Source organism: Streptomyces sp. NPDC001292 (assembly GCF_042896465.1).
Lineage (GTDB): Bacteria > Actinomycetota > Actinomycetes > Streptomycetales > Streptomycetaceae > Streptomyces.
In genome coordinates this window covers 55,384-168,135 of the sequence record NZ_JBIAXG010000010.1, presented here as the reverse complement: position 1 = coordinate 168,135, position 112,752 = coordinate 55,384, and the positions used below count along the sequence as shown (strand labels likewise).

General features: G+C 71.4%; 105 protein-coding genes, 2 tRNA genes, 2 pseudogenes and 1 riboswitch (2 of these 110 cut by a window edge). Of the genes and pseudogenes, 53 read left to right on the top strand and 56 right to left on the bottom strand.

Going from position 1 to position 112,752, the window contains the following annotated elements:
• Positions 1-715: the 5' portion of a calcium-binding protein gene (locus tag ACFY4A_RS14335; protein ID WP_390829734.1), read on the bottom strand. It extends 149 nt beyond the left edge of the window; only the first 715 of its 864 coding nucleotides appear in the window; it begins with the start codon at positions 713-715; its stop codon lies off the left edge, out of view.
• Positions 716-1,133: 418 nt separating this feature from the next.
• Complete coding sequence (locus ACFY4A_RS14330) at positions 1,134-2,627, bottom strand: chlorohydrolase family protein (protein ID WP_390829733.1); 1,494 nt, start codon at positions 2,625-2,627, stop codon at positions 1,134-1,136.
• Between the two features lie 306 nt (positions 2,628-2,933).
• On the opposite strand from ACFY4A_RS14330, the gene ACFY4A_RS14325 reads away from it, so the two are divergent.
• The 6 genes from ACFY4A_RS14325 (at position 2,934) to ACFY4A_RS14300 (ending at position 10,070) form a co-directional block, all read left to right on the top strand.
• Positions 2,934-3,950 carry an ABC transporter permease gene (locus tag ACFY4A_RS14325; protein ID WP_390829759.1) on the top strand — a complete coding sequence of 339 codons (1,017 nt, stop codon included), beginning with the start codon at positions 2,934-2,936 and terminating at the stop codon, positions 3,948-3,950.
• Positions 3,951-4,013: 63 nt separating this feature from the next.
• On the top strand, positions 4,014-5,732 hold the full coding sequence (locus ACFY4A_RS14320) for an ABC transporter substrate-binding protein (protein WP_390829732.1): 1,719 nt from the start codon (positions 4,014-4,016) through the stop codon (positions 5,730-5,732).
• Between the two features lie 60 nt (positions 5,733-5,792).
• Complete coding sequence (locus tag ACFY4A_RS14315) at positions 5,793-6,794, top strand: ABC transporter permease (RefSeq protein ID WP_390829731.1); 1,002 nt, start codon at positions 5,793-5,795, stop codon at positions 6,792-6,794.
• Positions 6,794-7,807, top strand: a complete 1,014-nt coding sequence (locus ACFY4A_RS14310) for an ABC transporter ATP-binding protein (protein WP_390829730.1) — start codon at positions 6,794-6,796, stop codon at positions 7,805-7,807. Before ACFY4A_RS14315 ends, ACFY4A_RS14310 begins: the two co-directional genes overlap by 1 nt.
• Positions 7,804-8,805, top strand: a complete 1,002-nt coding sequence (locus ACFY4A_RS14305; protein WP_390829729.1) for an ABC transporter ATP-binding protein — start codon at positions 7,804-7,806, stop codon at positions 8,803-8,805. Before ACFY4A_RS14310 ends, ACFY4A_RS14305 begins: the two co-directional genes overlap by 4 nt.
• A gap of 53 nt (positions 8,806-8,858) precedes the next feature.
• Entirely contained in the window at positions 8,859-10,070 is a 1,212-nt protein-coding gene (locus tag ACFY4A_RS14300) for an amidohydrolase family protein (RefSeq protein WP_390829727.1), read from the top strand.
• 95 nt (positions 10,071-10,165) lie between these two features.
• On the opposite strand, the gene ACFY4A_RS14295 is transcribed toward ACFY4A_RS14300, so the two are convergent.
• From ACFY4A_RS14295 to ACFY4A_RS14280, 4 genes are all read right to left on the bottom strand, one after another.
• Positions 10,166-11,353, bottom strand: coding sequence for an amidohydrolase (locus tag ACFY4A_RS14295; RefSeq protein ID WP_390829726.1), 1,188 nt, complete (start codon positions 11,351-11,353; stop codon positions 10,166-10,168).
• 58 nt (positions 11,354-11,411) lie between these two features.
• Entirely contained in the window at positions 11,412-12,050 is a 639-nt protein-coding gene (locus ACFY4A_RS14290) for a GntR family transcriptional regulator (RefSeq protein ID WP_390829725.1), read from the bottom strand.
• A gap of 118 nt (positions 12,051-12,168) precedes the next feature.
• Positions 12,169-15,288: a sacsin N-terminal ATP-binding-like domain-containing protein gene (locus tag ACFY4A_RS14285; protein ID WP_390829724.1), complete on the bottom strand. Its 3,120-nt coding sequence runs from the start codon at positions 15,286-15,288 to the stop codon at positions 12,169-12,171.
• 97 nt (positions 15,289-15,385) lie between these two features.
• Positions 15,386-16,312, bottom strand: a complete 927-nt coding sequence (locus ACFY4A_RS14280; RefSeq protein ID WP_390829723.1) for a DUF3027 domain-containing protein — start codon at positions 16,310-16,312, stop codon at positions 15,386-15,388.
• Between the two features lie 761 nt (positions 16,313-17,073).
• On the opposite strand from ACFY4A_RS14280, the gene ACFY4A_RS14275 reads away from it, so the two are divergent.
• From ACFY4A_RS14275 to ACFY4A_RS14260, 4 genes are all read left to right on the top strand, one after another.
• Entirely contained in the window at positions 17,074-18,507 is a 1,434-nt protein-coding gene (locus ACFY4A_RS14275) for an MFS transporter (protein WP_390829722.1), read from the top strand.
• A gap of 97 nt (positions 18,508-18,604) precedes the next feature.
• Positions 18,605-19,078 (top strand): DUF2771 domain-containing protein, encoded by a 474-nt coding sequence (locus ACFY4A_RS14270; protein ID WP_390829721.1) that lies wholly within the window; start codon positions 18,605-18,607, stop codon positions 19,076-19,078.
• Positions 19,048-19,806, top strand: coding sequence for a futalosine hydrolase (locus tag ACFY4A_RS14265; protein WP_390829720.1), 759 nt, complete (start codon positions 19,048-19,050; stop codon positions 19,804-19,806). The genes ACFY4A_RS14270 and ACFY4A_RS14265 overlap by 31 nt, the downstream gene beginning before the upstream one ends.
• Complete coding sequence (locus ACFY4A_RS14260) at positions 19,803-20,714, top strand: 1,4-dihydroxy-6-naphthoate synthase (RefSeq protein WP_390829719.1); 912 nt, start codon at positions 19,803-19,805, stop codon at positions 20,712-20,714. The genes ACFY4A_RS14265 and ACFY4A_RS14260 overlap by 4 nt, the downstream gene beginning before the upstream one ends.
• Before the next feature lie 19 nt (positions 20,715-20,733).
• Here ACFY4A_RS14260 and ACFY4A_RS14255 read toward each other — a convergent pair whose 3' ends face one another.
• Positions 20,734-21,117, bottom strand: coding sequence for a cold-shock protein (locus ACFY4A_RS14255; protein WP_384177662.1), 384 nt, complete (start codon positions 21,115-21,117; stop codon positions 20,734-20,736).
• Between the two features lie 832 nt (positions 21,118-21,949).
• On the opposite strand from ACFY4A_RS14255, the gene ACFY4A_RS14250 reads away from it, so the two are divergent.
• Entirely contained in the window at positions 21,950-22,201 is a 252-nt protein-coding gene (locus ACFY4A_RS14250; RefSeq protein WP_390829718.1) for a hypothetical protein, read from the top strand.
• Here the strand turns inward: ACFY4A_RS14250 and ACFY4A_RS14245 are convergent.
• Positions 22,198-22,824, bottom strand: coding sequence for an HAD family hydrolase (locus ACFY4A_RS14245; RefSeq protein WP_390829717.1), 627 nt, complete (start codon positions 22,822-22,824; stop codon positions 22,198-22,200). The genes ACFY4A_RS14250 and ACFY4A_RS14245 overlap by 4 nt on opposite strands.
• Positions 22,825-22,906: 82 nt before the next feature.
• Positions 22,907-23,896 carry a hypothetical protein gene (locus ACFY4A_RS14240; RefSeq protein ID WP_390829716.1) on the bottom strand — a complete coding sequence of 330 codons (990 nt, stop codon included), beginning with the start codon at positions 23,894-23,896 and terminating at the stop codon, positions 22,907-22,909.
• Positions 23,897-24,014: 118 nt separating this feature from the next.
• On the opposite strand from ACFY4A_RS14240, the gene ACFY4A_RS14235 reads away from it, so the two are divergent.
• Positions 24,015-26,744, top strand: a complete 2,730-nt coding sequence (locus ACFY4A_RS14235) for a helicase-associated domain-containing protein (protein WP_390829715.1) — start codon at positions 24,015-24,017, stop codon at positions 26,742-26,744.
• A 54-nt stretch (positions 26,745-26,798) separates the two neighbouring features.
• On the top strand, positions 26,799-28,445 hold the full coding sequence (locus ACFY4A_RS14230) for a DNA repair helicase XPB (protein WP_390829714.1): 1,647 nt from the start codon (positions 26,799-26,801) through the stop codon (positions 28,443-28,445).
• Here ACFY4A_RS14230 and ACFY4A_RS14225 read toward each other — a convergent pair.
• Both ACFY4A_RS14225 and ACFY4A_RS14220 read right to left on the bottom strand, forming a co-directional pair.
• A complete protein-coding gene (locus ACFY4A_RS14225; protein WP_390829713.1) occupies positions 28,400-29,590 on the bottom strand; it encodes a glycosyltransferase 87 family protein in 1,191 nt (396 codons plus the stop codon). The two genes, ACFY4A_RS14230 and ACFY4A_RS14225, sit on opposite strands and share 46 nt — an antisense overlap.
• 18 nt (positions 29,591-29,608) lie before the next feature.
• Positions 29,609-29,794, bottom strand: a complete 186-nt coding sequence (locus tag ACFY4A_RS14220) for a hypothetical protein (RefSeq protein ID WP_390829712.1) — start codon at positions 29,792-29,794, stop codon at positions 29,609-29,611.
• A gap of 479 nt (positions 29,795-30,273) precedes the next feature.
• Here ACFY4A_RS14220 and ACFY4A_RS14215 point away from each other — a divergent pair, with 479 nt between their 5' ends.
• A complete protein-coding gene (locus ACFY4A_RS14215; protein ID WP_390829758.1) occupies positions 30,274-32,247 on the top strand; it encodes a HelD family protein in 1,974 nt (657 codons plus the stop codon).
• Here ACFY4A_RS14215 and ACFY4A_RS14210 read toward each other — a convergent pair.
• The 4 genes from ACFY4A_RS14210 to ACFY4A_RS14195 all read right to left on the bottom strand — a co-directional run bounded on the left by ACFY4A_RS14210 (position 32,235) and on the right by ACFY4A_RS14195 (position 35,760).
• A complete protein-coding gene (locus tag ACFY4A_RS14210) occupies positions 32,235-33,836 on the bottom strand; it encodes a type II CAAX prenyl endopeptidase Rce1 family protein (protein ID WP_390829711.1) in 1,602 nt (533 codons plus the stop codon). The genes ACFY4A_RS14215 and ACFY4A_RS14210 overlap by 13 nt on opposite strands.
• Positions 33,837-33,921: 85 nt before the next feature.
• A complete protein-coding gene (locus tag ACFY4A_RS14205; protein ID WP_390829710.1) occupies positions 33,922-34,644 on the bottom strand; it encodes a copper homeostasis protein CutC in 723 nt (240 codons plus the stop codon).
• 89 nt (positions 34,645-34,733) lie between these two features.
• Positions 34,734-35,414 (bottom strand): maleylpyruvate isomerase family mycothiol-dependent enzyme, encoded by a 681-nt coding sequence (locus ACFY4A_RS14200; protein WP_390829709.1) that lies wholly within the window; start codon positions 35,412-35,414, stop codon positions 34,734-34,736.
• Between the two features lie 10 nt (positions 35,415-35,424).
• Positions 35,425-35,760, bottom strand: a complete 336-nt coding sequence (locus ACFY4A_RS14195) for a hypothetical protein (RefSeq protein ID WP_390829708.1) — start codon at positions 35,758-35,760, stop codon at positions 35,425-35,427.
• A gap of 322 nt (positions 35,761-36,082) precedes the next feature.
• On the opposite strand from ACFY4A_RS14195, the gene ACFY4A_RS14190 reads away from it, so the two are divergent.
• Both ACFY4A_RS14190 and ACFY4A_RS14185 read left to right on the top strand, forming a co-directional pair.
• Positions 36,083-36,727, top strand: coding sequence for a hypothetical protein (locus ACFY4A_RS14190; RefSeq protein WP_390829707.1), 645 nt, complete (start codon positions 36,083-36,085; stop codon positions 36,725-36,727).
• 46 nt (positions 36,728-36,773) lie between these two features.
• Positions 36,774-37,265: pseudogene (locus tag ACFY4A_RS14185) on the top strand (GNAT family N-acetyltransferase); the annotation flags it as partial.
• On the opposite strand, the gene ACFY4A_RS14180 reads toward ACFY4A_RS14185, so the two are convergent.
• Positions 37,247-37,525, bottom strand: coding sequence for a DUF4031 domain-containing protein (locus tag ACFY4A_RS14180; RefSeq protein WP_390829706.1), 279 nt, complete (start codon positions 37,523-37,525; stop codon positions 37,247-37,249). The pseudogene ACFY4A_RS14185 and the gene ACFY4A_RS14180 sit on opposite strands and share 19 nt — an antisense overlap.
• Positions 37,526-37,550: 25 nt before the next feature.
• Entirely contained in the window at positions 37,551-37,934 is a 384-nt protein-coding gene (locus ACFY4A_RS14175; RefSeq protein ID WP_390829705.1) for a hypothetical protein, read from the bottom strand.
• Positions 37,935-38,158: 224 nt separating this feature from the next.
• Between ACFY4A_RS14175 and ACFY4A_RS14170 the strand changes: the two genes are divergently transcribed.
• The 3 genes from ACFY4A_RS14170 (at position 38,159) to ACFY4A_RS14160 (ending at position 40,788) form a co-directional block, all read left to right on the top strand.
• Positions 38,159-39,103: a MurR/RpiR family transcriptional regulator gene (locus tag ACFY4A_RS14170; protein WP_390829704.1), complete on the top strand. Its 945-nt coding sequence runs from the start codon at positions 38,159-38,161 to the stop codon at positions 39,101-39,103.
• Positions 39,104-39,181: 78 nt separating this feature from the next.
• Positions 39,182-40,117, top strand: a complete 936-nt coding sequence (gene murQ / locus ACFY4A_RS14165) for an N-acetylmuramic acid 6-phosphate etherase (RefSeq protein ID WP_390829703.1) — start codon at positions 39,182-39,184, stop codon at positions 40,115-40,117.
• A gap of 86 nt (positions 40,118-40,203) precedes the next feature.
• A complete protein-coding gene (locus ACFY4A_RS14160) occupies positions 40,204-40,788 on the top strand; it encodes a hypothetical protein (RefSeq protein WP_390829702.1) in 585 nt (194 codons plus the stop codon).
• A gap of 347 nt (positions 40,789-41,135) precedes the next feature.
• Here ACFY4A_RS14160 and groL read toward each other — a convergent pair whose 3' ends face one another.
• The 4 genes from groL to thrC all read right to left on the bottom strand — a co-directional run bounded on the left by groL (position 41,136) and on the right by thrC (position 45,348).
• Complete coding sequence (groL, locus tag ACFY4A_RS14155) at positions 41,136-42,758, bottom strand: chaperonin GroEL (RefSeq protein ID WP_390829701.1); 1,623 nt, start codon at positions 42,756-42,758, stop codon at positions 41,136-41,138.
• A gap of 400 nt (positions 42,759-43,158) precedes the next feature.
• Positions 43,159-43,362, bottom strand: coding sequence for a cold-shock protein (locus ACFY4A_RS14150; protein ID WP_004986573.1), 204 nt, complete (start codon positions 43,360-43,362; stop codon positions 43,159-43,161).
• 430 nt (positions 43,363-43,792) lie between these two features.
• Positions 43,793-44,068 (bottom strand): MoaD/ThiS family protein, encoded by a 276-nt coding sequence (locus ACFY4A_RS14145; protein WP_390829700.1) that lies wholly within the window; start codon positions 44,066-44,068, stop codon positions 43,793-43,795.
• Positions 44,065-45,348, bottom strand: a complete 1,284-nt coding sequence (thrC, locus tag ACFY4A_RS14140) for a threonine synthase (RefSeq protein WP_390829699.1) — start codon at positions 45,346-45,348, stop codon at positions 44,065-44,067. The genes ACFY4A_RS14145 and thrC overlap by 4 nt, the downstream gene beginning before the upstream one ends.
• Before the next feature lie 18 nt (positions 45,349-45,366).
• A riboswitch (SAM riboswitch) is annotated at positions 45,367-45,536 on the bottom strand.
• A gap of 130 nt (positions 45,537-45,666) precedes the next feature.
• On the opposite strand from thrC, the gene ACFY4A_RS14135 reads away from it, so the two are divergent.
• Together ACFY4A_RS14135 and ACFY4A_RS14130 are read left to right on the top strand one after the other, a co-directional pair.
• A complete protein-coding gene (locus ACFY4A_RS14135) occupies positions 45,667-46,638 on the top strand; it encodes a glucosyl-3-phosphoglycerate synthase (protein WP_390829698.1) in 972 nt (323 codons plus the stop codon).
• An 83-nt stretch (positions 46,639-46,721) separates the two neighbouring features.
• Entirely contained in the window at positions 46,722-48,152 is a 1,431-nt protein-coding gene (locus tag ACFY4A_RS14130) for a trehalose-6-phosphate synthase (protein WP_390829697.1), read from the top strand.
• Positions 48,153-48,460: 308 nt separating this feature from the next.
• Here ACFY4A_RS14130 and otsB read toward each other — a convergent pair whose 3' ends face one another.
• Positions 48,461-49,336, bottom strand: coding sequence for a trehalose-phosphatase (gene otsB / locus ACFY4A_RS14125; protein WP_390829696.1), 876 nt, complete (start codon positions 49,334-49,336; stop codon positions 48,461-48,463).
• 53 nt (positions 49,337-49,389) lie between these two features.
• The gene (locus ACFY4A_RS14120) at positions 49,390-49,632 is read right to left on the bottom strand and encodes a DUF3263 domain-containing protein (RefSeq protein WP_141360135.1); all 243 of its coding nucleotides are present in this window, start codon (positions 49,630-49,632) and stop codon (positions 49,390-49,392) included.
• A 204-nt stretch (positions 49,633-49,836) separates the two neighbouring features.
• Between ACFY4A_RS14120 and ACFY4A_RS14115 the strand changes: the two genes are divergently transcribed.
• The 3 genes from ACFY4A_RS14115 (at position 49,837) to ACFY4A_RS14105 (ending at position 52,976) form a co-directional block, all read left to right on the top strand.
• Positions 49,837-50,772 (top strand): ROK family protein, encoded by a 936-nt coding sequence (locus ACFY4A_RS14115; protein WP_390829695.1) that lies wholly within the window; start codon positions 49,837-49,839, stop codon positions 50,770-50,772.
• A 7-nt stretch (positions 50,773-50,779) separates the two neighbouring features.
• The gene (gene nagA / locus ACFY4A_RS14110; protein ID WP_390829693.1) at positions 50,780-51,922 is read left to right on the top strand and encodes an N-acetylglucosamine-6-phosphate deacetylase; all 1,143 of its coding nucleotides are present in this window, start codon (positions 50,780-50,782) and stop codon (positions 51,920-51,922) included.
• A 121-nt stretch (positions 51,923-52,043) separates the two neighbouring features.
• Entirely contained in the window at positions 52,044-52,976 is a 933-nt protein-coding gene (locus ACFY4A_RS14105; RefSeq protein WP_390829692.1) for a 1-phosphofructokinase family hexose kinase, read from the top strand.
• Here the strand turns inward: ACFY4A_RS14105 and ACFY4A_RS14100 are convergent.
• A complete protein-coding gene (locus ACFY4A_RS14100; RefSeq protein WP_390829691.1) occupies positions 52,973-53,899 on the bottom strand; it encodes a carbohydrate-binding protein in 927 nt (308 codons plus the stop codon). The two genes, ACFY4A_RS14105 and ACFY4A_RS14100, sit on opposite strands and share 4 nt — an antisense overlap.
• A 117-nt stretch (positions 53,900-54,016) precedes the next feature.
• On the bottom strand, positions 54,017-55,666 hold the full coding sequence (gene cdgB, locus ACFY4A_RS14095) for a diguanylate cyclase CdgB (protein WP_390829690.1): 1,650 nt from the start codon (positions 55,664-55,666) through the stop codon (positions 54,017-54,019).
• A 415-nt stretch (positions 55,667-56,081) separates the two neighbouring features.
• Between cdgB and ACFY4A_RS14090 the strand changes: the two genes are divergently transcribed.
• Positions 56,082-56,600, top strand: a complete 519-nt coding sequence (locus ACFY4A_RS14090; protein WP_390829688.1) for a flavin reductase family protein — start codon at positions 56,082-56,084, stop codon at positions 56,598-56,600.
• Between the two features lie 42 nt (positions 56,601-56,642).
• Here the strand turns inward: ACFY4A_RS14090 and arfB are convergent, their stop codons facing one another.
• Positions 56,643-57,080 carry an alternative ribosome rescue aminoacyl-tRNA hydrolase ArfB gene (gene arfB / locus ACFY4A_RS14085; RefSeq protein WP_390829687.1) on the bottom strand — a complete coding sequence of 146 codons (438 nt, stop codon included), beginning with the start codon at positions 57,078-57,080 and terminating at the stop codon, positions 56,643-56,645.
• A 166-nt stretch (positions 57,081-57,246) separates the two neighbouring features.
• Between arfB and ACFY4A_RS14080 the strand changes: the two genes are divergently transcribed.
• Both ACFY4A_RS14080 and ACFY4A_RS14075 read left to right on the top strand, forming a co-directional pair.
• Complete coding sequence (locus ACFY4A_RS14080) at positions 57,247-57,822, top strand: TerD family protein (RefSeq protein ID WP_390829686.1); 576 nt, start codon at positions 57,247-57,249, stop codon at positions 57,820-57,822.
• 131 nt (positions 57,823-57,953) lie between these two features.
• A complete protein-coding gene (locus ACFY4A_RS14075) occupies positions 57,954-58,469 on the top strand; it encodes a GNAT family N-acetyltransferase (RefSeq protein WP_390829685.1) in 516 nt (171 codons plus the stop codon).
• A 39-nt stretch (positions 58,470-58,508) separates the two neighbouring features.
• Here ACFY4A_RS14075 and ACFY4A_RS14070 read toward each other — a convergent pair whose 3' ends face one another.
• Positions 58,509-59,924 (bottom strand): M1 family metallopeptidase, encoded by a 1,416-nt coding sequence (locus ACFY4A_RS14070; protein ID WP_390829684.1) that lies wholly within the window; start codon positions 59,922-59,924, stop codon positions 58,509-58,511.
• Positions 59,925-59,964: 40 nt separating this feature from the next.
• Between ACFY4A_RS14070 and ACFY4A_RS14065 the strand changes: the two genes are divergently transcribed.
• Entirely contained in the window at positions 59,965-60,465 is a 501-nt protein-coding gene (locus tag ACFY4A_RS14065; protein WP_390829683.1) for a hypothetical protein, read from the top strand.
• Between the two features lie 45 nt (positions 60,466-60,510).
• Here the strand turns inward: ACFY4A_RS14065 and ACFY4A_RS14060 are convergent, their stop codons facing one another.
• Positions 60,511-61,188, bottom strand: coding sequence for a pentapeptide repeat-containing protein (locus ACFY4A_RS14060; RefSeq protein WP_390829682.1), 678 nt, complete (start codon positions 61,186-61,188; stop codon positions 60,511-60,513).
• Positions 61,189-61,290: 102 nt separating this feature from the next.
• Between ACFY4A_RS14060 and ACFY4A_RS14055 the strand changes: the two genes are divergently transcribed.
• Positions 61,291-62,790, top strand: a complete 1,500-nt coding sequence (locus ACFY4A_RS14055) for an MFS transporter (RefSeq protein WP_390829681.1) — start codon at positions 61,291-61,293, stop codon at positions 62,788-62,790.
• A gap of 253 nt (positions 62,791-63,043) precedes the next feature.
• Here the strand turns inward: ACFY4A_RS14055 and ACFY4A_RS14050 are convergent, their stop codons facing one another.
• The gene (locus ACFY4A_RS14050; RefSeq protein ID WP_390829680.1) at positions 63,044-63,697 is read right to left on the bottom strand and encodes a rhomboid-like protein; all 654 of its coding nucleotides are present in this window, start codon (positions 63,695-63,697) and stop codon (positions 63,044-63,046) included.
• A gap of 298 nt (positions 63,698-63,995) precedes the next feature.
• Here ACFY4A_RS14050 and ACFY4A_RS14045 point away from each other — a divergent pair, with 298 nt between their 5' ends.
• The 3 genes from ACFY4A_RS14045 to ACFY4A_RS14035 are packed head-to-tail and all read left to right on the top strand — an operon-like array spanning position 63,996 to position 67,095.
• Complete coding sequence (locus ACFY4A_RS14045; RefSeq protein ID WP_390829679.1) at positions 63,996-64,895, top strand: aminoglycoside phosphotransferase family protein; 900 nt, start codon at positions 63,996-63,998, stop codon at positions 64,893-64,895.
• A 60-nt stretch (positions 64,896-64,955) separates the two neighbouring features.
• The gene (locus ACFY4A_RS14040; protein ID WP_390829678.1) at positions 64,956-66,014 is read left to right on the top strand and encodes a nitrous oxide reductase family maturation protein NosD; all 1,059 of its coding nucleotides are present in this window, start codon (positions 64,956-64,958) and stop codon (positions 66,012-66,014) included.
• A 52-nt stretch (positions 66,015-66,066) separates the two neighbouring features.
• Positions 66,067-67,095, top strand: a complete 1,029-nt coding sequence (locus ACFY4A_RS14035) for a methyltransferase (RefSeq protein ID WP_390829677.1) — start codon at positions 66,067-66,069, stop codon at positions 67,093-67,095.
• Positions 67,096-67,226: 131 nt separating this feature from the next.
• Here the strand turns inward: ACFY4A_RS14035 and ACFY4A_RS14030 are convergent, their stop codons facing one another.
• From ACFY4A_RS14030 to ACFY4A_RS14000, 7 genes are read right to left on the bottom strand one after another with little or no spacing between them, the layout of a single operon-like run.
• The gene (locus ACFY4A_RS14030; RefSeq protein ID WP_390829676.1) at positions 67,227-67,550 is read right to left on the bottom strand and encodes a TcmI family type II polyketide cyclase; all 324 of its coding nucleotides are present in this window, start codon (positions 67,548-67,550) and stop codon (positions 67,227-67,229) included.
• Between the two features lie 19 nt (positions 67,551-67,569).
• Complete coding sequence (locus ACFY4A_RS14025) at positions 67,570-68,052, bottom strand: SRPBCC family protein (protein ID WP_390829675.1); 483 nt, start codon at positions 68,050-68,052, stop codon at positions 67,570-67,572.
• 2 nt (positions 68,053-68,054) lie between these two features.
• Positions 68,055-68,312: an acyl carrier protein gene (locus tag ACFY4A_RS14020; protein WP_390829674.1), complete on the bottom strand. Its 258-nt coding sequence runs from the start codon at positions 68,310-68,312 to the stop codon at positions 68,055-68,057.
• Positions 68,313-68,353: 41 nt separating this feature from the next.
• Positions 68,354-69,604, bottom strand: a complete 1,251-nt coding sequence (locus ACFY4A_RS14015; protein ID WP_390829673.1) for a ketosynthase chain-length factor — start codon at positions 69,602-69,604, stop codon at positions 68,354-68,356.
• The gene (locus tag ACFY4A_RS14010; protein ID WP_390829672.1) at positions 69,601-70,869 is read right to left on the bottom strand and encodes a beta-ketoacyl-[acyl-carrier-protein] synthase family protein; all 1,269 of its coding nucleotides are present in this window, start codon (positions 70,867-70,869) and stop codon (positions 69,601-69,603) included. Before ACFY4A_RS14010 ends, ACFY4A_RS14015 begins: the two co-directional genes overlap by 4 nt.
• Positions 70,866-71,312, bottom strand: coding sequence for a cupin domain-containing protein (locus ACFY4A_RS14005; protein ID WP_390829671.1), 447 nt, complete (start codon positions 71,310-71,312; stop codon positions 70,866-70,868). Before ACFY4A_RS14005 ends, ACFY4A_RS14010 begins: the two co-directional genes overlap by 4 nt.
• 41 nt (positions 71,313-71,353) lie before the next feature.
• Positions 71,354-72,496, bottom strand: a complete 1,143-nt coding sequence (locus tag ACFY4A_RS14000) for a SchA/CurD-like domain-containing protein (RefSeq protein WP_390829670.1) — start codon at positions 72,494-72,496, stop codon at positions 71,354-71,356.
• A gap of 232 nt (positions 72,497-72,728) precedes the next feature.
• Between ACFY4A_RS14000 and ACFY4A_RS13995 the strand changes: the two genes are divergently transcribed.
• Complete coding sequence (locus ACFY4A_RS13995) at positions 72,729-74,375, top strand: FAD-dependent oxidoreductase (RefSeq protein WP_390829757.1); 1,647 nt, start codon at positions 72,729-72,731, stop codon at positions 74,373-74,375.
• Between the two features lie 56 nt (positions 74,376-74,431).
• Here ACFY4A_RS13995 and ACFY4A_RS13990 read toward each other — a convergent pair.
• Positions 74,432-74,509: transfer RNA gene (locus ACFY4A_RS13990), tRNA-Thr, on the bottom strand.
• A gap of 233 nt (positions 74,510-74,742) precedes the next feature.
• Between ACFY4A_RS13990 and msiK the strand changes: the two genes are divergently transcribed.
• The 3 genes from msiK (at position 74,743) to ACFY4A_RS13975 (ending at position 77,793) form a co-directional block, all read left to right on the top strand.
• On the top strand, positions 74,743-75,879 hold the full coding sequence (gene msiK / locus ACFY4A_RS13985; RefSeq protein ID WP_390829669.1) for a diacetylchitobiose ABC transporter ATP-binding protein MsiK: 1,137 nt from the start codon (positions 74,743-74,745) through the stop codon (positions 75,877-75,879).
• A 241-nt stretch (positions 75,880-76,120) separates the two neighbouring features.
• Entirely contained in the window at positions 76,121-76,576 is a 456-nt protein-coding gene (locus ACFY4A_RS13980; protein ID WP_390829668.1) for a hypothetical protein, read from the top strand.
• 485 nt (positions 76,577-77,061) lie between these two features.
• Positions 77,062-77,793, top strand: a complete 732-nt coding sequence (locus ACFY4A_RS13975; RefSeq protein WP_390829667.1) for an NDP-sugar synthase — start codon at positions 77,062-77,064, stop codon at positions 77,791-77,793.
• Between the two features lie 40 nt (positions 77,794-77,833).
• Here ACFY4A_RS13975 and ACFY4A_RS13970 read toward each other — a convergent pair whose 3' ends face one another.
• The 7 genes from ACFY4A_RS13970 to ACFY4A_RS13940 form a co-directional block, all read right to left on the bottom strand.
• Positions 77,834-79,588: a DoxX family membrane protein gene (locus ACFY4A_RS13970; RefSeq protein ID WP_390829666.1), complete on the bottom strand. Its 1,755-nt coding sequence runs from the start codon at positions 79,586-79,588 to the stop codon at positions 77,834-77,836.
• A gap of 149 nt (positions 79,589-79,737) precedes the next feature.
• Positions 79,738-80,679: a 23S rRNA (guanosine(2251)-2'-O)-methyltransferase RlmB gene (gene rlmB / locus ACFY4A_RS13965; protein ID WP_390829665.1), complete on the bottom strand. Its 942-nt coding sequence runs from the start codon at positions 80,677-80,679 to the stop codon at positions 79,738-79,740.
• A 97-nt stretch (positions 80,680-80,776) separates the two neighbouring features.
• Positions 80,777-82,177, bottom strand: a complete 1,401-nt coding sequence (cysS, locus tag ACFY4A_RS13960; RefSeq protein ID WP_390829664.1) for a cysteine--tRNA ligase — start codon at positions 82,175-82,177, stop codon at positions 80,777-80,779.
• 109 nt (positions 82,178-82,286) lie between these two features.
• Entirely contained in the window at positions 82,287-82,691 is a 405-nt protein-coding gene (locus ACFY4A_RS13955; RefSeq protein WP_390829663.1) for a PPOX class F420-dependent oxidoreductase, read from the bottom strand.
• A gap of 78 nt (positions 82,692-82,769) precedes the next feature.
• Positions 82,770-83,264, bottom strand: a complete 495-nt coding sequence (ispF, locus tag ACFY4A_RS13950) for a 2-C-methyl-D-erythritol 2,4-cyclodiphosphate synthase (protein WP_361424710.1) — start codon at positions 83,262-83,264, stop codon at positions 82,770-82,772.
• A complete protein-coding gene (gene ispD / locus ACFY4A_RS13945) occupies positions 83,254-84,018 on the bottom strand; it encodes a 2-C-methyl-D-erythritol 4-phosphate cytidylyltransferase (RefSeq protein ID WP_390829662.1) in 765 nt (254 codons plus the stop codon). The genes ispF and ispD overlap by 11 nt, the downstream gene beginning before the upstream one ends.
• Positions 84,019-84,328: 310 nt before the next feature.
• On the bottom strand, positions 84,329-84,811 hold the full coding sequence (locus ACFY4A_RS13940) for a CarD family transcriptional regulator (protein ID WP_003953493.1): 483 nt from the start codon (positions 84,809-84,811) through the stop codon (positions 84,329-84,331).
• 691 nt (positions 84,812-85,502) lie between these two features.
• On the opposite strand from ACFY4A_RS13940, the gene ACFY4A_RS13935 reads away from it, so the two are divergent.
• Entirely contained in the window at positions 85,503-86,156 is a 654-nt protein-coding gene (locus ACFY4A_RS13935) for a copper chaperone PCu(A)C (protein WP_390829661.1), read from the top strand.
• A 94-nt stretch (positions 86,157-86,250) separates the two neighbouring features.
• Here ACFY4A_RS13935 and ACFY4A_RS13930 read toward each other — a convergent pair whose 3' ends face one another.
• Complete coding sequence (locus ACFY4A_RS13930) at positions 86,251-86,931, bottom strand: response regulator transcription factor (RefSeq protein WP_010358452.1); 681 nt, start codon at positions 86,929-86,931, stop codon at positions 86,251-86,253.
• The gene (locus ACFY4A_RS13925) at positions 86,928-88,244 is read right to left on the bottom strand and encodes a sensor histidine kinase (protein WP_390829660.1); all 1,317 of its coding nucleotides are present in this window, start codon (positions 88,242-88,244) and stop codon (positions 86,928-86,930) included. Before ACFY4A_RS13925 ends, ACFY4A_RS13930 begins: the two co-directional genes overlap by 4 nt.
• A 235-nt stretch (positions 88,245-88,479) precedes the next feature.
• On the opposite strand from ACFY4A_RS13925, the gene phoU reads away from it, so the two are divergent.
• The 3 genes from phoU (at position 88,480) to ACFY4A_RS13910 (ending at position 90,417) form a co-directional block, all read left to right on the top strand.
• Positions 88,480-89,169, top strand: coding sequence for a phosphate signaling complex protein PhoU (gene phoU / locus ACFY4A_RS13920; protein WP_390829756.1), 690 nt, complete (start codon positions 88,480-88,482; stop codon positions 89,167-89,169).
• Between the two features lie 119 nt (positions 89,170-89,288).
• Positions 89,289-89,444, top strand: coding sequence for a hypothetical protein (locus ACFY4A_RS13915; RefSeq protein WP_390829659.1), 156 nt, complete (start codon positions 89,289-89,291; stop codon positions 89,442-89,444).
• A 445-nt stretch (positions 89,445-89,889) separates the two neighbouring features.
• Positions 89,890-90,417: a lamin tail domain-containing protein gene (locus ACFY4A_RS13910; protein WP_390829658.1), complete on the top strand. Its 528-nt coding sequence runs from the start codon at positions 89,890-89,892 to the stop codon at positions 90,415-90,417.
• A gap of 103 nt (positions 90,418-90,520) precedes the next feature.
• On the opposite strand, the gene ACFY4A_RS13905 is transcribed toward ACFY4A_RS13910, so the two are convergent.
• Positions 90,521-90,901: a hypothetical protein gene (locus tag ACFY4A_RS13905; RefSeq protein ID WP_390829657.1), complete on the bottom strand. Its 381-nt coding sequence runs from the start codon at positions 90,899-90,901 to the stop codon at positions 90,521-90,523.
• A gap of 393 nt (positions 90,902-91,294) precedes the next feature.
• On the bottom strand, positions 91,295-91,861 hold the full coding sequence (locus ACFY4A_RS13900) for a nucleoside deaminase (protein ID WP_390829656.1): 567 nt from the start codon (positions 91,859-91,861) through the stop codon (positions 91,295-91,297).
• A gap of 111 nt (positions 91,862-91,972) precedes the next feature.
• Between ACFY4A_RS13900 and ACFY4A_RS13895 the strand changes: the two genes are divergently transcribed.
• Positions 91,973-92,893 (top strand): antibiotic biosynthesis monooxygenase, encoded by a 921-nt coding sequence (locus tag ACFY4A_RS13895; protein WP_390829655.1) that lies wholly within the window; start codon positions 91,973-91,975, stop codon positions 92,891-92,893.
• A 39-nt stretch (positions 92,894-92,932) separates the two neighbouring features.
• Positions 92,933-93,217, top strand: coding sequence for a hypothetical protein (locus tag ACFY4A_RS13890; protein WP_390829654.1), 285 nt, complete (start codon positions 92,933-92,935; stop codon positions 93,215-93,217).
• 355 nt (positions 93,218-93,572) lie between these two features.
• Here ACFY4A_RS13890 and ACFY4A_RS13885 read toward each other — a convergent pair whose 3' ends face one another.
• The gene (locus ACFY4A_RS13885) at positions 93,573-93,950 is read right to left on the bottom strand and encodes a nuclear transport factor 2 family protein (RefSeq protein ID WP_024757633.1); all 378 of its coding nucleotides are present in this window, start codon (positions 93,948-93,950) and stop codon (positions 93,573-93,575) included.
• A gap of 251 nt (positions 93,951-94,201) precedes the next feature.
• Between ACFY4A_RS13885 and ACFY4A_RS13880 the strand changes: the two genes are divergently transcribed.
• Together ACFY4A_RS13880 and ACFY4A_RS13875 are read left to right on the top strand one after the other, a co-directional pair.
• Entirely contained in the window at positions 94,202-94,372 is a 171-nt protein-coding gene (locus ACFY4A_RS13880) for a hypothetical protein (RefSeq protein ID WP_390829653.1), read from the top strand.
• Between the two features lie 86 nt (positions 94,373-94,458).
• Positions 94,459-94,806 (top strand): hypothetical protein, encoded by a 348-nt coding sequence (locus ACFY4A_RS13875; RefSeq protein ID WP_390829652.1) that lies wholly within the window; start codon positions 94,459-94,461, stop codon positions 94,804-94,806.
• 255 nt (positions 94,807-95,061) lie between these two features.
• Here the strand turns inward: ACFY4A_RS13875 and ACFY4A_RS13870 are convergent.
• Positions 95,062-95,136: transfer RNA gene (locus ACFY4A_RS13870), tRNA-Trp, on the bottom strand.
• Positions 95,137-96,542: 1,406 nt separating this feature from the next.
• Between ACFY4A_RS13870 and ACFY4A_RS13865 the strand changes: the two genes are divergently transcribed.
• Entirely contained in the window at positions 96,543-98,045 is a 1,503-nt protein-coding gene (locus ACFY4A_RS13865) for a PIN-like domain-containing protein (protein ID WP_390829651.1), read from the top strand.
• 1,399 nt (positions 98,046-99,444) lie between these two features.
• Positions 99,445-99,777, top strand: a complete 333-nt coding sequence (locus tag ACFY4A_RS13860; RefSeq protein WP_390829650.1) for a DUF952 domain-containing protein — start codon at positions 99,445-99,447, stop codon at positions 99,775-99,777.
• A gap of 255 nt (positions 99,778-100,032) precedes the next feature.
• Here the strand turns inward: ACFY4A_RS13860 and ACFY4A_RS13855 are convergent, their stop codons facing one another.
• Complete coding sequence (locus tag ACFY4A_RS13855) at positions 100,033-100,836, bottom strand: tetratricopeptide repeat protein (RefSeq protein WP_390829649.1); 804 nt, start codon at positions 100,834-100,836, stop codon at positions 100,033-100,035.
• A gap of 306 nt (positions 100,837-101,142) precedes the next feature.
• Here ACFY4A_RS13855 and ACFY4A_RS13850 point away from each other — a divergent pair.
• A pseudogene (locus tag ACFY4A_RS13850) lies at positions 101,143-101,964 on the top strand (tyrosine-type recombinase/integrase); the annotation flags it as partial.
• Between the two features lie 652 nt (positions 101,965-102,616).
• Positions 102,617-102,784, top strand: coding sequence for a hypothetical protein (locus tag ACFY4A_RS13845; protein WP_390829648.1), 168 nt, complete (start codon positions 102,617-102,619; stop codon positions 102,782-102,784).
• A gap of 86 nt (positions 102,785-102,870) precedes the next feature.
• Here ACFY4A_RS13845 and ACFY4A_RS13840 read toward each other — a convergent pair whose 3' ends face one another.
• On the bottom strand, positions 102,871-103,632 hold the full coding sequence (locus ACFY4A_RS13840; protein WP_390829647.1) for a phosphoglyceromutase: 762 nt from the start codon (positions 103,630-103,632) through the stop codon (positions 102,871-102,873).
• A gap of 185 nt (positions 103,633-103,817) precedes the next feature.
• Here ACFY4A_RS13840 and ACFY4A_RS13835 point away from each other — a divergent pair, with 185 nt between their 5' ends.
• Positions 103,818-105,080, top strand: a complete 1,263-nt coding sequence (locus ACFY4A_RS13835; protein WP_390829646.1) for an MDR family MFS transporter — start codon at positions 103,818-103,820, stop codon at positions 105,078-105,080.
• A 106-nt stretch (positions 105,081-105,186) separates the two neighbouring features.
• On the opposite strand, the gene ACFY4A_RS13830 is transcribed toward ACFY4A_RS13835, so the two are convergent.
• On the bottom strand, positions 105,187-105,666 hold the full coding sequence (locus tag ACFY4A_RS13830) for a DUF2000 family protein (protein ID WP_390829645.1): 480 nt from the start codon (positions 105,664-105,666) through the stop codon (positions 105,187-105,189).
• Here ACFY4A_RS13830 and ACFY4A_RS13825 point away from each other — a divergent pair.
• The gene (locus ACFY4A_RS13825; RefSeq protein WP_390829644.1) at positions 105,665-106,468 is read left to right on the top strand and encodes a helix-turn-helix domain-containing protein; all 804 of its coding nucleotides are present in this window, start codon (positions 105,665-105,667) and stop codon (positions 106,466-106,468) included. The two genes, ACFY4A_RS13830 and ACFY4A_RS13825, sit on opposite strands and share 2 nt — an antisense overlap.
• A 217-nt stretch (positions 106,469-106,685) precedes the next feature.
• Here ACFY4A_RS13825 and ACFY4A_RS13820 read toward each other — a convergent pair whose 3' ends face one another.
• Both ACFY4A_RS13820 and mshA read right to left on the bottom strand, forming a co-directional pair.
• Positions 106,686-107,213, bottom strand: coding sequence for a YbjN domain-containing protein (locus ACFY4A_RS13820; RefSeq protein ID WP_390829643.1), 528 nt, complete (start codon positions 107,211-107,213; stop codon positions 106,686-106,688).
• Positions 107,206-108,543 carry a D-inositol-3-phosphate glycosyltransferase gene (gene mshA, locus ACFY4A_RS13815; RefSeq protein ID WP_390829642.1) on the bottom strand — a complete coding sequence of 446 codons (1,338 nt, stop codon included), beginning with the start codon at positions 108,541-108,543 and terminating at the stop codon, positions 107,206-107,208. The genes ACFY4A_RS13820 and mshA overlap by 8 nt, the downstream gene beginning before the upstream one ends.
• A 347-nt stretch (positions 108,544-108,890) precedes the next feature.
• Here mshA and ACFY4A_RS13810 point away from each other — a divergent pair, with 347 nt between their 5' ends.
• The 3 genes from ACFY4A_RS13810 (at position 108,891) to ACFY4A_RS13800 (ending at position 112,586) form a co-directional block, all read left to right on the top strand.
• A complete protein-coding gene (locus ACFY4A_RS13810; protein WP_390829641.1) occupies positions 108,891-109,676 on the top strand; it encodes a class I SAM-dependent methyltransferase in 786 nt (261 codons plus the stop codon).
• A gap of 177 nt (positions 109,677-109,853) precedes the next feature.
• Positions 109,854-110,954 (top strand): NlpC/P60 family protein, encoded by a 1,101-nt coding sequence (locus ACFY4A_RS13805; RefSeq protein WP_390829640.1) that lies wholly within the window; start codon positions 109,854-109,856, stop codon positions 110,952-110,954.
• Between the two features lie 303 nt (positions 110,955-111,257).
• Positions 111,258-112,586 (top strand): PP2C family protein-serine/threonine phosphatase, encoded by a 1,329-nt coding sequence (locus ACFY4A_RS13800; protein WP_390829639.1) that lies wholly within the window; start codon positions 111,258-111,260, stop codon positions 112,584-112,586.
• 18 nt (positions 112,587-112,604) lie between these two features.
• On the opposite strand, the gene ACFY4A_RS13795 is transcribed toward ACFY4A_RS13800, so the two are convergent.
• Positions 112,605-112,752, bottom strand: the 3' portion of a protein-coding gene (locus ACFY4A_RS13795) for a DUF2516 family protein (protein ID WP_390829755.1). It continues 197 nt past the right edge of the window; the window shows 148 of its 345 coding nt (coding positions 198-345); its start codon lies beyond the right edge, outside the window; it ends in the stop codon at positions 112,605-112,607.

The window sequence follows — 112,752 nt, the reverse complement described above, 5'->3', positions numbered from 1 at the left end:
TGTAGGCGGTGGAGCCCTTCTTGAGGAACTGCAGCTTCACGTACTGGTAGGTGTAGCCGTGGTACTTGCCGGTCTCCCAGTTGGCCCGGGTCAGCTTGCCGACGACCGTGATGGTGTAGCCCTTCTTGACCGGCTCGGGCGTGGCGTTGATGGTGAGCACGGGGTTGCGCTGGACGCGGTGGGTCGTCTGGTAGTCGTTCCAGTAGACGCTGCCATCGCCCGCGAGTGCTCCGGCGGTCACCTTCCAGGTGCCGGCCAGCGCGTTCTTGTACAGGTCGGTGCCCGGGTAGGCCGTGATGGTCAGCTTGCAGGTCGAGGTGGTGGCGCTGGCGGCAGTGCACTTCGCCACGTCCTCGTTCGGCGGGAGGTAGCCGTCGACGTCGGTCTCGGCATCGGTGCCGTGCCACAGGTCGACATAGGCGTCCTGGATGCCCGTGGCGTGGCTGGCGGTCAGCGACACCGTGAAGGTCTTGGCGTAGGTGGTGCCGACGACGACTGCCTTGCCGGAGTTGACGGTCACCTTGGACACGGTGGGGAGCTCCTCGGCGGCCAAGGCGCGGAAGGCCGACTTCGCGGAGGAGGTACCGAAGCGCTCGGCGGCGCTGGGCTTGTTCGGCTTGACGTCGCGGGGGCCGTCGGCCTGCGCGACCGGGACGGCGAGGGCGGACAGTACCAGGGCGCCGGAGACGGCGGCCACAGTGGCGCGAATTCGCATGCGTTCCCCCAGTGGAGAAAGGGCCCCGCCAGTCGTTCGTCGCGGTTCGCCTCCGGCGCGGGCCCAAGTGATCGTGGAGTCTGTCTGACTCACGTGATCAGATCCCTGACCCGTGCAGAAGGTTGCACGGAATTTGAATTTCCTGTGAGCGGCCTGTCAGTCGACGTGGCGGCGGCCGTCCGTGGCTTTTAGGGGGAAGTGGTCGACCGCCGCCCTGCCGTGCCGGGGCAGGGCCGGTGCCGCCTACTTCACGTCGACGAAGTCGGCCTTGGAGTCGACCGCCGAGGTGGCGGAGTTGCCCGCGAAGGAGTAGCGGAAGTAGCCGTCGGCCGTGGCCCTGTCGTGGTCTTCAGCCTGCCCTCGGAGTCCGTCTTGATGGTCTTGAGCGTCTTGTAGGTGCTGGAGCCCTTCTCGACGGTCAACCTCGCGGAAAGACCGGCGGAAAGAGTTCCTCCACCGTGCGCCGGCGATGGTCGCGCTCCGGGTAAGCCGCGCGCATCATGTCGAACAACTGCTGGCCGACTCGCCTCAGAGCGGTGAGATCGACGCCGGGGATCGAGCCGTCGCGCATGACCACCCTGCCCGCGACCATCGTCAGGACCGCATCGCGGGCGGTGCCGTTGAGCACCAGGGTGCGCAGCGGATCCTCGGTGACGCCCATACGGAAGTCGTCCAGGGCGAACGCCGCCAGGTCGGCGGTGGCCCCCGCGGCCAGCCGCCCGAGATCCGGTCGGCGCAACGCGGTCGCCCCACCGGTCCAGAGCGCCTCGAAGTAGCCGGTGAGGTGCCCCTGGCCCAGGTCGCCGGCCTGGAGTTTGGCCACCTGGGTGCCCACGTCGATTCCCCGGATCAGGTCCGGCGGGAAGGAATCGGTGCCCAGACACAGGTTCACCCCCCGCGCCCGGTAGTCGGCGAACGTGTGCAGGTTGTGGGCATATCGAGCGTTCGTCAGCGGGCAGTGCACTATCGAGACGCCCGCGTCGGCCAGCACCGCGACATCTCCCGTGTCCATGCCGAGCACCTCGGGGTGCACATCGAGCACCACCCCATGCGGAACGATCAGCCGGTCGGACAACAGCCCGGAGTCGGCGATCAGTTGCAGCGGGGTACGACCATAGGCGCGCTGGATGTAGTCACGCTCCGACATGCCTTGCAAAGCGTGCAGGCGCACCAGCACGCCGCGCTCGTGCGCGGCCCGGGCGACGTCCCTGAGCAGGTCGGGGAGCAGGGTCTCGATCCGGCACGGCAGCAGCACCCCGGTCACCAGGGGATCGGCGAGCTGAGCGGTGTGGTCCAGGAACCGCAGCGCCTCGGCCAGACCGCGCCGGCCGGCCTCCTCGTCGAACATCACGGTGCGCTTGCCGTCGGCGCCGATCACGTTCACCCCGGACCGGAACGACGGCCCGAGGAAGCCCCGCAGACCCAGTCGCGAAGACACCTCGGCCATCGCCACGAAGTCCTCGTAGGTCTCGGCCCAGTCGCTGTGCACCTCTGAGGCGATCGGCATGTAACTGGTGATGCCGTGCAGGGCGAGCTGGACCAGCGCGTACTCACGTACCGCGCGCCGTTGCCCGGCGTCGAACACCGCCCGGGGCGCGGCGAAGTACTCGGTCGACCAGACGAAGCCGGACGCCAGTTCCGGGGACGCCCAGGAGTCCAGGATCAGGTGGTCGATGTCGGTGAGGGCGTCCAGATCGATCAGGCCGGGGGTGACCACCGCGTCACCGAGGTCGATGCGCACGTCGGCTTGCCGCCGGTCGAGTTCGGCGCGATCGCCCACATCGACGATGGTGTCGCCGTCGATCAACACGGCGCCGTCCGGGACCTCCACGTGCGAGCGTCCGTCGTGGGCGATCACCCAGGAAGCAGTGACCAGGGTCTTCATCGGCGTGCCCTTCCAGATTTGGTACACCAACTGACTGAAACGGTCGCCCTTAACCCCGGGAGCGTTCGACGCGCCCCCGGACCGAGTAACGACCGGCTATGGCTCGCGCAAACTTTTGCACAAGCCGGAAAATGCGCCCTACGAGGGCTGATGCCCCCAGCTGCAACGGTGCGCCGGGTTGCTGTCGAACCCTAGTAGAAATCACGATTCTTGGTATACCGTTTCGGCCACCTCCCCACCCCCTCGAGCACCAAAGGATCGGACGTGCCGGATCCGCATGAGCCGCCGAGTCCGCCGCGCCACGCCGACGCGCCGGAGCCCCCTGACGGGCAGGTGGCCACTCTGCCTCCACCAGAACCCGCAACCGCAACCGCCGAGCGCGGGCCCGCCGCGGAGATCGCCACCGCGCGGTCACTGCTGGGCACGGCGTGGCTTCGGATACGGCGCAGCCGGATCGCCATCGCCGCCCTGATCGTGGTGGTCCTCATGGTGCTGTTCGCGATCCTGGCCCCGGTGTTGGTGGCCATCGAAGGATCGGACCCGTTCACCTCCCGGACGGGGCCGGACTTCCTGGACTCCTTCTACGCGCCGGGCCTGCCGCTGCCGTACTACCGCTTCCCGTCCAGCGAGCACTGGCTCGGCCTCGAACCAGGGCTCGGGCGCGACATCTTCGCCCGGATGGCCTACGGCGCGAGGATCTCCCTGACCATCGCGCTGCTGTCCACGGTGGTGTCGGTGGTCCTGGGCACCGTGCTCGGCGCCGCCGCCGGATACTTCGGCGGCAAGATCGACATGGTGATCAGCCGGGTGATGGACCTGTTCCTGGCCTTCCCCCACCTGCTGCTGGTGCTGTCGCTGACCCCGATCATGCAGTCCCGGCTGCGTGGCACCGCCCTCGACTCGGGGAGCCTGGTACCGATCGCCTCGCTGGTGATCATCCTCGGCTTCTTCGGCTGGGCCTACCTGGCCAGAGTCGTGCGCGGCCAGGTGCTCTCGATCCGGGAGCAGGAATTCGTCGAGGCCGCCCAGGCCTACGGGGCCTCGCACCGGAGCATCATCCTGCGGCAGATCATCCCGAACGTCATGGGCGTCGTGCTGGTCTACGCGACCATGATGATCCCCACCAACATCACCGCAGAGGCGGCGCTGTCATTCCTCGGCGTCGGGGTCAAAGACCCCACACCCTCCTGGGGTCAGATGCTCAACGCGGCCCAGGCAGGCAACTGGTACCTGTCCGACCCGTGGTTCCTCGCCGTCCCGGCCGGCGCGCTGGTGATCACCGTGCTCGCGTTCAACCTGCTCGGCGACGCGGTCCGGGACGCGTTGGACCCCAAGTCCTCCCGAAGCTGACCTCCCCCGACGCGCCGTCCTCCCCCGACGCGCCATCCCTTTCCTTACCCTCAAGGAGACGCAGTGAAACGAAGCACCATGGCGGCGATCGCCCTGACGGTGAGTGCCGGGCTGGCCCTGACCGCCTGCGGCGGATCCAAGCCCACCCCCGGTACCGGCTCCGGTCCCAGAGCCGACGCCTACGCGCCGGTGGAGATCGGGAAGGGCTACTCCGCCAAAGGCGGGAACATCAACGTCCTGATGTCCTCGGACTTCCAGACGCTGGACCCCGGCAACAGCAACTACGTGCAGACCGCCAACGTGGGGCAGCTGTACTACCGCACACTGACCATGGCCAAGGAGACCGCCGGCAAGCCGCCGACGATCGTGCCGGATCTCGCCACCGACCTGGGCAAGCCCTCCGCCGACGGCCTCACCTGGACCTACACCCTGAAGAAGGGGTTGAAGTTCGAGGACGGCACCCCGATCACCAGCAAGGACATCAAGTACGGAGTCGAGCGCACCTACGCCCGAGACGTCTACACCCAGGCACCGCAGGAACTGAACGCCGCCCTGGCCGACGACAGTTACAAGGGCCCGTACACCGGCGGAGACTTCAAGGCGATCGACACCCCGGACGACCGCACCGTCGTCTTCCACCTCAAGCAGCCGTTCGCCGAGTTCCCCGCCCTGGTCTCCCGGTCGAACACGGCGCCGGTGCCGAAGGCCAAGGACACCAAGCTCGACTACACCAACCACCCCGTCTCGTCAGGCCCGTACAAGATCCAGTCGTACGACCGCGGCCGCGCGATGAAGCTCGTCCGCAACGACCAGTGGAACCCGGCCACCGACCCGAACCGGACCGCCCTGCCGGACACGTTCACCTTCACCCTGTCCACCGCCCAGGCGACCATCAGCCAGCAGCTGCTCGCCGACTCGGACCCGACGGCCGTCACCTTGGACAGCAACGGCGGTCTGCAGGCGTCCGACGCCGCCAAGCTCAACACGGCCGAAGTCAAGAAGCGCACCGCGGGCGGCCTGCTGGGCTGCACGGACGTGCTGAACCTCAACACCGAGACGATCAAGGACCCTCAGGTCCGCAAGGCACTCGCGCTGTCCATCGACCGTAGCGCGATCCAGGTGCAGTACGGCGGCGAACGGTTCGGCAAACTGGCCCAGTCGTACATCAACTCGGCCCAGCGGGGATACGTCGAGCAGCACACCGAGCTCACCCCGACGGGCAAGTCCAAGCTGGACGAGGCCAAGAAGCTCCTGGCGGGCAAGACGTACCCCAAGAAGCTGGTGTACGGCTACGCCGACGCCAACCCCCGGTACAAGAACGTCGGCACCGTGCTGCAGCAGAACTTCAAGCAGCTCGGCATAGACCTGCAGCTGCGCCCGATCCCGGCCGCCAACTACTACACCGTGCTGGCCGGTGACCAGATGCCGGACATCGCCCGCAGCGGCTGGTGCGGTGGCGCGGACAGCGGTTCGGTGCGCACCACCGTCGACCCGAACCTGGGCCCGAGCGTGGACGGCAAGACCTACGGCTTCTCCAACATCCCGCGCTACTACGACCCGAAGATCTCCCGCGCGATGTACGAGCTGCGCGGCACGAACGGGTCCAGCGAGGAACTCGGCAAGAAGTGGGCGACTCTGTTCGACCAGGCCATGCAGAGCTACCCCCTGGTTCCGCTGATTCGCAGCTACACCAACAGCGTGGTCGGCTCCAAGGTCCGTAACGCGCAGGTGGGTTACTTCTTCGGCGGCATCGACCTGTCCATCATCGGCGTCCAGCACTGAGATCCCGTCACAAGAAGAGGTAGAAGCGGTGAGTTCATCCCGAGCCGGCGGGTCGCGCCCATGACCAGATTTCTGATGCGGCGATTCGTCGCGATGATCGTGCTGTTGTTCGTCATCAGCTTCGTGACGTTCACCCTGTTCCAGCTCGGCCCGGCGGACCCGGCCGCGGCGGCCTGCGGTCAGGAGTGCACTCCGCAGCGCATCGCCGAGGCCCGGGTCGCGCTCGGGATGGACAAGCCGTTCCTCACCCAGTACTTCGACTACATGTCGGGCCTGGTGGGCAGCCGCACGGTCGGCGCGCCGGGCAGCGGGACGCTGTGCTCCTGGCCGTGTCTGGGCAAGTCGTTCCAGACCAACGAGGACGTCACCACGATCATCGGGCGGGCCCTGCCCTACACACTGTCCGTGGCCAGCGGCGCGATCGTGCTGTGGAGCGTCGTCGGCGTCGGGCTGGGCCTGCTGGCGGCACTGCGCAAGGGCCGGTTCACCGACAAGCTCATCGTCGGCGCCGCCTCGGTCGGGGTGTCCCTGCCCATTCCGGTGACCGGCCTGCTGCTGCTGTTGTTCTTCGTCAGCACGGTGCACCTGTTGCCCTTCACCACCAACGCGATCACCTCACCGTTCGGCGCCGCGGGTCCGGGCGGCTGGTTCCTGAACTACCTGCTGCCCTGGGTGGCGCTGGCGGTGCTGTTCAGCGCTCAGTACATCCGGGTCACCCGCAGCAACATGCTGGAGACCTTCGGAGAGGACTTCATGCGCACCGCGCGCTCGAAGGGCCTGTCCCGGCGGAGCATCGTGTTCAGGCACGGTGCGCGGGCCGGCATCACTCCGGTGGTCACCATGCTCGGTCTTGACATCGGCACCCTGCTGGGCGGCGCTGTGCTCACCGAGCAGATCTTCTCGGTGCCAGGTGTCGGATTCACCGCGGTGCATGCCGCCCAGGCCGGCGACCTTCCGGTCACCATGGCCATCACCATGATGGCCGCGTTCTTCATCATCGTCGCCAACGTCGTGGTCGACGCCGCCTACGCGGTGATCGACCCGCGAGTGAGGGTTGCCTGATGACCACGCCCAAAGCCGCGCCCATGCTGGACATCCGCGATCTGCGGGTGAGCTTTCCGACCGACGACGGCGTGGTGCACGCGGTCAACGGGATGGACCTGACCCTGGCGCGCGGGGAAACCGTCGGCATCGTCGGCGAATCCGGCTCCGGCAAGACCGTCACGAGCCAGGCTCTGATGGGGCTGCTCAAGGACACCTCCGCCACCGTCACCGGACAGATCCTCCTGGACGGACGGGATCTCAACCCGCTGACCGAGGCGCAGATGCGCGCCTACCGGGGCAAGAAGATCGCGATGATCTTCCAGGACCCGCTGTCGGCGATGCACCCGTTCTATCCCGTCGGGGTGCAGATCGCCGAGGCCTACCGGGTGCACAACGCCGTGTCCAAGAAGGCCGCGACGGCGGTCGCCGTCGACATGCTCGGCCGGGTCGGGATTCCTGACCCCAAGCGCCGTTACTCGGCGTACCCGCACGAGTTCTCCGGCGGTATGCGGCAGCGCGCGATGATCGCCATGGCGCTGGTCTGCGAACCCGAGCTGCTGATCGCCGACGAGCCCACCACCGCGCTCGATGTCACCGTGCAGGCCCAGATACTCGATCTGCTCAATGAACTGCAGGCCGAGACCGGGTCCTCGGTGATCCTGGTGACCCACGACCTGGGTGTGGTCGCCGAGGTCTGCCACCGGGTCGTGGTGATGTACGGCGGGGTGTGCGTGGAGCAGGCGACCGTCGCCGACCTGTTCAGCGACCCGCGGCACCCCTACACCCAGGGGCTGCTGGCTTCGATGCCGTCGCTGGCGGGGAGGTCAGAGCGGCTCAGCCCGATCCCGGGCTTCCCGCCGTCGCTGCTGGCACTGCCCGAGGGCTGCCTGTTCGCAGACCGCTGCCCGAAGGCGCACCTGGTGCCCGAAAGCGCCTGCGGCACCCGCCGGCCGACGCTGACCGGCCCCGGCGGACACCCGTCGCGGTGCCACCTTCAGACCCTCGAACCGGCCGGAGAGGTGGTCCGATGACGCCGCTGTTGCAGGTCACCGACCTGACCAAGCACTTCCCGATCCGCTCCGGCGCCTTCCGGTCGGCCGGCGGCGTGATCAAAGCCGTCGACGGGGTCAGTTTCTCGGTCGAGGCCGGGCAGACCCTCGGGCTGGTCGGGGAATCCGGTTGCGGCAAGTCGACCACCGGCCGACTGCTGATGCGGCTGCTGGAGCCCTCCTCCGGGAGCATCCGGCTCGACGGCCGGGAGATCTCCGAACTGCGCCGATCGAACCTGCAGGAGTACCGGCGCCGGGTGCAGATGGTGTTCCAGAACCCGTCGTCCTCGCTCAACCCGCGCCAGTCCGTGGGCAGTGCGATCGCCGCACCGCTGCTGGCCCAGGGGATCACGCCGCCCGGTGGCGTCAAGGCCAAGGTGCGGGACCTCATGGACCGGGTGGGGTTGCGCCCCGACCACTACAACCGCTTCCCGCACGAGTTCTCCGGCGGCCAGAAGCAACGTGTGGGCATCGCCCGCGCGCTCGCCCTGGACCCGCAGCTGATCATCTGCGACGAACCGGTGTCCGCGCTGGACGTGTCGGTGCAGGCACAGGTGATCAATCTGCTGGAGGACATCCAGCGGGACACCGGAGTGGCGTACCTCTTCATCGCCCACGACCTGTCCGTGGTCAAGCACTTCGCCGACCGCATCGCGGTGATGTACCTGGGCCGGATCATGGAACAAGGCGACACCGAAGAGGTGTTCGGCGCTCCGCGGCATCCCTACACCCGGGCGCTGCTGTCCGCCGTCCCGCAACCGGACCCGACGGCTGATCGCAGCGGGCGGATCCGGCTGTCCGGCGATCTGCCCAGCCCGGCCGACCCGCCGCGCGGCTGCGTCTTCCGGTCCCGGTGTCCGGCGCATCCGCGGCTGGACCCACAACGCCGGCAGCTGTGCACCGGCGGTGTGCCGAGCGGCGACATCGCCTGCCATCACGCCGACGTCGCCGCCGAACTCCTGGCCACGACGCCCCGGTGAGCCGTGCCACGTCCTGCGAAACGGCCGTACCGTGCAACAGAAAGGTGACAACAGTGTTGATCCGTGACGTCCGCCCCTGGGGTGGCGAGCGCAGCGACGTCGAACTGTCCGGCGATCGCATCGCGTCGATCCACCCGCACGACCCGGCCGCGCAGCCGGCCGGTGAGGTGGTCGAGGGTCGCGGCCGGCTGTTGCTGCCGTCGTTCAGCGACGTGCACGTGCACCTGGACTCGACCCGGATCGGCCTGCCGTTCCGGCCGCACACCGGCGGCCCGGGAGTCTGGACGATGATGCTCAACGACCGGCAGAACTGGCGCACCGCGGAGGTTCCCCTCAAGGAGCGGGTGGCCGGCACGCTGGAGCGGATGATCGCCCGCGGAACCACCCGGGTGCGGTCGTACGCCCAGGTGGACGTGGACTGCAAGCTCGAGAAGTTCGATGCCGTGGTGGCCGCGAAGGAGAAGTTCGCCGGTCGGGCCGACGTCCAGATCATGACGTTCCCGCAGGCAGGCATCCTCCGCGAGGAGGGGACCGTCGACTGCCTGGCGGCCTCGCTGAAGGCGGGCGCCGAGGTGATCGGAGGCATCGATCCCTGTTCCCTCGACCGGGATCCCAAGGGGCACTTGGACGTCGTGTTCGGGCTGGCCGAGAAGTACCAGGTCGAGGTGGACATCCACCTGCACGAGCCGGGTCACCTCGGGGTGTTCTCCACCGATCTGGTGCTCGAGCGCACCCGGGCGCTGGGCATGCAGGGCAAGGTCACGATGTCCCACGCCTACGAGCTGGGTTCGATCTCCGAATCGGTGAGCCGCCGCATCATCGACGACTTCGCCGAGCTGGACATCGCGATGGCCACCGTGGCGCCGCCGGACCGCGGGCAGCTGTCGCTGGTGGCGCTGACGGAGGCAGGCGTCCGGGTGGGCCTGGGCGAGGACGGCCAGCGCGACTACTGGAGCCCCTACGGCAACTGCGACATGCTCGATCGCACTTGGCAGCTGGCCTTCACCAACAACTTCCGCCGTGACGACCTGATCGAGATGTCGCTGGCGGTCGCGACCATCGGCGGGGCCTCGATCATGAGTCATGACGTCGCCCGGCCGGCCGGGGTCGCCGACCGGCCCGGTCTGGCCGTCGGCGACCGTGCCGACCTGCTGCTGGTCGACGGCGAGACGCCGGCCAGTGCCGTGATGGACCGCGGCACCGACCGCACCGTCCTGCACGACGGCGTCGTCGTCGCCGACCAACTGGCCCTGGTACGCCGCTGAGCCCGCGCGAACAACGGCCCCTCCCCTTACCAGCGGCCGGGGCCTGTCCCAGGTGTATTGCCCTGAGAGGTTGGGAGCCTCTCAGGGCAGTACACCTAGATCAGCAGCTCGCCGCCCCGGACCACCACTCGCCCACCGGACACGACGAGTTCACGCCGAGGTGCCCGCATCAGAGCGTCCTGCACGTTCTCGGCATCGACCAGCACGATGTCCGCGGGTGCACCCGCCGCGAGGTCGTGGACGCTTCGGTGCACGAAGCCCGCCGCGCGGGTGGTGGCGAGTTGCACCGCGTAGCCGAGATCCCCGTCGGTCCGCATTCCGTGGAGCCGCGCGAAATCCAGGGCCACGCGCAGCAGATCACCGTCGCCGAACGGCGACCACAGGTCGCGGATCCCGTCGGTTCCCAGACCCACCGGCATCCCCCGGTCTCGCATCCCGCGCCAGGGCAGTGGCGCCATGCGCACCGGGGCGACCGTCGACCAGGAGATACCGGCCTCGGCCAGCTCGTCGAGCAGGTCGGCCTGCCGGTCCGACGGCAACTCCCCGATGGCGAAGCCATGGGAGATGTTGACCTTCCCCTGCAGCCCGGCGCGGCGAGTGCGGTCGGCGATGAGCTCGAACTGGAAGGCGCCCAACGCGCCCCCGTCGTGCAGGTGGATGTCGATACCGACCCCGCGCCGCTCGGCGATGTCGAACAGCCCGTCGAGCTGCTTCACCGGATCGCGGTCGATCGCCGCCGGATCGAGTCCGCCGATACTGGTCGCACCGTTCGCCGCCGCCTGATCCAGCAGGTCCAGGACGCCGGGTCGGCGGATCACCCCGTCCTGTGGGAACGCGACGATCTCCACCTCGATCGCGCCGCCGAGTGCGTCCACCGCCTCGCGGACGGCGTCGATCCCCCGCAGGCCGATTCCGAGGTCGACGTCGACGTGGCTGCGCGCCGCGGTGACGCCGTGCCGCAGGAACTCCCTCAGCACCGTGAGGCTGTTGGCCACGCTGGGAATGCCGAGCGCGTCCCGCTCGGCCCGTTCGTGCGCGATCCGTCCCGCCGTGGTCGGCTCGCCGCCGTAGGACACCCACGGCCGGCCCCACCAGCTCTTGTCCACGTGGGCGTGTGCGTTGATGAAGCCGGGCAGGGCGAGCAGTCCGCCGCCGTCCACCCGCTCGCCGGGTTCGCCCACGGCACCAGCGGGCACCAGAGCGCGGATCTCCCCACCGGAGACGACGATGTCGACAGCCTTCATGCCCCAGGGTCGGACATTGGTCAGAATCAGATCAGCCATTGAGAAATGGTATACCGAAGCATCGTGGGCTGGGCCCTCGACCACCCGGCCGCGGGGATCACCGGCGATGGACGGCGATCGCGTGTCGACTGTTCTCCAGGTGCTTGGCGACCAGTTGCTCGACGAGCGCGACGTTCCGGTCCGCGATGGCGGCGAAAAGGACCTCGTGCTCCTGCGCGATCGCCATGAGGTCGTCGTGCTGCACCAGCAGCCACCGCATCCGGCTGCGGAAGGTGCTCGCCAGCTCGCTCAGCAGCTCGTTGGCAGCCATCGATGTGACAGTCTCATGAAAGTCCGCCGCCGCACGCCGGGCGCGAACGGCGTCCCCCGCACGGGCGGCCTTCAGCTCTTCTTCCAGGTTGGAGCGGAGCCGGTCGAGGCCGGCGCGGTGGCGCCGTTGCGCGGCGAGCCGGAAGGTCAGCGCCTCCAGCGCCCCGCGGACCTCGGTCAGATCCGCGATGTCCGATGGCGTGAACTCCCGAACGACCGCCCACGTCCGCGGTCTCGGCGTGACCAGGCCCTCGGCAACGAGCACGCGCAGAGCGTCGCGAACGGGCACTCTGCTCACGCCCATCTGTGCCGCCAGCTCGCGTTCGACGAGCTTGCTCCCGGGCTTGCGAACACCATCGAGAATGTCATCCCGGAGCTGCCGCGTGACCCGCTCGGACTCCGGCTCGAACTCCCCAGACCCTGCCATGCCCCCAGTGTCCCACGGGGAGCGCGACTATTTGGTATACGGATCTGGATTCGAGGTGCCGCCACCTACCGCAGGAGTCGGCCGCTTCGTCACGGCGCAGGCGCACGGCGGGGGCTCCTCAGTCGAACCAGCGGTCCCGCGCCAGTTCCTCCGTCCGGGAAGGGTCTTCCAGGAGTGCCGCGACCTCGAAGCGGCGCGGCCACTGGCCCGCCGCCCAGGCGAGGCCGGCGGCCACGCCCTCCAGGGTGGCCGCGTGCAGGACGCCGTCGGAGGTCAGCCGCCAGTCCAGCTCGGTTCCGTCGACGACCAGTTCCTCGTGCTCGACGTAGGTGCGGGGGGTACGCGGGCCCAGCAGCACCCGTACCGGCTCCGGGACGTCGTGCTCGGTGCCCTCGGAGTCGACCTCGCCCGTGACGGACTCGCTCAGCCGCCGCACCTGGAACAGCTCGGCCAACTCGGCGGCCAGCGTGGGCCGTACGGGCAGCAGCGGGACACCCTCGGTGAACGGCAGCAGGTCCGGTGAGTCGCACACCACGGCGTCGGCGGCGTCCACGACCTCCACCCGGCCGTCGACCACGGCCCGTACCTCGTCCGGCAGGGTCACCTGTTCGGGGTCGAGTTCGGCCAGTGCGCCGTACAGGGCGTGCAGTTGGGTGGACGACACGGGACGCTCGGGGTCGGCGAGCCGTTCGAGCAACTCGGCGGCGCCGCCCGGTTCCTCGAGCAGCGCGGCGACGCTCGTACGCACGCCGAGTGCCCGCAGCACCTGCTCGTCGTCGAAGCCGGCGGCGTCGGCCTCCTCGTACAGACCGCGCAGCAGCGGGTCGGAGCCGGCGGCGCGCAGACCGGCCGGGCGGCGCCCGCCGAGCACCGGGTGCCCGCGCAGCCACCAGGCGGTGTACGGCCGGACGATCTCGTGGGTGCCGTCCGGCAGCAGGATCCGCACCGGCTGGGTGAGCGCGTCCCGCAGCGGCGGCTGGGCGAGCAGCGCGAGGGCCCGGGGCCACTGGTCGTCGTCGACGAGGTCCAGGTCGCGCACGGCGACGATCTCGGTGGCGACCGGCGGCACGGGCGTGTCCGGGAACCGGTCGAGCAGGTCCTCGCACCACACGTCGACCGCGTCGAGCAGCCCGGGGTCGTCCGGCTCGGGGAAGTCCCCTTCACGCGGCTCGAGTTCGTCCGGGTCGAGGACGACGTCCGTGGCCCGCACCAGGGCGAAGTTCGCGAGCACACCGCACGCGGCGAGCGGCTGCTCACCCCACTTCCCGGCCAGCTCGGCGTCCACGGCCGGGAGTTCGCCCTCGCGCATGAGACGGGCGAACGGGCCGCCGGGGAGGACGAGTTCACCGGCCGGGGCGAGTTCGCCGTCCTCGTCGGGCAGGGCGAGCGCGCCCAGCCAGGGCTCGTCGCCGGGTTCGAGTCCGGCGTCCCTGACCAGGGCGAGGACGGTGTCGGCGAGTTCCTCGGCGTCCGGGGTGTGCTCGTCCCATCCGCCGGTGTCCTCGTCGAGGGAGGCGGCGACGGCGGCCCGCACCTGCGGGGTGGTGAGCACGGCACGCGGCGTCGCGGGCAGGGCGCCGAGCTTCTCCAGGAGGGGATGGACGGCGTCCGGGTGGGCGACCTTCAGACCGAGCCGGGCGAGCACCTCCGGGTCGGTGAGGGCGGCGCCGGCGACGGGCAGCAGGACCTGCCGGGGCCCGATGGTCGTACGGCTGTCGGCCAGCGGCACCGGCAGTCCGGAGAGCCGGTCGGGGTCGACGCCCGCGAGGCTGTCGTACAGCCGCCGCCACCAGCCGGGCTCCTTCTCGAGTCCGGCCAGCCGGTCGACGGCGTCGGTCAGCGGGAGGCGGGCCACGCCCAGCGTGCGCAGCTCCACGCGCCGTTCGAGTCCGGCGGGCAGCAGGGTGGGCAGCACCTCGGCGAGGACGCGCACGGTGTCGGCGCCCGCGCCCTCGACCACCTCGGCGTCCCGGGGGCGGAGGGATTCGGGCAGGTCGGAGTCGTGCTCCTCGGGCACGGCCGCGGGCGGCAGGAAGGAGGTGCGCGGCAGCCTTTCGAGGATGGCCTGCCGCAGCGCGCCGTCCAGTTCGCCCTTGCCCAGGGGGCCGGGCACGAGGTCGATGACGCCCTCGGTCACCGGCCGCCAGTCGGCGAGGAGTTCGGCGTAGGCGTCGGCCGCGCGCTGCACGAGGAAGTCGGTGAGCGGGCCGGGCGCGGTGTGGCGGCGGGTGCTGTCCAGCGGGAACGAGGCGATGAGCAGGGCCGGCACGCCGAGGGGTTCGTCGCTGGGGGTGGGGGCGTGGACGACGGGGCTGGTGCGGGGGCCGGCCGGGGTGCCGTCGGCGTCCACGGGGACGGCCCAGGTGACCGACCAGTACGGGCGCAGGCGCTCCTCCACCGGGCGGTCGGCGAGGAGTTCCGGGGTGAGCGGGCCGTGTGCGCCCGCGGTACGCCAGCGGGTCGTGCCCTCGCGGGTGTCCTCCACGACCGTCAGGGCGCCGTCGGTACGGCGGCGCAGGGTGCGCGGTGCGGCGCCGCCGATCTCGACCACGACCTCCTCGAGCCCGGGCAGGGCGAGGAGCAGGGCGTCGTCGACGGCGTGCAGGAGACGTTCGGCGAGGTCGGCGGCGGCCGCGTCACGCAGGCGCAGGATGACGACCGTGTCGTAGGGGTCGGGCGCGGTGCCCTCGGCGGGGAACGGCAGCCGCAGCAGCGGTACGTGTCCTTCGCGGCGGCGGATCTCGTCGCCGAGGCCGGGGCTGTGCCGGGCGGTCTCCTCCGCCAGCGCGCGTGCCTCGGCCAGCGACCACCGGACACCGCCGTGCCGGCCGACGACGGCGGGCTCGTCGGTGACGGCGAGGACGGCGGCGAAGCCGACGCCGAAGCGGCCGACGGCGCTGTCGCGGGCGTCGCGCTTGGCGGAGGCCCGGAGCGTCGACAGGGACTCCACGCCGGCCGCGTCGAGCGGGGCGCCGGTGTTGGCGGCGAGCAGCACGCCGTCGCGCAGGGTGAGCCGCAGCCGGCCGGGCACGCCGGCGCGGGCGGCGGCGTCGGCGGCGTTCTGCGCCAGCTCGACGACCAGCCGGTCCCGGTAGCCGCCGAGGACGAGGTCCTCCTCCGCGTTGGCGTCCTCGCGGAACCGGGCCGGGCTGGTGGCCCAGGCGTCCAGCACACCGCGCCGCAGGCGCGCGGTCCCGAACGGATCGCCTCCGGCGGACGGCTGCACCAACATGCTCACGTTCACTCTCCTCATCGGCGTGACGACGAAGGTACCGCGCGTAGGAGAGGCCATTCGCCCGGCGGACGGACGGACCGGACCGGTCGCGAGGCAGGTCCTAGGAGTGCCCCAGCTCGGCGGTCTCGTCGTCCCCGGTCACCGGCACCGAGCCGGAGTCCTGTGCCGGACGCAGCGGGAAGGGGTCCACCCGCGTCTCGTCGATCACCGGCTGGGCCGGCTGCGGGGGCTTGGGCATCACGGCGGCCTCGGAGTGGCCGCCGCAGCCGTACGTCAGGGAGACCACCCGGCCGTCGGCCGGGGAGAACTCGTTCGCGCAAACGCCGAAGGCCTGACCCAGCGAACCGCCGATCGGCACCAGGAAGCCGCAGCTCACGCAGGCCGCCGGGGCCGCCTGGGCCATCGGCGTCTTCGCGCCGAAGCCCTCCTCCCAGCGGTCGGCGGCGACGTGCAGGCCGTAGCGGGACAGGACCCTGGCGCGGCGCATGCCCAGCTCCTGGGCGAGCGCGGAGATCGAGCCGCGGGACGGGACGGTGGGGAGGTTCCTCGGCGGGCCGGCCATGACCTCGGCGTCCTCGGCCTCCGCCAGGTCGGCCATCTCCCCGGAGACCGCGGCGTTCGGCGCGGGCTCGTCCTCGCCGGAGTAGCCGGGCTCCAGGCGAAGGTCCTCGGCGTCGGTGGGCAGCAGGTCGCCGGGTCCCATGTCGCCCGGGCGCAGGCGCTCGCTCCACGGCACCCACTCGGGCGCGAGCAGCGCGTCCGGGCCGGGCAGCAGGACGACCTCGTCCAGGGTGACGACCCTGGCGCGCGAGGCACGGGCCACGGTGACGGCCCAGCGCCAGCCGCGGTATCCCAGCTCCTTGCACTCGAAGAAGTGCGTGACGACCCGGTCGCCCTCGGAGAGCACTCCCGCGTGCTCGCCGACGACTCCGGGCGCGGCCGCCTCCTCGGCTGCGGCCCGGGCGAGGTCGACCGCCTCGGCGCACAGGCGGTCGGGGGTGCGGCTTCGCGTGGTCGCTGCGCTCACAGGTATCGCTTCTCTCCTACGCCGTCTTTCGGGTGCGCCGGCCTGAAGGCGGCGGGGCGGACGGAGCGGACCCTGGGACCGCTTCGACGTCCACGCCCGATCGCGCTCGGGCGCACCTACGTCATCCATTCTGCGGTATGCACGTAAGGCGCGCGGTCGAGAACGTTCGCCACGACGCGCTACGCACGCTACCTTCTCGTCGCCGTGCGGCCTACACCGACGTTGGCTTCACCGCGCCGCGCCAGAACTTTCCCACCCACGTCAACGCCCGCCGGCTCCCCATCGCCGGACCCACGAACCCCGCCCCGAGCCCGGACCGCGGCGCTCCGCACCGCTTGCGCCCGGAAGGCGGCCGTGTCCGGGACCACGACGCTCCGCACCGAGGCCGTGGCCGGGACCGCCCGCCGAGGCGTTCCGGGGCCCTCGGCCGACGTGAACCACCACCCCGGGCCGACTCAGCCGCGGCCGCGCCCCGCAACCGCCCGGCAAAGCCGCCGGGGCCCGACGGAAAACCGGGCCACCGGGGCCCGCGGCCGAGCAGGCGGCCGCGACGACGGCCGAGTGGCGGCGCCAAGCGGCGGCGCGATGCCCCGGCCCCACCGTCGCTGACGCGGCCCGGTCGGCGGCGGCCCGGGGCGGGTCCGCCACGAGGAGCCCGGCGGGGGCGTGTCGGGGCCGGGTGGGTGCCTTAGGGGTGTCTCGTTGGTCCCATCCGTGCCGCCATGGCGCTACCGCTGCCGTTTCCGGGGCAGTATGACGGGGTGGCAGCCGCGAGGACGCCCCCGGGAACCACCGGCGTCGGTGGGGACAAGGGGGTCAAGGGGAGCAGCCGGGGCAGCGGTTCGGGCCGGTTCGGCGGGTCCGTCCGCGCGGTCGGGCGTGCCCTGCACCTGCCCGTGACCGGAGCGGTCCGCGGCATCCGCAGGGCGACCAACGCCCACGGCGCCGGCGAGTCCGGGCTCGGCCGGCTCATCGAGCTGCACGCGGTGAACGGCGCCGGCGACGTCATGATCACCGTGGCGCTCGCCTCCACCGTCTTCTTCTCCGTGCCCACCGACGAGGCCCGCGGCCGGGTCGCGCTGTACCTCGCCATCACCATGGCGCCCTTCACCGTCCTCGCGCCCGTGATCGGCCCGCTCCTCGACCGCCTCCCGCACGGCCGCCGCGCCGCGATGGCCGCCGCGATGCTGGCCCGGGCGCTGCTCGCGCTGATCATCGCGGGCGCCGCCGCCAGCGGCAGCCTGGAGCTGTACCCGGCGGCGCTCGGCGTGCTGGTCGCCTCGAAGGCGTACGGCGTGGTCAGGAGCGCCGTCGTGCCCCGGCTGCTGCCACCCCGGTTCTCCCTGGTGAAGGCGAACTCGCGGGTGACCCTCGGCGGGCTGCTCGCCACCGGCGTGGCCGCGCCCATCGGCGCGGGCCTCCAGGCCCTCGGCTCGCACTGGCCGCTCTACGGCGCCTTCGTGATCTTCGTCGCGGGAACGTTCCTGTCGTTCGCCCTGCCGCCGAAGGTCGACTCGGCCAAGGGCGAGGACCGGGCGCTGCTCGCCGCGGACGAGCAGCACCTGCGCGGTCCGCACCGCAAGCCACTGAAGCGTCCCGGCCTGCGCACCGTCGGCACGGCCGTCACGCACGCCCTCGCCGCGAACGCCGCGCTGCGCTGCCTCTCCGGATTCCTGATCTTCTTCCTCGCCTTCCTGCTCCGGGAGCACCCGCTGACCGGCGAGAGCGCGGCGGTCTCGCTGGGCATCGTGGGCGTCGCGGCGGGCGCGGGCAACGCGCTGGGCACGGCGGTCGGGGCCTGGCTGCGGTCGCGTGCGCCGGAGGTCATCATCGTCACGGTCGTCGCGATCGTGCTGGGCGCGGCGGTCACGGCCGCGGTCTTCTTCGGCCCGTTCCTGGTGGCCTGCCTGGCCGCGATCGCCGGCTTCGGGCAGGCGCTGGCCAAGCTGTCCCTGGACGCGCTGATCCAGCGGGACGTGCCCGAACCGGTGCGGACCTCGGCGTTCGCCCGCTCCGAGACACTGCTGCAGATGGCCTGGGTGCTCGGCGGCGCGATCGGCATCGTGCTGCCGCTCAACGGTGTGCTGGGCCTGTCGGTGGGCGCCGGGATCGTGGCCGCCGGCTGGCTGCCCACCGTCCGCGGTCTGCTGGCCTCGGCCCGGCACGGCGGCGCCGCGCGCCCCCGGGTGGCGTGAGGCGCGCACCGCGGCCGTATGCCAGTCCGCGCCCCCGCATGCCACGCCCGCACCCCCGCGTGGGCGGGCGGCCGGGCGTGCCCGATAGCCTTCGGACATGACCACGCTGCATTCCGCCGTGCGACGCCGCCGCGCCGTCGCCGCTGCCGGCGCCGTTTCCGCCGGACTGCTCGTCCTGTCGGCCTGTTCCAAGCCGACCCCGCTGTCCACGCTCACCGTCGGCAGCTCCTCCGTGAGCTCGGAAGCCACCTGCTACAACGACGGCAACGCGCTCAAGACCGCGGACCTGGCCAAGTGCCTCAAGTCCAAGGACATCAAGACGATCAAGGTCGACCCGGACGAGACCGTGCGCTTCGGTGTCGACCCGAAGATCGCGAAAGCGGGCTGGACCATCCTGATGAACGGTCAGCCGCTGACCGACTCCAGCACCAAGACCTACCGCACGATCCCGGGCAGCGTCTTCTTCAACGCCCAGTACGGCGCCAGCGGCAACTCGACGCTGGTCTCCCTCAAGGAGGGCGAGAAGGACGTGCGAGGTCTGTGGTCCTTCAAGCTGACGAAGAACTCCTGACCACGTCCTCGCCACGCGTCCTGGTCGCCACCGCGGTCCCCGTCGAACGGGACGCGGTGGCACGGGCGTTCGCCGGGCCCGCGGGTGAGGAGCCGCTGCGGCCGCTGCCCGGAGCGACCGTGTGCCGGGTCCCCGGGCCGCCCGCCGTCGACCTGATCGCCGCCGGGGTGGGCCCCGCCCTCGCCGCCGCGACAACCGCCTCCGCGCTGACCGCCGCCGCGCTCGCCGGAGCCCCCTACGACCTCGTCGTCTCGGCCGGTATCGCCGGCGGCTTCGCGCCCCACGCGCCCGTCGGCTCGCTCGTCGTCGCCGACGAGATCACCGCCGCCGACCTGGGCGCCGAGACCGGCGAGGGATTCCTGCCGGTGACCGAACTCGGCTTCGGCACCGTCACCCACCGTCCGCCCGAAGCGCTCGTACGGGCGATCGCGGCCGCCGCCTCGGCCCGTACGGGCACGGTGCTGACCGTCTCCACGGTGACCGGCACCGCCGCCCGGGCCGGCGCCCTGCGCGTCCGCCACCCAAACGCCCTGGCCGAGGCCATGGAGGGCTTCGCCGTCGCCGAGGCGGCCGCCGCGCACCGCGTCCCGGTGCTGGAGGTGCGCGCGGTCTCCAACCCCGTCGGCCCGCGTGACCGCGCCGCCTGGCGCATCGGCGACGCCCTGACCGCCCTGACCGAGGGCTTCGGGAAGCTCGCGCCCGTCCTCACGAGTTGGAAGATTGCATGAGCCCTGACAGCAGCCGACTGCGGATCGCCTACTCCCCCTGCCCCAACGACACCTTCGTCTTCGACGCGCTCGCCCACGGCCGCGTCCCCGGCGCGCCCGCGCTCGACGTCACCTTCGCGGACATCGACATCACCAACGGCATGGCCGAGCGCGGCGAGCTGGACGTGCTGAAGGTGTCCTACGCCGTGCTGCCGTACGTCCTTGGCGAGTACGCGCTGCTGCCGTGCGGCGGCGCGCTGGGACGGGGCTGCGGGCCCCTGGTGCTCACCAAGGAACCGGACGCCGACCTGACCGGCCGCACGGTCGCGGTGCCGAGCGAGAAGTCGACGGCGTACCTGCTGTTCCGCCTGTGGGCCGCGGACGTCGTTGGAAACAAGGGGCGCGGGCCCGCGGGGCCCTCGGTTGAGGGTGGTGGTGGGCGACGGGCCGGCGGTGTGGGCGAGATCGTGGTCATGCCGTTCCACGAGATCATGCCGGCCGTGCGGGACGGGAAGGTCGACGCCGGTCTGGTGATCCACGAGGCGCGTTTCACCTACCGGAACTACGGCCTGCACAAGCTCGCCGACATGGGCGAGCACTGGGAGAGCACCACCGGGCTGCCGATCCCGCTCGGCGCGATCATCGCCAGGCGGTCGCTGGGCGAGCGGACGCTGACGCGGCTCGCCGACGCGATCCGTGCGTCGGTGCGCGCGGCCTGGGACGACCCGGAGGCCTCCCGGCCGTACGTCATGGAGCACGCCCAGGAGATGGACCCGGCCGTCGCCGACCAGCACATCGGGCTGTACGTCAACGAATTCACCGCCGGCCTCGGCGAGGACGGCTACGCGGCGGTCCGCGGGTTGCTCACACGTGCGGCGGCCGAGGGGCTCGTACCGCCCCTCGGCCCGGACGCGCTCGCTTTTCCCTGACCCGGGCGGGTCAGTCGGGTCATACGTCCAGCTGGTCGGCGACCGCGCGCAGCAGACCGGCGACGTTCTTGCCGGACGTCTTGTCGGGGTAGCGGCCGCGCTCCAGGGTCTGTGCGACGCCCTCCAGGAGGGTGGTCAGGTCCTGCACGATGGATGCCAGCTCGTCCGGCTTCTTGCGCTGGGCGGCGGCGACCGACGGGGTCGGCTCCAGGAGCGTCACGGAGAGGGCCTGGTCGCCGCGCTGGCCGGCGACCACCCCGAACTCCACCCGCTGTCCCGGCTTGAGCGTGTCCACTCCGGCGGGAAGCACCGAGGAATGGACGAAGACGTCACCGCCGTCGTCGCGGGAGAGGAAGCCGAAGCCCTTCTCAGCGTTGAACCATTTGACCTTGCCGGTAGGCAAAGCACGCACCCCATCTCACCGGTCAGCCGAACCACAGTTGCCGCAGGTCAGGCTATCTAGCGCTCGCTCGTGCCTGCCGTTGTCCCGAAGCCTCCCCACCTCTTTACCCGCCGTCAAGCCCGCCCACTCCAGTCGGCCGAACCTGGCCGGTCGGCGTGGGCGCGCTCGCTCGGGGCGAGGGAGGCAGGGGATATCTCAGCACATGAGGGGGCGGCTCCGGCAACCCGTATTCGCGGAGAGTGTTGACACCCGGACGGCGGGCGCTCCGGCGCCCCGCGCCGGCCGGATCACGACGGCACCGCCTTGCGGATCTGGAGCAGATCCCGGGCGGCGGCCCGCGGGCCGTGGACCTGCCCAACTCCGGTGGCGTCGAGGACCAAACCGGGCGAAGGAGGTGCGGTGAGGGCCCGTGCATCGGGCCCGCCGTCGCATGAAGCAATTGTTGAATGGTCAGTGATATCAGGGGGCATTTGCAGGACCGCCGTCAACGGCCTTCCCACTTCACACCGGAGGCCGGCACCCCTCGTCAACACCTCACCGAGACTGGCCGAATTTCGCAGCGCACCGCACGTCGCTATGACAGGTGGCCGTCCGGCATCAATGGAAATGTCGGGTAATTTTCCGACAAGGCAAGATGGCGCACAGTGTGCGCACATCACGAAAGAGTGTTTTGTCCGGAGCGATCGCGCAATCGTTCCTTCTTGCGACAAAACTCCGGTCCGGTTCGAATACGCGCGGGGTCGTCCACCGTTGCCGACCGTCCCGCCGACGCCCGCCCCACGGCCCCTCTCGGGTCCTCGGCACCCGCACACCAGGAACTACCCTTGGTGGCGTGCGTGACAATACCCGAACGAATTCCGCCACGGCCGGTGACCGGCTGATCCGTGCAGGTGCCATCGTTTTCTTCATCGGTGCGCTGGCAACCGCGGTGACGGTGGCGCCGCTGTTCCTCGGCGCGAAGCCCTTCCCGACCTACATGTTCGGGCTGAGCATGCTCATGGGCGTCGGCTTCCTGATCGCCGGTGCGGGCGTGCTCCGGTCGATCGCCGCGGGCCGCCGTCAGGCGCGCGGCGGCTCACGCTAGCGGCTGAAAAGCGCCCGGTTGGCCGAGAGCCAGTTCGGGAACGCGGTCAGATCCGCGAGCACGACCTCCGCGCCCGCCGCCCGCAGTTCCCCCTCGTCGCACGGTCCGGTGGCCACCGCCACCGACAGGGCGCCGGCCGCGCGGGCGCCCCGGACGTCCCCGACGTGGTCGCCGACGTACACCCGGGCGCCGTACTCGCGCAGCGCCTCGGCCTTCTGCTCGGCCCACAGGTCTCCGATCACCGCGTCCGGCTCGATGCCCAGGTGCTGCAGGTGCAGCTTGGCGTTCGGCTCGTACTTGGCGGTGACGACGATCGCCCGCCCGCCGTCCTGCCGCACGGCCTCGATCGCCTCGCGGGCGCCGGTCAGCGCGGGCGTGGCGGAGACGGCGATCGCCGGGTACAGCTCCCGGTACAGATCCCCCGCCGCCTCCACCCGCTCGGCCGGGAACCAGTTGACCAGTTCCTCCGCGAGCGGCGGACCGAGCCGCGTGATCACCAGGTCGGCGTCGATGTACGTCCCGGTCCGCTCGGAAAGCTCCAGGTAGCAGGCGCGGATGCCGGGGCGGGAGTCGATGAGGGTCATATCGAGGTCGAAGCCGACGGTCAGCGGGCGAGAGGTCATAGGGGCCATTGTGCCCAGGGGCCCGGGCCACGAGACCTGCGGCCCGTGCGACGTACACCTACTTCCGGCGCCGCGGGCGCGCCTACTTCCGCCGCTGCGAGCGCCACACCAGGAACAGTGCCGACAGCACGGCCGCGGCCCGCACCACCCACGGCCAGGTCTGGGCGACCGCGTCGTTCATGTGGCCCTCGGCGACGGGGGTGCCCCAGCGGTCGTCGGTACGGCCCCACAGCCAGACCACCCCGGCGGCGAGCGCCAGGCCGGGCATGCCGACGACGGCCCACTTGGACTCCGTCGGGGTCAGCCGGCGGGAGGCGTAGGCGATGACCCAGCCGAGCAGCAGCGCGTACCAGTTGCCCAGGACCGCGCCGACCACCAGCAGCCCGGCGGCGAGCAGCAGCAGCGGATTGCTCCGGTCCGCCATCAACGGGGGCAGCGCGAAACGCCGGCGCCCGGCGGGCGCGTCCGGCTCGGCCACCTCCACCGGTTCCGCGGCGCCGGCCGCCTCGGGCGCGGGCTCCGCCTTCGCGGGTTCCTTCGCCGGCGGGGGCTTGAGCAGCTCCGGGATCTCCACCCCGCCCATGAACCCCGGTACGTCGTCGCCGATCCCCAACGGCCCCTGCTCCACGCGCCACCACTCGGAGCCGCTCGCCGGGCCGCCGAGCTCGTCGGCGCTCGCCAGGTGCGGCGGGGACGGGCCGTCGGACGGCGCGGGGCCCGCCTGCGGCTGCGGCGGACGCGGCCGCGGTACGACCTTGCGCAGCCCCTTGGGGCGCGCCTGCGCCGCCCCCGGTTCACGCTGCGCGGGCACGGCCGGGCCCGCTGCCCGCGGTCCGCCCCCGCCGGTGCCGCCCGCGGCCGCGACGACGTCGTCGGGACTGCCGAGCCCGTCGAGGATGCGGCGGACGGCGGCGGGACTGTCCACGGCGGCCTTCGCACGGCGCCGGTCGATCTCGTTGCGCAACTCCGCGACCAGGCGCATCCGCGTGGCCGAGGACAGCTGTCGTCGCTGAGCGACGTCCCCGACGCGGCTCAGATACTCGTAGACGACCTGATCGCTCTCGATCCCCACGAAGCCCCTCCGGGGTGGCTGGCCGATGACCCCGTTGGACGAAGGTACCGCCTCCCGCACGGTGCCCGGTGCCGCTGTACGGGGCCGGTCACGACACTCACCCGGTACCGTGAATCGGATGAGCAGCGATGAGAAACCGGCGGCCCCGCGTTCGCTCGCGGAAGCGCTCCGCGCGCGCGACGACGCCTCCCTGGCCGCGCTTCTGCGCAGCCGCCCCGACCTCATCACCCCGGTCCCGACCGACCTCACCCAGCTCGCCACCCGAGCCGGGACCCGCGCCTCGGTGGTCCGCGCCCTGGAGCGGCTGGACCGGTTCGCCCAGCAGACGGCCCAGGCCCTCGCGGTGGCCGGCGACCCGGCCTCGTACGGCGAACTGCTCGGCCTGATGGCCTCCGACGCCCGGGATCCCGCCGTCGCCGCCGCGCTGCCCCGCGCCCTGGGCACCCTGCGCGAGCAGGCCCTCGTCTGGGGCGGCGACGATCAACTGCGCCTGGTGCGCACGGCACGCGAGCTGCTCGCGCCGTCGCCCCAGCACCCGTCCCCGACCGGGCTCGGACCGACGGTGCGGGAGGCCACGGCGGGCATGTCGCCGGGGCGCATCCAGGAGATCGTGACGACCGCCGGACTGCCCTCGACCCACGACTCCGTCTCCGCCGTCGCCTCGCTCACCGACCTGTTCACCGACCGCGAGCGGATGTCCGCGCTGCTCGCCGGGCTGCCGGCCGACTCCCTCGAGGTGCTGGAGCGCCTGGTGTGGGGGCCGCCCTACGGCCAGGTCACCCCCGAACCGGCGCCGCGTCTGCGCCGGCTGCTGGACCGCGGGCTGCTGCTGCCCACGGCGCCCGGAACCGTCGTCCTCCCCCGCGAGGCGGCCCTGCACCTGCGCGGGGGCCGCGCCCACCGCGCGCCCGAGCCGGTGCCGCCGGCCGTTGAGGCGGCCGCGACCCACCGTCCACAGGTTGTGGACGCGACGGCGGCCGGGCAGGCGTACACCGCCCTGGTCACCGTGGAGGAACTGCTGCGGGACTGGGACGAGGGCGGCCCGAACGTGCTGCGCGCGGGCGGACTGAGCGTGCGCGACCTCAAGCGCACCGCCGTCGCCCTCGACGTGCCCGAACCGGTGGCCGCCTTCTGGGTCGAACTCGCCTACGCGGCCGGTCTGCTCGCCTCCGACGGCGGCGGGGGCACCTCCCACGCCCTTAAGGCAGTGGGGGACGACGAGCGGTACGCGGCGACGCCGGCCTACGACGAGTGGCTGGAGTGGCCCGCCGCCGAACGCTGGGCCCACCTCGCGTCGGCCTGGCTGGCGGCCACGCGGACCGCGGGGCTGGCAGGCGGACGGGACGCCAAGGACCGGACGCTGTCCGCGCTCGGCCCCGGCCTCGACCGCTCGGCGGCGCCGGAAGTACGGCACCGGGTGCTCACCCTGCTCGCGGGGCTGCCGCAGGGCGCCGCACCGGCCGCCGAGTCGGTGCTGGCCCGGCTGCGCTGGGAGCGCCCGCCGCGCGGACCGCAGCAGGAGGACGACCTGCGCGGCCGCCTCGCCCGGTGGACGCTGTCCGAGGCGGAACTGCTCGGCGTCACGGGCCGGGGCGCGCTGTCCGCACACGGGCGCGCGCTGCTCGGCGCGTCCGCACCGGCTCCCGCGGAGGCGGAGTCCGCGCCCGGGAAGACCCCCGCCGGCAAGGGCGGGCACGGGCCCGCCGCACGCGCGAAGGCGGCCGCGCTCGCGGGCGAGGCCGCGCCCGCGAGCCCCGGGGACAAGCTGCCCGTCCACAAGCACCACCGGCCCGAAGGAACCCCCGGCACCCCGGAAACCCAGTCCGCGACCACGCCCGCGGCCGCCGTGACTCCTGTCGCGACGGCCTCCCCCACCGTCCCCGCCTCCCCCGCCGAACAGGCCGCTGCCGCCGCCGAGGCGGCCCGTGTCCTCGCCCCGCTCCTGCCCGAGCCCCTGGACCACGTCCTGATCCAGGCGGACCTGACCGCGGTCGCGCCCGGGCCCCTGCGGCGTCCGCTCGCCGAGACGCTGGGCGTGCTCGCGGACGTGGAGTCCAAGGGCGGCGCGACGGTCTACCGGTTCACCCCCGCCTCCGTACGCCGCGCCCTGGACGCCGGCCGCACCGCCACCGACCTGCACGCCTTCCTCGCCGCGCACTCCCGTACGCCCGTGCCGCAGCCGCTGGCGTACCTGATCGACGACGTGGCCCGCCGGCACGGCCATCTGCGGGTCGGCGCGGCCTCGGCGTACGTGCGCTGCGACGACGACGCGCTGCTGAACGAGATCCTCGCCGACAAGCGGTCCGCCGGGCTGCGCCTGCGCCGCCTCGCGCCGACCGTGCTGGCCGCCCAGGCCGACCCGGCCGCGCTCCTGGAGGGCCTGCGCGCGATGGGCTACGCCCCGGCCGCCGAATCCGCGGCGGGCGACGTCCTGATCACCCGCGCGCACTCCCACCGCACTCCGCCGCGCACCGCCCCCGACCCGGTCCCGGAGGGGCCGCCCGCCCCGGACGCCGCACTGCTGTCCGCCGCGATCCGCGCGATCCGGGCCGGCGACCTGGCCTCCACCGCCCCGCGCAAGCCGGCCGCGGCCACGCGGGAGAACGGCGAGCTGCCCCGCACCGGTTCCGCCGAGACCCTCGCCACCATGCAGGCCGCCGTCCTCACCGGCGAGGCCCTGTGGATCGGCTACGTCAACGCCGAGGGCGCCGCCAGCCAGCGCGTCATCGCGCCGATCCGCGTCGAGGGCGGCTTCGTCACCGCGTACGACCACACCGCGGACGAGGTCCGCACCTACCCCCTGCACCGGGTCACGGGGGTCGCCGAGCTCGCGGACGACCAGCCGTGATCCGCCGCGGATAGGGCACACTGGACGTTTGACCACACGGAAAGGGCGCTGCGCGTGAATGGTCCCCTGATCGTCCAGTCGGACAAGACCCTGCTTCTCGAAGTCGACCACGAGCAGGCCGACGACTGCCGTCGGGCCATCGCGCCGTTCGCCGAGCTGGAGCGGGCACCCGAGCACATCCACACCTACCGGGTCACCCCGCTCGGCCTGTGGAACGCGCGCGCCGCCGGGCACGACGCCGAGCAGGTGGTCGACGCCCTCGTGCAGTACAGCCGCTACCCCGTGCCGCACGCGCTGCTCGTCGACATCGCCGAGACGATGGACCGCTACGGGCGGCTGACCCTCACCAAGCACCCGGCGCACGGCCTGGTCCTGACCACCACCGACCGGCCGGTCCTGGAGGAGGTGCTGAAGTCCAAGCGGATCGCTCCGCTGGTCGGCGCCCGGATCGACCCGGACACCGTGGCCGTGCACCCCTCCGAGCGCGGGCAGATCAAGCAGACCCTGCTCAAGCTGGGCTGGCCCGCCGAGGACCTCGCCGGGTACGTCGACGGCGAGGCGCACCCGATCGAGCTTCGCGAGGACGGCTGGGCGCTGCGGCCCTACCAGAAGCAGGCCGTGGAGAACTTCTGGCACGGCGGGAGCGGGGTCGTCGTCCTGCCCTGCGGAGCCGGCAAGACGCTGGTCGGCGCGGGCTCGATGGCGCAGGCGAAGTCCACGACGCTGATCCTGGTCACGAACACCGTCTCGGCCCGGCAGTGGAAGCACGAGCTGGTGAAGCGGACCTCGCTGACCGAGGACGAGATCGGGGAGTACAGCGGGACCAGGAAGGAGGTCCGCCCGGTCACCATCGCCACCTACCAGGTGCTCACGACCAGGCGGAAGGGGATCTACCCCCACCTGGAGCTGTTCGACTCCCGGGACTGGGGACTGATCGTCTACGACGAGGTGCACCTGCTGCCCGCGCCGGTCTTCAAGTTCACCGCGGACCTCCAGGCCCGGCGGCGGCTGGGACTGACGGCGACCCTGGTGCGCGAGGACGGCCGCGAGTCGGACGTGTTCTCCCTGATCGGCCCCAAGCGGTTCGACGCGCCCTGGAAGGAGATCGAGGCGCAGGGCCACATCGCGCCCGCGGACTGCGTCGAGGTCCGGGTGAACCTGACCGAGTCCGAACGGCTGGCGTACGCCACGGCCGAGACGGAGGAGAAGTACCGCTTCTGCGCGACCACCGCGACCAAGCGGAAGGTCACGGAGGCGATCGTCCGCCGCTTCGCCGGGCAGCAGATCCTGGTCATCGGCCAGTACATCGACCAGCTCGACGAGCTGGGCGAGCACCTGAACGCGCCGGTGATCAAGGGCGAGACGTCCAACGCGCAGCGCGAGAAGCTCTTCGACGCCTTCCGCGAGGGCGAGATCAGCGTGCTGGTGGTGTCGAAGGTCGCGAACTTCTCCATCGACCTGCCGGAGGCCACGGTCGCCATCCAGGTCTCGGGCACCTTCGGCTCCCGCCAGGAGGAGGCCCAGCGCCTCGGGCGGGTGCTGCGCCCGAAGGCCGACGGCCACCAGGCCCACTTCTACTCGGTGGTCGCCCGCGACACCATCGACCAGGACTTCGCCGCCCACCGCCAGCGCTTCCTGGCCGAACAGGGCTACGCCTACCGGATCATGGACGCCGACGAACTGCTGGCGGAGGAGGCCTGACCCGCCCGAGTCCGGCGGGGCCGCTGTCTGCGGCACTCCAGCGCCACCGCCACGAGCAGGACCAGCCCCAGCAGGGGGTAGGGCGAGGCCAGGGGCTGCTGCCACCAGGACAGGTGCAGCTCCACACCTTTGTTGGGCACCATCCACAAGGTGCGGGCCGTGAACAGGACCACGGTGACCGCCGCCCAGGCGCGGCGGCCCTCGGCCAGGAATACGGCGATCAACGGGACGCACCACACCCAGTGGTGCGACCAGCTGATCGGTGAGACGAGCAGCGCGGTCAGGCCGGTCAGCAGCACGCCCCAGCGCTCCCGCCGCACCCGGCACGCGAGCCACAGGCCGGCGGCGGCCACCGCGACGGCGGGGAGGATCCAGGCGAGGCCGGGCGACGGCTCCCCCAGCAGCCGCGCGACCAGTCCCTGAAGCGACTGGTTGGCGACGATCCACGGCTTGCCCACCCGGTTGGTCTCGAACAGGCGGCGCGTCCAGTAGTCGACGCCGGCCGCGGGCAGGACGAGTACCCCGACGGCGACGGTCCCGGCGAACCCGGCCACCGCCGTGGCCGCCTCGCGGCGCCGCCCCCGCAGCAGCAGGTACACGATGAAGAGGCCCGGGGTGAGCTTGATGCCGGTCGCGACACCGATCAGGACGCCCTTGCCGCGGGCTCCGGGCGGCCGGGTCAGGTCCCACAGGACCAGGCAGACGATCGCGAGGTTGATCTGCCCGTACACGAAGGTCTGGAAGACCGGTTCGAGCCAGACGGCGAGCGCCGTCGCGGCACACAGCAGCGGGAGTCCGGCCCGGCGGCCGGCGAGCCGCGCGGAGAGGTGGACGAGCCAGGGGAGCAGCAGCGCGTTGCCCACGAAGAACGCCGCCTTCAGGGCCGCGGCGGAAAGCCACACCGTCGGCACGAACAGCAGGGCCGCGAACGGCGGGTACGTGGCCGGCAGCCGTCCTTGCGTGACCGTGAAGCCGTAGAGGTCGCGGCCGTGGACGACCGCCGCGCCCTCGGCCTGGTAGACCACCGCGTCGGCCATCTGTACCCGCTGCACCGCGAACAGGGCCGCGAGGGCGGCGAAGGAGACGACGAGGAGGGCCAGGGCGGGTGCCGTCGATGACCGGAGAGTCACCTTCCGTGCTGTCACGAACCGGACCCTAGTTGCTCACTTGCTGCGTACGCCCGCCTCCTCGCCGTACTCGCCGAGGACGACCACGTCGAACAGGGCGCCCGCGAACACCTTGACGGCGTGCAGGGCGTCGCCCAGAAGGTGATGACGAGGACTGCCCTGGACAGCCGTGGCGCCGGCCGGGCGAGCGGCGGGAGCCGGGTGGACGGTTGCTGCGCTCATGTCTCCATGGTGGATCCGCGGGCACAGCTCCGGCATCGGCCTGCGGACCGGGTCTCCCCGCCCCCGGCTACCCCTCTGGAGGAACCACGGCCCCTGCGTCCGGCGGACGCGGCCCCCAGGGGAAGGCGATCACGGCACCTCGGAGCGCGCGGCACGGTAAAACCGGTTGGCCTCCGCACCTCCCCGCGCCCTAGAATCCACCCTCTTGCCCGCCTCCCCTGACGGAGTGCCGCCGCCCGGACGGAAACCGGTCGGCAGATCCCGCCGCCGCGCGGCGCAGCCACACGGCACCACCACACGGCACCCGCCTGCCCCGAAGGCCTTCCGGAGGCACCCCCTTGTCGTCCCTGTCGTCCTCGTCGTCCTCGTCGTCCTCGTCGTCATCCTCGTCCACGCCCGCCGGCCCCGCCCGCCCCGCCGACGACCCCCTCGCCCGCGAGCGCGCCCATCTGTCCGCCTCCCGCGCCGCACTGCGCGCCATGCGCGAGGACGTGGAGTCGCTGGACATCCGCGACGTCACCGCGAACTGGGTCAACGCCGAAGTCCTCGCCCGCCAGATCGACGAGCGCATCAAGGCGCTGGCCGACCTCAGCCACACCCCGCTGTTCTTCGGACGGCTCGACTACCTGCACACTCCGGGCGCGGACCGGGCGGAGGGCGCCGAGGGCGCCGAGGGCGAACGCTTCTACATCGGGCGGCGGCACGTGCACGACGCCGAGGGCGACCCCATGGTCATCGACTGGCGCGCGCCCGTCTCGCAGCCGTTCTACCGGGCGTCCAGGAAGGACCCCATGGACATCGCGCTGCGCCGCCGCTTCGGCTACACCGGCGGCGACCTCACGGCGTACGAGGACGAGCACCTGTCCGACCCGGCCGAGGCGGCCACCACCAGCAGGCTGCTCCAGCAGGAGATCGAGCGCCCGCGCGTGGGCCCGATGCGCGACATCGTGGCGACCATCCAGCCCGAGCAGGACGAGATCGTGCGGTCCGGGCTGTCCGGTACCGTCTGCGTCCAGGGCGGCCCCGGCACCGGAAAGACCGCCGTGGGCCTGCACCGGGTCGCCTACCTCCTCTACGCCCACCGCGAGCGGCTCGCCCGCACCGGCACCCTCGTGATCGGACCGAACCGGTCCTTCCTGCACTACATCGAGCAAGTGCTGCCAGCGCTCGGTGAGTTGACCGTCCAGCAGGCCACCGTCGACGATCTGGTGAGGCATGTGGGGGTGCGGGGCACGGACGACGCGGCGACCGCGATCGTCAAGGGCGACGCACGGATGGCGGAGGTGCTCCGCAGGGCCCTGTACTCCCACGTGACCATGCCCACCGAACCGGTCGTGGTGGTGCGCGGATCGCGGCGCTGGCGCGTCCCGGCGTACGAACTGGAGGACATCGTCCGCGAGTTGCTGGACCGCGGCATCCGCTACGGCGCCGCCCGCGAAGCCCTGCCGCAGCGGATCGCGCATGCCGTGCTGGTGCAGATGGAGCGGGCGGGCGAGGCCCCCGACGACCGCGTACAGGACGCGGTGGCCCGCAACACGGCGGTCAAGGCGGCCGTCAAGACGGTCTGGCCCCCGGTCGACCCGGCGAAACTGGTGCTGCGGCTGCTGACTGACGCGGACTTCCTCGCGGAGCACGCGGACGGGATCCTCACCGAGGAGGAGCGCAAGACGCTCCTGTGGGCCAGGCCCGTACGGTCGGTGAAGTCGGCCAAGTGGTCCGCCGCCGACGCCGTACTGGTCGACGAGGCCGCCGACCTGGTGGAGCGCACCCACTCCCTCGGGCATGTCGTCCTGGACGAGGCGCAGGACCTCTCCCCCATGCAGTACCGGGCGGTCGGCCGGCGCTGCACCACCGGCTCCGCGACCGTCCTCGGCGATCTGGCCCAGGGCACCACGCCGTGGGCCACCCGCACCTGGGAGGAGGCCCTGGCCCACCTCGGCAAGTCCGACGGCCTGATCGAGGAGCTGACGGCGGGTTTCCGCGTCCCGACGGACGTGATCACGTACGCCTCCCGGCTGCTGCCGCACATCGCCCCCGGGCTCACCCCCGTCGCGTCGGTGCGCGAGAACCCCGGCTTCTTCGAGATCCGTACGACCGCCGGGGACGCCGAAGTGGTCACCGCCTGCGAGGAGTTGCTGCGCAACGAGGGCTCCGTCGGCCTGATCGCCGCCGACGCCCGCGTCCCGGCCCTGGCCGAGTCGCTGACGGCGGCCGGCCTGCCGTACCTCGCCCCCGGGGAGGAGACGACGGCCGAGACCCGCCTCACCCTGGTCCCGGCCTCGCTCGCCAAGGGCCTGGAGTACGACTACGTCGTCCTCGACGAACCGCGGGCCGTCGTCGACGGCGAACCCGACGAACGCACCGGCCTGCGCCGCCTGTACGTGGCCCTGACCCGAGCGGTGTCGGGCCTGATCATCACCCACACCGCTCCGCTCCCGCCTCAGCTGTCCTGAGCCCCACCACCTTGATGCGACGCCGGCTCGCCGGGGGCGGGGACGACGGAGCCGGACACGGCGGGGCCCGGGACGGCAGGACCGGGCGTGGCGGGATCGAGCGTCGCAGGACTGGACTCGACAGGGCTGGGCCCATTGGGGCCGGACGCGACAGGACCGGGCGCGACAGCGCCGGACACGGCAGGACCGGGCGCGACAGCGCCAGACACGGCAGGACCGGACACGGCAGCGCCGGACACGGCAGGACCGGACACGGCAGGACCGGACACGGCAGCGCCGGACACGGCAGGGCCGGGGACGGCAGGACCGGACACGGCAGGACCGGACACGGCGGGTCCGGGGACGGCAGGGCCGGGCTCGACAGGGCTGGGTCCATGGGGGCCGTGCGCGGCGGGGCCGGGCACGGCCGCGTTCGAGGGCGGCGGCGCGTACGGCCCGTGTGCTCCCAGCGCCTGCGGGTACGGCCCATTCGGGCCCTGCGGTGACGCGTACGGCCAATGCGCGCCCGGCGGCGGCGCGTACGGCCCGTGCGCCCCGGACGGCTGCGGGTAGGCCCCGTACGTACCCGGCGCCTGCGGGTACGCCCCGTACGCCCCTGGCGCCTGCGGGTACGGCCAGTACGCGCCCTGCGGCGGTGTGTACGGCAGGAGACGGGGCGGGACCGGCTCGGTGACCGCGGGCGACAGGTGCTGCGGACGGCGGCGCCGCGCCAGCCACAGCACGAGCGCGGCGAAGACCAGCACCGAGAGCATGTCGACGAGGGCCAGTTGCCAGGGGGCGTCCGCCGCCGTCTCGTCGGACGCCAGTCCGTCCACGAACGCGGCGGACAGGCCGAAGGCCAGCAGGTTGTTCAGCGCGTGCAGGGCGACGGACGCCTCGAGACCGCCCGTGCGGATAGTCAGCCACCCCGCCACCACGCCGAAGACCAGAAGATCGGCGAAACCCCAGGGGGTGCCCCAGCCGTGCGCGGCCGCGAAGAGCACCGCCTGCGGCAGCACCGCGAGCCACGGGGAGCGGAGGAAGGCCCCGGCCGCCTGGAGCAGCCAGCCGCGGAAGAGGTACTCCTCCGCCGCCGACTGCAACGGCACGAGAAGAACCAGCATGGCCAGGGAGACGAGGAACGTCTGCCACCCCACCCACACGTCGGCCCCTCCGGCACCGTCGCCCTGGTCGTCCGGCAGGAAGATCGCGACGACCGGCAACAGCAGCATGGGCGGTACGGCGGCCAGCAGGCACCAGGCCAGCCACCGCCAGCGCGGCCGCCCGGTGACCGAAGCCACCGTGCCGGCCGGACGCCGTCCCACCCAGAGCACGGCCAGGAGGACCAGCGGCAAGGTCAGGGCTATGGCGGTCAGGTCCAGCGCCGTTCCGAGGATCGGACCGAAGTCGAGTTCGCCGTCCGGCAGTTCCCGGTAGCCGGCGCCTCTCCCCAGCGTGTCGGCGAGGACGTACAGGAAGGCACCGGTCAGGAACCACCCGAAGAACAGCAGCAGAGTGCCGAGCAGCGGCCGCCACCAGCGGTGGCGAGATGAGTACCGGGCCATGCGGTGGTACGGAAGCCCGGTGGGGTCAGGGAACGTCGCTGTCATGAACGACATCGTGCCCGGACGGAATGGGCCAGGCGTACGAATTACCCGGCCACGGACCCACTCCACCCCGGTCAGGCACCGTGTCTCAGCCCGCGGGCTGCCGGACCGCCACCCCGTCCAGCACCGCGCGCCACTGAGCGACCGCCGCGACGGCGACCGGTCCGTCCCAGCCGCCGGGGCGGGCCGCACCGCCGATGTGGAAGGCGTCGATCCCGGCGGCGAGCAGCGCGGGCACATGGTCCAGCCGCAGGCCGCCGCCGACCATGATCTGCTGCTCGTAGCCGGGCTCGCCGCTCCGCGCGGCCTCCGCGATCAGTGTGGGCAGCCCGTCGTCCACCCCCGAGGCGGCGCCCGCCGTCAGATAGGTGTCGAGCCCCGGCAGCCCGTCCAGCCGCCTGCGTAGCGCGTCCCGGTCGGCGGCGCGGTCGATCGCCCGGTGGAAGGTCCAGCGGCAGCCGCCCAGTTCGCCGACGACCCGCTCCACGGCGACCAGATCGGCCCCGCCCCGCGGATCGAGGAACCCGAGCACGAACTCCTCGGCGCCGGCCGCCCGCAGCTCGCCCGCGACCCCCGCCAGCCGGTCCAGCCCCCGGGCACCCCCCGGGCCGAACCCGTCCGCGAGCCGCAGCATCACGCGCAGCGGAATGTCCACGGCGGCGCGGATCCCGGCGACGGTACGGGCCGGCGGGGTGAGCCCGTCGGCCGCCATGTCGGTGACCAGCTCGAGGCGGTCCGCGCCTCCGGCCTGAGCGGCGACCGCGTCCTCGACGTCGAGGGCGATCACCTCCAGGACTGCACGCATGCTCATAGGAGCCCTTCCCTCGGTTTCCCCTGAAGCGGACAGGTCTAGTCCAATATCAGAGTACGCCGGTCGGGTGACCCGCGGCCGGGAACCGGTCACCCGAAAATGTTCAGCTCCCCCGCCCCGGCGCCCGCGAGCTCGTACCCCGCCCCGGTCACCGGCACCGGACGCCCCGCGTAGAGCCGCACGAGGGTGGCGGCGTCGCCGATGTACCGCGCCGGAGTCCGCTCCCCGCTCACCTCCCCGAACCTCAGCGGCTCGTCCACCTCGTCGAGGTCGGCGTGCAGCGGCAGATGCCCCTTCTCGCGGGTCACGTACGCCAGCAGGCCGAGCGCGTACGGCAGCCCGTCCCCCGCGTACGCCCCCGGCTCGCCCAGGGTCTCGCGCACGTCGCCGGCGTGCACCCACTCGCCCAACGCGAGCACGTCCAGCACCCCGCCCGCCCGGGCGATCAGCGGCCCGGCCTCGGTCATCCCGCGCTCCAGCTCGTCCACCACCCGGGCGTTGCTCCACTCGCCCCGCTCTGCGATGTCCCGCTCGTTGGACTCGGGCGAGAACACCCCCTCCTCGAACCGGCGCTCCACCACTCGCGTCAGCGCGGCGGAACAGTGCGCGAGCACATCCCGCACCGTCCACCCCGGACACGCGGCGGTCGGCAGCGCGAAGTCGGCGTCCGCCCGGCTCCGCAGCAACGGGATGAGCGCGTCCCTCTCCCTGGTGAGCAGCCGTCCTGGCAGCTCCGGATCCCGTACCTCGTGCACATCAGCAGAAGTCATGCGTTCCACGCTAGTGCTCGGGCCTCATCGCGGTCCCCCTACGGCACAGTGGGCAGTTCCCCTCCGCCCATCTGCTGCCCAGGAATGACGACTTCTGAGTTGCCGCCTTCGCCTCTGCGAACATCAGACTTGAGGACTGGCCGGTCCGCCGCACGATCCCGCCCCGCCACTTACCCGCCGGGTCCTGATAGCGGAACTGGAGCTTGCGCAGCCGCTCCCCGAACTGCTCTCTCAGCGGCTGGTAGGCGTCGTCGCAGTGGACGTTCCACGTCACGTCGCTCAGGTAGGCGTGACAGGCGATCGGGAACAGCAGGGAGGAGACGACGAGATCCGAGAGCTGGTACAACGATCCCTCCCGGAAAGCACTCGGGCCGCTCCCGAAGGAGCGGCCCCAGGACCTGGTGCAGCGATATGCACCGTGTTTTGTTTTGCTACCGCCGATGCTGCCAAGGCCGGCCGACGAGGGTCAGCCGGCCGTCACGCCATGTTGACGACGGTTTTCGGTCAGTGCCAGCGGCCGGTGTGGACGACGAAGGCGGACCAGGCGACGGGGGACACGGTGAAGGTGCCACGGCCGCAACTTGCTGTAAGGGCTGCGTTGCTGGTCACGAGGTCGTCCTGGGTCGGCCTGCCTCGTTGGAGCGGGTCGCCGCTGGGACAATGGCCGTATGGCCGATCTCGACGCCCTGCGCTCCCGCTGGACCCGTGCCCTGGAGGGCACCCGGGGCCCCGGCGGCGATCCCGACCCGGTGCCGTACGCCGACAACCTGCTCGCCCGCTGGCAGGAGCCGCACCGGCACTACCACACGCTCACGCACCTGACCGAGGTCCTGGACCGCGTCGATGCGCTCGAGAAGCACGCCGACGATCCGGACGTGGTGCGGCTGGCCGCCTGGTTCCACGACGCCGTCTACCTGCCGGAGCGTTCCGAGAACGAGGAGCGCTCGGCCCGCCTGGCCGAGCGGGCGCTTCCCGAGGCCGGGGTACCGGAGGCGAAGACCACCGAGGTCGCCCGCCTGGTGCGCCTCACCGTCACCCACGATCCGGCCGACGACGACCGCGACGGCCAGGTCCTGTGCGACGCCGACCTAGCGATCCTGGCCGCGGCCCCGTCGGCGTACGCCGCCTACACGGCCGGCGTCCGCGAGGAGTACCACTTCGTCCCGAACGACGCCTTCCGCGAGGGCCGCGCCGAGATCCTGCGCCGGCTCCTGGACCGGCCCCACCTCTTCCGCACCCCGCACGGCCGGGAGCACTGGGAGGCCACGGCCCGGTACAACATCGGTGGGGAACTGGAGTTCCTGACAGCATGAGGCCGGCCGACGAGGGACGAGGATGACGAGAAGCGACGGGCACGACAACACGCTCCGCATACCCGCCGAACGCCTGGACCTTGAGGGCGTCGGCCCCGCCGCCGCCCGCGACCTGAACAGCGGTGGGGACGGGGGTTTCCGGTGGGTCGAGGACGGCCCCTTCGAGAGCACGCGGGACGCCGCAGGCATGACCGTGAAGGCCTGCGAGAGCGGGGTGCACCGGCCCGAGTGGGGGATGTTCGTGCTGGTGCGCAGGGAGGACGGGTGCGCGGTCGGCGGGATGGGCTTCCACGGTGCGCCCGACGAGGAGGGGCGCGCGGAGGTCGGTTACGACCTCGCCGTGTCCGCCCGCGGCCACGGCTACGCGACCGAGGCGCTGCGCGCGCTGTCGGACTGGGCGCTGGCCCGGGACGACGTACGGCTGCTGGTCGCGACCGTGGACCGGGGCAACCTTCCCTCCCAGCGCGTCGTCGCCCGCGCCGGTTTCGTCGCCGTGCGTGAGAGCGAGGAGGAGATCTTCTACGAACTCCGGCCCTGAACACGGCCCTTGGGGCGCCGCAACCCGGCGGCGTACAGCAGCCGCACCACCTCGCGGCTGCTGACCTCGACCGCGCCGGCCGCCACCGCGTCGGCGTACCGCTGGGCGGGCAGGTCGTAGTGGTCCCGCTCGAAGGCCCGGCGGGGTACTCCCAACCCTTCGGCGAAGGTGTGGAGTTCGTCGTACGAGACGTCGCTGACCAGGTGGGACCACATGCGGCCGTGGCCCGGCCAGGACGGCGGGTCGATGTAGAGGGTCACGCTGCGACCGCCCGGCGCGGCGCCGTCACGACGTCGTGCTCCGGCCGGTCGCCTCCGCCAGGGCGCCCACCGGCGCCACCTTCACGCCCGCCTTGGAGCACACCCAGTGCGGGTCGGGCCCGAGTTCCGGCTCCACGTCCAGCGCGTGCGGGTCGCCGTAGCCGCACACCGGGCACAGCGGCCAGCGACCGTACCGCTCCAGGAGCGCGTCCTGGACGTCCTGCGCGACCAGGCCCGCCACGTACTGCGCGCCTTCCGGCCACTGCTCCACCCACCAGCGGCGCTGAGCGACGGAGTCCTCCACGAGCGAGACCACGTCCGCCTTGGCGACCTCGCCGGCGACCAGGTCGGCGAGCACCAGGGCGCGGGCGGCGTGCAGGGCCTGCTCCAGGGGGCTGATGGGTTTCATGCCTCCCATTGTGACCCCGAAGTCCTGGACCGGACACCGGTGACGGATCAGGCGCCGGCGGGTTCGGCGCCGCCCGGAACCCGTTCTCTCCATCTCCCGTGCACCGCTGGGCCGTTCGCGAGAGCCGACCGGGGCCGCGGGCGAGTGCCGAGCGGGAGCCGGGTCCTCGGGGCCTCGGCGCGCGGCCTTGACCACGTGACCGTGCGGAAAATACCTTTCACAGTGTGACCCAGGACGTGAAGGAAATTTTCGCAGGCGGGGGCGCCCCGGGCCTCACGCCCCCCGCACCCGCCGCCCTCGCGGCCAAGGTACGTACGCTCGCGCCCTCGATGACCCGCTCCATGCAGCGTGTCGCCGAGGCCGTCGCCGGCGACCCGGCCGGCTGCGCGGCCCTCACGGTCACCGGCCTCGCCGAGCTCACCGGCACCAGCGAGGCGACCGTCGTGCGCACCGCCCGTCTGCTGGGCTATCCGGGTTACCGGGACCTGCGCCTGGCCCTCGCGGGCCTGGCCGCCCAGCAGCAGTCGGGACGTGCGCCCGCCATCACGACCGACATCGCGGTGGACGACCCCATCGCCGACGTCGTCGCCAAACTCGCCTACGACGAGCAGCAGACCCTGGCCGACACCGCCGCCGGCCTCGACACCATCCAGCTCGGCGCGGCGGTCACCGCGCTGGCCGCCGCCCGCCGCACCGACGTCTACGGCATCGGCGCCTCCGGTCTGGTCGCCCAGGACCTCATGCAGAAGCTGCTGCGCATAGGGCTGGTGGCGCACGCGCCCAGCGACCCGCACCTCGCCGTCACCAACGCGGTGCAGCTGCGCGCGGGGGACGTGGCGATCGCCATCACCCACTCGGGTTCGACCGGGGACGTGATCGAGCCGCTCCGGGTGGCCTTCGAGCACGGCGCGACCACCGTCGCCATCACCGGCCGACCCGCCGCGCCCGTCACGCAGTACGCCGACCACGTCCTGACCACCTCCACGGCCCGCGAGAGCGAGCTGCGCCCGGCGGCGATGTCCTCCCGGACCAGCCAACTGCTCGTGGTGGACTGCCTGTTCGTCGGGGTGGCACAGCGGACGTACGAGACGGCGGCGCCCGCGCTCGCCGCGTCCTACGAGGCGCTCGCCCACCGGCACAGCCCACGGGGCGGGACCCAGCGCTCGTAGTGCTCCTAGCCGAGAACCGAACAAGTCCGGACCCGCACGGTCAGCCGTACCGCAACGCACGAAGAGAGCCGCCCCCTCATGACCTCCACGCCCCACTACCGCGAGCTGCGCGCCGAGTTGGAGTCGCTGACGACCGAGGCGTTCCGCCCCGAGCTGGCGGAGATCGACCGGCTGCCGACGCTCGAGATCGCCCGGCTGATGAACGCCGAGGACACCACCGTGCCCGCCGCCGTGGCCGAGCGGCTGCCGCAGATCGCCGCCGCGATCGACGCGGTGGCGGAGCGGATGGCGCGCGGCGGCCGGCTGATCTACGCCGGCGCGGGCACGGCCGGACGGCTGGGGGTCCTGGACGCCTCGGAGTGCCCGCCGACCTTCAACACCCACCCCTCCCAGGTCGTCGGGCTGATCGCGGGTGGCCCGCCGGCCATGGTGACCTCGGTCGAGGGCGCGGAGGACTCCAAGGAGCTGGCGGCCGAAGCGCTCGCCGCCCTCGGCCTCACGCCGGACGACACGGTGGTGGGCGTCTCCGCCTCCGGCCGCACCCCCTACGCCATCGGCGCGGTGGAGCACGCCCGCGCCCTGGGCGCCCTGACCATCGGCCTGTCCTGCAACGCGGACAGCGCGCTCGCGGCCGCCGCCGAGCACGGCATCGAGGTCGTCGTCGGCCCCGAGCTGCTCACCGGCTCCACCCGCCTGAAGGCCGGCACGGCGCAGAAACTGGTCCTCAACATGCTCTCGACGATCACGATGATCCGCCTGGGCAAGACCTACGGAAACCTGATGGTCGACGTACGGGCCTCCAACGACAAGCTCCGCGCCCGCTCCCGTCGCATCGTCGCCCTGGCCACGGGCGCGCCGGACGACGAGATCGAACGAGCCCTGACGGCCACGGACGGCGAGGTGAAAACCGCCATCCTCACCCTTCTCGCCGACATCGACGGCCCCACGGCGACCCGTCTCCTGGAGGAATCCGGCGGCCGTCTGCGCGCGGCGCTGGAACGCGCCGGGAGCTGAGGCCGACGGGCGTGGGACCGGTGGCGGCACGAGCGGGCAGGCCGGGGCTCGCATGCCTGCCGGGGCGTCCTACGCTGGAGGACACCATGAACCACGCCCAGCTCACCGCCCTAGGACGGGCTCTGCGTCTGCTCGGCGAGCACGGCGAGGCGCTCTCCGCGCAGACGCCGGACGCCAGGCTGCACGAGGTGAAGGCGGATCTCCGGCGCGCTCTCGACCTGCTGGACGAGACCGTCACGACGACCGCGCCCGCCACCCGCTGCCCCGAGCATCCGAACGGGCCCGTCGACGAGAGCGCGCCCGACCTGTGCCTGCTGTGCGAGACCCGGCGCCGGGCCGCACGCCGCTCCGAGGTCGACGGAGCGTACGCGTCGTACGCGCGCCGCGCCGCCGAGCCCGCCGCCCCCGCCCCGTCCCGCTACGGCGTCCGCGAGGACCGGCCGCAGCCCCAGCAGCGGTGGCTGCCGGAGCTGTGGAACGGGCGGGAGTGGCAGTTGTGCGGGACCCCGCGCCGGGACCGGCGCGAGGCCGAGTTGTTCATCGCCGCCCAGCGCCGGGCACCGCGCGCCGCGCCCGCCTACCGGCTCGTGCACGAGTTCACCGACTACGAGGTGGTGCGCGTCTGGGGCCATCCCGTGCGGGTCGACATCGAACCCATGGGCAACCCGTAGGCTCTACGGCACCTTCGCCCCGGCGGGCGCGGGCTCACCGGCCGCCGTCGGCCGCCCCGCCGCCGCGGTGCGCCGATGACCCGGATGTTCTCGCCGGATGGCGTCCCGGGCGAGGACGTGCTGTCGTCATCGGAGGCGGTGACGGTCACGTGGGGGGCTCCTCGGAATCGTGGTCGGTACCGGCCGGCGCGCACGCGCATCAGCCGTGCACCGGCGTCAACTGCCCCACCGGCCACGGCATTCCACCGCTCCACACCTGTGACCCGGAACATGCCCGAGGGCGGCACCCCCTGTCTCCAGGGAGTGCCGCCCTCGGTACGTGAAGGACGGATCCGATCCTCGGGGGATCAGAAGTCCATGTCACCGCCCGGCATGCCGCCGCCGGCCGGCGCGGCGGCCTTCTCCGGCTTGTCGGCGATGACGGCCTCGGTGGTGAGGAACAGCGCGGCGATGGAGGCGGCGTTCTGCAGCGCGGAACGGGTCACCTTCGCCGGGTCGATGATGCCCTCGGCGACCAGGTCGACGTACTCACCGGTCGCGGCGTTCAGGCCGTGGCCGGGGGTGAGGTTGCGGACCTTCTCCACCACGACGCCGCCCTCGAGGCCGGCGTTGACGGCGATCTGCTTGAGCGGGGCCTCCAGGGCGAGCTTCACGGCCTGCGCGCCGGTCGCCTCGTCACCCTCGAGCTCCAGCTTCTCGAAGACGCTGGTGGTCTGGAGCAGGGCCACGCCACCACCGGCGACGATGCCCTCCTCGACGGCCGCCTTGGCGTTGCGCACGGCGTCCTCGATGCGGTGCTTGCGCTCCTTGAGCTCCACCTCGGTGGCGGCACCGGCCTTGATGACCGCGACACCGCCGGCGAGCTTCGCCAGGCGCTCCTGGAGCTTCTCGCGGTCGTAGTCGGAGTCGCTGTTCTCGATCTCGGCGCGGATCTGGTTCACGCGGCCCGCGACCTGGTCGGCGGAGCCGGCGCCGTCGACGATGGTGGTCTCGTCCTTGGTGATGACGACCTTGCGGGCGCGGCCCAGGAGGTCCAGGGTCGCGTTCTCCAGCTTGAGGCCGACCTCCTCGGAGATGACCTCGCCGCCCGTGAGGATGGCGATGTCGCCGAGCATGGCCTTGCGGCGGTCGCCGAAGCCCGGGGCCTTGACGGCGACGGACTTGAAGGTGCCGCGGATCTTGTTGACGACCAGGGTCGACAGGGCCTCGCCCTCGACGTCCTCGGCGATGATCAGCAGCGGCTTGCCCGACTGCATGACCTTCTCCAGGAGCGGGAGCAGGTCCTTGACCGAGGAGATCTTGGAGTTGGCGATGAGGATGTACGGGTTCTCGAGCGACGCCTCCATCCGCTCCATGTCGGTCGCGAAGTAGGCGGAGATGTAGCCCTTGTCGAAGCGCATGCCCTCGGTGAGCTCGAGCTCCAGACCGAAGGTCTGCGACTCCTCGACGGTGATGACGCCTTCCTTGCCGACCTTGTCCATGGCCTCGGCGATGAGCTCGCCGATCTGGGTGTCGGCGGCGGAGATGGAGGCGGTGGAGGCGATCTGCTCCTTGGTCTCGACCTCCTTGGCCTGGTCGAGCAGGGCGGCGGAGACGGCCTCGACGGCCTTCTCGATACCGCGCTTCAGGGCCATCGGGTTGGCACCGGCGGCGACGTTGCGCAGGCCTTCCTTGACCAGGGCCTGGGCGAGCACGGTCGCGGTGGTCGTACCGTCACCGGCGACGTCGTCCGTCTTCTTGGCGACTTCCTTGACCAGCTCGGCGCCGATCTTCTCGTACGGGTCCTCGAGCTCGATCTCCTTGGCGATGGAGACACCGTCGTTGGTGATCGTGGGGGCGCCCCACTTCTTCTCGAGGACGACGTTGCGGCCCTTCGGGCCGAGGGTCACCTTGACGGCGTCCGCGAGCTGGTTCATGCCGCGCTCGAGGCCTCGCCGCGCCTCCTCGTCGAACGCGATGATCTTGGCCATGTGAAGTGGTCCTCCCAGGACTGGGGGTGATTACTTCGGACCGCGCCCGCGCCCGCGACGGACGGCCCCGGCCGGAGGTTCCTTGCCCCACCCGGCCCGTGGCCTCACCGACCCGGTCCTTCGTTGTCACTCTCACCTTCAGAGTGCTAACGCCAATGATTAGCACTCGACCCCTCCGAGTGCAAGGTGCGCCCGCGAAGCGGGCTCGATGAGGGGTGGCGGTCGGGTGACGGGTTGGCGCAAGCGCCTGCGGGGGATGGGGGTGACTCAGCCCCGCGAACGCCGGTACGCCAGGCCCCCGGGACGGGTCGGATGCGCGGACACGACGAAGGGCCCGCACCCCGGCAGCGGAGGTGCGGGCCCTTCCGAAGAAGAACGTCGCTTGCGGTGGTCGCGCGATTCAGGCCGTGACGCGGACCATGTCGGCCTGCGGACCCTTCTGGCCCTGCGAGATCTCGAACTCGACCCGCTGGCCCTCTTCCAGCGTGCGGTAGCCGTCCATCTGGATCGCGCTGTAGTGGACGAAAACGTCCGCACCACCGTCGACCGCGATGAAGCCGTACCCCTTCTCCGCGTTGAACCACTTGACGGTGCCCTGAGCCATGCCCAACTCCCCTATTACTGGCCCTTGCACAGATCCACACTTCGCGGACCCGGGTCAGACCTCACCCCCCGTGGATCGGGGGCGTGCGCCGGAACGCGTCGACCGCGGCTGAATGTATCTGTCCAACTGCCGTCTGCAACAGGTCAATCGGACGAGAAATCTGGACGTACACGGTCCGGAATATAGGAAGAATTCACGCGAATTCAGGGCAAGTCGGGCCCCACAAACAAGGAAAATGCCGCAAAAGGCCCGCAGACTTTGGCTACTTCTTGCCGGGCCCACGACAGGAATCCGGGGCCCCGGATTCGGAGTTCGGGGGCGCGTTCCCCAACTGTACCGCGCTCAATCCCACGGAATTGCCCCCTCCGCTTCTCTCACGGAGGGGGCAACTCGGTGAACTCTGCGTAACCGGAATTACCGAAGGTAATGATCAGCCGCCGGCGACCGCCGGGATGATCGAGACCCCCGCGCCCTCCGGGGTGGCCGTCTCGAGCCCCTGCTCGAACCGGACGTCGTCGTCGTTGACGTACACGTTGACGAAGCGGCGCAGCTTGCCCTGGTCGTCCAGGACCCGGGCCGCGATGCCCGTGTGGTTCCTCTCCAGGTCCGAGATGACCTCGGAGAGGGTCGCGCCCTCGGCGCTCACCTCGGCCCGGCCGCCGGTGTAGGTGCGCAGGATGGTGGGGATACGGACGGTCACGCTCATGCCAGGCCAGCCTCTCGGAAGGAGTCCAGGGTCGGACGGATCGTCGCGGTCAGGCCGGTGCCGGCCACCGCGTCCAGCGTCTTCAGCCCGTCGCCGGTGTTGAGGACGACGGTGGTCTTCGTCGGGTCGAGGACGCCGTTCTCGACCAGCTTCTTCGTCACGCCGACCGTCACACCGCCTGCCGTCTCGGCGAAGATGCCCTCGGTCCGCGCCAGCAGCTTGATCGCGTCGACGACCTGCTCGTCGGTCACGTCCTCCACCGCGCCGCCGGTCCGGCGCGCGATGTCCAGGACGTACGGGCCGTCGGCCGGGTTGCCGATCGCCAGCGACTTGGCGATCGTGTCGGGCTTCTGCGGCCGTACGACGTCGTGGCCGGCCTTGAAGGCGGTGGACACCGGCGAGCAGCCCTCGGCCTGGGCGCCGAAGATCTTGTACGGCTTGTCCTCGACCAGTCCGAGCTCGATCAGTTCCCGCAGGCCCTTGTCGACCTTGGTGAGCTGGGAGCCCGAGGCGATCGGGACGACGATCTGGTCCGGCAGCTTCCAGCCGAGCTGCTCGCAGATCTCGTACGCCTGCGTCTTGGAGCCCTCGGCGTAGTACGGCCGCAGGTTGACGTTGACGAAGCCCCAGCCCTCGCCGGCCGGATCGCCGATCAGCTCGGAGCAGAACCGGTTCACGTCGTCGTAGTTGCCCTCGATGCCGACGAGTTCGCCGCCGTAGATCGCGGCCATCACGACCTTGCCCTGCTCCAGGTCGTGCGGGATGAACACGCAGGAGCGCAGTCCGGCGCGGGCGGCGGCGGCGCCGACGGCGCCGGCCAGGTTGCCGGTCGAGGAGCAGGAGAGCGTGGTGAAGCCGAAGGCGCGGGCCGCCTCCAGCGCCTGGGCGACCACACGGTCCTTGAAGGAGTGCGTCGGGTTTCCGGAGTCGTCCTTCACGTACAGCCCGCCGGTCACCCCCAGTTCGCGGGCGAGGCGGTCGGCCCGGACGAGCTTGGTCCAGCCCGGGTTCAGGTTCGGCTTGCCTGCGACGTCCGCGGGGACGGGCAGCAGCGGCGCGTAGCGCCAGATGTTCGCGGGGCCCGCCTCGATCCTCTTGCGCAGCTCCTCGGTGTCGTAGGCCGAGAAGTCGTAGGCGATCTCCAGCGGGCCGAAACACTCCTCGCAGGCGAAGACCGGGCCGAGGGGGACGCGGTGACCGCACTCCCGGCAGCTCAGCGCCGCGGCGGGGCCGAGGTCTACGGTGGAGTCGGTGCTGCTTGCAACGGTCTGCACAGCCATGTGAGGCGAGGCCCTTTCTCCTCATCTTCCTCACGACGCATCTCGCCGTGAGACGGATTTGGCACCTTCCCTAGCCGGGAGCCTCGCGAAGACGATCGGCTGCGCTCGCACAGCAGTCGATACGAGAACCGGCTGGAGGGTTGCCGGGGCTTCATCGGGCCGTGTCCCTCTGCCCCTCTGGATGAGCTGTATTCGGTTGTGGCGCGGTGGTGACCCCCGGCATGGGATGGTCGTCCGCGTTGTTCAGACTGTAACGGAAGGCCAGGACGGTTGAGTCAGTCGTCCGAAGCGCGAGACAACAGTGAGGAGCCGCTGACCGTGCTGGAAGAAGTCGAGCGCTGGCTGGCCACCCGCTCCTGGTCCGTGGCCGACCGGCCACTCCACCAGATCCTGGCGGCCAAGCAGCGCACCGGTCAGTCGGTCTCCGTGGTGCTGCCCGCGCTGAACGAGGAGGCGACGGTCGGCGACATCGTCACGGTGATCCGCCGCGACCTCGTGGAGCGGGCGCCGCTCGTCGACGAGATCGTCGTCGTCGACTCGGGCTCCACCGACCGCACCTTCGAGGTGGCGGCCGCCGCGGGCGCCCGGGTGGTGCGCCGCGACGAGATCCTGCCGCGGCTGCCGGCGGTGCCGGGCAAGGGCGAGGTCCTGTGGCGCTCCCTGCTCGTCACCCGCGGGGACGTCATCTGCTTCGTCGACGCCGATCTGCGGGAGTTCTCCTCCGACTTCGTCACCGGCATCGTGGGCCCGCTGCTCACCGAACGCGACGTCGACCTGGTCAAGGCGATGTACGACCGCCCCTTCACCGTGCCCGGCGGGCAGGCCTCCGCCTCGGCCGCGGCCGGGCAGGGCGGGCGGGTCACCGAGCTGATGGCGCGCCCGCTGCTCAACATGCACTGGCCGCAGCTGGCCGGCTTCGTGCAGCCGCTCGGCGGCGAGTACGCGGCCCGCCGCTCGCTGCTCGAACAGCTGCCCTTCCCGGTCGGCTACGGCGTCGAGCTGGGCATGCTGGTCGACGCGCTGCACCTGGTGGGCCTGGACGCGCTCGCCCAGGTCGACGTCGGGGTGCGCAGGCACCGGCACCAGGACGGGCAGGCGCTCGGCCGGATGGCCGCCGCGATCTACCGCACCGCCCAGCTGCGCCTGGCCCGGGGCCACCTCGTGCGCCCCTGGCTCACCCAGTTCGAGCGCGGCGAGAAGGGCTTCGAGCCGCGGACGTACCGCGTGGACACCGAGGAGCGTCCGCCGATGGCCGAGATCGCGGAGTACGCGGCCCGGCAGGTGGCGTGAAAGACGGGTCTCGCCCGCCTGTCGCCGGCTACGAAGCGGAACCGTACGTTTGAGCGTTTCGGGGCCGGGCTAGGTTGAGGCGTATGGCTTCAACGCACGGTGCCGAGGTGCTGGTCGCGTCCAACCGCGGCCCGGTTTCGTACGAGGTGGGCGAGGACGGCTCGCTCCACTCCCGGCGCGGAGGCGGAGGGCTGGTGTCCGGGCTCTCCGCGATCGGCCCGGAGGCGGGCGCGGTGTGGGTGTGCGCCGCGCTGAGCGACGCCGACCGGGAGGCGGCAAACCGCTTCGAGGGCGGGCGCCGGCTGCCGTCGGAGGCGACCGGCGGGCAGCAGGTGCGGATGCTCGACATCGACGCGAAGGTCTTCTCCGACGCCTACAACGGCATCGCCAACTCGGTGCTGTGGTTCGTCCACCACATGCTGTACCAGACACCGCTGGAGCCGATCTTCGACGCGGAGTTCCGGCGCCGATGGAAGTCCTACGAGGCCTACAACCTGGCCTTCGCCGAGGCGCTGGCGGAGGAGGCGGCCGAGGGGGCGGCCGTGGTGGTGCAGGACTACCACCTGACGCTCGTACCGGGCATGCTGCGCGATTTCCGGCCCGATGTGCGCATCGGGCACTTCTCGCACACGCCGTGGGCGCCGGCGGACTACTTCCGGATCCTCCCCGACGACATCGCCGAGCAGGTGCTGCGCGGAATGCTGGGCGCGGACCGGCTGGGCTTCCTCACCCAGCGGTGGGCGGACGCGTTCGCCGGGTGCTGCGACGCGGTCACCGGCGGGCTCGGGGGCACCCGGATCGGAGTGCACGGGCTGGGCGCGGACGCGGAGTTCCTGAGGGAGCGGTCGCGCCGGGCCGACGTCGAGGAGCGGATGGCGGCGCTGCGCGAGGAGATCGGCGCCGGACCGGACGGTGGCCCGCGCAGGACGATCGTGCGGGTGGACCGGACCGAGCTGTCCAAGAACATCGTGCGGGGGCTGCACGCGTACCGGCAGTTGCTGGAGGACCGCCCCGAGTGGCGCCGGCGGGTGGTGCACGTGGCGTTCGCCTACCCCTCGCGGCAGGACCTCGCGGTGTACCGGGAGTACACGAAGCAGGTGCGGCGGGTGGCCGAGGAGATCAACGCGCGGTACGGGACGCCCGGATGGACCCCGGTCCTGCTGCACGTGGAGGACGACTTCGCGCGGTCGCTCGCGGCGTACCGGATCGCCGACGTGGCGCTGGTCAACCCCATCCGGGACGGGATGAACCTGGTCGCCAAGGAGATGCCGGTCGTCTCCGACTCGGGGTGCGCGCTGGTGCTGTCGCGGGAGGCGGGGGCGTACGCGGAGCTGGGGGAGGACGCGGTCGTCGTCAATCCGTACGACGTGGTGGGGACGGCCGGGGCGCTGCACCGGGCGCTGAGCATGCCGGGCCCCGAGCGGGCGGAGCGGACGAAGCGGCTGGCCGCCACCGCGACCGCGCTGCCGCCCGCTCAGTGGTTCCTGGACCAGCTGAAGGAGCTGGGCGGCTGAGCGGGCGGACGGCGCGCTGGGGCCTGTCCGGCGGATCACGCCGCAGACGCGGGGTCCGGCACGCAGATCTGCGGCGTCGTCGTCGGTCGCCGACTCCCCCAAGCCCTTGACGAGCAGGGCCCCATCGCGTCGACTCCCTCCTCCGCCTTGCGGCCGCACGCACCGGACCCCGCTCAGCTGGCTGACAGCGACCGCCGCTTTCCCGCGACTCGATCCGCCGGACGGGCCCTCTAGGCGAGGCGGTCCGTCGATCCGCCGGACAGGCCCTACTAGGCGAGGCGGTCCCTCGATCCGCCGGACAGGCCCTACTAGGCGAGGCGTTCCGCCAGGTTCCTCAGCAGTGCCACCACCCCGGCCGGGCCGTCCACCACCAGGTCGGCCCTCTCCGACACCTCGGTGACCTCCGTGCTCCCGCTGCAGACCAGGACGCCCGGGACTCCGTCCGAGCGGAGTTCGTCGACCGCGGCGTAGGCCGGGAGGTCTCCCAGGTCGTCGCCGGCGTACAGGACCGACGTGGCGCCCAGGTCGCGGGCGCAGTCCAGGAGGGCGACGCCCTTGTCCATGCCCGGGGGGCGCAGTTCGAGGACCATGCGGCCGGGCTCGAGGATCAGCCCGTGGCGGCCGGCCAGGTCGGCGAGGGGCTCGCGCAGTGCCTCGAACGCGGCCTGCGGGTCGTCCGCGCGGCGGGTGTGGACGGCGACCGAGCGGCCCTTCTCCTCGATCCACGTGCCGTGCAGGCCGCCGATCCGGTCGAGGAGGCCGGGCAGTTCGGCGCGTACCGCGGCGACGCCCGGGTGCGGGGGCGGGGCGGCGACCGTGCCCGTGGCGGCGTCCCAGCGCTCGGCACCGTAGTGGCCGAGGACGACCAGGTGTTCCAGGCCGGGTACGCCCGCGAAGCCGCCGTGGCGCACCGCGACGCCGGGCGGGCGGCCGGTGACCACCGCGACGGCGGCCACCTTCGGGGCGAGCGCGGAGAGCGCGGGCACGGCGTCCGGGTGGGCGCGGGCCTGGTCGGGGTCGGGGACGATCGGGGCGAGCGTCCCGTCGAAGTCGAGCGCGATCAGCGCGTGCTCGGGCCGCGCGAGGATCGCGGCGAGCCCGTCCCGGCCCGCCCGGGTGACGGGCGTCGGCAGGGGGGAGACGGGGGCGGTCGAGTCGGTGGCGTGACTGTCCTGGCTTCCCATGGGGCGAACCTATCCCTCCACGGCCCCAGGCACTCCTCCGCTCCGGACGGGTCTCACCGCTCGGCGCGCCGTGCCTCGCGCACCCGGCGCAGACGGTTCACCGTGACCGGGTCGTGGGCGAGGGCGCGGGTGTCGTCGAGGAGGGCGTTGAGGAGTTGGTAGTAGCGGACGGGCGAGAGGCCGAGCTCCTCGCGTATCGCGCGCTCCTTCGCGCCGGGGCCGGTGAAGCCGCGGCGCTCCAGGGCGAGGATGTCCCGCTCCCTGCGGCCGAGCCCCTGCTCCTCGTCGTCGTCCATACCAGGCACCGTAGCCCCCGCCGCCGACAGCGGCCGCCGCCGGGCCCGTCCCGGCTCGGCCGCCGGCGCCGACCGCGCCGTCTGCACCGTTCCGGCCGTCCCGGCGTCCCCATGGGGACACAATCGGTCCCCATGGGGACACAATCGGTCTGCACCAAGTAAGTGGACTAGACCTCTCCCGGTCGACGGTCCACACTGTTCCACGTGAAACACGTCATCGCCCTCGATGTGGGCGGCACCGGGATGAAGGCCGCCCTGATCGCCGCCGACGGCTCCCTGTTGCACCGGGCCCGCCGGGCGACCGGCCGTGAGCGCGGTCCGGACGCCGTCGTCGAGGGCATCCTCGACTTCGCCGCCGAGCTGTGCGCGCACGGCGCCCGGCACCTCGGGCAGGAGGCGGCCGCGGCCGGCGTCGCCGTCCCCGGCATCGTCGACGAGGAGCGCGGCGTCGCCGCCTACGCGGCCAACCTCGGCTGGCGCGACGTACCCCTGCGCGACCTGCTCGCCGAGCGGCTCGGCAGCCCCGTGGCCCTGGGCCACGACGTACGCACCGGCGGACTGGCCGAGGGCCGGATCGGGGCGGGCCAGGGCGCCGACCGGTTCCTCTTCGTGCCGCTGGGCACCGGGATCGCGGGCGCCATCGGCATCGACGGCCGGGTGGAGGCGGGCGCGCACGGCTTCGCGGGCGAGATCGGCCACATCGTCGTACGCCCCGGGGGCCTGGCCTGTCCGTGCGGGCAGCGCGGCTGTCTGGAGCGGTTCGCCTCCGCGTCGGCGGTCAGCCAGGCGTGGGCCGAGGCGTGCGGGAACCCGGACGCGGACGCGGCGGACTGCGCCAAGGCCGTGGAGTCCGCGGACGCGCGGGCACGGGCGGTCTGGCAGGAGGCGGTGGACGCGCTCGCCGACGGGCTGGTCACCGCGCTCACCCTGCTGGACCCGCGCACGCTGATCATCGGCGGCGGGCTCGCCGAGGCGGGCGAGACGCTGTTCGCGCCACTGCGGGAAGCGGTCCGGCGGCGCGTCACCTTCCAGAAGCTGCCGTCGATCGTCCCCGCGGCCCTGGGGGACACCGCCGGATGCCTGGGCGCGGGGCTCCTGGCCTGGGACCTGCTCAACACTTCTACGACTTTCCGGAGGTAGCCACCTGATGGCCCCCAGCAAGGTTCTGACCGGAGCCCGGGTGGTGTTGCCCACCGGGATCGTGGACGGCGGCCGTGTGATCGTCGACGGCACGCGGATCGCCGACAACGCCCGGGAGGACGCCGAGATCCTCGACGTACGCGGGCACTGGCTGGTCCCCGGCTTCGTCGACATCCACAATCACGGCGGAGGCGGCGCCTCCTTCTCCGGCACGGCCGACGACGTGCTGACCGCTGTCCGCGCCCACCAGGAGCACGGCACCACCACCCTGGTCGCCTCGACCGTCACCGACGACATGGGCCTCCTCGTCAAGCAGGCGGGGCTGCTGTCGGAACTCGCCGAGCAGGGCGAGATCGCGGGCATCCACTTCGAGGGGCCGTTCATCTCGCCGTGCCGCAAGGGAGCGCACTCCGAGCAGCTGCTGCGCGACCCGGACCCCGCCGAAGTGCGCAAGCTGATCGACGCCGCCCGCGGCCGGGCCAGGATGATGACCCTGGCCACCGAACTGCCCGGCGGCATCGACTCCGTACGGCTGCTCGCGGAGCACGGCGTGATCGCGGCGATCGGGCACACGGACGCGACGTACGAGCAGACGGTGGAGGCGATCGACGCCGGCGCCACCGTCGCCACCCACCTGTTCAACGCGATGCCGCCGCTCGGCCACCGCGCCCCCGGCCCGATCGCGGCCCTGCTGGAGGACGAGCGGGTCACGGTCGAGCTGATCAACGACGGCGTGCACCTGCACCCCGCCGCCCTGGAGCTGGCGTTCCACCACGCGGGCGCGGACCGGGTCGCGTTCATCACCGACGCCATGGACGCCGCCGGGATCGGCGACGGCCGCTATCTGCTCGGCCCGCTCCAGGTCGAGGTCGCCGGCGGGGTGGCGCGGCTGGTGGAGGGCGGCTCGATCGCGGGCTCGACCCTGACCCTGGACCGGGCGTTCCGGCGGGCGGTGACGGTCGACCGGCTGCCGGTCACGGACGTGGTCGCCGCGCTGTCCGCCAATCCGGCCCGGTTGCTCGGGCTGGACGACCGGGTGGGCTCCCTGGAACCCGGCAAGGACGCCGATCTCGTCCTGTTCGACGAGAACTTCGCCCTGAAGGGCGTGATGCGGCGGGGCGCATGGGTGGTTGAGCCCCAACTGGGGTGATCCGTCCGCCCCTCCGGCAGCGGGGACCGGTTCGAGGGGTGGGCGCCGGGCCGTGTGTTTGGCATGATCGAGTCTCCGGAACGTCGCGGCGGACGCGCTTACTCGGGGGAGGTCGGCCCAGGTGATCCTCACGGTCACGCTGAACACCGCTCTCGACATCACCTATCGGGTGCCGTCCCTGCGGCCGCACGCCTCCCACCGGGTGTCCGAGGTGACCGAGCGGCCCGGCGGCAAGGGCGTCAACGTGGCCCGCGTGCTGGCGGCCCTCGGCCATGAGGTGACGGTCACCGGCTTCGCGGGCGGGGCCACCGGGCGCGAGGTGCGGGACCGGCTCGCGTCCGAGGCGCCGGGCATGGTGGACGCGCTGGTCCCGGTGGCCGGCGCGACCCGGCGCACGATAGCCGTGGTGGATGAGCGAACCGGAGACACCACCCAGCTCAACGAGCCCGGCCCGGTCGTCACCCCGGCCGAGTGGTCCGCCTTCCAGGACGTCTACGAGGGCCTGCTCGGCTCGGTGTCGGCGGTGGCGCTGTGCGGCAGCCTGCCGCCCGGGCTGCCGGTGGGCACGTACGCCGGTCTGGTACGCGCCGCGCGCGCCGCGAACGTGCCCGTGCTGCTGGACACCAGTGGCGAGGCGCTGCGCCGGGCCGTGGCCGCCCGCCCCGACATCGTCAAGCCGAACGCCGACGAACTGGCCGAACTCACCGGCTCCCACGAGCCGCTGCGCGCCACCCAGGACGCCCGTCGGCGCGGCGCCCGCGCGGTGGTCGCCTCCCTGGGCGCGGAGGGCCTGCTCGCACACACCGCCGACGGCCTGTGGCGGGCCACCCCGCCCTCCCGCGTCCGGGGCAACCCGACCGGCGCCGGCGACTCCGCGGTCGCGGGCCTGCTCTCCGGTCTCGCCCAGCACCTGCCCTGGCCGGACCGCCTGAGCCGCGCGGTCGCCCTGTCCACGGCGACGGTCCTGTCCCCGGTGGCCGGCGAGTTCGACCGCATGGCCTACGAGGAACTGCTGGGGCGGGTGGCGGTGACCGGAGTGGTCACCGCTGCCTAGCCGGTGACCTGCCCCTTCTTCAGCCACAACTGGTCCAGCAGGACGTTGCACTTGTCGCCGTCCTGGCAGGAGAGGGTGATCGTGTTGGTGCCCTTGGAGAGGGTGGGGTACGCGAAGGTCGTCGTCCAGCCCTTGGCGAAGTCGCCGTCGGCGGCATTCGTGTAGTTCTTCATGCGCAGCTTGCTGCCGAACACCTTGCCGTTGACCGTGAGGGTCATCTCCTGGTCCTCACCGGCGGCGCTGTAGTGCGCGAAGAGCGTGTACGCGCCGTCCTCGGGGATGCCGTTGACGCTCCAGGTGACCTGAGCGCCGGGCGAGTTGAGGCCCGTCACATAGACACCGCCGTCGGCCTGGGCGCCCTGGACCTCCGACGCCAGGTTCGCGCCGTTCTCCAGGTGCAGCGCCTTGGCGTCGATCTTCGGCAGTTCCTCCGGGGCCTTCTCGCCGGCCTTCTCCGTCGGGGTCGGCTCGTCGCTCTGGGTGACCGCGGGGGTCGCGCCGCCGGCCTGGTTGTCGTCCTTCTTGCCCGAGTCGTCGCCGATCATGGCCACGCCGATGCCGATGACGACCGCGGCGACCACCGCGACGGCGCCGATCAGCAGGCCCTTGGTGTTCGGGCCCCGGCCGCCTCCCCGGGGCGGCTTGCGGCCCGTGGGCGCGCCGCCGGGGAGGGTCTCCGGGGCGGCGTAGTGGGCGTTCGGCTGACCGAACGTGCCCTGCTGCTGCGGGACCTGGCCGTAGGGCGACGTCGGGGCCTGCTGGCCGTACTGCCGCTGACCGACCGTACGGACCCGGCTGACCGAGTTCGGATAGCCGTATCCGCCCGAGGGCGGCTGGGCTCCGTTTGCCTGGCCGTCGGCGTACAGGTAGCCGAACGGGTCGTCGTCCTCGGGCGTGCTCGCGCCGCTGTTGCCGGGCGTCATCCCTTGGTACTCCTCAACAGGTGCGGGTGTGGCGGTACGTCGTGAGAAAGGCGAGCCTACCCGCTCCACGGGGCCCAAACGGGTGACTCATGCCGCATAGGCTCGCTGACCTGCGGATCATCCGGCACGGCGATGTTGTTTGGGACGAGATCGTTTCTCGACGTACATCCGTTCGTCGGCTGATTTCAGCACTTCGTCCGCCGTCATTCCGCAGTGGGCCCACCCGATGCCGAAGCTCGCCCCGACCCGGACGGCCCGGCCCTCGGCGCGGATCGGCTGGATGATCTCGTTGCGCAGGCGTACGGCGAGGTCCTGGGCGTCGGCCCGGCCGAGGCCGTCGGCGAGGATCACGAACTCGTCGCCACCGAGCCGGGCCACGGTGTCGCCGTCGCGCACGCCGTTGCTCAGCCGCCGGGCCACCTCGATGAGCACCGCGTCGCCCGCGTTGTGCCCGAAACGGTCGTTGATCGACTTGAAGCCGTCCAGGTCGCAGAAGAGGACCGCGAGGCCCTTGGTGCCGTCGTCGTGGTCGCCCTCGGGGGCGACGGTGTGCACGTGGTGGTCGTAGGCGTCGTAGGACTGGGTGCCCGCCCGGAAGTCGAAGCCGTGGTCGTAGCCGGGGTGGCCGTAGGCCGCGTCCTGCGACTCGGCGTCGCCCGCGTGCGCGGTCTGGGGCCGCCGGCACAGCCGGGCGGACAGGCGGGCGCGCAGCTCGGCGGAGTTCGGCAGGCCGGTGAGGGAGTCGTGGGAGGCGCGGTGGGCGAGCTGGAGCTCGCGGCGCTTGCGCTCCTCTATGTCCTCGACGTGGGTGAGCAGGAAGCGGGGCCCGTCGGCGGCGTCCGCGACGACGGAGTTGCGCAGGGACACCCACACGTACGAGCCATCGCGGCGGCCCAGTCGGAGCTCCGCCCGGCCACCCTCCGCCGAGGTCCGCAGCAGGGTGCCTATGTCCTCGGGGTGGACGAGGTCGGAGAAGGAGTAGCGGCGCATGGCGGAGGCGGGGCGGCCCAGCAGCCGGCACAGGGCGTCGTTGGTGCGCAGGATGCGGCCGTGCTGGTCGCCGCCCATCTCGGCGATGGCCATGCCGGAGGGAGCGTACTCGAAGGCCTGGCGGAAACTCTCCTCGCTGGCGCGCAGGGCCTGCTGCTCGCGCTCCAGGCGGACCAGGGCGCGCTGCATGTTGGAGCGCAGCCGGGCGTTGCTGATCGCGATGGCCGCCTGGAAGGCGTACATCTGGAGGGCCTCGCGGCCCCAGGCGCCGGGCCGGCGGCCGTTGCGCGGGCGGTCCACGGAGATCACGCCGAGCAGCTCGCCGGAGGAGCCGCCGGACCCGCCGGGGACGTCCATGGGCGCGAAGAGCCGGTCGGAGGGGTGCCACTCGTCCTCGAAGCGCGGCGCGGGCCCGTCCGTGTACCACGTCGGGACGTCGTCGTCGTCGAGGACCCAGCCCTCGGTGTGGGGTATGAAGACCAGGCCGCCCCACTGCTCGCCCATGGCCAGCCGGCGCTCCCAGGACTCCCGGGAGCCGACGCGGCCGGTGATGAGCGACTCGGCGGCCGAGTTCCCGGCGAAGGCGGCGACCACGAGGTCGCCGTCCTGGCGCACGAGGTTGACGCAGGCCAGCTCGTAACCGAGGCCCTTCACGACGCCGTCGGCGACGGTCTGCAGTGTGTCCGCCAAGCTCCGCGCGGTGTTCATGTCCGCCATGACCTGGTGCAGTTGCCGTAGGGTCGCCAGGCGGACGTACGGCTCCGAGTCGGTCTCCATGCTCGCCCTCCCCCCGAGACCTCGCCAGCGAATCAAGGGTGCTGTTCGGCGTATCGTCATTCTCCGCCACTGAATCACAGCGCGGAGCCCACTCGGTACACAGGGTCAACAATTCACAGCTCTTGTGACTCAAGTCACAGATGAACGTGAACAATTGAGTGCGGCTTCTGTCCTTTCCCTGTGCGTTTGGTGAACGCCGGCCACGCGGCCGGGGGACATGATGCACGACACACTCCTCCGCTGGTCCTAGGTCCGGCTTCGGGCGGAGGCCCGATGCGGCCGCCGCGAACCGGTGGTTAGCGTTCCGTGTGTGTTGAACACTTCCGCCGCGCCGTCCACCCACTCCCCCGCCGCCTCCGCCGGGCTCCCGGCTCCGCTCGGGCAGCGGGGAGCCCCACCCGGGCATGCTGAGGGGGTGACCAACGAGGAGTTCCGTGCCGCGATGTCCAGGCTGGCCGCCGGTGTGGTCCTGGTGACCGCGCAGGAGCCGCCGCTCGACCCGGACGACCCGCAGGCGCCGGCCGGCGAGGACGCGGGCATGACGGCGACTGCGTTCATGTCGGTGTCTCTGGACCCGCCGCTGGCCCTGGTCAGCCTGCGCGAAGGCTCCCGCATGGACGACCTGCTCGCCGAACAGCCCCTGTGGGCGGTCTCGGTCCTCGCCGACAGCCAGCACACCGTCGCCGGCCGCTTCGCCATGAAGGGCCGGGTCAGCGACCGCCTGCTGTTCCGGGACCTCCCCCACACCCGCGGCGAGGTCTCCGGCGCCCCCCTGCTGACCGACGCCCTGGCCACCCTGGAGCTGCGCACCGAGCAGCGGGTGACGGCGGGCGACCACACCCTGGTCATCGGACGGGTCCTGACGGCCCGCCTGCCCGGCACGGACGGCGAACCGCTGCTGTACTACCGCGGCCGCTACCGCCGGCTGGGCTGACACCCGTCCGCATCCGGTGTCCCGCCGGCTTGGTGCCGCGGACTACCCCCAGTCCTTGCCGGAGCGCCCCCGCTTCGTCTCCGAGCGCCGCTTCTTCTCGCGCAGCCGCCGCTCGTTGATGCCTCGCGGGATCCGGGTGGGCCGGCGCGGCCTGGGAGGGGGCGCGGTCGCCTCGGCGAGGAGCGCGGCGAGGCGCACGGCGGCGGCCTCGCGGTTGCGCCACTGGGAGCGGTGCTCCGAGGCGCGCACGCTGACGACGCCGTCGACGAGCCGGTCCGCGAGGCGCTCCAGCGCGCGCTGCTTCCACACCTCGGGCAGCGCCTCGGTGTTGGCGAGGTCGAAGCGCAACTCCACCTGGGAGTCTGTGGTGTTGACGTGCTGGCCGCCGGGCCCGGAGGACCGCGAGAAGCGCCAGGCCAGTTCGGCCTCGGGGAGCGCGACGGAGCCGCGGATGAGATGGGGACCGGACATGTCGTCCATGTTCCCCTTCCCGCCCGCGTCACGTCATCATGTTTTCGCCGCGGGCGTGTTCGATCGGGGTGGGTAAAAAAGGTAAAGAGACGCGGAACCCGGAGGACCCCCTCGACGTTCCTATGGGTGGCGGTAGCTTCGTCCGCACACGCAACGAGGGAAGGGACTCCCAACAATGGCTGTAAGCCTGTCCAAGGGTGGCAACGTCTCGCTCACCAAGGAGGCTCCGGGCCTGACCGCCGTCACCGTGGGCCTCGGCTGGGACGTCCGCACCACCACCGGCACGGACTTCGACCTGGACGCCTCCGCGATCGCGGTCAACGCGCAGGGCAAGGTCTACTCGGACCAGCACTTCGTCTTCTTCAACAACAAGCAGACCCCGGACAACTCGATCGTCCACACCGGCGACAACCTCACCGGCGAGGGCGCGGGCGACGACGAGGCGATCAACGTCAACCTCGCCGGGCTCCCCGCCGACGTCGACAAGGTCGTCTTCCCGGTCTCCATCTACGACGCCGAGAACCGCGGCCAGAACTTCGGCCAGGTCCGCAACGCCTACATCCGCATCATCAACCAGGCCGGCGGTGCCGAGATCGCCCGCTACGACCTGTCGGAGGACGCGGCCACCGAGACGGCCATGGTCTTCGGCGAGCTGTACCGCAACGGCGCGGAGTGGAAGTTCCGTGCCGTCGGCCAGGGCTACGCCTCGGGTCTGGTCGGCATCGCCCAGGACTTCGGCGTCAACGTCTGACGGACCCGGTCGACTGACCGAGCCCCGGCCCACCAAGGGCCGGGGCTCCGGGTGCTGCGACCGATCGCTCCGGTCGGCCGTCCCCCGCGCTCGGGGCGCCCCGGGAGTCCGGAGCGCGATACGTCGCCCGGGTGTTCCTCGAGCCCCTGACCCTCACGCCGGACCGCGGCCTCCCGGGCGAGCTCCTGGCCGAGCTCACCGCGCTGTACGCCTCCCACCACGACTTCCACGCCCTCAGCGGCGATTTCCCCGACCCTGGCGACATCCGCCCGGAACAGGTGGCGTCCGCGCTCACGGACGAACTGGCCGACCCGGCCGCGGAGGTGCTGCTCGCGCGCAGCGAGGGACGGCTCGTCGGTATCGCGATCACGCTCGCCCACCACCCCGATCCGGCCGACCCGGACCCGTGGATCGGCCTGCTGATGATCGACGCGGGCGCACAACGGCACGGCCACGGGCGCCGGCTGGCGTCCCTCGTCGAGGACCGCTTCCGTGCCGCGGGCCGCACCGCCGTGCGCCTGGCCGTCCTCGAGAACAACCACGGGGCCCTGGCGTTCTGGACCGCCCTCGGCCACCGACACCTCGCTCACCGCCAAGACCGCCGGCTGGGCCGCCCGTGCGTGGTGCTGCGCAAGCGGCTGGACTGAGGGGACCGGCCGGCTGCTGAGGGAACCGGCCGGCCGTGGTCAGGGACCCGCCGGTTTGCCGTCCCCGTACAGCCAGTCGGCCCAGATCCCGCCGAAGTCCGTGTCCGGGGCCTTCTTCTCCACGTAGGCGGTGAAGTCGGCGGTGTCCGCGTTGCCGTGGCGGTGGGCGGTGGCCCAGCCCCGGACGATGTCGCCGAAGGCGTGGTCACCGACCGCCTGGCGGATCTTGTGCAGCACCATCGCGCCGCGTTCGTAGACGGGCCGGTCGGAGATGTGCTCGGCACCGCTCGGCCTGGCGGGCGGAAAGGCCCACACCGCCTCGTTCTCGACGTCGTCGGCGAAGTAGTCGCCGCGGTGGAGCTCGTCGAAGGCCTGCTGCGCGCTCCGGCCGCCGTGGTCCTCCTCCCACAGCCACTGCGCGTACGTCGCGAAGGCCTCGCTCAGCCACATGTCCCGCCAGCTCTTCGGGGTGACGGAGTCCCCGTACCACTGGTGGACGAGTTCGTGGACGAGGGTGCCGATGTCGGGGGCGCCGGGGAAGACGGGCCGGTTCTGGGTCTCCAGGGCGTAACCGGCGTCCTCGCGACGGCCGACGATCGCGCCGGTGGACGAGAAGGGGTACGGGCCGAAGCGGCGCTCCGCCCACTCGACGACCTCGGAGATCCTGGCCGGCACGGCCCGGCTCTGCCGCACCTGGGACGGCTCGACGGCGACGTACACCGGCAGACCGCTCCTCGTGGTGGAACGGGTGATCTCGAAACGGCCGATCGCGACGGTGGCCAGATAGCTCGCCATCGGCTCGGCGGTGCGCCACCGGAACGTCGTACGCCCCCCGCTGGTCGTCTCACTCCTCAACTCGCCGTTGGAGACGGCCCGCAACCCCTCGGGCACGGTGACCGAGATGTCGTACGCGGCCTTGTCGGACGGGTGGTTGTTCCCCGGGAACCACGCCATCGACCCGACCGGCTCACCGAGCGCGAGCGCACCATCGGCGGTGGGCAGCCACCCCTCCCGCGACCCGTCGGGGTCGACGACGACCTGCGGCCGCCCGGAGTAACGCACGGTCGCGCTGAACGTCTGCCCCTTCACCAACTCGTCGTACGGCCGCACGGTGAGCTCCTGCCCGGCCCGGCTGAACCGGGCGGCTTTCCCCGCCACCGTGACGCTCCGGACGTCGAGCCCGCTGAGATCGAGGTCGAAGGCGGACAGGTCCTTGGCTGCCCGGGCGGTGACGACCGCCGTGGCCGTGAGATGACGCCGGTCCGGGTCGTAGGCAAGGGTCAGGCCGTAGTGGCTGACGTCGTACCCGCCGTTGCCCGCCCTGGGGAAGTACGGATCGTGCACCCCGGCCCCGCCCGGGGTGCCCCGCACACCACCGTCGCACCCGGTCAGCGTGAGCGCGAGCAGGGCGCAGCCGGCCACGGCGGTCCGGACAAGCAGGGCAGATCGATGCACGCGCGCGATCCTATGCGGGGCACATGACACCATCGCCTACGTGCTCGACATCGGCTACGCCCTCTCCAACCGCTTCCCCGACCCGCCGCAGACGGACTACCGCCGCGCGGACGTCCACGCGCTGCGGCACGACCTGTTCTGCGGCGACGTCTACCTGGCCGACACCGAGTCGGACCGCGAACTGGCCACGGCCTGGGGCTGGGTCCCCGTGCTCGACTTCGCCTGGGCCCTGTGCGACATCGTCGAACGGCTGGACCGGGACCCGGCCGGCTCCCGCGCCTCCCGTCCGCAGCGGGCGGAGCTGGACTTCACCGAGTCCACGGACCGCATGCTCTTCGAGCGCCGCTTCGGCTGGGTCGACATCGAGTCCGACTGGATGCCCGCCGAGGAGCCCCCGCTGACCTTCTCGCACACGGCGCTGCGCCGCGAGGCCCGTGACTTCCTGCACGACCTCGTCGCCGACCTGTGCGACCTCCACGAGGACCTGGCGGAGAACCCGGCGATCTGGACCCTCCAGGCCCGCTACCCCCGCGTCTCCTGACCCCCTCTCTCAGCCCGAATCCCCTTTCAGCCGTCTCGACGCCGCTCACCCCTCCACCCTGATCCCCAGCTCCGCCGCCAGCACCGGCGCCAGGTCCAGAAGCTGACCGGTGCTGATCACCGCGCCCGCCAGCCGGTCCAGCCCGCGCGTGATCTCCAGGGACGCTGCGCCCCGCAGGTCCACGTCCGAGAGCGTCGCCGCGCTGAAGTCGACGCCCTTGACCACGCAGTCCGCGAACTCCACCCGCTCCAGCCGGGCGCCCCCGAAGTCCGGCTCGACGAGGACGCAGCCCTCGAAGACGACGTCCCGCAGCCGGGCATTGCGCAGATTCAGGTAGTCGATCTTGCCGCCGCGGATCCACACGCGCTCCAGGACCGCACCGTGACACTGCACACCGCCGAGGCGGGCGTCGACCACCTCCACATCACGCAGGGCCGCCTCGGCGAGGTCGGTGCCGACACCCCGTATGCCGGTGAGGACCGAGTCCAGGAAGCGGGCGTGACGCAGCGACGTGTCGTCCAGCGCGCAGCCTCCGAGCGCGCAGTCCAGGAAGCGGGCACCCGCCCCGTCCTGCCCGGCGAAGTCCTCCTCCCGGAACTCCAGCCCGTCGTAGTCCCCGTCCGGCGCCAGTCCCCCGCCGCCGTACGCCTCCAGCGCCGGCAACCGCACCTCGGGCCGCCGCGCGCCCCTCACGCCGGTCCTACCGCTCGCTTCGCTCGCCATGTCCCCATGCTGCACGCCGCCACTGACAACGCCCGCCCCGACCGCGAGGCGCCCGGCACGCACGAGGATGCGATACCTCCCGATTCATGGTCTTCTGGCCAGATGAGCGTCACCCGAACAGGTGAATCCTCGTCCCGGGAGACCGACCGGCACCGCTGGTGGGCACTGATCGTCATCGCGCTCGCGCAACTGATGGTGGTCCTGGACGCGACGATCGTGAGCATCGCGCTCCCCTCCGCGCAGCACGCCCTGCACATGTCCGACGGCAATCGGCAGTGGGTCATCACCGCCTATTCCCTCGCCTTCGGCGGGCTGCTCCTGCTGGGCGGGCGGATCGCGGACCTGGTGGGCCGCAAGCGCACGTTCGTCGTCGGGCTGGCCGGGTTCGCCGCCGTCTCCGCCTTCGGCGGCGCGGCCACGTCCTCGGGCATGCTCTTCGGCGCCCGCGCCCTTCAGGGCGCCTTCGCGGCCGTCCTCGCCCCCTCCGCGCTCAGCCTGCTGACCACGACCTTCACCCAGCCCAGGGAGCGCGGGAAGGCGTTCGGCGTCTACGGCGCCCTGGCGGGCAGCGGCTCGGCGATCGGCTTCATCGTCGGCGGCGTGCTGACGGAGTTCCTGAACTGGCGCTGGTGTCTGTACGTCAACGTGCCCATCGCCGTCGTCGCGGTCCTCGGCGCCCTCGCCCTGCTGCCCGACAGGCCGGGCCGGGCGAGCGCCCGGCTGGACATGCCCGGGGCGGTGCTGGGCTGCGGCGGACTGGTCGCCGTCGTCTACGGGTTCAGCGAGGCCCAGCCGCGCGGCTGGACCGACCCGCTGGTGCTGAGCCTGTTCGCCCTCGGTGCGGCGCTGCTCCTGACGTTCGTGTGGTGGCAGAGCCGGGCGCCGATGCCGCTGCTGCCGCTGCACGTCCTGCGGGACCGCAACCGGGCGGGCTGCCTCCTGACCATGCTGCTGGCGGTGATCGGCATGTTCGGGCTGTTCCTGTTCATGACGTACTACCTGCAGGAGATCCTCGGCTACTCGCCGCTGCGGACCGGTCTCGCCTTCCTGCCGCTGACCGCCGCGATCATCACCGGTTCGACGCAGATCTCGGCGCGGCTGCTGCGGCACGTGGCGCCGCGTGTACTCATGGTCCCCGGCATGCTCCTGGCCGCGGGCGGGCTGCTGCTCCTGACCCGGCTCACGGTCGACTCGCGCTATGCGAGCGAGGTACTGCCCGCGCTGGTGCTGATGGGCCTCGGCATGGGCCTGACCTTCATGCCGGTGTTCGCCACCGCCACCGCGGGCGTCGCCCCGCAGGACTCGGGGGTGACCTCCGCGACCGTGAACACCTCGCAGCAGGTCGGCGGTTCGATCGGCACCGCCCTGCTCAACACGGTCGCCACGACCAGCAGCACCGCCTACGTCTCCGCCCATCTGCGCGGCCCGGCGGACCGGGCCCGGGTGGTGCCGGAGGGCATCGTCCACGGCTACACGGTCGCCATCTGGTGGGCGGCCGCCGTCATGCTCCTGGCCGGGCTGGTCGCGGGCCTGATGGTGACGGGCAGGGCCCCCAAGCACGGGGCCCCGGCGGAGGCGCCCGTACCGGAACCAGTGGCCTGAGGCGCGGGGGCCCGGGGACCTGCCGTCAAAATCCGGTCGTCGCCCGAAGGGCGGCCCCGCGGCGTCTGGTGCGTGCTCTGGGGGTCCTCCTGCTCGAAGGGCTTGGGGGAGTGCCGGGCGGAAGTGGTCGTACTGGACGTACTTGGGCTCTCGCCCGATGCGGCGAGTCGGGCCCCTGCTCGAAGAGCTCGGGGGAGCGTGCCAGGCGTCGCGGGGCAGACGGGAATGTGACGACAGGTCCTGGGACCGGGCGCTAACGCCTCAGCGCGGACAGCGCCTGCTGCGGGTTCCACGGCTCTCCCCGGCCCCTGGCCGGCGGACAGCAGCCCAGGCCGATCAGGACGGCGGTGAAGTGCCCGAGATCGGTGAAGGTGCGCCCGGTCACCAGCGACACGGCGTAGAAGACGAGGACGGCGGCCAGGTACAGGTACCGCCAGGGCGGGGCGATCCGGTACGTCAGCACTCCCATCACCCCGGCCAGGGCGTAACTCACGCCGACGTCCAGGGTGTTGACGGCCGACTCCGGCACCACGTGCCGCTGGATCGCCCACAGCAGGGCGCCCTCGCTGATCAGCGTCGCCAGCACGTGCGCGGTCGCGCACACCAGCAGCCAGCGCAGGGTGCCCAGCCAGCGCTCGGCCTGGGCGTGGAAGACCGTGTAGAGGACCGCGTACGGCAGCCAGTGGCCGCTGTCGATCCACATGGCGCTGGAGAAGAGCACCCGCACCGGGTCGTTCGACAGCTCGCGCAGGTTCGTCGAGCGGTGGCGCAGGAAGTGCTGCTCGAACTGCGGCGACATGTGGTGCAGGGCGACGGTGGTCAGGAACAGGATCAGCAGCCAGACGTACGTGCCCGGAGCGCTGCGGACGTACGCCTTCGCCGCCGGAAGCCCACGCCGCGTCCGCATGACCCCGCTCACTGGAAGCCTCCGAGGACGACCCCGGCTCCGGCGGCAAGACGCATCGGACTCCCGCGGAGCAGGGCAGGGAACGGGGTTTCGCACAAAGGGCGAAAGACCGCCCACACGGTTGGGCGAGCTGACTGCCGTGCGTTGCGAGAGCCAAGCACACGCAACTCCTTTGTCTTGACGGGCGACCGGGCAGGTTCCGTCCCGGCTGGTGCTGAGAGCGTCGGACTCGTTCGCTCGCAGAGTGAATGGGCTGCTCGAGCCAGGAATCCCCCTGCTTCATCCGGGGAGGGTTCAAATGCGCAAGTATGGTCGTCAGGTGATCCAGGTGCCCGGCGCGCTGGCCGCTTCCCAGGAGAGATTCAACGGGGCGGCGGGCCGCGCGTTCGTCGCCGGTCTGCCCCGGCAGGTGGCCGACTTCCTCGACCGGTGGCGGCTGCGGATCGACGGGCCGGCGATGCACGGCGTGTGCGCGCTGGTCCTTCCGGTCGTACGCGCCGACCGCCTGCCCGCCGCCCTGAAGCTCCAGCTGCCCGACGAGGAGAGCGCGGGAGAGGCGCCGGCGCTGCGCGTGTGGGACGGCGCGGGGGCCGTACGGCTGCTGGAGCACGACGAGCCCACCGGCACGCTGCTGCTGGAACGGCTCGGCTCCGCCTGCCCGCTGACGCGCCTGCCGGACGCCCGCGGGGCCGTCCTGGTGATCGCCGGCCTGCTGGCCCGCCTGACGTCCGTGCCGGCCCCGGCGGGGATACGGCGGCTGGGGGACATCGCGGGTACCGTGCTGGAGCGGACTCCGGGCGCGTTGCGGCGGCTGCCCGGCGGGGACGACCGCCGGCTGCTCGCGGACTGCGCCGCCGCCGTGCGCGAGGTCGCCGGCGAAAGCGGCGACCGGCTGCTGCACTGGGACCTGCACTACGACAACGTCCTCGGCGCCGACCGCGAGCCCTGGCTGGCCATCGACCCCAAGCCGCTCGCCGGTGACCCCGGCTTCGAACTGTTCCCGGCGCTGTTCAACCGCTTCGAGCCCGGCGAGGTCGTCCCGCGCTTCGAGGCCATGACCGGGGCGCTGGGCCTCGACCCGGACCGGGCCCGCGCCTGGACGCTCGGCCGTGTGCTGCAGAACGCCGTGTGGGACCTGGAGGACGGCCGTCCCCTGTCCCCCGAACAGCTGTGGATCGGCCGCACCCTGCGCCGGTGACACGCCGCCGGACGGCCCATCCGGCGTTCCAGCCAACTATCGGGCCATACGGTACAGAATATGACGAAACGCCATATCGCTCTGCTTCTGAGCGCCGCTGTGCTGGTCGGTGCGGGCATCGCCGCCGCCCCGCCGGTCCCGGTGCCCAGGACGCACCTGGTGCATCCGGGCCAGTCGATCCAGCAGGCGGTGGACTCCGCGAAGCAGGGTGACACCGTGCTGGTGCTGCCCGGCGTCTACCACGAGAGCGTCAAGGTGACGACGCCCGGTCTGACCCTGCGCGGCACGGGCCGCAGCACGGTCCTGCAACCGGGCAGCCAGAAGCCCGCGGACGACTGCGGCAAGCGGGGCGACGGCATCTGTGTGGCGGGCACCAAGGACAAGCCCCTCGAAGGTGTCACCGTCTCCCATCTGACCCTGACCGGCTTCTCCCACGCCGGCCTGTTCGCCATGGGTACCGACCGGCTGACCGTGCGGCAGGTGACCGCGGAGAAGAACAAGGTCTGGGGCCTCGCCGAGGAGCGGTCCGTACGCAGCGAGTACCGGAGCAACATCGCCCGGGACAACGGCGACGCGGGACTCTTCCTGGCCAACACGATCACCGCCGAGCAGGGCGCCTCCGGCACCGACGGAACGCTGATCGCCCACAACCGGCTGGAGGGCAACCGGATCGGCGTCACCGTCCGCCGGCTGCGCGACCTCACCGTCAGGAGCAACGACGTCACCGGCAACTGCGCGGGGGTGTTCGTCGTCGGCGACGAGAACAAGCCGCGGGCCGGCGCCCTGACCGTGCGCGACAACCGGGTCGTGGAGAACAACAGGTTCTGCCCGGCGACCGCCCGGCTGCCCTTCCTCCAGGGCTCGGGCATCGTCCTGACCGGCACCGAGCAGACCGACGTGTCCGGCAACCTCGTCGTCGGCAACTCGGGCAGGTCCCCCCTCTCCGGCGGCATCGTGCTGTTCAAGAGCTTCGTCGGCCCGGCCGGCGAGCGGAACCGGGTGAGCCGGAACGTGCTCGAGGCCAACTCCCCGGCGGACCTGGTCAACCAGGAGAGCGCCACGCTCAACACCTTCGTGGCCAACTCCTGCGGGGCCTCCAGGCCCGCGGGACTGTGCTGAGGCCATGGCCACTCGTGGAACCCACGGGACCGAGAAGGAAGGAAGGCGGTACATGACGACCGCTCAGTCCGCACCACCGCCGTCCATGCGGCTCAGGGAGCTCGCGTTCGGGGCGGCGTGCGCCGCCGCCCTCCGTGCGGCCGCCCGGCTCGGTGTGGCCGACGCGCTCGGGGACGCACCCATGGCCGTGGAGGACCTCGCGGCCGCGGTGAAGACCGAACCGAAGCCGCTGCGCCGACTGCTGCGGGCGCTGACCTGCTACGGCGTCTTCACCGAGCAGCCCGACGGGACGTTCGCGCACACCGGCATGTCCCGGCTGCTGCGCGAGGACGACCCGGGCAGCCTGCGCTACATCACCCTGTGGTGCACCGAGCCGTGGACCTGGGACGCCTGGCCGAAACTGGACGAGGCGGTGCGCACCGGCCGCAACGTGGTGGAGGACCTGTACGGCAAGGAGTTCTTCGTCCACCTCAACGAGGACGCCCCCGAGTCGGCGGACGTCTTCAACCGGGCCATGACGACCTCCAGCAAGCAGTCCGCGCGGGACGTCGCCGAGCTCCTCGACCTGTCCGGCGCCTCCTCGGTCGCCGACATCGGCGGTGGGCAGGGGCACGTGGTGGCGAGCCTGCTGGAGAAGTACCCGCGGATGCACGGCACCCTGCTGGACCTGCCGCGGGTGGTGGACAACGCCGACCCCCGGCTGCGCGCGGGCGGCTCGCTGGCCGACCGGGTGCGGATCGTGCCCGGCGACTGCCGCGAGGCCATCCCGGTCAGGGCCGACGTCTACATCATCAAGAACATCCTGGAGTGGGACGACGACTCCACCGCCCGCTGCCTGCGCAACGTCATCGGGGCGGGCGGGCCCGGAGCGCGGGTCGTGGTCATCGAGAACCTCGTCGACGACACCCCCTCGATGCGGTTCAGCACCGCCATGGACCTGCTCCTGCTGCTGAACGTCGGCGGTGCCAAGCACACCAGCGCCAGCATGGCCGACCGGCTGAAGGCGGCGGGCCTGATCATCGACGACATCAGCCCGGTCAACCCCTACCTGCACGCCTTCGACTGCACGGTGCCGGGCTGACCGGACCCGGCCGGCGGCACCGCCGCGACCTCCTCGGACACCGGCCGCCGGGCCCGCGACGGAGCGGGCCCGGCGGCCGGTGGCCGTCCGTGAGGGACCGGACGGCTCGTCAGGTGGCTTGGTACGGCGGCTCAGTCACGCTCCCACAGGTAGAAGCGGTGGGCCATCGCGTCCTTCGGCGAGCGCCAGGTCTGCGGGTCGTAGGCGCTGACGTACGCCGACAGCCGCTCGCTGATGCCGCGGAACTCCGGGTGGTCCGCCACCTTGGCGATGGCGGGTCCCGGGTCCCGGTCCGCATCGATCAGGTGCATGTACACATCGCCGAACTGGTAGAGGCTGCGCCTGGTGACACCGACCAGGTGCGGCAACTCCCCACGGTCGGACTCCTCGAAGATCCTGGCGATGTCCGGGGCCGAACCGGGGGCCATCCGGGCGACGATCAGTTCTTGGTGCACGGTCCTTCCTCCGTCCGGCTCAGTCGGTGGTCAGGGCCGGCTCGGCCCGGCGCCCGGCGGCGGCCTTCTCGATCTTGTCGCGGATCAAGGCCATCTGGACCTTGGAGTTCTTGTTGATGTTGTCGGTCATCCAGTCGTCGTCGACCGGCGCTTCCGGCTTCATCGCGAAGTCCTGGGTCCAGATCATCCGGGTGCCCCCGGGGACCTCCTCGTACCTCCAGTGGATGTTCATGTGGTCGAAGGGGCCCGTCTCGACCCGGCGGGCCCTGACAGTGAGCGTGGCCCGGTCGGGCTCGCGCTCGGAGACCCAGCTCCACACGGTGCCGTTCTCGTCCGGGTGCATGGTCAGCCGGAAGGTGCACTTGTCGCCTTCCTGGGACAGGATCTCGGCGGAGGCGTACTCGCTGAACAGCCGTGGCCAGTTCGCCACGTCGTTGGTCATGTCCCAGACCAGGTCCACCGGCGCGGCGATGGTGATCTCGTTCTCGGTGTGTCCGGCCATTTCTACGCTCCTGCGAGAAGGGTGCTGTTGACGAGGTCGAGGAACTTCCTGGGCGTCTTGCAGCGCTCCGCGTCGGCCGGCATCGGCATGCCGTGGCGGTTCTCCAGTTCGCCCACGATGCCGAGCAGGCCGAGCGAGTCGATACCGAGCTCGTCGAATCCGCTCTCGGACAGGTCCGCCAGCTCCTGCGGGCTGACGGTGATCCCGGCGGCCTTCTTCATGAGTTCGGCCAGTTCCTCCACTGTGATTCGGTCACTCATGCGGTTCCTCTCCTTGCTCCCGGTTGATCCTGGCTGCCTCGCTACGAGGCCTCGGCGGCACCGTGCCGCAGCACCAGCGCCGAGTTCGAGCCCATGAGCCCCCGGCTGAGGACCAGCGCCGTGCGCACCTCGGCGGCACGGGCACGACCGGTCACCAGGTCGAGGTCATGGCAGATGTCGGAGACGTTCGGGGTGGGCGGGATCAGGCCGTGCTCCATCGTGAGGACCGCCGCCGCCGTGTCCAGCACCGGGGCGGCGCAGTACGCCCGGCCGGTGCCGGTCTTGGGCGCCGTGACCGGCACGCGCCGGCCGTGCGCGCCGAGCGCGTCGGCGATGGCGAGCGCCTCCGCCCGGTCCGCCTCGGGGACGCCGAGGGCGTCGGCGAAGACGACGTCGACCTCCTCGGGTGCGCACCCGGCGTCGGCCAGCGCGCCGCGGATCGCCTCCGCCAGCCCCTCCCGGGACAGCTCCCAGCGGGAGGCGCCCGTGAAGGTCGCCGCGTGCCCGGCCAGGACGGCCCGTACTGGCACGCCCCGCCCCCGCGCCGCCTCGGCCGCCTCCACGGCGAGCATCGCGCCGCCCTCGGCCGGCACGAACCCGCAGGCCGTCTCGGTGAACGGGCGGTAGGCGCGCTTCGGATCGGCCACCGGGCTCAGCTCCCGGTAACCGAGCTGGCAGACCATCGAGTACGGGGCCAGCGGCGCCTCCGTCGAACCGGCCACGATCACATCGGTGCCGCGCTCGACCGCCCGTGCCGCGTGCGCCAGGGCGTCCAGGCCACCCGCCTCGTCGGCCGCGACCACCGAGCAGGGACCCTTGAAGCCGCGCCGGATGGAGATCTGGCCGGTGCTGGCCGCGTAGAACCAGGCGATGGACTGCCAGGGGCCGACATAGCGGCGGCCCTTGCTCCACAGCTTCTGAAGCTCCCGCTGGCCGAACTCGCCGCCGCCGGACCCCGCCGCGGTGACCACGCCCGCGGAGAACGGGGCCGCGTCGGTGTCGGCCTGACCCAGCCGGGCGTCCTGAAGGGCGGCGTCGGCCGCGGCCATCGCGAAGTGCGTGAAGCGGTCGGTCTGGACCAGGTAGCGCTCCTCGACCGCCGCCGAGGGTTCGAAGGACCGCACCTCGCCGGCCACCTTCAGCGGCAGGTGCTCGCAGCCCTCGCGGGTCACGCGGTCCAGGACGCTCACGCCCTCCTGGGTGGACTTCCAGAAGCTCTCGGTGCTCGTGCCGCCGGGCGCGACGACACCGATGCCGGTGACGGCGGCCCGCCGCTTGCGCGGTGCGCTCATCGTGTCCTCTCCCTCTGCCGGGTCAGGATCACCGCGGACTGGAAGCCGCCGAAGCCGCTGCCCACGGAGAGCACGCTGTCCAGCTTCCGCTCGCGGGCGACCCGCGGGACGTAGTCCAGGTCGCACTCGGGGTCGGGGGTCTCGTAGTTCGCGGTCGGCGGGACCGCCTGGTGGGCCAGCGCCAGCACACAGGCCACGACCTCGATCGCCCCGATCGCCCCCAGCGAGTGACCCACCATCGACTTGATGGAGCTCATGGGGGTGTCGTAGGCGTGGTGGCCCAGCGCCCGCTTCACCGCGGCCGTCTCGTGCCGGTCGTTCTGGCGGGTGCCGGAGCCGTGCGCGTTGACGTAGTCGATCGCGGAGCCGTCCAGGCGGGCATGGTCCAGCGCGGTCTCTATCGCCCGCGCCATCTCCAGGCCCTCGCTGGTCAGTCCGGTCATGTGGTAGGCGTTGCCGAACGTGGCGTAGCCGCTGAGCTCGCAGTACACGTGGGCGCCACGGGCCCTGGCGCGTTCCAGCTCCTCCAGGACGAGCACCGCGCCGCCCTCCCCCATGACGAACCCGTCACGGTCGTTGTCGAAGGGGCGGGAGGCGTGGGCGGGGTCGTCGTTGTTCGGCGACGTTGCCTTGATCGCGTCGAAGCACGCCATGGTGATCGGTGATATCGGCGAGTCCGACGCGCCGGCTATGCAGATGTCCGCCCTCCCCTCCTCCACGGTGTGCAGCGCGTAGCCGACCGCGTCGAGCCCGGAGGTGCAGCCCGTGGAGACGGTCTGCACCGGCCCGCGGGCCCCGAACCGCTCGGCCACCGTGGAGGCCAGCGTGCTCGGTGTGAACGCCCGCTCCAGATGCGGCCGGGCCCGCTCGTGGTCCACGTCCCAGCGCTCGCCGCCGTGGCTGACCAGGACGTAGTCGTTCTCCAGCCGCGTGGTGCCGCCGACCGCGGTGCCCAGCGAGACCCCGACCCGCCAGGGGTTCTCCCCGGCGAGGTCGAGCCCGGAGTCCGCCACCGCCTCCTGGCCGGCGGCCAGGGCGAACTGGATGTAGCGGTCGCAGCGCGCGACCTGCTCCTCGTCCAGCCCCGAGGCCGCCGGATCGAAATCGCACTCGGCGGCGATCCGGGACCGCAGACCGGCCGGGTCGAAGAACGTGATGCCCCGCGTCGCGGTGCGCCCGTTCGCCAGCAGGTCCCAGAACGCGGGGGCGCCGATACCGCCCGGCGCCACGATGCCTATGCCGGTGACCGCAACCCGCCTGGTCATGATCGGACCTCTGCCACGCCCGCCGCCGGCGGCGCCGGAGCGCCGGCCGCCGCCGGCTCGGTACCCTCCGTGTCGACGTGGCCGAGCTGCGGGCGCGGGGCCAGCGGCCCCAGGTGGAAGACGATCCGCGCCTCCACGTCGCCCACGTTGCGGAAGCGGTGGCGCATGTAGGCGGGGATCATCAGACCCTGTTCCGGTCTGAGCGGGTGCGGCTCGCCGTCCAGATCCACCTCGAGGTCGCCGCAGACGACGTACACGAACTCCTCGGAGTACGGGTGGTAGTGCTCACCGATGCGGTCGCCGGGCTGCACGATGGCCACGCCCATGAAGCCGCTGGTGGAACCGACCGTGGCCGGGGTGAGCATGGCGCGCAGATCGCCTCCGCGCTTCGTGTTGGGCTCGGTCTCGCCGAGCTCCACGATCCTGGGCCTGGGTTTGATCACGTCGTTCCTCCGGTGGTGTGGTACGTCGGCTTCGGGATGCGTCAGGCGTCCGGCGCGGACCGGCGGTCGGTGATGAGGTCCATGCGGGCGAGGGTGAGCAGACGGGCCAGGTCGCCGTCCTTCGGGGCGGGGCCCTCGTCGAGCAGGGTGGTCAGCTCCGACGCCTTCGCGGGATCCGTCAGCCCCAGCGCGGCGGCCGGGTCGGCCTCCAGACCTCCATGGATGTCGATCAGACGGACGACGACGTCGTCCCGCTCGAAGACCGTGCTGCGCAGCACCGGGCTGCGCGGGTCCTCCGCGGCCCGCTCGTCCTGACGGGACAGCAGCTCCGCCAGCTTCATGCCCTTGCCGGGCCGCGCCGGGTAGTACAGCGCGTGCCGCTCCGCCTCCGGACTCTCCTGGTCGGCCGTCACGTGGTGCACCGCGGGCAGCGCCGCCCGGGTGAAGAACACCCGTGCGGACTCCTGGTCGTTGAGGTCGCGGTCCTGCTCCAGGTAGGGGTTGATGGCCTCCTCGACCTTCCGGATCTGCGGTTGCCGGGCCACGTGCCGCAGCGCCGAGAGCAGGTCGCCGCGTACCTCGATGGCCCGCACGACCCGGTTGCCGTGCATGAACAGGGAGGTGCGGCACAGCCGGGTGGCGCCGTCCACCTGCGCCTCGGGCGACTCGTAGTCGGCCAGGATCCGGGCCACCTTCTGCTCGCTGCCGGGCTTCACCGTGAAGGTCAGCGCGTGCCGGATCACACCGTCCCCGATCCGCGGCGAGTCCTGGAGCCGGCGCTCGGCGGAACCGGTGCCCACCCCCGTGTGGCCGGTCTCACGGACGATGTGGAAGCGCAGCGACCGGGTGTCCCGGATGCAGCCGTGCATCGGCTGCACCATCCGCACGTGCTCCTCGCTGTTCACCCAGGCGAGGAACGGCGGGGCGCTCTCCCACTCGCTGGTGATCAGCCACTGGGAGGGGTTCTCGATGGACTGGCACAGCTGGTCGCTGACGTGCCCGGGGACGGACGTGACCTGCTCGCACATCTCCTCGTACGCCTCCAGGAACTGCTGCTGGGCGCCGTCGTAGACGTCCACCAGCAGGACGACCCGGAGCCGGGAGCCGTCGAACACGGACTGGGAGACACGTTTCGCGGCCTGCTGCTCGGTCGGTTCTGAAACTCGCTCAGAAATGGCGGTCATCTGCGTACGTCTCCTTGGCGGGCTTGGCGGGGCAGAGGAAACGCCGGCCGCGGGTGACGCGACGTCAGCGTGATCTCGATCCTGTGCCGTGCCCGATCGGCGCGCGACTCGTGTGCACCACGCGGGTGATCACAGGGGTGATTGGTGCCACGGACGTACGCACGACGGCCTCCGGGAGGGCATGGGAACTCCGATGCGCGCCACACCCGCACCCCCGCTCCTGGAGGCAGCGATGCACCAAGAAGCCGACCATCGGGTACCCGTCCTCATCGTGGGCGGCTCCCTGGTGGGCCTGTCCACCTCCCTGTTCCTGGGGCGCCACGGCGTGCCGCACATGCTGGTCGAGCGGCACTCCGGCACGTCCATCCACCCCCGCGGACGCGGCAACAACGTGCGGACCATGGAGCTGTTCCGGGTGGCCGGCGTCGAACCGGACATCAGGACGGCGGCATCGCTCCTCGCGGACAACCACGGCATCCTCCAGACACCGACGCTGGCCGGCGACGCGGGCGAGTGGCTGTTCAAGCACATCGACCCGGACGGCGGCCTCGCCAGGTTCAGCCCCACCGCCTGGTGCCTGTGCAGCCAGAACGACCTGGAGCCCGAGCTGCTGAAGGGCGCCCGCAGACTCGGCGGCGACCTGCGCTACTCCCACGAGATGGAGTCCTTCGAGCAGGACGGCGAGGGCGTGACCGCGGTGGTACGGGACCGGGGCACCGACGAGCGGTACACCGTCCGCGCCGACTACCTGGTCGCGGCCGACGGCCCGCGCAGCCCGGTCCGGCGCCGCCTCGGCATCGGGCAGAGCGGGCCCGGCGACCTGTTCGCCAACGTGAGCGTCACCTTCCGCTCCAAGCTGCTCGCCGAGGTGGTGGGCGAACGCCGCTTCATCTGCTGCTACCTCACCGACCCGGACGCCGACGGGGCCCTGCTGCCCGTCGACAACAAGGAGCACTGGGTCTTCCACGCGCCCTGGCACCCGGAGCGCGGTGAGACGCTGGAGGAGTTCACCGAGGACCGGCTCCAGCGGCACATCCGCCGCGCGATCGGGGCCCCCGACCTGGACGTGGAGATCACCGGCAAGGCGTCCTGGCGGGCCGCCGAACGGGTCGCCGACCGGTACTCGGCCGGACGGGTGTTCCTCGCCGGGGACTCCGCGCACGAGATGTCCCCCACCGGCGCCTTCGGCTCCAACACCGGCATCCAGGACGCGCACAACCTGGTCTGGAAGCTGGCCGCGGTGCTCGGCGGCTGGGCCGGCCCCGGCCTCCTCGAGACCTACGACACCGAGCGCCGCCCCGTCGCCACGGCGACCAGCGCCCGCGCCTCCGCCCGCTCCGTCGAGCACAGCCATCCCGGCTTCGCCCCGGCCCCCGGCATCGGCGGCGGCAAGCGCGGCGGCATCCTCAACGTCGTCCTCGGCCACCGCTACCCGCACGGCGCCGTCGTGGGCGCCGACCCGGACCAGGAGGCCGTGCCCGAGGCGATGCGCCTGACCGGCGAGCCGGGCAGCCGGGCGCCCCACCTGTGGCTGCGCCGCGGCGGCGAGCGCATCTCGACGCTCGACCTGTACGAGCGCTCCCTGGTGCTGCTGAGCGACGCCCAGTCGGCGGCGGGCTGGCACACGGCGGCCCAGCGCATCGCCGGGAGCGACGGCGTACGCCTGGACTCGTACCGCGTCGGCGCCGAGATCACCTACGACCCGCAGGGCGGCGAGGACGCAACGGCACCCGACTGGGCGCGGGCCCACGGCACGACGGCCGACGGGGCGGTACTGGTCCGCCCGGACGGGTTCGTGGCGTGGCGGGCGGCGGGGGCCGCGCCGGACACGGAGGCGACGCTGCGTCAGGTCGTACGGACGGTGCTCAGAACAGCCTGACCTGCGAGAACGAACGGAGGCCACCCGCACCTCGCGGTGCGGGTGGCCTCCGTGTGTGGAGCCCCCTGTCGGATTCGAACCGACGACCTGCTGTTTACAAGACAGCCGCTCTGGACCAGCTGAGCTAAGGAGGCCTGCATGGGTGTGTCCGTGCAGTGTACCCAGGTCCCCGCGGTGGCCCGGCAGGAATTTCCGTGAAGTTCACTCGACCCCAAGTGCTGACAGACCAGGTGAACGCCAGGTACCGTCCTGTGCCAGTTCACCCTTGTGGACTACACCACCACAACGGAATCACCCGTAGTGGCAACCACCTTCCTACAACGGATCGTCCGGCACGTTCCTGCCGGTAGAAGGGGGCCCATTCGCCATGGCCACTGTCCAGTTCGACAAGGCGACCCGGATCTACCCGGGTTCCGACAAGCCCGCCGTCGACGCGCTCGAGATCGACATCGAGGACGGTGAGTTCCTCGTCCTGGTCGGCCCGTCCGGTTGCGGCAAGTCCACCTCGCTGCGGATGCTCGCGGGCCTGGAGGACGTCAACGCCGGGGCCATCCGGATCGGTGACCGCGACGTCACCCACCTGCCGCCGAAGGACCGGGACATCGCCATGGTGTTCCAGAACTACGCGCTGTACCCGCACATGTCGGTCGCCGACAACATGGGCTTCGCGCTCAAGATCGCCGGCGTCAACAAGGCGGAGATCCGGCAGAAGGTCGAGGAGGCCGCGAAGATCCTCGACCTGACCGAGTACCTCGACCGCAAGCCGAAGGCGCTCTCCGGCGGTCAGCGCCAGCGTGTCGCCATGGGCCGCGCGATCGTGCGCGAGCCGCAGGTGTTCCTCATGGACGAGCCGCTGTCCAACCTGGACGCCAAGCTCCGGGTGAGCACCCGTACGCAGATCGCCTCGCTCCAGCGCCGGCTCGGCATCACCACCGTCTACGTCACCCATGACCAGGTCGAGGCCATGACCATGGGCGACCGCGTGGCGGTGCTCAAGGACGGTCTGCTCCAGCAGGTCGACTCGCCGCGCAACATGTACGACAAGCCCGCGAACCTGTTCGTGGCCGGCTTCATCGGCTCGCCCGCCATGAACCTCGTCGAGGTGCCGATCACCGACGGCGGTGTGAAGTTCGGCAACAGCGTGGTGCCGGTCAACCGCGACGCGCTCAAGGCCGCCTCGGACAAGGGCGACCGCACGGTGACGGTGGGCGTGCGCCCCGAGCACTTCGACGTGGTCGAGCTGGGCGGCGGCGCGGCGGCCTCGCTGTCGAAGGACACCGAGGACGCGCCGGCCGGCCTCGCCGTCTCCGTGAACGTGGTGGAGGAGACGGGCGCCGACGGGTACGTCTACGGCTCGGTCGAGGTCGGCGGCGAGCAGAAGGACCTCGTCGTCCGCGTCAGCAGCCGCTCCGTCCCGGAGAAGGGCTCCACCCTGCACGTCGTGCCGCGGCCGGGCGAGACCCACGTGTTCTCGACCTCCACGGGCGAGCGCCTGTCGGACTGAGGCGTCCGCGGCTGACGCCTTACGGCTGAAACCTCGGGACATCCCGGGGGATTCACCCAAGTTGCCGAGAAGGGCCCCGCGACCTGGCCGCGGGGCCCTTCTCCATGCCTCCGAACCACTCCTCGCACCGGACATTTCGAGCGGTGTGCGTCAACACATCACCCGGGAGAAAGCGTCTGGCCATCCCCCGTTGGAGTGACTAAATGTCGCCAAATCATCACCGGGCGCTACCCTCACTCGCGTGAAGCACTCCACCAACCACCCCACGCGACGCGGCCCGGGCCCCGCCCGCCGGATCGGCCGCTCCCTCGCCCTCGTCCTGCCCGTCGTCCTGGTGCTCTCCGGAACCCTCGCGGTCACCCGGGTCAACTGGTCGGGGAGCCCCGCAAACTCGGTACTGACCGCGTCGGACGCCGTGGCCGCCGGCACCCCGGCGAAGGCCCGCGCCCGCGCCCCGCAGGACGTGCTGCGCGACCAGCTGCTCACCGAGTTGCAGGACAAGAACCCGGGCGTGGTCCTCACCCACCTCCAGGAGGCGGTCAACGGCCGCCCCTCACTGGCCGGCCACTGCGCCTCCATCGCCCGCACCCTGGGCCGCGCCGCCGTCCACATCTACGGCGCCACCCGCGCCCAGTCCTACGCCCGCCCGGTCTGCGACACCTCCTTCGCCTCCGGCATCCAGTCCACCCACGACTGACGCCCGCGGCCCCTGGCCGACCGAGCGAAACCCCAGGGCGGGCCACCAGGGCCGGGGCCCCGCCCTGGACACGACTGGGAGAGCCCACAGAGCCGCCCGTTGCGGGCCCGAGGCCAGGGCGAGGCCGCCCAAGTCCCGCGCACACCGCAGAGCGGACCGCCGCCGGCCTCGCCACGAGGCGCATCCCTACCCCGGCGGCGGCTCGCGCCCGCCGGGCCACACAGCCGCGCTGAACCGGCCCGCTCACCTCCTCGGCACGGACCGCCGAGCCGACCGTGTCGAACGCCTGCGGCGGGTACGGTGATCGCCGTTGGCGGGCGCCCCCCTGCCAACCGGCCCCGAGCCTCCTCCCCACCGCACACTCCCGCCCGAAGGGCACCGCACGCCCCGCCCGAGGCCCGATCGCAGTAAGAAGTCGGTGACCCGTTGACCAGGAAATCCTTGGCGGCGGACGGGGCCCGAGGGGTGGGACGTACAGTGCGGGCATGACCCATCCGAACACCGCGTCCCGCCCCACTCAAGCCGTCGTTCTGGCGGGAGGCCAGGGCTCCCGGCTGCGGCCCTACACCGATGACCGGCCCAAGCCGATGGTCGAGATCCCCGGCACGGGCACCCCGATCATCGGCCACCAGCTCGCCTGGCTGGCCGAGGAGGGTGTGACGGACGTGGTGGTCTCCTGCGGCCACCTCGCCGAGGTGCTGCAGAAGTGGCTGAAGTCGGCGGACCTGCCGGTCCGTGTCTGCACCGTCGTGGAGCCGGAGCCCCTCGGCCGCGGCGGCGGCCTGAAGTTCGCCGCCGCGCAGCTGCCCCACCCGGACCAGCCCTGGTACGCCACCAACGGCGACATCTGGACCCGGTTCTCGCTGCGCGACATGGCCGACTTCCACACCGAGCGCGACGCGGTCGCCACCCTCGCGCTGGCCCGCCCGCGGCTCCCCTGGGGCGCCGTGCGGACGGACGGGTTCGGCCACATCACGGACTTCATCGAGGCCCCGCCCTCGACCTTCGAGATCAACGCGGGCGTCTACGTGTTCTCGCCCGGGTTCGCCGCCCTCCTCCCGGAGCGCGGCGACCACGAGCGCACCACCTTCCCGCACCTGGCCCGCGAACGCAGGCTCGCCGGCTTCCCGATCCCCCAGGGCGCCTACTGGCGCGCCATCGACACCGCGAAGGACCTCACGGAGGCCTCGAAGGAGCTGGCGGCGCTGGGGAGGTGAGCCCGCAGGGCCGCGCTCGTGCGACGAGCCGGGGGCCGGGCTACCCCAGCAGTCCGCCCACCAGCCCCGGCTGGCCCGAGGACGAGCTGCCGCCGCTGGAGCCGCCGCCACTGGAGCCGGGCCCCCCGGAGCCACCGCCCGATCCGGTGCTGCCACCGGTCGCGGTACCGCCGGAGGTCGGACCCGAGCTGGTGCTGGGTGCCTGCTGCGCTGGGGCGGAGTGCCGCGGCGGCGTCTGACCGGCGCCCTGGGTCTCGCCGGGCACGCCGCCGGTCGCGGTGCCGCTCTCGCGGGCCGCTCCCGGCGTGCTCGCGGGGCCGCGGGACGGGCTCGCCGAGGAGCCGCGCCGGGTGGCCGGCGAGTTCGACGCCGACGGCGGCTTCTGCTGCCGCTCGCCCGACTCCTTCGGCAACGGCGAACCGGGCAGTTCGTTGCGCGGGGCCTCGCCCCGTCCGGGCACGACCACCCGGTCGGCGTCGCGGACGGCGCCGCCGAGCAGCGAGCCGACGAGCAGCGTCAGACCGGTGACGACCACCGTGACCAGGGCGCCGCGGCGCAGCACGAACCGGCGCAGCTCCCAGATGTCGGAGCGGGGGCCGAGCCGTCGCCAGGCGGACGCGGCGAGGCGCCCGTCCAAGGAGTACACGGGCGCGCCGGCGATGACCAGCGGGGACCAGGCGGCGAGGTAGATGATGTCCGGCGCGTCGTAGACGGGCACCGTCTTCCAGCTGACCGTCACGATCAGCGCGGCCGACAGCAGCGCGCCGATCGCCGCGGCGACCCGCTGCCAGCAGCCCAGGACCGTGAGGATCCCCACGATGACCTGGAGGAAGGCGATGACAAGCCCGGAACCGACGGGGTGCTGGAGCGCGAACTGGCGCAGCGGATCGGCGACTTCCCAGGGGTGCAGGGTGTTGAGCCACTTGACCATGGAGCCGCGCTTGCCGCCGTCGAAGTAGAGCGGGTCGCACAGCTTGCGCATGCCGGCGTAGAGGGAGATGAACCCGAGGAAGATGCGCAGCGGGAGCAGCACGACGCCGAGGTTCATGCGCCGGCCCGGGTAGTACGCGTGCCGGGAAGGGTCGTCGGCGTGGCGCCTGCCCCGCCGGTGCCCGTCCGGCTCGCCGTACGTGTCGTACTCGTCGTACTCGTCGTCCGCGAAGTCGGTGTATTCGTAAGGCGGTTGTCCGTACGCCGGGGTGCCGTACCCGCTCTCGCCGTACCCGGCACCGCCGTACCCGGCACCGCCGTGGGCGGACTCCTCGTAGGCGCTGCCCGCGGTCCGCATGTGCGGCAGCAGCCGGGTCTCGCCGGGCTGGGGCGTGCGCCGGGCGCCGACGACGGGGGTCTCGACCGTCCGCTCGAGGTCGTAGGCGTCGTGGCCCGGCGTGCCGCCGACGCGCGGGATGACCTGCGTGACTCCGGCGTCCGCGGACGGCTCGTCGGCGTACCGCACGCTTCCGCTCCGCACGGCCTGGAGCAGCCGGTGGGCGCCTGTGTCGTCCGGGGCTGACCGGCCGCTCCAGACGACCGGGCGGCGGTGGGTCACGGCCCCGGCCCGGCCCGCGGCGACGGGCACGCGGCCGGCGTTCTCGGTGCCGCCGGGGTACCGGGCGATCGGCCAGGACTGGGCGCGCCGCGAGGTGGCGCCCAACTGCACGCGGAAACTCGCGTGGTTGACGATGACCTGCGCCGGATCGCTCGGCACCTTCACCATGCTCAGCGCGGGAGCGTCGTCGTATCCCGACGAGCGGTCCCCCGTGGGTGTGCGGGGTGTTCTGGTGTCCACACTCATCTAACCGAGTGACGAGGAGTTAGGACACTGCCGTGACGCGTCGGATCTGTCCGGACCGCGTCAAGGTTGTACGGATGGCCCGGTTTCACCCGGGCGGGTGGCCGTACGGACGACCGTTCGACCACCCGCACCCGGCTCCGGACGACCGGTCAGGCGCGCCTGCGCGCCGCCTCGTAGAGCACGATCCCGGCCGCGACACCGGCGTTCAGCGACTCCGCCCCACCCGGCATCGGGATCCGCACCCGGAGGTCGCAGGTCTCGCCGACCAGCCGGGACAGGCCCTTGCCCTCGCTGCCGACGACGATGACGACGGGCCCCTCCAGGGCGTCCAGGTCGCCGAGTTCCGCCTCGCCGTCCGCCGCGAGGCCGACCACCGTGATGCCCGCCTTCTGGTACGACTCCAGGGCGCGGGTCAGGTTGGTGGCGCGGGCCACCGGCGTACGGGCGGCCGTGCCGGCGGAGGTCTTCCAGGCACCCGCGGTCATACCGGCCGCGCGCCGCTCGGGGACGACCACGCCGTGCCCGCCGAAGGCGGAGACGGAGCGGACGACCGCGCCGAGGTTGCGCGGGTCGGTGACCCCGTCGAGGGCGACGATCAGCGGGTCCTCGCCCTGGTCGTAGGCGGCGTCGGCGAGGTCCTCGGGGTGCGCGTACTCGTACGGCGGCACCTGGAGGACCAGGCCCTGGTGGTTGAGCCCGTTCGTCATCCGGTCGAGCTCGGGGCGCGGGGCCTCCATGAGGTTGATCCCGCCGCGCTCGGCCGCGAGCTGGAGCGCCTCACGGACCCGCTCGTCGTTGTCGATGAACTGCTGGACGTAGAGCGTGGTGGCGGGCACGCCCTCGCGCAGCGCCTCGACGACCGGGTTGCGGCCGACGACGAGCTCGGAGGACGACCTGCCCGAGCCGCGCCGCTGCTGCGGGCGGCCCTGGCCACGGCGAGCCTTCGCCTGGGCGGCGCGCTGCTTGGCGTGGCCCTTGCGCATCTCGGCGGGGGGCGTGGGCCCCTTGCCCTCGAGCCCCCGGCGCCGCTGGCCGCCGCTGCCGACCTGCGCGCCCTTCTTGCCGGACATGCGGCGGTTGTTCCCGGCCATGACCTACCTGTCTGTTGAAGCGTCGTACGTACGTCTATGCAGTGTGCCGCCCGGGAGGCCGGGCGGCACAATCGATCTTCCGTGCTGACGGGCGGGCTCAGCGCGCGCCCAGGCTCCAGCGGGGTCCCTGCGGGCTGTCCTCGATGACCAGGCCGGACTGGTTCAGCTGGTCGCGGATGGCGTCGGCGGTCGCCCAGTCCTTGCGGGCACGGGCCGCCTCGCGCTGGTCCAGGACCATGCGGACCAGGGTGTCGACCACGCCGTGCAGGTCCTCGCCGCGCTGCTCTCCCCCTCCGGCCCAGTGCGGGTCCAGCGGGTCGAGGCCGAGGACGCCGAGCATGGCGCGGACCTCGGCGAGCCGGGCCACGGCGGCCTCCTTGTCGTCGGCGGCGAGCGCGCTGTTGCCCTGGCGGACGGTGGTGTGCACCACCGCGAGCGCCTGTGGCACGCCCAGGTCGTCGTCCATCGCCTCGGCGAACGCGGGCGGCACCTGCTCGGCCGGCTCGACCGGGCCGGCCTTCTCCACCACGCGCTGGACGAAGCCCTCGATCCGGGCGAACGCGGACTCGGCCTCGCGCAGCGCCTCCTCGCTGTACTCGATCATCGAGCGGTAGTGCGGAGTGCCCAGGTAGTACCGCAGCACGATGGGCCGCCACTGCTTGACCATCTCGGAGACCAGCACGCTGTTGCCCAGCGACTTGGACATCTTGTCGCCGGCCATGGTCACCCAGGCGTTGTGCACCCAGTACCGGGCGAATTCGTCGCCGTAGGCCTTGGCCTGGGCGATCTCGTTCTCGTGGTGCGGGAAGATCAGATCCAGGCCGCCGCCGTGGATGTCGAAGGCGCTGCCGAGGTACTTGTGCGCCATCGCCGAGCACTCCAGGTGCCAGCCCGGGCGGCCCGGCCCCCACGGGGTGGGCCAGGTCGGCTCGCCCGGCTTGGCCGCCTTCCACATGGCGAAGTCGCGCGGGTCGCGTTTGCCGGTCTCGCCCTCGCCGGAGGGCTGGAGCAGGTTGTCGAGTTCCTGCCGCGACAGCTCCAGGTAGCCGGGGAAGGAGCGCACGTCGAAGTAGACGTTGCCGTCGGCGGCATAGGCGTGACCGCGTTCGATGAGCCCCCGCATCATCTCGATCATCTCCGGCACATGGCCGGTGGCGCGGGGCTCGTAGGTGGGCGGCAGGCAGCCGAGCGCGGTGTAACCGTCGTCGAACGCGCGCTCGTTGTCGTAGCCGATCGCCCACCACGGGCGGTGCTGCTCGTGCGCCTTGGCGATGATCTTGTCGTCGATGTCGGTGACGTTGCGGATGAACGTCACCTCGTAGCCGCGGTGGGCGAACCAGCGGCGCATGATGTCGAAGTTCAGCCCCGAGCGGATGTGCCCGATGTGCGGGGCCGCCTGCACGGTGGCACCGCACAGGTAGATCGAGACACAACCCGGCTCGAGCGGGGTGAAGTCACGGATCTGCCGGGCGCTGGTGTCGTACAGGCGAATGGTCACCACTCCAGGGTAGTGGGCGCCGGGCAGTGCCTCGCTTGCCTCCCCGCCGTTTTGTGCCCGCTGCTTTTCCGCACGGGTTCCGCACCTTCCCCGCGCGGGAGGGCGGCGGTCACAGGATCCCGACGACCTTCCGCGGTCTGATCCGTACGATCACGCGCTCGGCGTCCTGCGCCGAGGAGGGGTTGAACTCGGCGTACTTCTTGCCGGTGTACTTCAGGGACAGCTCGTCGATGAGCTGCCGGCCGCCCGCGGTGGTCATCTCGGCGATGCCGCGGATCTCCGCGTACTCGTAGGGCGATTCGGGGTCCTGGACGACGACGCTCGCACGGGCGTCGCGGTCGAGGTTCTTCTTCTTGCGGCGGTCGACGGTGGTGGAGACGAGGACGTCGTCGCCGTCCCGCTTCGCCCATACCGGGGACAGCTGCGGGCTGCCGTCGGGCTGGATCGTGCCGAGGACGACGAAGACGGGACCGTCCAGCAGTGACTTGAGCCGGTCGGGCAGGGCGGCGGACATGGGGGACCTCCGTGAGCCTGGTCGCGCGTCGGGTGCCCGCGTCGGGGGCGAGGCGTACGCGGGTACCCTCGCACGCCGTCAGCCCGCGCGCACCACGAGCGCCGTGGCCACCGCCATCAGTCCCTCGCCGCGGCCGGGGAAGCCGAGCCCGTCGGTGGTCGCGCCGGAGACGGTGACCGGCGCTCCGGCGGCCTCGGACAGGACCTTCTGAGCCTCGTCCCGGCGCTTGCCGATCTTCGGCCGGGGGCCGACGACCTGCACCGCCACGTTCCCGATCCGGAAGCCCGCCGCGCGCACGATCCGCGCGGCCTCCGCCAGCAGGGTGACCCCGGACGCGCCGGACCACTCCGGGCGCCCGGTACCGAAGTGCTGACCGAGGTCGCCGAGACCGGCGGCCGAGAACAGCGCGTTGCACGCGGCGTGCGCGACGACGTCGGCGTCGGAGTGCCCGGCCAGTCCCGGGCCCTCGCCCTCCCACTTCAGGCCCGCGCACCACAGCTCGCGGCCCTCCTCGAAGGCGTGGATGTCGGTGCCGATGCCGACCTGGGGAAGCAGGGGCGCGTCAGAAGCCATCGTTCAGCCTCCGCCGGGCCAGGACCGCCTCCGCGAGGACCAGGTCCAGCGGGCGGGTGACCTTGAAGGCCTCCTCGTGGCCGGGCACGGCCACGACCCGCTCGCCGAGCTGCTCGACCATGCTCGCGTCGTCGGTGACGTCGTCGGTGACGGTCTCGTGGGCGCGGACCAGCGTCGCCCGGTCGAAGCCCTGCGGGGTCTGCACGGCCCGCAGCCGCGACCGGTCGGGCGTGGACACCACCGGCTCGGGACCGCCGGGCACCGCCGCGGGCTCGACCTGCTTGACGGTGTCGGCGAGCGGCAGCGCCGGCACGACGGCGCCCGCCCCGGCCTGCACGGCCTCGATGACCGCGTCCACGGTGTCCACCGGCACCAGCGGGCGGGCCGCGTCGTGCACGAGGACGATGTCGTGGCCCGGCGGCAGCGCGTCCAGGCCGAGCCTGACCGACTCCTGGCGGGTCTCGCCGCCCGGCACGACGAGGAAGTCCGTGCGCTCGGGCAGCGCGTGCGCGTCGAGGAGCGACTTGACCTCGGCGGCGCCGTCGGGCGGGGCCACGACGACGACGAGGGAGACCGCCCGGGAGGCGGCCATGGCCCGCACGGCGTGAATGAGCATGGGCGTGCCGTTCAGCGTGCGCAGTGCCTTGGGGGCGCCCGGACCGAGGCGTACGCCCCGGCCGGCGGCCGGAATCACGGCGGCGACGGGGGCTCCCGGCCTGCCGCTCGTGGGTGAGGGGCGCGAATCGTCAGACATGGTTCCTGTCAGGTTTGTGTGGCGGCCCGGCGTGGGTATGGCCTGGGGGAGCGCCCCCCTGCTCGCAGAGCCGGGGGGAGTGCCGGGCGCGCGGCCTCGACCGGACCCTTCCGTGACCCTGGTCGAGCCGACTGCCCGGGCCCTGCACACAGTATCGGGGGGGTTCCTCCCCCGCCGTACGGCATGGAGGACACCCACGCGGACGCGCGCGGGTACGAACATGCCGCAGCGCCCGGCGACGTGAAACGCGCCATCGGGCACCGCGGCATTTTCTGTGCTGAACTGAGGCGGGTGTGACAGTCGCCTCGCGTCAGGACGCGAGAACCTCGTCGAGCAGGGCCTCGGCCTTGTCCTCGTTGGTGTTCTCCGCGAGGGCGAGCTCGCTCACCAGGATCTGGCGGGCCTTGGCGAGCATGCGCTTCTCACCGGCGGAGAGTCCGCGCTCACGCTCGCGACGCCACAGGTCACGCACGACTTCCGCGACCTTGATGACATCGCCGGAGGCGAGCTTCTCCAGATTTGCCTTGTAGCGACGCGACCAGTTCGTGGGCTCCTCGGCGTACGGAGCACGCAGGACCTCGAAGACCCGGTCCAGCCCGTCCTGACCGACCACATCACGCACGCCGACGAACTCCGCATTGTCCGCTGGCACACGCACCGTCAGATCACCCTGGGCGACCTTCAGCACCAAGTAGGTCTTGTCCACGCCTTTGATCTGGCGAGTTTCGATAGCCTCGATCAGCGCGGCCCCGTGATGGGGATAGACCACGGTGTCGCCAACCTTGAACGTCATGTGACAGGTACCCCTTCCGTGGCTATCCAGGGTAACACGGATACAGCGTCTTCTGAATGGCGTTTTCGCAGGTCAGGGCATATCTCGGGGCTTGACAACAGCGACAGGGACGTGCTTCGGAAGGGTCCCGGGGGTCAAGGGGAAGCAGGTATTCGCAGGTCGGAGGGGCTCTGCACGCGGGGTGAAACGCGTACGTTACACGCATCCGACGCCCTGTCCAAACGGCTGAACATCCCGTTTTGTCTGGTTCCAAGCGCTCGACTTCCGCTACTCCGTTCGGTGCTCCTGAGTCGCCTTCGGGACGAATCCGGAATTGATCACGCCGTTCGTACCATCGACCGGCCGGACGGCCGGTGATCAATTCCCGCCCCCGGCGCGCATTCCTTCACCGGAAATCCCCAGCAGGCTGATGACGGGCTATGAGCGGGCTATGCGGAGAGGCGCTAATGGGAAAGGGCGGACGGTCGCGCGGCCAATGCGCGGGTGCCGCACGGACCCGGTCGCGCGACCGGATTCGGGGCGCCGGGACGGCTGCGCCGTGGGGGTGCAGGGTGCGGCGGGAGGCCCAGGGGGCGGGTCGGGTGCGGGGCCGTGGGAACGGCTCGGTAACCTATGGCCGCTGACAGACGCTTAGGGCGGCTTTATAAGGGAGCCGCCCTGTTCCGCCCACGTTCAAGGAGTTGCCGCCGCCGTGAGCAGCAGCCTTCGACGCGGCGCCCTCGCCGCCGCCGCCATCGCGTTCTCGATCGCCTCGCTCGCCGCGTGCGGTGCCGGCAACGATGCCCAGACGCTCCAGATCCACCCCGACAACGCGGCCACGACGGTCGGCACGATCAAGATCCAGAACGCGGTGGTCGTCACCCAGCCCGGCGTTCAGACCAAGGGCCCGGCCGTGATCATCGCGACCCTCTTCAACAACGGCACGACCGACGAGACGCTGGACGCGATCCGTGTCGACGGCGACGGCTCCGCCCAGATCACCCCGGCGCAGGGCAGCGGCAAGCTGACCATCCCCGCGCACGGCTCCGTGGTCCTCGGCGGCAAGGGCAACGCCTCCGCCGCGCTGACCAACCCCGGCCCGGTGCTCAAGGACGGCAACGCGCAGAAGATCACCTTCTCCTTCAGCAAGACCGGTGACGTGAGCCTGCGCGCCTTCGTGGTCCCGGCCGAGAGCTACTTCGACAAGTGGGGCCCGAGCAACATCCCGGCGGCCCCCGGCGAGCCGGCCGCGTCCCAGTCCGCAGCGGGCAAGCCGTCGGACCAGCAGTCCGAGTCGGCCTCCGCGTCGGGCGACGCCGCCGCGACCCCCGGCGACTCGGCCTCGCAGTCGGCGGCCGGCAACTGAGTCCCACTTCACGACAAGGGCGGCACCCTCTCCAGGAGGGTGCCGCCCTTGTCGTAGGGGGACGGCCGGTGCGCGCGGCGCGGCCCGCGGCGGTCTACGGCTCGAACTTGTAACCGAGCCCCCGGACCGTCACCAGGTAGCGCGGGGCGCCCGGGTCCGGCTCGATCTTCGCGCGCAGACGCTTGACGTGGACGTCCAGCGTCTTGGTGTCGCCGACGTAGTCGGCGCCCCAGACGCGGTCGATGAGCTGCATCCGGGTCAGGACCCGGCCGGCGTTGCGCAGCAGCATCTCCAGCAGGTCGAACTCCTTGAGGGGAAGGTCGACCTTGGAGCCGGAGACGGTGACGACGTGCCGGTCGACGTCCATGCGGACCGGCCCGGCCTCCAGGGCCGCCGGAGTGACCTCCTCCGGCTCACCGCGCCGACGCAGCACCGCGCGGATACGGGCGACCAGCTCACGGGAGGAGAACGGCTTGGTGACGTAGTCGTCCGCGCCTATCTCCAGGCCGACGACCTTGTCGATCTCGCTGTCCTTGGCGGTCACCATGATCACGGGGACGTTGGAGCGGCCGCGCAGCTGGCGGCACACCTCCGTGCCGGGCAGGCCCGGCAACATCAGGTCGAGGAGGACGAGGTCGGCGCCGTTGCGCTCGAACTCGTCGAGTCCGTCGGGCCCGGTGGCCGCGACGGCGACCTCGAAGCCCTCCTTGCGGAGCATGTACGACAGGGCGTCGGAGAAGGACTCCTCGTCCTCGACGACGAGCACTCGGGTCACGGAAGGACCTCCGGGGCGGGAAGCGGTTCGTAAGGGGTTGGTTCGGTGAGTGGCTGCCCGGCCTCCTCGTCGAGGGCGGGGTACTGCTGCGCGCGGTCGCGGGCCTCTCGCGCCGCGGCAGCCTCCGGCAGCCGCAGGGTGAAGGTGGAGCCCTGTCCCTCGGCGCTCCACAGGGTGATCTCCCCGCCGTGCGAGGCGACCACGTGCTTCACTATCGCCAGACCCAGGCCGGTGCCCCCCGTGGCACGCGACCGGGCCGGGTCGACGCGGTAGAAGCGCTCGAAGATGCGCTCCTTGTCCTTGTCGGAGATGCCGATGCCCTGGTCGGTGACGGCGATCTCGATGAGGTCCCCGCCGGGGACGTTGACCCGGCGGGCGGCGATGCCGACGCGGGTGCGGGACGGGGAGTAGTTGACGGCGTTCTCCACGAGGTTGCCGAGGGCGGCGGCGAGCTGCCCGCGGTTGCCCCACACGCGCAGGTCGGCGGTGCCGCCCGCGCGTCGCCCGCCACCACCCTCATCGAGCCCTTCGGGCGCCACCATGTTCGAGGCCATCGTGATCTGCTTGGTCCCCGCCTGGTGGCGGCAGCGGTCGATGGCCTCGGCCACCAGCTCGTCCACCCGGACGGGCTCGGCGTCCTCCAGCGGGTCGTCGTTCTGCACCCGGGAGAGGTCGATGAGCTCCTGCACCAGATTGGTGAGCCGGGTCGCCTCGATCTGCATCCGCCCGGCGAAGCGCTCCACGGCCTCCGGGTCGTCGGAGGCGTCCATGACGGCCTCGGACAGCAGGGAGAGCGCGCCGACGGGTGTCTTCAGCTCGTGGCTCACATTGGCGACGAAGTCGCGTCGCACGGCCTCGATGCGGCGGGCCTCGGTCAGGTCCTCGACCAGGAGCAGGACCAGCCGGGAGCCCAGCGGCGCGACGCGCGCGGAGACGGCCAGGGCCTCGCCGCGTCCGGTGCCGCGCCGCGGCAGGTCCAGCTCGACCTGCCGTATCTCTCCGTCCCTCCTGGTGTCCCGGGCCATCTGGAGCATCGGCTCCACGGCCAGCTTGCCGCCACGGACCAGCCCGAGGGCGTACGCTGCGGAGCTGGCCTTGACCACGGCGTCGGCCTCGTCGAGGACGACCGCGGAGGAGCGCAGAACGGAGAGGACGGTGTCCACACCCGGCGGCAGAACCGGGTCGGTGTGCAGGGAGGTACGGGTCGGGCGCCTCTGCTCGCGCTCGCTCCAGCGGAACGCCAGCATGGCGATGACGCCGGTGAGCACTCCGGCGATCGCTGCCGCTGCGGCGACCGCCGCGTTCACGTCCATGCGTCCAGGTTAGGCACGGGACAGGACCGGACCACAGCCGTCGAGGCGCGAGCTCGGACACTCGTCGCCCAGAGTTCACCTTGGAGCCGGTAATGGTTCATTTGGGGTGACGGAAACGGACGCGTAGGCCCCGGACCGTGGGAGCGTGGGGTTCGCACCGCGGGCTCCGCTGCGGCCCCCCGGCCCCGGAAACCCCTACGAACCCCCGAACGACGACGCACGAGAGGGAACCCTGATGCGGGACGCGTACCACGAGGAACTTGACTCGATCGGCGACGGTCTGGTGGAGATGGCCCGGCTGGTCGGGTCGGCGATCGGGCGCGCCACGACCGCCATCCTGGACGCCGACCTGAAGCTGGCCGAGAGCGTGATCGAGGCCGACCAGCGGGTCGACGAGCTCCAGCACGACCTGGAGGCCCTGGCGATAGCCCTGCTGGCCCGGCAGCAGCCGGTGGCGACGGACCTCAGGATCGTCGTCACCTCCCTGCGCATGTCCGCCGATCTGGAACGTTCGGGCGACCTGGCCCAGCACGTGGCCAAGCTCGCCCGGCTGCGCTTCCCGCAGCGCGCGGTCCCGCAGGACCTGCACGCCACCATCCTGGAGATGGGGCAGCTGGCCCAGCGCCTGATGGCGAAGGCGGCCGAGGTGATCGTGACCAAGGACGTCGACCTGGCCCTCCAGCTGGAGCAGGACGACGACGAGATGGACCTGCTGCACCGCACCCTCTTCACGCACCTGATCGACGACCGCTGGAAGCACGGCATCGAGACCGCCGTGGACGTCACCCTGCTCGGCCGCTACTACGAGCGGTACGCCGACCACGCGGTGGCGGTCGCCAAGCGGGTGGTGTACCTGGTGACCGGCGAGCACGCGGACGAGCTCCAGCAGGACATCCAGCCGGTGACGGGGGTGGAGGGCGCCTGACAGCCGGGGGCCGGCGCGAAGCTGGGACGCCAGGGCGTGCACGAGCCACCGTGCGCCGTTGATGCGCCCAGTGCGGCGGGCATGGAATGGGCAAAGGCACCAGCCTCGAGGAGGGACCCATGACCGAATCCCCCAGCACCACGCCCGACCCCACGCAGGAGCGCGAGACCGAGCAGCCAGCCGAGATCAGGAGCCTCCCGCTCTTCGGCGCCTGCGGCTGCGGCTCGGGCTGCGGCTGCGGGTGCCAGTCGGGCGGCCCCTGCCAGTGCGGCTGACGGGCCGCCGCCCACCACGTCCATCCACAACCGCACCGCGGCGCACGTCGCCGCGGTGGTCGCAGGGCCCCAATGCTCCAGCGGGGCCCTGCGCCGTATGTACCCGCGCCCGTACCGGCACCGGCTGTTACCCACTGGGGAGTGACGGCCGCGCCGCGACCGGGGTGGCGCCCCATGGCGTACGCGCGCGGCGGCTCAGTGCCCGCAAGGACCTTCCCGCCGGCGGCCCGTCAACCGCCCGTGTTCGGCGACTGAATGAGCCCTACAGTCAACAGTCACAGAGATATGGACACTCTGTAACACCGGTCGGGAATTACCCACATGTCCTGGAATCAGCGGACAAGGTGTGAGGGCGCGGCCAGCCGGCCGCCACCGCACAGCGCACACCTTCCCGCGCGGCTCGTCCCCGCGGGCGGAGTGTGCTCGCACCAAGCAGGGAGAGCCTGTGTCCGTTTCCGTTTCTGTGACGGCTCGTCGTCTGGCCGCCACCGCTGCCGCTGCCGGAGCACTGGTCGGTACGGTGGCGCTGCCGGCGTCCGCGGCCGACCACGCCCCGCGCCCGCACCGCCAGAACCTGGTGATCAGCAACGTCCACCTCGGCTCCGAGGGCCGCGACCACCGCTCCAACCGCGCCCTGAACCAGGAGTGGGTGGCGATCACGAACAACAGCCGTCAGAACGTCAACCTGCGCGGCTGGACGCTGTCCGACAAGCACGGCCACACCTATACCTTCCGCCACTTCCGTCTCAACGGTCACTCCACCGTCCGGGTCCACACCGGCGTGGGCCGCGACACCCACAGCGACCTGTTCCAGGACCGGCACCACCAGATCTGGGACCGCCGCGACACCGCCACCCTGCGCAACGAGCGCGGCCGCGTGGTGGACACCGCCACCTGGAACGCCAACCACCGCGACGCCCGTGACAACCGCGACACCCACCACGACCGCAACCCCCACGGCGGCCGCCACTGACCCCGGGCACCCCCTGCTGACAACCCGGGCAGGCCCCGGCCACTGAAAGGCCCCCTGCCGGCGGAGTTTCCGACCGGCAGGGGGCCTCTTCGCACGGACTGCCTCAGCCTGCGGAGCACTTCTTGGCGGCGACTTGGAACTCGGGAGTCTTGAACTTCTGTGCCTGGTGGTCGGATACATCGACTTCCGCCGTCGTCGGATCGGGATCCGGATACTCGGGGAACCCGTTCTCGCGCACGCAGGCACTGAACTTCCGGGACTTGGCCACGACCGCGCTCGGAGCAGGCGCCGGAGATGCCACGTCGGGCAGGAGGTCCACGCACTTCGCCTCGGCGCTGGTCATGGACGCGTCGTCGTTCTTGTCCTTGTCCACACGGAGTTGGCCGTCGTCCCGCGCCTCCAAGATGAGGCCGTTCTTCTCCAAGCACCTGTAGTAGGCCCGCTCCTGAGCGCTCGGAGGAGGGGACTTCACCTGCTCGGCCACGGAGAGACCGCTGCCGGAGCATCCGGTGACGAACAGTGAGGCGAAGAGCGCAACCGCCCCGATTCCGGGCAGGGTTGGGCGAACGGACATTCAGACTCCCATGAGCGAGGGCATATGCGTATACCGTCCACGGGACAGTGCCACCAGGGCTCATGGCGGTCAACTTCTCAGCACCACTGCGAACCCTCGCGGTCCGGGACGATCTCCACATGAAGCAGGCCGTCGTCCGCACCCTCTATGCCCAGGTAGGCGGTTGTCCCGCCCATCGACTTGGTGAAACGGTCCTTCGGATCAGCCCCCTACGGGGCCGCACCCAGCACCGCCGCGCCCGCCATCGCTTCGGTGAGCCGGTCCTCGTCCTCGCCGCAGCCGCGAAGGCCGTGCGAGTGACCGTCAGTACGGATGGTGGTTCGGCTTGTCCCGCCACGCCTGGTAGGCCTCGGCGCCCAGTTCGGGGTACATCTGCCGCAGACTGATGCTCCGCTGGTCCGGAGGCCGCTGGAAGTCCTCGTACTGGAAGTCGTCGCTGAACCCGATCTCCTCGGTGGCTTTCCAGTCACAGCTGTAGTAGACGGCTTCGATTCGCGCCCAGTAGATGGCGCTCATGCACATGGGACAGGGCGCGCCGCTGGTGTAGATCGAGCATCCCTGGAGCATGCGGGCACGCTCCGGCAAGATGTCCGGGGACCCGTCGGGACGGGGCACCAACTCCAGTGTGTACTCGTTCTGGTGGTCCTCCGAGACCGTGGGAGCATCCGGGTTGAGGTACTGAATGGCCTTGCGTATGGCTTCTACCTCACCATGCGCGGTTGGGTCCGCCGTGAGCAGCACGCGGTTCTGGCCGCGAGCGATCACCTCGCCATCATGAGTGATCACCGCACCGAAAGGGCCTCCCCAGCCGTTATCGACCGATTCGGTGGCCAAACGCGCCGCTTCGGCCAGGTACTCCCTGTGTCCCATCTCGGCGCCTCCGATCCCACATCACTTTTGCGGCATATACGGTTTTTATCTACTCTAGGAAGCGTGAGTCCTCGTGCAACTCCTGGCTCCCACGATGACAGCGCGACTGTCGTGATCTCACAGAAGGTCCGTCCGGGATGTGAGGACGACTACCGGCGCTGGCAGGATCGAACCAACGAGGTCGCAGGCGAATTCGACGGGTTCGAGGGCGCGGAGCAGTACCCTCCGCCCTCCGCCGAGGGAAATGAGTGGGTCGTCGTCTTTCGCTTCTCCCATCTGGATCAGCTGACCGCGTGGATGGGCTCCGATACGCGCCGTGAACTCCTCCAACAGGGACGCGACCTCTTCGAGGAGGCCCCCACGCAGGAAGTTCTCGCGGGTGGCACGCCGGTCCATGACGCCGTCACCGCGGTGGTCTCGCACGACGTGCGACCTGACCAGGAGCGGGCATTCGTGACCTGGCAGGAGAAGATCCTGTCGGCTCAACGGAAGTTCCCGGGCTTCATGGGCTCGGAGTTGTTCCGGCCCGTGAAGGGGGTCCAGGACAAGTGGGTCGCCGTCTTCCGCTTCGACACCCGTCAACATCTGGACAGGTGGCTCGAATCCACGACCCGTCGAAAGCTCCTCGACGAAGGGCGAGGCGCCTTCGTGTCCTACGACGTGCGCAAGGTAGGTTCCGCGTTCGGCAGTTGGTTCCGCTTCGAGCAGGATACGGAAGAGGGTGCTCCGCCCAACTGGAAGCAGGCCATGTCCGTCGTGCTGGCCCTCTATCCCACCGTCGAGGTCCTCAACCTCGTGGTGGGTCCCCCACTTGCTGCTCTTGGCCTGCCCGGATATCTCGCCTTGTTCATCTCGAACGTGTTGAGCGTGTGCATCCTTACATGGCTGCTGATGCCGTTGGTGAACAGAGCCCTCGCCTTCTGGCTGATGCCCGGCCAGGCGCGATCCCTCCGCATTGACGTGGCAGGTGCCGCAGTGGTGGCGATCTGCTGGCTCGCGTTCGTCGTGATCTTCGGCCTGACCACCGGCTGACCGTCGGCCCCGGGAGATGCTCACGACGAGGAGGTCGTCATGAGCGAACACAACTGGCGCTCACGGATCGAGGGCGCGCTCCTCCGCAGGGGCGACGCGGACTACGAGACCGCCCGTGCGCGCGCACTGTGGAACGAACTCAAGCCGGAACGGTACCCGGATGTGATCGTCCGAGCCGCCTGCGAGCGGGACGTTCAGGAAGTCCTGAAGCTGGCCGTGTCCCGCGGACTGCGACTCGCCGTACGCGCAGGCGGACACAGCTGGTGCGGTTTGGGTCACATGCACGGCGTCAGCCGGCGGAAGCGGCCCGCCATCGCGCGGTGATGCGCCCCTCTTCCATGTCCCACCGCTCCTTGGCTACGCCGTGATTGAGCAGCTTCCGAAGTTCCCACGGCAAGCGGCCAGTCTGCCAGCCGAACGACAGCGCCCCTCGCAGACCACCGCATTAGGAGTTCGATCCGAGCCCGTTCCGGCTGCTGCCGTCGACGGGAGCGACGGCCGGACGGAGGCCCTGTGGTACGCCCCCGTCCGGCGTCGTTGATGTCAGCCGTAGATGTCAGGTCGCCCCTCGATGCGAACCACGGGCACCACGGCCGTTGTGAAGATGATCTCGGCTGGGCAGACCCGGAGCCCCGAACGGGGCCGGTTCAGGAGAAGGACGGCGCCAGAGGAGAATGACTCAGGAGGCGGACGGCTCGATCTCCCCCGCGAAGACGATGACCTGGTCGATGAGGCTCCGCCGCAGATGGACGACGTCCGTTCCCGCCAGGCGGGGGCCTCCATCCGGCGTCGTGAAGACCCACTGGTACCGGGCCCACTCGTCCGGCATGTCCACCGCCGAACAGCGCACCATCGTGCCGGTCCCCGCGGGGTGGCGCCGGATGTCCAGCACGAACCGCTCGACCGCCTCGATCCCCTCACTGCGGCCCAACGGTCCCCAGAAGACCACGTCCGAGGTTAGGGCCTGGGAGAGCAACGCAGTCACATAGCTGTCGTCCGAGGCGTTGAACGCGGAGATGAACGTGTCGATCGCGGACCGCGCGGTCTCTTCCTGCATGCACCAGTAATACCAGTCGCCTCGCGGACCGCGCTCGTCCCGTGAGCCGTCTCCCGACCACGGTGAACCATCCCGGTCACAGCACTAGCGACCACAACCGCTGGTGACCAGCACGTTAGCGGATAGCGGCCCGTCTGGGCAGACCCCGGATTTGGCCTGCTGGGCCCGTTCGTCGGGGCGCCGGCCGGGTCGCTATCGGGCCGAGGCGTGCCGCCTGATCGCCGCTTGTCGCTTGTCGTCCTCCTGACCACATGACCCACTTCTCAGCCCGCGGGCGCCCGGAAACCGGCTCTGACCTGGGATGCGACAAGCGACAAGACAAGACAAGCGACAAGCCAGACGACAAGGGAGACGACAAGAACTCGGTGCTGGGCGAGGGCTTCGCCAACGGTGTGGTCTGCGTCGTGCCGGCCGGGCAGTAGGGCCCGGACGACGGCGGGCTGCTGCTCCGCACGGTGTACGGACCCCGTACCGTTCCCGGCGATGCCGTTGTGCGGGAGGGGCGAACATGGGACGCGGGTGGGGTTGGCTGGGCATCGCCGTAGGCGCGGCCGCGGTGCTGGGGCTGCTGGCGATACCCAACGGCGGTGGGGGCAACGCGTACGGCGGCGCCCTATGCGCGTCGGTGATCGGGGGTCCGGACCGTGATCAGCCCATCACCACGCTCATGGGCGGGGTCGACGAGGCGGACACCAAGGAGGCCATCCGCACCGCCCTGCTGGATTGCGAACGCCGACGCGGCAGCCGCCTCGGCTGGGCCCTGGCGGTGGCCACCCCCACGGCCATACTTCTCGGCGGCCTCCTGGCCACCCTCCCGCCCCGGGGCCGCCGGGCGGCGGAGCCGGACTACCGCTGAGCTGCGCCTGCCGCAATGTTTGGTGCGGCGGCGTGCCCATCACCGCTCTAGGAGCGAGGTTGGCGATCAAGGGCCTGGCCTGCGGGTCCCGCCATGGACGGACCCCGGCACCACGTACCCCTACATACCCTGATTCCCCGTGAGTCCCCGTTCCATCTGGCACGACTGTGGCGGGCCTGTCAGCTACTCCGCGCATGGGGGCTGACGGGGCCTCAGGGTTTCCTGGGATCCACCTGGGCGCGCAGTTGGGGCGGGCGAAGCCGGCCGGATTCGAACCGGCGTCCTCGCGATTTTGGAGACCGCGCGCGACGACCTCTGCGCTACGGCTTCGCCCGGCGGGGATCCTAGCCCATCGCGTTTCGGGACAGACCCGGCTTTCGGCACTCCCAGCGCTGCTAGGTCGGTGGGGTCTCTACGACCTGGTCAAGTCGTCGGGCTGCCCCTCGATGCGAACTACGGGCGGGAGGGTCGCTGAGGCCCTACAGCATGGTCAAGCGGTCGCTGGAGGACGGCCCAGTCGGTTGAGAGTCGGCGCGGTTGTGTAGCGCGCTGCTGTACGCTCCCCACACTCAGAACGGCTACGAGCCCCAGAACATTGGCGAGTGCGGTCAGCGCATCAGCCACAGCGCGCCAATCGATCACGACGACCACGACAGTGATCACCCACAGCTTGCGGTTCGGGTTTGACACGCCCCACGGGGCAAGAGTCACACTCATACGGAGCCTCCTACGGCTTGTGCCCACCCTCCGCCTGTGCCCGGTAAGCCTGCGGATGGGTGGGCTTCTTCATGACGTCGCCCATAGTGGCTGGTAGGCCAGGGGATACGCAAAAGACTCCCTGACTCCAAATGCCCGCCAATGGCCGCCATTTCACTGGGAATTGAGACGCCATTTGCGTCTTACAGCACCTCGGCACGAGCAGCGGCTTCGCATTTGTTGATCACGATAGGAGCGCAAGGGACCCTAATAACATGATCTGGCTCCCGTGATCCCCCATGACCTGCAAAACACCCCAGATCCCATCAAAGCGACCATCAATCCGTTACCTTTTAGTTATCCAGCCGTCCCCCTCGGCCCTTCACAGGTGCGCGATGTCCCGAGTGCGGGAGGTTGCCCGCGCGGTTGGCGTAGCGACTGTTGACCTGGAGCCGCTTTGGCGCGAGTGATCATGGGCATGCAGCCAAGCATGTTGGGAGCCGGCGCTTAGAAGGTGCGGGCACACGCCAGCTGCCTGGCCCGGCACTCCAGTGTCAGCTCCGCACCAAGCTGCTGAGTGCCGTCTACGTCCGCGCTCGTTGCCGTCAGCATTGCCGTCACTGCCGTCGGCTTCCTGCCTCTGTGGCCACCATCTTGGGAGCGAGTGGTGGCACAGTTGTGCGTAAGTGACTCTCCTGATACGGCAACGTGCGCCGGTGTTGCCGTCAAGCTGAGGAGGTCGGCGCTGCAGCCAAGCTCGCTCAGTAGCCCCAGGCGCGGCAGGCGTAGGGCCATCGCCCACCCACCCTCCAGGACGTTTGGATAACCGGTCTGCCGCGTGGGCGAGCTAACTTCGTCGCAGCACACCCCCTCAGCTACCCCTCGCAGCTACCGCCCTCAAGGGTTCCTCGCTGGCAGTCGCCCGAGAACCCATGATCTGCCGAAGGTGGCCAGAAGGTGTGTCAGCACATGCAAACTGCTGCCGTCACCGGCATCGGATGCAAAACTGTCTACTCAATCTTGCCGGCACAGGGGGATGCATGACCGACGAAGCAACCGCATCGGGAGGAGTGCCCGAGCTAGCGTCGAAGCGGGGTATCTATGACTGCGACGACGCCTACCGGACACCGTCAAAGGCAGATTACGAACGGCTTTTTGCATCCGGAATCATCGTCCTTGACACCAACGTTCTTTTGAATCTTTACCGCTCCAACGGGCGCACTCGCAAGGACACCTTCACAGTCCTCGGTAAGGTGAAAGAGCGCCTTTGGATACCCCACCAGGTCCTCTCCGAGTTTTGGCGTAACCGAGACCTACCCTCCGTGCGCGGCCACCACAAATCTAAGGCCCGAGACGCCTGCTCCGCTCTCGACAAGACTTCGCGCGCCATGAAGGACGCGCTGGATCGCTGGCTGAAGGACGTTCATCTCATCAACGATGATCAAGCCAATCAACGCGTTAATGCGGCCAGGGAATCGGTAACCAAGACGCTGGCGCAGTTGAAGGACTTCATTGAAATTCAAGCTCAAAAAGATGCCCTAGAAGGAACCGCTTCGACGCTTACCGACCCAATCCTTCAGAGCCTAGAGCCCCTCCTAGAAGGGAGAGTCGGAAGCGCCTTCACGGAAGAGGAGTACTCGAAAGCCCTCACCGAAGCTACCCGGCGGGCGAACGAAAAGATCCCACCGGGCTACGAAGACAGCGCAAAAGATCCGGAGCGAGCGGCCGGTGATTATCTGGTTTGGGCGCAGCTTCTCAACGAGGCCGAACAGCGCAGGCAGGATGTGCTTCTTGTCACCGGAGACGTAAAGGAAGACTGGTGGGAGTCACTTGACGGTCGCGGACTTGCGCGGCCGAGAACTGAATTGCGAGTCGAGCTAAGAAGGCGAGCAGGCGTAGATTTGTATATGATGACACCTAGTCAGCTACTCACGCAAGCTGATCGCGTCTTCGGATTGAAGGTTGACGAGCGGTCCGTAAATGACCTGGCAACGAGTGAGGCTGTCGAATCGGCCAAGTGGTTGCCTGCGTCCCTGGTTTCGACCATTCCGTCGCTTCTGGTGCAGGCGCACGAACGAGCCGCACAGGCGGCAAATGTTGCGGGCACGAAGAGATCGCCGTATGGGCAGGTTATCCAAGCCGCCTTCTTGGAGGATATCAACGATGCCGTGAGCGCTCTTGGCGGGATATCTGCTTTTGTAAACGGTGAGACATACCCTGCTATCGGTGATCGCCTGCTTTTCCCGTTCCGATACTCGGCTCACCGCGCGAACGTAGATCATGCTCTGAGATACCTGAACAACCGGAAATCCATGCAGTACACCCTAGCTGCTCTCCTTCGTGAGCCCACAGCTCTGGCTTTCTCGGAAATCCGCCTGAAAACTGAAGTGCCAGGCCTAATGAGTCCACCTAGTCCTGACATGAGGCCCGTGTTGATTCTGTATACGTCAAACGCAGAGGAAGGAGTCCTGCAAGCCTACTTGGCGACGCTGGTGATTGACCACAGAGGGGAATTGGATTTTGAGTACGTGCGGGAGATTTGAAGTTCCCTCCTATGACCAGGCTCTCTGTTGCGCACCGTATACCTATGCTGTGGAGCACGCGGATCGTCCTGGGACGACTCTCGTCGTCACCACGAACCAGCCTCACATTGGCAACTGGCTCGGGCGTCCGGGCAATCCGGTACTGCCCTCCGGTGTCGCCGATGCCATCGAGTCTGCCCTACGACAGAGTTGGGCTCCCACGCCTGTGGGTACACCGTTTCGCCTTGACCAGCCTGCCGGCTTCTCTCCCTCGCCTTGAGCTGGCTGGCGGGTGAGCACCGCTTTAGGAGTTCGATCCGAGCCTGCTCTGGCTTCGGCCAGCGACTGGGGCGACAGTCGGACAGAGACGCTGGTGTACGCCTCCGTCCGACGTCGTTGATGTCAGCCGTGGATGTCAGAAGCCTTCGGATCCGCAGCTCTATGTGGATCGGTCGGTGGCGGTCATACCTGTTGCGCTACGCCCTTACGCGGTCGCTGCTGGGCGGGGGCGGATGCTTTGGTTGCGGTACTTCGCTGCTGTACCGCAACCCCCGAGCAGGAAGGCGACGAAGGCTGTTGCATCGGCGTAAGCACCGATGATCCTGGCGAAGGGCTCCGATACGAGCACCATCACGATGATGACTGTGATGAGCCATCGGCGCCGACGCGCGTTTGACACAACGGGCAGGGCAGGGGTCACACTCATTGCTGAGCCTTTCTAGAGGTTCGTTGCCCACCCGACCGCTCGTGCCGGCAAGCCTGCGCGGTGCGGGTGGGCTCTCTGCTGGAACGAGACCGTAGCAACGCGTAAGCCAGCCGCGCGGTCACCCCAAGCGGGCACCGGTAACTCTCAGCTGCAAATGCCTGTTTCTAGATCGCGCTGTGTGACCATCTAAGCGCCTTAGGGAGCGCTTCACGGTGAGCTAAGTTCGCCTGAGCCGAACTTATGAGTTCACCGCTCACAGTTTGTAGCCAGTCAAAGCCGTCCAGATCTGTCCGATTCCCGCCTGCCATCGCGACGGCTCGGCAGCAGGGGCCAGGCTCCCGGACTTCACTGCCGTGCCGAGCACCAGGTGCACGCTTTCCAAGACTGTTGGTGGGCTGCTGTGGGATGTCCGAGTCCGTTCACCTGCGTGCATGCCAGACCACCGACCGAAGTTGACCAACCTCGGCGTACCGTCGCGGTCGGCTCCGAACGACGGTGAATGAGACGGAAATTGAGACGGACTTCCACCCATGCGTGTCCCGCTCCTACCCAGTTGACGGGTACGTTCGTCGGGCCGTCCTAGCGTTTGTCGGCGCGCGGAGGCACGACCGTACCCGCACCGCCTATGCGTCGACCGTCACCCGCTCCCTCAGCCTGTCGGACCGGTGCCATTTACAGATGCGCGCGGCAGGGCCGGGCCCGTAGCGTGGCCGCATGCCGAAACCTCAACACATCGTGCACATCACCGAGCGCTCTCTATGGGAGACGGCCCGTGAGTCCGGCACCTACGAGATATCCACCCGCGGCCGCACACTCCAACAGGAGGGGTTCGTCCACTTCTCCACCCGCGACCAGCTCCCGCGTATCGCGGCCTTCCTCTACGGCGACTACGAGGGCCCCGACGAGTTGGTGGTGCTGGTCGTGGACCCGGCCCGGCTTGATGTCCCGCTGAGGTACGAGGCCATGCCGCCGAACGGCGAGGAGTTCCCGCACGTGTACGGGGCAGTGCCGGTCGAGGCCGTGGTGTGCGTCGAGCCCTGGGGGTGAGCGAACAGGGAGGGGTGCGCCGCTGCTTGGTGTTGGTGATGACCGAGGGCCAGGAGAGCTAGCAGTGAGAGCAGGTTCGCTAGAGCCCCAGTTTGGAAGACGGCGTATGCGGATGGCGGCTGACCTGGCAACTCCCTGACCTGAGCCGGAGCGCGATCGACGCTGCTGTTCCCCGTGAATCCCCGCTGCGTCCCGCCGGACCGGGCACGCAAGGGGCATGACTGAGCATGGAGCGATGCCGTTCCTTTCAGGGCCTTAGGCCCGACCACCGCCCAGGACCGTGCCGATCAGGGCCTCCGCCGGCCCAGGAGCGCCGGCGAGCCGCCCGGCCTCGCGAATCTGCTCCTCATCCAGGGCCCCGGCCTTCGCCAGCTGGATCGCCTCGTGGATGCCGTCTCCGTCGCCATGCGCGAGCATGACGAAGAACCAGCGCACCGCCTGCACCGGGTCCGGCGCGGTGCCGAAGCCATCGCGGTACCAGCAGGCGGCGGCATTCATCGCCCCCGTATGCCCGCGCTCGGCCGCCCAGACGTACCAACCCAGTGCCTCCTCGTCCCGGTCCAGCGCTGACAGCCGGTCTGCGAGCACGGCACCGGCGACGACGAGCCCCTCCCGCGCGGCAGCCTCGAACAGCCGTAGGGACTCGTTGGGGTCGTCGAGCAGTTGGGCGAGGTTGAACATGCCGTAGGCGTCCCCGCCCTCGGCGGCCGCCCGGAACAGCTCGGCGGCACGCTCGCGGTCCTCTTCGACGCCGAGCCCCATCACCAGCATGTGCCCGTAGGCGCGCTGTCCGGCCGGGAGCCCGGCCTCAGTCGCCGCGCGAGCATAACGCACGGCCATGGGCAGGGCCGACTCGTCGAAATACTCCAGATAGATCCCGGCGAGCAGCGCGGCGGCCTCCGCCGACCCGCCGTCCGCCAGCGGTACGAGCTCGACGGTCACCCGGGTCGCCAGCTCAGCGCCCTCCGCACTGCCCTCCATGGCGGCCCGGACGAAGGCGTGCCCCGCGGCTACCCAGTCCCCGACCTCGGCGGCCCTTCGCCCCTCGTCCATATGCATGCAGAGACTTTAAGGCCATTGTCCGGCGCGCTACAGGCGGGGCCATTAGACGGGCACTGAGGTCGGCGGAGCGGCTTTTGGGCTGGAGCTGCCTTGGCGCGAGTGATCATGGCCCCGTAAGCTTCCGGCGCGTCGGGCAGTCAGTTGACCTGCCCGTTAAAGCACGACGTTGGGGCCATGATCTTCGAGGCTCGCGCCAAGGTGGCTGCCTGAAAGCCGTGGAGCCGACCGCCCCAGCCACGACGTGTTCTGACCTCATGCACTGTGTGCCTGCCTCTTGGGCGGGAGCGGGCGGTCAGCGTGCAGGTGCGGCAGTTGCAGGAGAACGGTGTCCGTGGGTCATACGCCCGGACGATCTACTCCAACGTGCGCGCGGCGCTCAGCGCGGCAGTGGACGACGGCCACCTGCCCCGCAACCCGTGTGCCGCCCGGTCCGTCCGGCCACCGACCGTCGACAACAAACGCATCGTGCCCTGGACGCCCGAGCGGGTCTTCGCCGTCCGGGCCGCCATGCCCGAGCGCTTCCAAGCCATGGTCGACCTGGGCGGCGGCTGCGGGCTCCGCCAAGGCGAGATCCTGGGCGTGGCCGTCGACGCCATCGACTTCGACTCGGACACGCTCCACGTGGTCCAGCAACTGAAGCTGAGCCGCAGCAAGGCCGTGTTCGCGCCTCCGAAGGGCGGCAAGCTGCGGGACGTGCCGCTTCCCGGACCCGTCGCCGATGCCCTTCGGGAGCACATGAAACGGTTCCCGCCGGTCGAGATCACCTTGCGGTGGAAGGTGACTGACGGGCCTCCGGTGACCAAACGGCTCATCTTCACTGGGCCGCGTGGCGGGCACGTCTGGCGTACGTCGCTCAACGAAGAGACGTGGAAACCGGCGCTCGCTGCGGCCGGCGTCATCCCCGTTCCCGAGCGGGGCCAGCCGTACGCGGAGTCACGCGAGAACGGCATGCACGCGCTGCGCCACTTCTACGCCTCGGTGCTCCTGGACGCCGGGGAGAACGTCAAGGCTCTCGCCGAGTACCTGGGCCACTCGGACCCGGGCCTGACGCTCCGCGTGTACGCGCACCTGATGCCGTCCAGCCAGGAGCGCACCCGCAAGGCAGTTTCGGCCGTCTTCGCCTGACCAGAGGACGCGCTGCACCACCTCACGCGCTTTGCCCAGCTCGACAATTTCACGGCCTGTGAATCAGCGAAGCTGGCATTTGGAATCAACAACCGTGTTTTGACACCACCCGCGTCAAAGTTACGGCCCGTGAATCAGCGAAGCTAGCATTTGGAATCACCAAACCGTGATTTGACACCACCCGCGTCAAAGTTACGGCCCGTGAATCAGCGAAGCTAGCATTTGGAATCACCAAACCGTGATTTGACACCGCCCGTGCCAAAGTCACGTCACACGTTCGCCTCCCCGTTCCGCCTGGCTGCCCGGCCGGGCGGGCGGCCGGGCGGCGGGGAGAGCGGCCGGGTAGCAGGGCGGCCGGGCGCCGCAAGCCCGTTTCGACGCTTTCACGGTTCTGCGGTTTTCTGCGGGCGCCACGACTCTCCCCTGCCAGACAGTGCGTCGCCGTTCTGATAGTGCCGCGAGACTGAAGCGAAGGGCTCACTCGGACAGTTTTAGCTGCGGGTTTGTTACACCCCCCGATAGGCCGCTAAAGTCCCGTACGCTGCCGGGGAGAACAAACGGGGCCACTCACTGGCATGAGCGGCCCCTTACCCCCGTCGGTGCAATTATTCCCTGCCCTACAGGAGAAATCATGCGCCCTACGGAGGACCCCATGCTGCCACGTCGCGGCCTGCGTCTCGACCTCATCCCTCGTGAGCTGCACCTGAGCGTCGTCGGCTTCGGCGGCTCGGCACTGGCCATGTGGGTTGGCGCCGAACCGCTCGCCGTCTTCCCGCTGGCCTTCCTCGTGGCAGTCCGGGTGAGGATCCGCCGCATCTGAGCGCGACGGCCCACACACGGCCCGGGTACGTAGAAGAGCCCCCTCCCAACGGCAACGCCGCAGGCAGGGGGCTCCTTCAGTACTGCTTACTTCTTCTTGCCCTGGTTCTTGACCGCCTCGATGGCGGCTGCCGCGGCCTCCGGGTCGAGGTACTTGCCGCCGGGGGTCACGGGGCGGAAGTCGGCGTCGAGTTCGTAGTAGAGGGGGATGCCGGTGGGGATGTTGAGGCCCGCGATGTCGGCGTCCGAGATCTGGTCGAGGTGCTTGACCAGGGCACGCAGGCTGTTGCCGTGGGCGGCGATCAGGACCGTGCGGCCGGACAGGAGGTCGGGGACGACCGAGTCGAACCAGTACGGGAGCATGCGGACGACGACGTCCTTCAGGCACTCCGTCTGCGGGCGCAGCTCCGGCGGGAGGGCCGCGTAGCGCGGGTCGGAGAACTGGGAGTACTCGGCGTCGCGGTCCAGCGGCGGCGGCGGGGTGTCGTAGGAGCGGCGCCACAGCATGAACTGCTCCTCGCCGAACTCCTCCAAGGTCTGGGCCTTGTCCTTGCCCTGGAGGGCACCGTAGTGGCGCTCGTTCAGGCGCCAGGAGCGGTGGACCGGGATCCAGTGGCGGTCGGCGGCCTCCAGCGCGAGCTGGGCCGTGCGGATCGCGCGCTTCTGGACCGAGGTGTGGACCACGTCGGGCAGCAGGCCGGCGTCCTTCAGCAGCTCACCGCCGCGGACGGCCTCCTTCTCGCCCTTCTCGTTGAGGTTGACGTCCACCCAGCCGGTGAACAGGTTCTTCGCGTTCCACTCGCTCTCGCCGTGGCGGAGCAGGATCAGCTTGTACGGTGCGTCGGCCATGCCTCAGAGCGTAATCCACGCATTCGACCCCCTGCCCCGGCGCCCGGCAGGCGGACGGCGGGGGACGGCCGTCTTCCGGCGGCGCCCGACAGTTGACGGCTTCTGTTAATCGAGTGGTCCTGCGCGCCCCCTCCCCGTAAGTTGTGCTCACCTCTTCAGCCGCTTACATCCCCGGGGGCCGTTCCATGTCCGTCGCCAGTCTGAGACGCGCCGCCCGCGAGACCGTCTCCGGGCTGCCCCGTGAGTTCTGGTGGCTGTGGACCAGCACCCTCGTCAACCGGCTGGGCGCCTTCGTCGCCACGTTCATGGCGCTGTACCTGACCCTCGACCGCGGCTACTCCGCCTCGTACGCCGGTCTGGTCGCCGCGCTGCACGGGCTCGGCGGTGTCGTCTCCTCGCTCGCTGGGGGCGTGATGGCCGACCGGCTCGGACGGCGGCCGACCCTGCTCGTCGCCCAGGCCTCCACCGCCGTGTCCGTCGCGGCGCTCGGTTTCGTCCGGGATCCGGTCGCCATCGCCGCCGTCGCCTTCCTGGTCGGCATGGCCAGCAACGCCTCCCGGCCCGCCGTGCAGGCGATGATGGCCGACATCGTGCGGCCCGAGGACCGGGTCCGCGCCTTCTCCCTCAACTACTGGGCGATCAACCTCGGCTTCGCCGTCTCCTCCATGGCGGCGGGCTTCATCGCCGAGTTCAGCTACCTCGCCGGCTTCCTGATCGAGGCCGGGATGACGATGGCCTGCGCGATCGTCGTCTTCCTGAAGGTGCCCGAGTCCCGGCCGGGCCCGGAGGCGCACATGAGTCACGACGGCGGCGACGCCGTCCGGCTGTGGACCGTCCTGCGGGACGGACGGTTCATGGGTGTCGTCGGGGCGTCCTTTCTGATCGCCGTCGTCTTCCAGCAGGGGTCGGTCGGGCTGCCGGTCGCCATGGGCCGGGCCGGGTTCACGCCCGCCGACTACGGCATGGCCATCGCCGTCAACGGGGTCCTGATCGTCGCCCTCCAGATCCCGGTCACCCGTTTCATCGAGCACCGGGACCCCGGGCGGCTGCTGATCGTCTCCTCCCTGCTCGCGGGGTACGGCTTCGGACTCACGGCGTTCGCGGGATCGGTCGGCGTGTTCGCGCTCACGGTGTGCGTGTGGACGCTCGGCGAGATGATCAACGCGCCCATCCAGACGGGGCTGGTCGTCCGGCTCTCCCCGGTGCACGGGCGGGGGCGCTACCAGGGCGTCTACACCCTGTCCTGGTCGGTGGCGGCGCTGGTCGCGCCCCTGATGTCCGGTGCCGTCATCGACCGGCTCGGCGCCGAGTGGCTGTGGGGCATGTGCGCGGCTGTCGGCACGGCCGCCGCCCTCGGCTACTGGGCTCTGATGCGCCGCCTGCCGAAGGCCGAGCCGGCAACCGTGGAAACCCACACCGAGCCTCGGACCGAGGTCGGCACGGCGTGAGACGGGCGGAGGTCGGCACGGCCTGAGGCGGGCGGAGGTCGGCACGGCCTGAGGCGGGCGGAGGTCGGCACGGCCTGAGGCGGGCGGAGACATCGGTTCGGTTCGCCTACGGGTGCATCCGCGCGCCCTTCAGCGTCTTGTCCACCGCGTTGCGCGGACCGTGGACCGCGAGGCCCACGAGGTCGAGCTCGCCGGTCGGCACGGCCCGGACCGCTGCCCGGTTGTCGCGGTCGTTGCCCGTGGTGAACAGGTCCGAGGTGAAGACGGCGCGCGGCAGGGACCGGGACAGGGCCCGCCCGTGCGCCGCGGTCAGCGTCTCCTTGGTGCCCTGGAAGACCAGCACCGGCTGGCGGAACATCGGCAGGTAGGGCACCTCGTCGGCGTCCTCGTACGGCTCCCCGATCACCTCAGGGACCGTGCTGCCGAGGCCGCTGACCAGGAACGCGGTGACGTTCAGGCGCTGCCAGGGCTCCAGGTCCTCGCGCAGCAGGACGGCGATCTTGGTGTCGAAGCGGATGGGCTGCTCGTCGTTCATGGGACGAGACTCCCGAACGCCGTACCGCGCCGTCTTGTACGTTCTTTGCATGGCCCCGCAGCGGAACGTCTCCGCCTGGCGCCCGCGTGTCCCGGGCGTCGTGGAGGTGTTCCACGCGCACTTCACCGAGTACGCCTACCCGATGCACGTGCACGAGGCGTGGACGCTGCTGATCGTGGACGACGGCGCCGTACGGTACGACCTGGACCGGCACGAGCACGGCACCCCGCACGACACCGTGTCCCTGCTGCCGCCGCACGTTCCGCACAACGGCTCACCCGTTGGCCCGCGCGGCTTCCGCAAGCGGGTGCTGTACCTGGACGCCACCCACCTCGGCGACGAGCTCATCGGAGCGGCCGTGGACGGGCCGGACCTGCGCGATCCGGTGCTGCGCCGACGGGTCGGGCAGATGCACACCGCGCTCGCCCTGCCCGGTGACGAGCTGGAGGCGGAGAGCCGGCTGACGCTCATCGGCGAGCGGCTGCGCGCCCATCTGCGGCCCCGGCTCGCCGTCGGGCTCCCGCGCCGCGACCCCGCCCTCGCCCGCCGGCTGCGCGAACTGCTCGACGAGCGGCTGCCGCAGGGCGTTACGCTCGGCGAGGCGTCGGCCCTCGTGCAGGCCCATCCCGCCCATCTGGTACGGGCGTTCAGCGGCGCGTACGGCATCGCTCCGCACCAGTACCTGATGTCCCGCCGGGTGGACCGCGCCCGCCGGCTGCTGCTGGCGGGGCTGAAACCGGCCGAGGTGGCCGCCGAGACCGGCTTCTACGACCAGGCCCATCTCACCCGGCATTTCAGGAAACTCGTGGGGGTGACTCCGGGGCGGTACGGCCGGAGGACCTCGCGGGGCTAGGGCGTGTTTCGAAAGTAGCGCCGTCCGCCCGGAGGGCGGGCCCCGCGGCGTCTGGTGCGGTGCATCGCAAGGCGGAGGGTCGTCCGCGTACTGGGCGTACGCGGGCGATCCCGACAACGCGGCGAGGCGCCGTGCCAGGCGTCGCGGGGCAGGCGGGACTTTCGAAACGCGCCCTAGCACGGGAAGTGACGTGGTCCCGTGGCCGGCGGGGGCGGGGTCAGTCGGCCGGACGCTGGGTCAGGTGCGCGAACGCCTCGAGGTTGCGGGTCGATTCGCCGCGCGAGACGCGCCAGGCGTACTCGCGGCGGATCGCCGAGGCGAAGCCGAGCTCCAGCAGGGTGTTGAAGCTGCCGTCGGCCGCCTCCAGGACCTGTCCGAGCAGCCTGTCGACCTCGTCGGCGGTCACGGCGGCCAGCGGCAGCCGGCCGGTGACGTAGACGTCACCGAGCTGGTCGACGGCGTAACTCACGCCGTACAGCTTGAGGTTGCGCTCCAGCAGCCAGCGGTGGACGGCGGGCTCGTTCTCGTCGGGGTGGCGGATGACGAAGGCGTTCAGGGACAGCGAGTGCCGGCCGACGATCATCGACAGGGTGGTCGACAGCTTGCGGGTGCCGGGAAGCTTCACGACGTAGGTGCCGTACCGCGGGCTCTCCCACTCCAGTTCGGCGCCCTTGAGCACGTCCTCGACGACCCGCGTCGCGCGCTGCTGCTCCGCCTCACCCGTGGCACCCGTGGCGCTACCCATGGGGCGAGCGTACGCGACGCCGGTGGGCCTGCAACGCAGCCGTGTACACGTCGGCGGTGGCCGCCGCCGACGTGTCCCAGCCGAAGGACCGCGCGTGCCGGGCTGCGGCGGCGCCCATCCGGTCGGCGAGCCGCGGGTCGTCGGCGAAGCGGCGCAGCACGTGCGCGTAGTCGGCCGGGTCGTGGCCCTGGACCAGGAATCCGGTCTCGCCGTCGCGTACGGCCACCGGCAGCCCGCCGACCGCGGCGGCCAGCACCGGGGTGCCGGTCGCCTGCGCCTCTATCGCGACCAGGCCGAAGGACTCGCTGTAGGAGGGCATGACCAGGACGGACGCCGCCCGGAACCAGTCGGCGAGCCGGTCCTGCCCGACCGGCGGGCAGAACCGTACGACGTCGGCGATGCCGAGCCGGGCGGCCAGCTTCTGCAGGCCCTCCGGCTTGGCGAGGCCGCTGCCGCTCGGGCCGCCGACGACGGGTACGACGATGCGGGAGCGCAGCTCGGGCCGCTGGTCGAGGAGGACGCCCACGGCCCTCAGCAGCACGTCGGGGGCCTTGAGCGGCTGTATGCGGCCGGCGAACAGCGGGATCAGGGCGTCCTGCGGCAGGCCGAGGCGGCCACGGGCGGCGGCGCGGCCGCCGGCGGGGCGGAAACGGGTGAGGTTCACGCCGGGGTGCACGACGGCGACCTTGGCGGGGTCGGCGCCGTAGTGCCGTACGAGTTCGCCGGCCTCCTCGTCGGTGTTGGCGATCAGCCGGTCGGCGGCGGCGACGATCTGGGTCTCGCCGATGACGCGGGCGGCGGGCTCGGGGGTGTCGCCCTCGGCCAGGCTGGCGTTCTTGACCTTGGCCATGGTGTGCATGGCGTGCACCAGGGGCACGCCCCAGCGCTGGGCGGCGAGCCAGCCGACGTGCCCGGAGAGCCAGTAGTGGGAGTGGACGAGGTCGTAGTAGCCGGGGCGGTGGCCGGCCCAGGCCTGCATCACGCCGTGCGTGAAGGCGCACAGCTGGGCGGGCAGGTCCTCCTTGGCCAGGCCCTCGTAGGGGCCGGCGTCGACGTGCCGGACGAGGACGCCCGGGGCCAGCTCGACGGCGGGCGGCAGGTCCCCGGCGGTGGCCCGGGTGAAGACCTCGACCTCGACGCCCTGGGCGGCCAGACGCTGGGCGAGCTCCACGATGTAGACGTTCATGCCGCCGGCGTCGCCCGTGCCGGGCTGGTGGAGCGGTGAGGTGTGCACGGAGAGCATGGCGACGCGCCGGGGCCGGCGGTGCAGCCGCAGCCGTGGGGGTGCCGTCGGGGAACGACGCCCGAGCCTGCTGACGTACTGGCTCACGTGGCGTTCCTCCTCGTTGCGGGCATGCCGGACGGAGGGCGCCGAGCGCCCTTCAAGACGTAACGCCGGAGGACCTGACTCCATTTCCGCCGCCGGTTCCTTTGCCCAATCATTACCGGCTCTCGCTCAACCGTTCGACGCCAGGAGGCGTGGCGAGCGCAACGCAACCGGCGCACGGGCGCACGGCGGGTACCGCGGGCGCAGGGCGTTACGCACGCACGCGCAACCTGACGGAACCGCCACGTGGCAGGGCGGGTGCCGCGGGGCGCCATACCCTCGTACGCATGACATCCCGCGCAGCGACCCTCCCCCACTCTCGGCTTCGCTCGAGCGGGGGGACCCCCATCGTGGGAACGGTGACGCGCGGGACGACCAACCCCAACCGGCTCCGCCGCATGGACCGCTGGATCGCGGCCGTGCACGGCGCCGAGCTGCGCCGCGCCGCCGATCCGGTGGCCGTCGACCTCGGCTACGGCGCCGCCCCCTGGACGGCGGTCGAGCTGCTGCACCGGCTGCGCACCGCCGCTCCACGCGCGCGCGTGGTGGGCGTCGAGATCGAACCGGCCCGGGTCGTGGCCGCGAAGCCGTACGAGCGCGACGGACTCGTCTTCCGGCACGGCGGATTCGAGGTCCCCGTCCCGCAGCGCCCGCACCTCATCCGCGCGGCGAACGTGCTGCGGCAGTACGACGAGGACGATGTCGCCGCCGTCTGGCAGCGACTGCGCGCGCGGCTCGCCCCGGCGGACGGGCACTCACGCGGAGGCCTGCTGGTGGAGGGCACCTGCGACGAGATCGGGCGCCGGCACGTGTGGGTCGCGCTCGGCCCGGAAGGCCCCCGCACGGTGACCTTCGCCACCCGGCTCGGCTCCCTGGACCGCCCGTCCGACCTGGCCGAACGCCTCCCGAAGGCGCTCATCCACCGCAACGTCCGCGGCGAGCCGGTGCACGCCTTCCTGCGCGACTTCGACCGCGCCTGGGCGAGCGCCGCGCCGTACGCCTCCTACGGCGCCCGCCAGCGCTGGATCCGCGCGGTGCGCGGCCTGGCGGCCGACTGGCCGGTGACGGACGGCCCGGCGCGGTGGCGGCAGGGCGAAGTGACGGTCGACTGGCGGGCGTTGGCGCCGCGCAACTGACCGGCGACCGCCGCGCGGCGGTCCGCGCATCCGCCGTGACCTGCGGGGAACGATCTTTGCGGGTCGTTCGTCACACAGACGGGGAGATCGCCGCACCTCTGTCGCTTTGCGCCGAGTCGTGGCACGATCGCCCGAGCGTCCGCATGTTACTGACGGTTAATCAGCTGGGGGGCGAGTATGGGACGGGGCAGGCACAGCGTGCTCGCGGCGGCCGTGACCGTGGTCTGCGCGGTCACGCTGCTGGGAGCACCGGGCACCGCGTTCGCGCGCGCACTGCCGGACCCGACGCCGTCCGCCGCGACCGCTCCCTCGCCCTCCCCGTCCCTCACGCTCCCGCCGGACAAGGACCTCGAGGCCGTACGCACCAAGCTGGACAAGCTGTACCACGACGCGGCCGTCGCCACCGACGCCTACAACCTGGCCGAGGAGCAGTCGAAGAAACAGTCCGCCGAGGTCACGGACCTGACCCGGAAGATCGCCGAGGAACAGCGGAAACTCGACGGGCTGAAGGACCGCGCCGGCGCCGCGGCCCGCGCCCAGTACCGCACGGGCGGCCTGCCGCCCGAGGTCCAGTTGATGCTCGGCAACGACCCGCAGGACTTCTTCGACGGGGCCGGCCGGGTGCTCCAGAGCCAGCGGGCGACCAAGGGCCTGATCGAGGAAACGGCCCGCGCCCAGCAGGACTTGAAGCTGTACGCGGACGACGCCGCCGACCGCTTGCGGGAGCTGGAGGCGGGCCGCAAGGCCAAGGCCGCGGCGAAGAAGCGGATCAAACAGCGGATCAAGGAGGCCGAGCAGCTCGAGGCCAGGCTGGAGAAGCGGCAGCGCGAGCGCCTCGCCGAACTGGAGCGGCAGGCCGCCGACCGGGCGCAGTCGGCCTGGCTGGACACCGGGATCCTCGACGAGCTCGACGGCAAGGCGTCCGCGGCGGGCAGGAAGGCGGTCGAGTTCGCCACGGCCCAGCTCGGCAAGCCGTACGAGTGGGGCGCCGAGGGCCCCGGGACGTACGACTGCTCGGGGCTCACCTCCCAGGCCTGGGCGGCGGCCGGCCACCCCGTCCCGCGCACCTCGCAGCAGCAGTGGAAGCAGCTGAAGCGCGTGGGGATCGAGGACATGCGGCCCGGCGACCTGATCATCTACTTCGGTGACGCCAGCCATGTCGGGATGTACGTCGGCGACGGCACGATCGTCCACGCCCCGCGGCCGGGGCGGACGGTGACGCTCGCCGGGGCGGGCTCGATGCCGATCCTGGGCGTCGTACGGCCCGACACGGACTGAGACTCCACGGCGGAACCCGGACCGGGCCTCCGCGGCCCGGCCACCCGCGGTGACCCCGGCCACGTGACCGATCGCACCCCCGGTCGCCGCCAAACCCGCGGGGGACGTGACCTTCGTCATTCCGGCCCCGGCGTCGTCGTGTCCAACTCCGGTAGGGATCGCGGCATATGACAGCGGCGAAAGCGTGAGCGACGCGCCTCACACCATTCCCCCACGGTGCCGACTACCGCTAATGTCCCCGTCGGCGGGGCGAGGTCCCTCGTACCCGCCATGCCCTCGGGGGGAGGGAAGGAACCCAGGACAATGCCCGTGCCCGTACCGCGGCAGAGGAGGGTCCCGGCCGCGGAGTGCGACCAGGCGCAGACCGCGGCCCACGGCGACGGCACCTCCGCAGCACAGGCCCCGCGTAAGGAAGCAAACGTCGAGAAGGACAACCGCGCCGGCACCCAGGCCAACAGCACCCAGCTCACGCTGCTGCTGATCGAGGACGACCCGGTCGGCTCGCCGATGGTGCCCGAACTGCTCGACGCCTCCGGCAGGCCGATCCGTGTGCGCAGGGCCCGCAACCTCACCGAGGCCGAGCGGCTGCTCACCGACGACGTCCACTGCATCCTGCTGGACCTCGCGCTGCCCGCGCCCGGCCGGTCCGCGGGCGACGACGACGAGCTCGCCGTGCTCCGGCACGTACTCGAACTCGCGCCCCGGCACGCCGTCCTCGCGCTCACCTCCTCCGGTGACGCCGAGCGCGCCGCCCAGGCGGTGCGGGTGGGCGCCCAGGACTACCTGTTCCGCGACGAGCTGGACGGGCGGCTGCTGAGCCGTGCGATCCGGTACGCGGTGGAGCGCAAGCGCTCCGACACGGCCGAGCGCAGGCTCGCCGAGGGCAGGCTGCGCGCGCAGGAGAACCGCCGTCTGGAGCGGGGCCTGCTGCCGACCCCCCTGCTGGACGGGTCCACGCTGCGCTTCGCCTCCCGCTACCGCCCCGGCCGCTCGCGCGCGCTGCTCGGCGGCGACTTCTACGACGCCGTCCGCACCCCCGACGGCACCGTGCACGCCATGATCGGCGATGTCTCCGGGCACGGCCCCGACGAAGCGGCGCTGGGCGTGGAACTGCGTATCGCCTGGCGGGCACTGACCCTGGCGGGGCTGTGCGGGGACGAGTTGCTGGGCACGCTCCAGCAGGTGCTGGAGCACGAGCGCTCCGACGACGAGATCTTCGCGACCCTGTGCGCGGTGGACATAGCGCCCGACGGGCGCCGCGCGGGACTGTGCCTGGCCGGCCACCCGTCACCGCTGGTGATCACTCCCGGCAGGCCCGCCCGGCTGCTTCCGTACGAGAACAACGGCCCCGCCCTCGGTCTGCTGCCCGGCGCCCGCTGGCCCCGGATGCAGGTGGAGCTGGGCGCCGAGTGGAGCCTGATGCTCTACACCGACGGCCTGATCGAGGGGCGGGTCGGGGAGGACGGTGAGCGGCTGGGCCAGGACGGCATGGTCGAGGTGGTCCGCCGCCAGCTCGACCAGGGTCTGCGCGGGGAGGGGCTGCTGCGGGCGACGGTGAACGAGGTGCGCGGACTCAACGGCGGCGAGCTCACCGACGACGTGGCGGTGGTCCTGCTGGACCGGGAGCCGTAGCCGACGGGGGCCGGGGACTCACCGACCGCCGTTGTAGGGCCCGTACGGGCCGTCGCTGCTGCTGCCGCGGCGGCGTCCCCACCCGTTCCCGCCGGAGACCTGCTTGAGCGCGGGCCGTACGTCGACGATGTAGACGATGCTCGCGATGACGCCGATGATCGGCAGG

Excerpts from the sequence above, each read along its gene's own strand:
- ACFY4A_RS14315 (WP_390829731.1), top strand. The coding sequence starts at position 5,793 with ATGACCAGATTTCTGATGCGGCGATTCGTCGCGATGATCGTGCTGTTG.
- ACFY4A_RS14310 (WP_390829730.1), top strand. The coding sequence starts at position 6,794 with ATGACCACGCCCAAAGCCGCGCCCATGCTGGACATCCGCGATCTGCGG.
- ACFY4A_RS14305 (WP_390829729.1), top strand. The coding sequence starts at position 7,804 with ATGACGCCGCTGTTGCAGGTCACCGACCTGACCAAGCACTTCCCGATC.
- ACFY4A_RS14295 (WP_390829726.1), bottom strand. The coding sequence starts at position 11,353 with ATGGCTGATCTGATTCTGACCAATGTCCGACCCTGGGGCATGAAGGCT.
- ACFY4A_RS14290 (WP_390829725.1), bottom strand. The coding sequence starts at position 12,050 with ATGGCAGGGTCTGGGGAGTTCGAGCCGGAGTCCGAGCGGGTCACGCGG.
- ACFY4A_RS14270 (WP_390829721.1), top strand. The coding sequence starts at position 18,605 with ATGACCACGCTGCATTCCGCCGTGCGACGCCGCCGCGCCGTCGCCGCT.
- ACFY4A_RS14260 (WP_390829719.1), top strand. The coding sequence starts at position 19,803 with ATGAGCCCTGACAGCAGCCGACTGCGGATCGCCTACTCCCCCTGCCCC.
- ACFY4A_RS14245 (WP_390829717.1), bottom strand. The coding sequence starts at position 22,824 with ATGACCTCTCGCCCGCTGACCGTCGGCTTCGACCTCGATATGACCCTC.
- ACFY4A_RS14235 (WP_390829715.1), top strand. The coding sequence starts at position 24,015 with ATGAGCAGCGATGAGAAACCGGCGGCCCCGCGTTCGCTCGCGGAAGCG.
- ACFY4A_RS14220 (WP_390829712.1), bottom strand. The coding sequence starts at position 29,794 with ATGAGCGCAGCAACCGTCCACCCGGCTCCCGCCGCTCGCCCGGCCGGC.
- ACFY4A_RS14215 (WP_390829758.1), top strand. The coding sequence starts at position 30,274 with ATGCGCGAGGACGTGGAGTCGCTGGACATCCGCGACGTCACCGCGAAC.
- ACFY4A_RS14210 (WP_390829711.1), bottom strand. The coding sequence starts at position 33,836 with ATGACAGCGACGTTCCCTGACCCCACCGGGCTTCCGTACCACCGCATG.
- ACFY4A_RS14205 (WP_390829710.1), bottom strand. The coding sequence starts at position 34,644 with ATGAGCATGCGTGCAGTCCTGGAGGTGATCGCCCTCGACGTCGAGGAC.
- ACFY4A_RS14200 (WP_390829709.1), bottom strand. The coding sequence starts at position 35,414 with ATGACTTCTGCTGATGTGCACGAGGTACGGGATCCGGAGCTGCCAGGA.
- ACFY4A_RS14190 (WP_390829707.1), top strand. The coding sequence starts at position 36,083 with ATGGCCGATCTCGACGCCCTGCGCTCCCGCTGGACCCGTGCCCTGGAG.
- ACFY4A_RS14175 (WP_390829705.1), bottom strand. The coding sequence starts at position 37,934 with ATGAAACCCATCAGCCCCCTGGAGCAGGCCCTGCACGCCGCCCGCGCC.
- murQ (WP_390829703.1), top strand. The coding sequence starts at position 39,182 with ATGACCTCCACGCCCCACTACCGCGAGCTGCGCGCCGAGTTGGAGTCG.
- ACFY4A_RS14160 (WP_390829702.1), top strand. The coding sequence starts at position 40,204 with ATGAACCACGCCCAGCTCACCGCCCTAGGACGGGCTCTGCGTCTGCTC.
- groL (WP_390829701.1), bottom strand. The coding sequence starts at position 42,758 with ATGGCCAAGATCATCGCGTTCGACGAGGAGGCGCGGCGAGGCCTCGAG.
- ACFY4A_RS14150 (WP_004986573.1), bottom strand. The coding sequence starts at position 43,362 with ATGGCTCAGGGCACCGTCAAGTGGTTCAACGCGGAGAAGGGGTACGGC.
- ACFY4A_RS14145 (WP_390829700.1), bottom strand. The coding sequence starts at position 44,068 with ATGAGCGTGACCGTCCGTATCCCCACCATCCTGCGCACCTACACCGGC.
- thrC (WP_390829699.1), bottom strand. The coding sequence starts at position 45,348 with ATGGCTGTGCAGACCGTTGCAAGCAGCACCGACTCCACCGTAGACCTC.
- ACFY4A_RS14130 (WP_390829697.1), top strand. The coding sequence starts at position 46,722 with ATGGCTTCAACGCACGGTGCCGAGGTGCTGGTCGCGTCCAACCGCGGC.
- otsB (WP_390829696.1), bottom strand. The coding sequence starts at position 49,336 with ATGGGAAGCCAGGACAGTCACGCCACCGACTCGACCGCCCCCGTCTCC.
- ACFY4A_RS14120 (WP_141360135.1), bottom strand. The coding sequence starts at position 49,632 with ATGGACGACGACGAGGAGCAGGGGCTCGGCCGCAGGGAGCGGGACATC.
- nagA (WP_390829693.1), top strand. The coding sequence starts at position 50,780 with ATGGCCCCCAGCAAGGTTCTGACCGGAGCCCGGGTGGTGTTGCCCACC.
- ACFY4A_RS14100 (WP_390829691.1), bottom strand. The coding sequence starts at position 53,899 with ATGACGCCCGGCAACAGCGGCGCGAGCACGCCCGAGGACGACGACCCG.
- cdgB (WP_390829690.1), bottom strand. The coding sequence starts at position 55,666 with ATGGAGACCGACTCGGAGCCGTACGTCCGCCTGGCGACCCTACGGCAA.
- arfB (WP_390829687.1), bottom strand. The coding sequence starts at position 57,080 with ATGGACGACATGTCCGGTCCCCATCTCATCCGCGGCTCCGTCGCGCTC.
- ACFY4A_RS14080 (WP_390829686.1), top strand. The coding sequence starts at position 57,247 with ATGGCTGTAAGCCTGTCCAAGGGTGGCAACGTCTCGCTCACCAAGGAG.
- ACFY4A_RS14060 (WP_390829682.1), bottom strand. The coding sequence starts at position 61,188 with ATGGCGAGCGAAGCGAGCGGTAGGACCGGCGTGAGGGGCGCGCGGCGG.
- ACFY4A_RS14055 (WP_390829681.1), top strand. The coding sequence starts at position 61,291 with ATGAGCGTCACCCGAACAGGTGAATCCTCGTCCCGGGAGACCGACCGG.
- ACFY4A_RS14050 (WP_390829680.1), bottom strand. The coding sequence starts at position 63,697 with ATGCGGACGCGGCGTGGGCTTCCGGCGGCGAAGGCGTACGTCCGCAGC.
- ACFY4A_RS14045 (WP_390829679.1), top strand. The coding sequence starts at position 63,996 with ATGCGCAAGTATGGTCGTCAGGTGATCCAGGTGCCCGGCGCGCTGGCC.
- ACFY4A_RS14040 (WP_390829678.1), top strand. The coding sequence starts at position 64,956 with ATGACGAAACGCCATATCGCTCTGCTTCTGAGCGCCGCTGTGCTGGTC.
- ACFY4A_RS14035 (WP_390829677.1), top strand. The coding sequence starts at position 66,067 with ATGACGACCGCTCAGTCCGCACCACCGCCGTCCATGCGGCTCAGGGAG.
- ACFY4A_RS14025 (WP_390829675.1), bottom strand. The coding sequence starts at position 68,052 with ATGGCCGGACACACCGAGAACGAGATCACCATCGCCGCGCCGGTGGAC.
- ACFY4A_RS14020 (WP_390829674.1), bottom strand. The coding sequence starts at position 68,312 with ATGAGTGACCGAATCACAGTGGAGGAACTGGCCGAACTCATGAAGAAG.
- ACFY4A_RS14015 (WP_390829673.1), bottom strand. The coding sequence starts at position 69,604 with ATGAGCGCACCGCGCAAGCGGCGGGCCGCCGTCACCGGCATCGGTGTC.
- ACFY4A_RS14010 (WP_390829672.1), bottom strand. The coding sequence starts at position 70,869 with ATGACCAGGCGGGTTGCGGTCACCGGCATAGGCATCGTGGCGCCGGGC.
- ACFY4A_RS14000 (WP_390829670.1), bottom strand. The coding sequence starts at position 72,496 with ATGACCGCCATTTCTGAGCGAGTTTCAGAACCGACCGAGCAGCAGGCC.
- ACFY4A_RS13995 (WP_390829757.1), top strand. The coding sequence starts at position 72,729 with ATGCACCAAGAAGCCGACCATCGGGTACCCGTCCTCATCGTGGGCGGC.
- msiK (WP_390829669.1), top strand. The coding sequence starts at position 74,743 with ATGGCCACTGTCCAGTTCGACAAGGCGACCCGGATCTACCCGGGTTCC.
- ACFY4A_RS13975 (WP_390829667.1), top strand. The coding sequence starts at position 77,062 with ATGACCCATCCGAACACCGCGTCCCGCCCCACTCAAGCCGTCGTTCTG.
- ACFY4A_RS13970 (WP_390829666.1), bottom strand. The coding sequence starts at position 79,588 with ATGAGTGTGGACACCAGAACACCCCGCACACCCACGGGGGACCGCTCG.
- rlmB (WP_390829665.1), bottom strand. The coding sequence starts at position 80,679 with ATGGCCGGGAACAACCGCCGCATGTCCGGCAAGAAGGGCGCGCAGGTC.
- ACFY4A_RS13955 (WP_390829663.1), bottom strand. The coding sequence starts at position 82,691 with ATGTCCGCCGCCCTGCCCGACCGGCTCAAGTCACTGCTGGACGGTCCC.
- ispF (WP_361424710.1), bottom strand. The coding sequence starts at position 83,264 with ATGGCTTCTGACGCGCCCCTGCTTCCCCAGGTCGGCATCGGCACCGAC.
- ispD (WP_390829662.1), bottom strand. The coding sequence starts at position 84,018 with ATGTCTGACGATTCGCGCCCCTCACCCACGAGCGGCAGGCCGGGAGCC.
- ACFY4A_RS13940 (WP_003953493.1), bottom strand. The coding sequence starts at position 84,811 with ATGACGTTCAAGGTTGGCGACACCGTGGTCTATCCCCATCACGGGGCC.
- ACFY4A_RS13925 (WP_390829660.1), bottom strand. The coding sequence starts at position 88,244 with ATGGACGTGAACGCGGCGGTCGCCGCAGCGGCAGCGATCGCCGGAGTG.
- phoU (WP_390829756.1), top strand. The coding sequence starts at position 88,480 with ATGCGGGACGCGTACCACGAGGAACTTGACTCGATCGGCGACGGTCTG.
- ACFY4A_RS13915 (WP_390829659.1), top strand. The coding sequence starts at position 89,289 with ATGACCGAATCCCCCAGCACCACGCCCGACCCCACGCAGGAGCGCGAG.
- ACFY4A_RS13900 (WP_390829656.1), bottom strand. The coding sequence starts at position 91,861 with ATGGGACACAGGGAGTACCTGGCCGAAGCGGCGCGTTTGGCCACCGAA.
- ACFY4A_RS13890 (WP_390829654.1), top strand. The coding sequence starts at position 92,933 with ATGAGCGAACACAACTGGCGCTCACGGATCGAGGGCGCGCTCCTCCGC.
- ACFY4A_RS13885 (WP_024757633.1), bottom strand. The coding sequence starts at position 93,950 with ATGCAGGAAGAGACCGCGCGGTCCGCGATCGACACGTTCATCTCCGCG.
- ACFY4A_RS13880 (WP_390829653.1), top strand. The coding sequence starts at position 94,202 with ATGACCCACTTCTCAGCCCGCGGGCGCCCGGAAACCGGCTCTGACCTG.
- ACFY4A_RS13875 (WP_390829652.1), top strand. The coding sequence starts at position 94,459 with ATGGGACGCGGGTGGGGTTGGCTGGGCATCGCCGTAGGCGCGGCCGCG.
- ACFY4A_RS13865 (WP_390829651.1), top strand. The coding sequence starts at position 96,543 with ATGACCGACGAAGCAACCGCATCGGGAGGAGTGCCCGAGCTAGCGTCG.
- ACFY4A_RS13860 (WP_390829650.1), top strand. The coding sequence starts at position 99,445 with ATGCCGAAACCTCAACACATCGTGCACATCACCGAGCGCTCTCTATGG.
- ACFY4A_RS13855 (WP_390829649.1), bottom strand. The coding sequence starts at position 100,836 with ATGCATATGGACGAGGGGCGAAGGGCCGCCGAGGTCGGGGACTGGGTA.
- ACFY4A_RS13845 (WP_390829648.1), top strand. The coding sequence starts at position 102,617 with ATGCTGCCACGTCGCGGCCTGCGTCTCGACCTCATCCCTCGTGAGCTG.
- ACFY4A_RS13840 (WP_390829647.1), bottom strand. The coding sequence starts at position 103,632 with ATGGCCGACGCACCGTACAAGCTGATCCTGCTCCGCCACGGCGAGAGC.
- ACFY4A_RS13835 (WP_390829646.1), top strand. The coding sequence starts at position 103,818 with ATGTCCGTCGCCAGTCTGAGACGCGCCGCCCGCGAGACCGTCTCCGGG.
- ACFY4A_RS13825 (WP_390829644.1), top strand. The coding sequence starts at position 105,665 with ATGGCCCCGCAGCGGAACGTCTCCGCCTGGCGCCCGCGTGTCCCGGGC.
- ACFY4A_RS13830 (WP_390829645.1), bottom strand. The coding sequence starts at position 105,666 with ATGCAAAGAACGTACAAGACGGCGCGGTACGGCGTTCGGGAGTCTCGT.
- ACFY4A_RS13820 (WP_390829643.1), bottom strand. The coding sequence starts at position 107,213 with ATGGGTAGCGCCACGGGTGCCACGGGTGAGGCGGAGCAGCAGCGCGCG.
- ACFY4A_RS13805 (WP_390829640.1), top strand. The coding sequence starts at position 109,854 with ATGGGACGGGGCAGGCACAGCGTGCTCGCGGCGGCCGTGACCGTGGTC.
- ACFY4A_RS13800 (WP_390829639.1), top strand. The coding sequence starts at position 111,258 with ATGCCCGTGCCCGTACCGCGGCAGAGGAGGGTCCCGGCCGCGGAGTGC.